Source organism: Woodsholea maritima DSM 17123 (assembly GCF_000382325.1).
Classification (GTDB): domain Bacteria; phylum Pseudomonadota; class Alphaproteobacteria; order Caulobacterales; family Maricaulaceae; genus Woodsholea; species Woodsholea maritima.
In genome coordinates, this window is record NZ_KB908057.1 from 1 (window position 1) to 113,837 (window position 113,837).

The following is a 113,837-nucleotide window of genomic DNA, read 5'->3' on the forward strand; positions in this document are numbered from 1 at the left end:
CGCCTCGCCGCAGCTTGCTCGCCGGATCGAGGTCAGCTGTTGCCTGCCGGGCGTGGGCAAGCGCACCGCCATCACCCTCGCCGCAACCATGCCGGAACTGGGAAGCATGGACCGGCGCCAGGCCGCAAGCCTCGCCGGGCTCGCCCCTCATCCCAAGGACAGCGGGACCCTCAAGGGATATCGCCGGATGCATGGCGGACGCTCGGGCGTCAAGCCAGCTCTCTTCATGGCAGCCTTGTCCGCAAGCCGCGCTAACGGGCCATTAAAAGAGGTCTATCAAAGACTTATCAACAACGGAAAGAAGCCCATCCTCGCAATCGCTGCCCTCATGCGAAAGATCATCGTCATCCTCAACGCAAGAATCAGGGACGACAGAAAATATCAGAGTTGATGACAGGATAAAACTCTAATCACGTCATCCCCGACACCATAGGTGTCTGGGGATCCATGTTTCACATCTTACCGTCAGTGTAGGCGGCGTATATTAAACCGTTAAGCGCGCAATTGTTCTTGTGCCTGGATCAGGACGGGCGCGTCAAGGCTGTGGGCTGGGCGGGGAAAGTGACAGGTCACCCGCGTGCCCTCCCCGGGCACGCTTTCCAGATCAACCCAGCCATTATGGAGCTTTACCATATCATTCACGAGGGAGAGGCCGAGGCCCGCCCCGCCGCCTTCGCCCGATTGGAAGCGCTCAAACACCCGCGCCTGGGCGTCTTCGCTGATGCCTTCGCCATCATCGGCCACCCACAGGCGCGCGCCATCGCCATCGACGTCCGCGCCGATTTCGATCTTGCCGCCGGGCTCAACATGATCGAGCGCATTGGTGAGCAGATTATAGAGGATCTGCTTGATCCGCTTAGGATCGGCTTGAATGGCGCGCGTGGCCCCTTCGGTATCAAGCGCGATTTTAATCCCGCCATGTTCAGCGCGGCTGGCGATCAAATCCATCGCTTCTGCGGCGGTTTGCGCCAGTGATGTCTCTTCGATGTCCAATTCCAGCTGACCGGCATCAATCGCGGCAATGTCCAGAATATCGTCGATCAACTTGGCCAGTTGTTCAGACGCGGTCTGAATTGCGCCCATATGATCTTTCTGGCGATCATTCAGCTCCCCGGCAAAGCCGTGGGCCAATAGATCGGCATAGCCGCCAATCGTGGTCAGCGGCGTGCGCAGCTGATAGCTCACATGCTCAACGAATTCGGTCTTGATACGGTCAGAGGCGGCCAGCGCTTCTGCCCGTTCGCGCAGCGCCGTTTCGATCCGGCGGGAGTCCGAAACATCATCCCAGGCAATCAAGGTCGCGCCATCGGGCAGCGGACGGGTGACGAAGGTCAAGATGCGATCATCGGCGCGGCGCACCTCCCCGGTGGTGGGTTGGCGCGAATCCGGACTGGGATCGGTAATGCGAGCTTTAAGATCGGCCCAGGCCTGACTGTTGGGGTAAAGGCCATGGCTACGATGGGCGATGTCATCAAAGGCCACACCATCGAGGGCTTCAGGATCGAGCTGCCACAGGCTTTCAAAGGCGGCATTGTGCAGGCGCAGACGCCCGTCAGAGCCAAAGACCGCCACCGCTTCATGCAGACGGTCCAAGGTCGCGCGCTGCACATTGATCAAGGTGTTATAGCGCGCCTGCAGGGCCAGCTCATCAGTCATGTCCTGGAAGATCAACAATAATCCGCCCATGGGGTGGCGCTGGCGCGCAACGCGTAGGGTCTGCCCATTGGGCAGGGGCCACAGCTCATCGGGCGTTTCCTGATTGGGGGCCTGCTCATAATGGGCGAGCTCGCCCGATTTCCAGCGCGCATAATCGGCTTGTTCAGGGATCAGGCGCTTTTCACGCAACCGATCCAAGAGGGCCCCATGGGTGGGCCGCTCGGTCAAGGTGGCGTCATCGAGCTTGAAGAGTTTGGAGAAGGCCTGGTTGGAGAATACGAGGCGCCGTCCACGATCAAAAATCGCCACGGCCTCAACCATCTGGTTCAGCGTGTCGTCATGGGATTGACGGAAATGGCGCAATTGCGATTTCGCATCTTCGCCTTCGGTAATGTCAAAGGCAAAACCGGCCGCACCGCCAGAGACGGGGAAGATGGAAATTTCCATCGTGCGCCGTTCACCATCCACGATCACATTCCGGGTCTCGCGCGCAGGGTGACCGGTGCGCAGGGCCTCGGCGGCCAGCTCCGTGACGGAGTGATCAATCAGGATCTGGTCTTCCAGGACTTCACTGGCGCTGCGCGCTTCCACGGTGCGGGCATAGGCCGGATTGACCCATTCCAGCTTGCCATGAGCATTGATGCGCCAGGCGGGAATGGGCGCACGGCCCAACATGTCCAGGAAGGCCAGCGGATCTTCAGACACGGTCTGGCGCGCCGCTTCCAGGCGCACGCGGGCATTGGCTTCTTCCAGGCCGCGAATGGTAGAATCCGTCAGCCAGATTACCACCTGATGGGCGGCAGTGCGGCCATCGGCTTCGATAAAGCGCCCCGATGGCCCCGAGATCGAGAGGGAGAAGGGCGTACCATCTTCGACCAGCTGAGACATTTTCTGGCGGAGCGATGTGTCATCGCCATTGGTGCTGCGCGCTTCGAAATCACCAATACTGTTGAGGAGGTCGCCAGCCGGGTTGGAGCGTGGGTCATTGGAGTTCAAATCGGCAAAGCGCAACATGGTCGCGAGCGCCGTGGGCGAGCCATAAACGCGCGGTGCGCCCCAATCATGGGCGTTGGGGGCATGGGCGGCATCCCAGACCAGGACCAGGCCGGGGTGAACGCCAAACAGGCTATCGGCGTGGGAGACTTTTTCTTCCAACTTGGCCACACGCTCGCGCCAGGCCTTCTGTGCCGCGCGCGCGCCCGTGGTCAGGCGATAGGCCCATAAACTGGTTGCGACCCCGAAGGCGACCGCGCCGCCGGTAATGGCCAAGGTTGCGAGATGAACCGGTTCGCCGATGATCATAAGCTTAGCGCGCCTTTCGCCTTTTGCCCGTGGAGCCTCTTGGATAACTCGATTCACTCGAGTGTAACTGAGCCTCGCGAATCAGGATTTTAACCAAATCCTAACACTAAAGCGATGGGGCTGGCTTTATTCATTAAGTCTTTCCACAAGCGATCGTGGATTAACGCACGCGTACCTCACCCATGCGGAACTCAAACAAGACCACACAGCCGCGCAAGGGTATCTCGCTGATGAGCGGCTTAAACTGCCAATTTTCAAGGGCTTTACGTGCTTCACGGTCGAAAGATCCGCCGGGAATGCCATTGGCAATACGCGCATTCACGACCTGGCCAGAGCGCTCCACATCGAACTGCACAATTGACCAGCCCTGCAGGCCGCGCGACCATCCACGGGCCGGATAATCCGGCATCGGTGCGCGTAAGGCGTGCAGAGGCTCGCCCACACAGCCCTCAGCATTGGTCATGCGATCCACATGGGGCAGGTGGGGGAAGTCTGAGGTCGCGCGAAAGATCGCGCGCTCACGCGGATGACTGAAGGGCGTTGTGGCGCAGGCGCTTAAGGTGAGGCTAGCGGCAAGGACAAAAAGGCTCACGAGAAGGCGCTGGATCATAATCACACTCAGTTTAGGTCTCAAGATAAGCCCCTAGGCGGGCTTTGGGGCCAAACTAAGACCTTAATAGCGATCTGAATAGATCATGCGCCGGTTTAAAAGCCCTTGTGTGCAGGTGGCATAGCTGCGCTCAACCTCCACCAGGCGCCCTTCTTCGGCTTGGCCGGTCATCACTGCATAAACGCCAAAATCAGGGCGATACCAGACCCGGCTGGACCAGCCTTCGTCATTGCTGCCTTCAATCAGATAGGTTTTGCGCGTGCGGCCACAAAAATCGCGGTTGGTTTCGCTGATAATCTCAAAATGATAGCCCGCATGGTCCCAGCCATTACTGCTGGGCGTGCCACGCTTGGGGAAGGCAAAGAGAAACGGCCATTCCAGACAGATATAGCGCTCATCCGAGCACCCGATCAGACGTAAGGGACGCCCAAATTCGCTATAGGTGCCGTCTTCCAGGGAAATGAAGAGATCATAATGGGGATCGCTAAGATCATGCAAAGGGTGGAGCGTGATATGGCCACCATAGGATTTATTATTGCTGCTGATCAGAACCGGGCGTTGATCTAAGGCAAAATTCCAGATGAGAAGGCCGATCGCCACAAGAACAAGCGCGATAAGGGACACCATCAGCGTCCCGCTCAGGATTGGTCGGCTTTCAAATGCATCGCGCATGGCTTTCCCCTCTGGCCCTTCAGCATACCCAGGATCAAGCTCACCCCGTTTGAGCTTAGCCCTGATGCTCTGGTAAATGGACGGTCAGACCATCCAGTTCCGCAGTCACCTTAATTTGGCACGAAAGGCGCGATGTGTCTCGCACATCTGTTGCAAAATCCAACATAGATTCTTCCATGGAGGAGCGCTCGCCGGTTTTGCCCGCCCAATCGCCATCGACATAGACATGACAGGTGGCACACGCGCATGCTCCGCCACAATCGGCATCAATACCGGGCACCATATTGCGGATTGCGGCTTCCATCACACTTAAGCCTTCAGGGGCATCCACGGTGTGGGATGTGCCATCGTGTTCGATATAAGTGATTTTTGTCATGGTTTTAGGGACTCCGTCAGATCTCAGGCGCAGGCAGAAGGCGTCTGTTTAAGCCAAGAAGGTTTTCATCGCTACTGTGACATCCCGTAACGCTTCGGGGTCGGGGCGCTTATCCTGGGCAATCATGCGCTGGGCGGCGATATATTCCTGCGGGGCATTGACCGCTTCGCACGCGATTAAGCGGCCGTCTTTAAAGTGGAAGAGGGCAAAGCGCCCTTCCTCGGGATCACCGCGGCGCACCCTCTGATCGGCACCCTCAATCAGGCCGGTAATCTGCAGTTTCAGCTCATATTGATCTGACCAGAACCAGGGCACGGGATCATAGTTGACCGCCTCGCCCATAATGCTGGCGGCGGCGGCCTTACCCTGTTCGATGGCATTATGAACCGATTCCAGGCGCAGCGATCGGCCATAGCGCGCACTGGGCAGGTTCGCCACATCGCCGATGGCATAGATCAAGGGATCATCGGTGCGCGCGCTATCATCGACCTCAATCCCGTCATTGCAAGAGAGCCCTGCGCTTTCAGCCAGCTGCGTATTGGGCGTCAGCCCCGTGGCCATTAAGACCAGATCGGCCGTGATCACTTCACCGCCCGCAATTCTGACGCCCTCGGCCTTATCGTCCCCGACAATGGCCTCGACGGGCGTGTTCACACGCAGATCCACGCCATAGCCGCGATGGATGGCACCGAACCAGCCGCCCAGCAGGGCGCTGGCCGTGCGGGCCATGGGGCGCTCAGCCGCTTCGATCACTGTGACATCAAGCCCGCGTTTGCGCGCAGAGGCGGCGACTTCCAGCCCGATATAGCCCGCGCCAATGATCGCGACATGGCGTGCTTGGTCTAGGGCGGCGGACAAGCCATCGGCTTCGATCAAATCGCGCAGCACATGGACACCCATAAGATCCGCGCCGGGAATGGGAATGCGCCGGGCTGTGCCTCCGGTGGCCAAGATCAGATAATCATAGGCGATTTCACGACCGTCTTTCGTGATTACCAATTGGCGTGCCCGGTCCAGCGTGGTGACACGGGTATTCGTGAGAACCTCAATCTGGGATTTCTCATAAAAGGCTTCAGGCTTCAGCCACAACCGGTCCAGCGTTAAATCCCCGCTGAGATAGGCTTTGGACAAGGGCGGGCGCTGATAAGGAAGGCTCGCCTCATCCCCGATCAAGGTGATGGGATCTTGATAGCCGCGTTTTCTGAGCTCTGTCGCCGCGCTGAGCCCGGCCTGGCCAGCGCCAATGATCACAGTGCCGAACGGCCCGGATAAGGGGGATTGGGTCATGAAAAGGCTCAATTCTTATCAAAGTCGCATGGGTGTATCAGGTTGGTCTTCGCCTGACAAAGTCAAGGTGAAGGCGCTGTGGCCAACTGTCTGTGCCCAGAAAAAAGGCCAAGCGGTGCCCAAGAAAGTTTCGCTGCGCTGGCGTTACCATCTTGCCCTCTCTCCTAGGGCTTATTAATCACATAATAATGGCTCAGTTTGAACATATCCTCACTGATGAAGCTGCGACCTTGCAGGCGGGTGCGCGTTTGGCGCAGCTTGTGCGCGCGGGCGATACGCTGTTGTTAGAGGGCGATTTGGGCATGGGTAAGACCACCTTCGCGCGCGGTTTCATCACCGAATATGGCGATGTGGATGACGTGCCCAGTCCCACATTTACCCTGATGCAGATCTATGACGGGCGCGAAGGCCCCCTGATGCATTGCGATCTCTATCGGGTCGAGGAAGAAGACGAGCTAGAAGAATTGGGATTTGATGATCTGATCGGCGATCATGTGGCCTTGATCGAATGGCCAGATCGTCTGGGCCGGTATTGTCCGCCAGATTATCTCACCGTGACATTAACCCCTTATGGCGATGGGCGAAAACTAACGTTCACGGCTCAGGGGGATTGGGGGCGCCGCATCGGCGACATTGAACATGCATTCCAGCAAGATTGAACCGCAAAGCCGCGATCAGGCCCGTTTAGAGTTTGTCGCCGCCGGCGATTGGGCGGGGTGTGAGATCATCGCCTTTCCCGGTGATGCCTCCACGCGCTCTTACTATCGCTTGGTTAAGGATGGGAAGACCGCGATCTTGATGGATGCGCCCTCAGGGGCTGAAGCGCCCGCCTGTCCGCCTGATGCGGATTGGGATATGCGCGCCAAGCTGGGCTACAATGCCGAAGCGCGCTTGTCGGCTTGCAACACCGGGGCCTTTTGCGGATTGGCCCAAGGCTTGACCCAGCGCGGCTTCTCCGCGCCGCGCATCTGGCAGGCGGATCTGGGTCAAGGCTTTTTGATCCTTGAGGATTTAGGCGATAATCTGTTCGCGCGTGATATTGAGGCCGGGGCCCATGAAGGGGCCTATTATGCCGGCGCTATTGATGTTTTGGGCGCGCTTTATCGGTCCAGCTTCTTAGAGTATTTCGATTTTCAGGACCATCGCTGGTGGGTCGGGGCCTATGATCATCAGGCCTTACGTGCGGAGACCCACCTCTTCACCAATTGGTATATCAAGTTTCAGGCGGAACAGAATTTAAGCGCGGATGAGCTGCATGAATGGGATGCGATCTGGGATCAGCTCTGGCCCGCCCTTGAGGCCCATGCGCCGGGCCTCATTCTGCGCGATTTTCATGCGGAAAACTTGCTCTGGCTGCCCCAGCGTGAAGGCCAGGCCCGTGTTGGGCTTTTAGATTTCCAGGACGCATTATTTGGCCATCCGGCCTATGATCTGGTCTCCTTATTGGAGGATGCACGCCGCGATGTTTCGGCGGATCTGGTGGAGCCCTTGAAAGATCGCTTCTTCGAGGCGGCGAAGTTGAAAGATCGCGAAGCCTTTGAAGCCGCTTATGCGATTTTGGGTGCGCAAAGGAATGCCAAGATTTTGGGTATTTTCGTGCGCCTGGCCGTGCGTGATAAAAAGGGGAAGTATCTTGATCTTATCCCGCGTGTCGCGCGTCATTTTGTCAAAAATATCAATCATCCCCTGTTGAAAGATCTCAAAGCCTTTGTCACAAAGCATGCCGAGATTGTGATGAAGGATGCTCAGCGATGATCCCAAAGCGCGCCATGGCGCTGGCCGCCGGTCTTGGCACCCGTATGCGCCCGCTGACCAATGATCGCTGTAAAGCGCTGGTGGAGCTGGGCGGGCAGACCTTGATGGATTATGCCCTCGATCGGTTTGCTAGTGTTGGCCTCGATCAGGTCGTGGTCAATGTTCACCACTTCGCCGATGCCCTGGAAGCCCATCTGAAATCACGCCAAGATCATAACACTATTATTATTTCTGATGAGCGGGACGCTTTGCTGGAAACCGGGGGCGGTTTGGTGAAGGCTGCGCCCCTGTTGGGTGATGATCCGATCTATGTCTCAAACATAGATGCGGTCTGGGTCGATCCCGATGGGGAAGCGCTGAAAAGCCTCGCCGCCGCCTATGACCCAGACGCTCATGATTTCTGCCTGCTGCTGGCCCCTCTGGCAAATACGCTGGGCTATGATGGGGCGGGGGATTTCTATCTGTTGGATGATGGGCGTTTGGAACGGCGCGGCGCGCGCACCCAGGCTCCTTATGTCTATGCCGGGGCGCAAATCCTTCATCCGCGGGTCTTGAAAGACCAACCCCTTGAAGCCTTCTCGCTTAATCGTTTGTGGGATCGGGCTTTGGCCGAGGGCCGGATGATCGGTGTCGAAATGGCTCCGTTCTGGATGCATGTTGGCGATCCCAAAGCGCGGGACGAAGCCGAAGCGCGCCTACGGTCTTAATCGCGTCTAAGGTCTTGTATCTGGTTTATCTTCGCGTCTTGGGTTAGGCCAAAGCCCAGGGGCTGAGATTAGGTGATTCTTTAGAAGGGTAGGGCGATGGATTGTGATCCGCAGAAACTGTGGGGGCCGGGGCCAAAGCTTTATACCCTGCCGCCTTCCGTACCTTTCCTCACCGAATTGGCGCGTACGATAAAGGCGGTCTGTGCCCAGCCTGAGGATTTGGCCGATATCACGGTTCTGGTGCCCACGCGCCGGGCGGGCCGGGCGCTGGCCGATGCCTTTGCCGATCTGGGCGGGGTGGATATGCCCGCGGCCCTTTTGCCCATGATCCGCCCGATTGGCGATGTCGATGCCGATGATAAGCCCTTTGAACCGGGTGAATTGTCTGACATTGCCCCGCCTGCGATCTCCTCGGCGCGCCGCCGGTTTGAGCTGGCGCGCCTGATCATTGCGCGCGAAACCGCGGTGGGCCGATCCATGGGTCCGGGTGCGGCGCTCGCCCTGAGTGAAGATCTCGCACGCTTGCTGGATGATTTGGCCACGGAAGACCGGGCCGATCTCAGCCGCCTGGATGAGGTTGTGCGCGCGCATCTGCCGGCGCACATGCAAGAAGCCGCGCTGTTCCTCGACATTATTCTCAGCCTGTGGCCCGAACGGTTAAAGGAATTGGGCTGTGTGGATCCGGCCTTTCGCCGCTCGGCACTGTTGAAAGCTTTGGCCGATAAATGGCGCACCACCCCGCCGCCAGGCCCGGTTGTGATCGCGGGCTCCACCGGGTCTATCCCGGCGGCGGCGGACTTAATGGGTGTGGTTGCGCGTCTCGATCAGGGCTGTGTGGTCTTTCCCGGCTTTGATTGTGATCTGGATGAGGCCAGCTGGAGCGATCTTGATGAAAGCCATCCCCAGTTTGCCATGAAAGAGGCGCTGGCGCGCATGGGCCTGACGCGCCGCGATGTCAGCCTGTGGCCCGGCATTGAAGAAGATCACAGCGCCAAGGCGCGCCGTCATGTCCTGGCTGAGGCTTTACGTCCCGCCAAAGCCACCGGCGATTGGCTGAAATGTGTGGCCCGCCTGAAAGCGGATTTTGGGGAGGATGTCTTTACCCAGGCGCTGGACGGATTGTCCCTCATCGAAGCGGCCACACCGGGCGAGGAGGCGCGTATTATCGCGCTGCACCTACGCCAAACGCTTGAAAGTCCAGACGCGCGGGCCATCCTTGTCACACCGGATCGCGCTTTGGCGCGCCGGGTCATCGTGGAGATGCGCCGCTTTGGCGTCGATATGGATGACACCGCGGGGGAGGCGTTAAGCGATACGCCCAGCGGGTCTTATCTGATGCGGTTAATGGATGTGGCGCTGGATCCGGGCTCGGCCTTGGCGTTCGCGGGGCTTTATGCCTCGCCCTTATTTGCGCTGGGTGAAGACCGTGCGCGCCTTCGTCCCATATTTGGCGCGATGGAGCGTTTGAGCTTGCGCGGACGCCGTCCCGGGCGCAGTTTTGGCGCGCTCAAAGCTCATATTCTCAAAACCGTCGCCGATAAAGAGGATGCCCCGGTTTGGCAGGAGGTTTTGGAGCGGTTTGAGGCAGGGCTCGCCCCGCTGATGCAGCTGCAGGGCGCACATTCGGCGAGCGCCTGGGCGCGGGGCTTGGTGGAGGCTGGGGAAGCTTTGGCCGAAACCGCGCGCCAATCGGGCGCAGAACGGCTATGGGCCGGATCAGGGGGCGAAATGGCAACCCTGATGCGTGAATTTATTGAGGAATCCGGTGCGCTGGCCCCGATGACGGGCGCAGATTTCCAACGCAGCTTGATCGAGCTGGCCCGCTCGCGCCGGGTGCGTCCGCTCTTTGGTCAGCATCCTCGCTTGCAGATTTTCGGCCCGATGGAGGCGCGTCTCGCCAAGGCCGATATGGTCATCCTGGCCGGTTTGAATGAAGGCGTGTGGCCTGCCAAGCCGAAGATTGATCCCTTTGTCTCGCGCGGTATGCGCTTGGCGGCGGGCCTGTCGGCACCCGAACTGCGCTTTGGCCTGGCGGCCCATGATTTTGCCGAAATGGCCGCTTCGCCGCGCGTGGTGATGACCCGCGCGCAAAAGGTGGATGGCACACCGGCGGTGGCCTCGCGCTGGATCTGGCGGTTGCAAACCCTGGCGCGCGGCGCGCTGGGTGAGGGTGCGGCCAAGGCCGCCTTTGCGCCCGCGCTTGATTATCGACATGTCGCCAGTGTGCTGGATGCGCCCGCACGCCGGGTGCGTCTGGCCCCGCCCAATCCGTGTCCACCAGTCTCCAAACGTCCGCGCCAGCTGTCCGTCACGCAGATCGAAACCTGGGTGCGCGATCCTTATGCGATTTTTGCCCGTAAGATCTTGCGCTTGGAAAAGCTGGAGCCTTTGGATCGCGAACCGGGCGCGGCTGAACGCGGCACGGCCCTTCATAATGTGCTGGAGGGGTTCTTAAAATCTCTGCCCGTAGGCGCCTCCTTGCCACTGGATAGTGAAGCCCAGCTGATGGAGCGCGCGCAAGGCGCACTCTTAGAGGCCGGGTTCGATCCCAATGATCTGGGCTATGAATTACCGCGCTTTCGCCGGGCCATGGCCTGGTTTTTGGACTTTGAAGCCGCGCGGCGACGCCAAAACACCTTCCCGCTGGCCCTAGAAACCAAGGGACGGCTGTCGATTGAGGCACCCGGCGGCCTTTTCACCCTCACTGCGCGGGCCGACCGGATTGATCTACGCGCCGATGGGGCATTGGAACTTCTCGATTACAAAACCGGTGGTGTGCCAACCACTAAGGAGGTCGCGGCCGGATTTGCACCTCAGCTGGCGTTAGAGGCGATCATCGCGGCCCAGGGCGGGTTTAGCGATGTGCCGCCCCATGAAAGTGCCGCGCTGGTGTATGTGCAATTGACTGGCGGGCGCACGCCCGGGATCAAAAAATCGGCCACGGGCAAGGATGATGACGTCATGGAGGTGTCCGAGCGGGTCTATGCCCTGTTAAAAGCGCGTATTGCGCATTTTGATCAGGCCGAGACCCCTTATAAAAGCCAGCCACGCGCCAAATGGGTTAATAGCTGGGGTGATTATGATCATTTGGCACGGCGTAAAGAATGGGGCGTCACCGGTGAAGAGGGCGAGGGGGATGAAGCATGAGTTTTGATCCCACCATTATTGAGGCCGCCAGTGCGGCGCAAAATCTCGCCGCTGATCCGCGCTATAATGTCTTTGTCGAGGCCAATGCCGGTTCGGGTAAAACCCGCGTTCTGGTTGACCGCGTGGCGCGCCTTTTGCTGGATGGGGCCAGGCCCGATCATATCTTGTGCGTGACCTTTACCAAGGCCGCCGCGGGTGAGATGCAGACACGTCTTTTCAAGAAGTTAGGTGAATGGTCAACGGCCTCTGACGAGAGACTGACCGATCAGTTAGCCAAGTTGAGTGGCAAGACCCCTGATGGCGAAGAATTGGCTCAGGCCCGGCGTCTGTTTGCCAGCGCGTTGGAAACACCGGGCGGGTTGAAAATCCAAACCCTGCACGCCTATTGCGAAGGGCTGTTGCGACGCTTTCCCTTGGAAGCGGGCTTGCCGCCGGGCTTTGCCACCCAGGAAGATCGTGAAAGCGCGATCCAGCGCGGCCATGCCCTGCGCTGGGTGTTGGGCCAAGCCTTGGAGGCTCCCGACGGTCCCATTGCATCCGCGATTTCTCTGATTATTGAGCAAGTTGGCTCTACAGGTCTGGAACAGATCATTTCTGCAGCCCAGTTCAAACGCCATGCCTTGCGCAAGGCCCTGCACCAGGCGGGTGACTTAGCGGGCTTGCATGATGCGTTGGCCGAGGCGCTGGGGGTGGCACCCGATGCGACCCCGGTTGGGATTAAGCGCACGGCGATGGAGGCCTTGGACCGCGATCTGATCGAAGCGGGCTATTCGGCGGCGCTTACAGGGACCAAGCCGACGGATAAGAAATTTGCTGAAAGCCTGGGCCATATCCTCGCCCATCTGCGCGCGGGGCAATGGCAGGAGGCGTTTGCCGTCTACACGTCTATCTTTCTAACGGCCAAGGGGGAACCGGGCAAGAAAGCGCCCTTCACCAAAGATATCGCTAAGGCCTTTCCCCATATTGATGACGCCTTTGGGCTGGACGGGTCTTTGCGCGCGGATCTGATCACCCAGATCATGCCGCGCATCGCCAGTGCCAGTGTGCGTGAATTAAGTGCGGCCGGTTTGACCCTGGCCCATGCCTTTCTGGATGCCTATGAACAACGCCTGAAGCAGGCGCGCGCGGTGGATTTCTCCGATCTTGTCGAGCGCGCGCGGGCCCTGTTGGAAGATTCAGAGGCGCGCGATTGGGCGCGTTACAAGCTGGATGCGGGTCTTCAGCATGTTCTGGTGGATGAGGCCCAGGATACTGCGCCCGAACAATGGGCCGTGGTGCGCGCATTGAGCGAGGATTTCTTCTCCGGCGAAGGTGCGCAGAGCGATACAATCCGCACCGTCTTTTGTGTGGGTGATGAGAAGCAGTCGATCTATTCATTCCAGAACGCTGATCCCAAACGCTTTATTGCCGAGCGTGAGAGCCTTGCGGCGCGCTCAGAGGCCGCCGAGCTGGCCTTCACTCAGCCGCCCTTGACGGCGTCCTTTCGCTCAGCGCCTGAGGTTTTACAAGCGGTCGATTGGGCCTTCGCCCTGGAGGCTCAGCAGCTCAGCGTAAGGGCTAATTTTGCGGCCCCGGAAGTGAAATTCGCGCCTACGCCTGGCCTGGCTTTTCAGGCCTATAAAGGTCATCAGGCCGCACGCCTCAACACCCCCGGCACCATCGAAATCTGGCCCTCGATTCCTCAACCGGAAAGTCCTGAGGAAGAAGACTTTAACGCCGATCTGGAGGCCAAGCCCGTGGATCAGGCGCGCGGGGATTCCGCACGCAATCAACTCGCTGAAGCGGTCGCGCGCGCCATTCGCGATATGATTGCGCGCGGCGATGGGGTCTGGGATGAAGGCCCTGAGGGCTGGGTTCAGCGCGCGGTTGAGCCGGGTGATATCTTGATCCTGGTGCGTCAACGCTCCAGCCTGTTTGAAGAAATGATCCGCCGGTTAAAGCTCTATGGCGTTCCCGTCGCCGGGGCGGACCGGATGAAATTGCCTCAGCAATTGGTGGTCGAGGATTTATTGGCGCTGGCGCGCTTTGCCTTGCTGCCTGAAGATGATTTATCGCTGGCAATCATCTTGAAAAGCCCAGCTTTTCATCCCATTGCGCTCGATCAGCCCCCGATTGATGATGATGCGCTGTTTGATCTCAGCCTCTCCAAGCACAAACGCCTGTGGGATAAGCTGCGCGCGAGCGAAGATCCGCGTTTTATGGAGGCGAAAGCCGCGCTGGAGGCCGCGCGCGCGCGCGTCGACGCCGATGGGCCTTATGCCTTCTTTGCGACTTTCTTGAACGAGATCACGACCACAGGGGAAAGCTGCATGGCGCGGTTTTATGCCCGCCTGGGCGAGGAGGCGCGCGATCCGTGTGAAGAATTTTTAAGCCGCGCCTTGGCGTTTGAGCGCGATGGCGCGCCCAGCCTGGTGCGCTTTGTCCATGCCCTTGATCATGATGACAGCGATATCAAGCGCGAGATGGAGGGCGGGCGCAATGAAGTGCGGGTGATGACGGTCCATGCCTCCAAAGGCTTGGAGGCGCCGGTGGTCTTCCTGCCCGATACCACAAAGACCCCGAATGCGCCCAAGCAGGGTCTCTTTGCCCATCCCGATCTGGGTGTTATCTGGGCCAATGAAGCCGGGGCCAAAGCGCCCTTGGTAGAAAGCCTGCGCGATGAAACGCACAGCGATATGATGGCCGAATATAATCGCTTGCTCTATGTGGCGCTGACCCGCGCGCGCGATCGCCTGATCGTGTGCGGCGCACGCCATGGCCGCGCGCCAGGCAAGGTTAGTGAGGGGGCTTGGCATGATCGCCTGATGAAGGCCTGGCCCGGCGCGCATGACGCGCACTGGCGCGGGGTGGAAAGCCCGTTAGATACGCTCGCCGTGGACAATGGCTGGACGGGCGAGCCAAGCTATCGCTATGGCGTCGATCCGGTGGCCTGTGCGCCGCGTTTGGAGCGCCAGACGGACAAGGCCGTGCCCGACTGGCTAACACGGCCCGTGCCTGTGGAAGGGGCGGCCTTGCGCAATATCGCGCCCTCGCGCTTATTCGCCGATGAGGATGAGTTTGAGCCCGCGAGCCTTTCGCCTTTGGCCCAGGGCGGTATGCAGCGTTTCCGGCGCGGCTCGCTGATCCATAAACTCTTGCAAGTTCTTCCTGATCTCGATGAAAGCCGCTGGGCGACGGCCGCGGCGCGCTTTTTGGATCAGCATGCCGATCTCAGTGCGGATCAGCGCGATGAAATCGCGCGCGAGACATTGAAGGTGTTAAACGATCCGCACTTTAAACCGATTTTCGGGCCGGGATCGCGCGCTGAAGTGGCTCTGGCGGGCCGGGCACCGGGATTACCCGATCATGTGCGGGTCAACGGACAGATTGACCGCCTGATTATTCGTGATCACGAGATTCTGATCATCGACTATAAAACCAATCGTCCCCCCCCGATGGAGGTGGAGGGGGTTGCGCGGGTCTATCTGGGCCAAATGGCGGCGTATAAAGCGCTTTTAAGCGCGCTTCACCCGTCGAAAACCGTCCGCTGTGCCCTTCTTTGGACCGATGGGCCACGTTTGATGGAGCTACCCAGCGCGCTGCTCGATACGCTCTTCGAACAGGGATCATCTTGACCCGGCGCGCGGGGCTTCTTAGGTGTTCATCAAATGATTGCGCCTAAAAGTGTGCGACTGGCTCACGGGCTGCATTATGCGAAGGAGAAATGAAATGGCGATCAAGACTGTGTCTGATGATACGTTTGACAGCGATGTGTTGAAGGCCGATGGCCCCATCTTGGTAGATTTCTGGGCAGAATGGTGCGGACCGTGTAAGCAGATTGCGCCTGCGCTCGATAACATCGCCTCGGACATGGAAGGCAAGCTGACGATCGCCAAGGTCAATATTGATGATAATCCGATGACCCCCGGCAAGTATGGCGTGCGTGGCATCCCCACCATGATCATCTTCAACAAGGGCGAAATTGTTGACACTAAGGTCGGCGCGATGGCTCAGGGTAAAATCCAGGAATGGATCAATACCCACGTCGCTTAAGACGACTTGGATTTGCTTAAAAAAACCGGCTCCCTAAAGGAGGCCGGTTTTTTTGCGAAGGAATAGCCTTCGAAATATGATTAATTCGCCTTTAACGCGAGCTTGGTGAGACTTGTCTAGACCAGAGCGGAGCCTGAGACATGTCCTTACCCCTGATCATGGATGCGACCTTTTATGAGGAAGTGCTCGTTTCGAAAAAGACGATCGCCGTGGCCTTTGTCGCCAATTGGTGCGAGGCTTCACGCGTGCTTTGTAAACTTCTGGAAGAGTTGGGGATAGACAGTGAGCGCCTTACGGTCATGACCATGGATATGGATATGACCCGTCATGCCAAGGTGATCTTTGATGTAACATCGCTGCCCACGGTTCTGGTGTTTCGCAGCGGGCGGTTGATTGGGCGGCGTTCGGGCCCTCAGGCCAGCGACACGCTTGGGCCTTGGCTCCTCTCCCATGCCGCAAAGCCAAAGGTTTTAAGGAGCGTAGCAAGCGCTTAACCCACGCTCGACTGGACGCTTTCACCCGCACCGGCATTGAGCGCGAGCACTTGCCCGGCCAGATACAGCGAGCCGCAAATCACCACGCGCGGGGCCAGATCATCATCACAGGCATCATGAAGGGCGCTGATCAAATCGGCGCTGGTTTGCGCAGGAAGGCCCGCGCGCCGGGCCGCCTCAGCGGTGTCATGGGCGCTGGCCGCGCCGTCACGCCCACCCTGGAAGGTGGTGGTGATGACTTTGGCGGCCATGCCGACGAAATAGCGAAAATAGGCCTCGCTATCTTTATTCTTTGAGAACGCGCTCACAAGGACCAGCGGGCGCTCTTCACGCTCTTCCAGCTCTCCCAAAGCGCTCGACAGCGCATGACCGGCGGCTTCATTATGTCCGCCATCCAGCCATAAATCCCCGCCCAGATCTTGCACCAGCTCGGCCAGATCGCCCTGGGTCAGACGTTGTAGACGCGCGGGCCAGGATACGGTTTTCAGGCCCTGACTGATCGCTTGATCAGGCAGCTGAAGATAGCGCGCGGCGGCAATGGCGCTGGCCGCATTGGTGATTTGATGGGCCCCGATCAGGGCCGGCAAAGGCAGGTCCAGAAGGGCGCTATCTTCTTCAAACACCAGGCGATCATGTTCGCGATGGGCGAAGAAATCGCGATCGGCGACACTCAAAGGCGCACCCACGACATTGGCCACGGCTTCGATCATGTGCTGGGCCTCGGGGGCCTGGGGCGCGATAATGGCGCGCACGCCGCGTTTCAAAATCCCGGCTTTTTCGCGCGCAATCTGCGTGATGTCATCACCTAAAAAGTCCTGATGATCCAGGCTTACGGGCGTGATCACGCACACCGCTGGGGCCTCGATGACATTGGTGGCATCGACAATTCCGCCCAGGCCGACTTCTAAAATCACCCGATCTGCGGGCGTTTCAGAGAAGAGCAGGAAGGCGGCCGCTGTCGTAATCTCAAAAAACGTGATGGGATTGTCGCCATTGGCCGCTTCACAGCGCGCGAAGGCCTCGCGTAGGCGCGCATCATCGACCATGTCCCCGCCCAGCACGATCCGCTCGTTAAAGCGCACTAGATGGGGGGAGGTATAGACATGAACCCGCTCGCCGGCGGCTTCACACATGGCCTTGAGAAAGGCCACCGTAGAGCCCTTGCCATTGGTCCCCGCGACATGGATTACAGGTGGTAAACGCTTATGGGGATCGCCCAAAGCCGCCAACAGGCGCTCGATCCGCTCTAAGGAGAGGTCGATTTTCTTTGGGTGATAGCGCGCCAGGCGAGCCAGCGCGTCCTCAATCGTCTCAGGCGCGCTGGTCATTTAGGACTTACGCCTCGCTGGGTTCAGCGGTCTTGACCGCGATATTGGCTTTGGGGCGTTTGAGCATCACACGCAGGATATTGCCCAAGGTTTTCGGCAGATCCTTACGATGGACCACCTTATCCACCATGCCTTTGTCCAGAAGGTATTCAGAGCGCTGGAAGCCTTCAGGCAGTTTTTCGCGAATGGTCTGTTCAATCACGCGCGGACCGGCAAAGCCAATCAGCGCGCCCGGTTCCGCAATATGGACATCGCCCAACATGGCATAAGACGCGGTCACCCCGCCCGTGGTTGGGTCGGTCAAAACCACGATATAGGGTAGTTTATGATCGCGCAGGCTTTGAATGCCCAAGGTGGTGCGCGGCATCTGCATCAGGGACAAGGCCCCTTCCTGCATCCGTGCGCCGCCCGCTGCGGTAAAGACCACGAGGGGGGTGCGACGCTCTACGGCTTCATCACAGGCCTTGATGAAGGCTTCACCGGCCGCCATACCCAAAGAGCCACCCATGAAGGCGAAGTCCTGGACCAGAACGGTCGTCTCAACGCCTTGGATTTGACCGACAGCAATGGCCATGGCATCCTCACGCCCGGTTTTCTTGCGGGCCGCCGCCAAACGGTGGGGATAAGGCTTATCGTCCTTGAATTTCAACGGATCTTTGGCAACTTCTGGAATGGCAATCTCGCTCCATTCCTTGTCAAAGGTGTATTTGAACCGGGCATCGGGACCGATGCGCATATGGTGACCGGCCGGGGTCACATGCTGACCGGCTTCTAAGTCTTTGTGAAAGACCATTTCGCCGGAAATCGGACATTTGATCCACAAATTTTCTGGGGTATCGCGTTTGTCGAACATACGCGCCACACCCGGTGTGGTCAGTCGAGACAGCCAGTTCATGTTGCGCTCCTCTTATCCGCGCGCGCTATGCGCGGCTTGGGCCAGGTCCGCGGCCAGATGCAAGGCTTGGTCCACTCCGCCGGTGTGGAGAGCCTCCACAATCGCAGAGCCCACGACCACCGCGTCTGCACTCTGGGCGATATCGCGTGCCCGTTCGCTGGTTTTCACTCCAAACCCGACCGCGACCGGTAAATCGCAGGCGGCTTTGACCCGGGCGACTGCCTCGTTGACCGCTTGGCTCTCGCCAGTCTTCGCGCCAGTGACCCCTGTTGTCGATACGTAATAAACAAAGCCGGACGTATTGGCGACCACGCGCGGCAGTCGCGCCTCATCCGTGGTGGGCGTCGCTAAACGAATGAGGCTAAGCCCGGTGCTTTCCAGGGCCGTGCGCAAGTCTTCATCCTCTTCAGGGGGGATGTCCACACAGATCAGGCCATCAATCCCGACCCGGGCGGCGTCTTTGGCAAAGGCGTCAAAGCCATAGATGAAGATCGGATTGGCATAGCCCATCGCCACCACCGGTGTATCAGGATGGGTCTGGCGAAAGTCTTCGACCAGTTTCAAGACACCCTTGACGCTCATCCCGCTGGCCAGCGCGCGCAAGGCTGCGCCCTGAATGGTGGGGCCATCGGCCATGGGATCGGTGAAGGGAAGGCCCAGCTCGATCACATCCGCGCCCTTATCGGCCAGACCCTTCATCATGGCCAGGGTGGTGCCCGCATCGGGATCGCCCGCCATCACATAGGCGATGAAGGCCGCTTTGTTTTGCGCTTTTAAGGCGCTGAAGGTTTGGTCTAGACGGTTCACAGCTTTACCCCCAGGGCTTCGGCGACGGAGAAGACGTCTTTATCGCCGCGCCCACACATATTCATCAAAATCACACCCTCTGGGCCGAGCTCCTTGGCGAGATCCTTGACCCGGGCCAGGGCATGGGCGGGCTCAAGCGCAGGAATAATGCCTTCCTGACGCGCGCACAGCTGGAACATTTCCAGCGCTTCGGCATCGGTGGCGGAGCGATATTCGGCCCGGCCAATATCATGCAAATAGGCATGCTCTGGCCCGATACCGGGATAATCAAGCCCGGCTGAAATCGAATGGGCATCGGTGATCTGGCCGTCTTCATTCTGTAAGAGATAGGTGCGATTGCCGTGCAAAATTCCGGGCTTACCCCCGCTTAGCGATGCGGCATGCTTACCCGTTTCAATGCCTTCACCGGCCGCTTCCACGCCGATCAAACGCACATCTTCATCTTCCAAGAAGGGGTGGAACAGCCCCATTGCGTTTGACCCGCCCCCGATACAGGCCACCGCCGCATCGGGAAGACGCCCCGCCTGGTCCAGCATTTGTTGGCGCGCTTCACGGCCAATCACGCTTTGGAAATCACGCACCATCTGGGGATAGGGATGGGGGCCTGCGACTGTGCCGATGACGTAAAAAGTCTCTTCGGGATAGGTCACCCAATCGCGAAGCGCTTCATTCATGGCATCTTTCAAAGTGCCCGTGCCAGAGGTGACAGGAATGACTTCCGCGCCGAGCAGTTTCATACGGAAAACATTGGGCTTTTGACGCTCCACATCTGTCGCGCCCATGAAGACGGTACACGGCAGGTTAAAGCGCGCGGCCACGGTCGCGGTCGCCACGCCGTGCTGACCGGCACCGGTTTCGGCGATGATGCGCGTCTTGCCCATGCGCTTGGCCAGCAGAACCTGGCCCAGGCAGTTATTGATCTTGTGCGATCCGGTATGGTTCAGCTCATCGCGCTTGAACCAGATCTTCGCCCCGCCAAAGGCCTCCGTGATCCGTTCTGCGAAATACAGCGCGCTGGGTTTACCGACATAATCGCGCATGAAGCCTTCATACTCAGCCATAAAGGCCGGGTCGGCTTTGGCCGCGTTATAGGCCGCTTCCAGGGCCAGAATATTGGGCATCAAGGTTTCAGCGACGAAGCGACCGCCATAGGGGCCAAAGCGGCCTTGGGCATCGGGTTGAGCGCTTAAACGGTTCGGGCGGGGATCTTGGCTCATACTACACTCACGAAGGATTTAAAGGGGGCCCAGTCGGGCTGCGTCGATAAAGGCTTGAATACGATTTGGGTCTTTAACCCCCGGCGCAGATTCCACGCCCGAGGACACATCAACGGCGCTGGCCCCGGACAGGGCCAAGGCCTCGCGCACTGTGTCGACATCCAGCCCACCCGACAAGAGCCAGGGGGGGCTTTGGGGGTAATCTTTTAAAATCGTGCCATCAAAACGCTCACCCCAGCCACCGGGACGATCAGCGCCTTGGGGCGGTTTGGCATCAAAGACGAAACCATCGACATAATCGCGATAGGCGCTCGCGCGCGCTAAATCCTCGTGCGTGCGAAGGCCAAAGGCTTTCCACACGCCTTCGCGCGCATAGGCGCGCACATCCCCGCAGCGCGCCGGGCTTTCACTGCCATGCAGTTGAATGATGTCCGGTTTGACGATACTGGCCAGTTTGGCAAGCGTTGGATCATCAGGATCGACCACAACGACAACGGTTTTCGCGCGATCCCGGGTCTGGCGGACCAGCTCTGCGGCGATTTCAAAATCAACATGGCGCGGGCTTTTTTCAAATATGACAAAGCCCACCCACTCAGCACCGGCTTTCAAGGCTGTTTCAAGGGCTTGGTTATTTTTAATTCCGCAGATTTTGACCTGTGCCATAATGTTTGTTGAGTTAGGCCAGAATGAGGGCTTTGGGAAGACTTAAGACTGCGCAGAAGGCATGCGGCCTAAACAAAAGGCATTCGGGTCAAACAAGATCCAATCGCGAAAGGCTTTGATCTTGGATAGATGCGCCTTGCTTTCATCATAGGTTAGCCAATGGGTCAGGCCATCAAGCTCGGTTTGAAAGGGCGCGACCAAGATTTTCTGCTCTAATTCACGCGCGAAATAAGCCGGGGTTGCCATCACCACACCATCGGGGGTGCCTAAAGTGGCGGCAACCTCCATGGTTTGGCTTTCCAGCTCCAACACGCTGTGATCGGGAAGCGGTGCATCAGGGTCGCCGGCCAGTTTGAACCATTCGCGCCACCACCACATATCACCAATAATACGGAGCTTGAGAAGATCACGCGGGGTTTCAAACGGTCCGTAGGTTTCATACGCGGCGCGCGACATCAGCGGGGATGCGGTGGCGGTGAAAAGAAAGTGTGCGGCCAGACCTGGCCAATTGCCCGCTCCGGTCCGAATACCAATATCGGCTGAGCCCGCAAACAGATCCGCGACCTTCGGCGTGGACTCGACCCGGACCGCCAGATCAGGATGAAGCGCTTGAAAATTATGAAGACGCGGCACCAGCCAATTGGTGCAGAAGGTCGGTAGCACGCTCAGCGTTAGGATCTGGGCGCTATCTTGGCGCACTTCATCAAAGGCGCGCTTAAGAAGGGTGAAGGCCTGACTGGTTGATTGGGAGAGTTTTCGCCCCTCTACGGTCAATTCCACTTGGCGCGCTTTTCGCACAAAAAGCTTCACCCCCAAGCGTTCCTCCAGAATTTTGATCTGATAGCTGACGGCCGCCTGGGTCATGCCCAGCTCCTCACCGGCCTTGGTGAAATTGCCCAGGCGCGCAGCACATTCGAAGACGCGGATCGCGGCGATGGGGGGGAGATTCATAGGGCTATGCATAAGCTGTCTTTATGAGAGGCCATTGAGCTTTCATTGGTCAATATCCGGACTTTACCCCATTGTGTCCAGCATAAAAGGTCAATCAATGGAGGTCGCAATGACGACGTATTCACACCGCTATGGCTTAGGCAAAGCCTCCCTTATGAGTGGGAGAAAGCTTCCAATCACATTTTTGTTTTTCGAATGGCTGGAAAAATTACTGAGAGGGGCTGGACGTCATGCCGATTATAACCGAAAGGTCTGATCACGCATCTGTCCCTCCAATGACTGATGCTAGCCTAGCCGGATCAAGCCCTTAGCTTGGTCCGGCCTTTTTTAGGCTGTGGCCACCAGGGTTGAGCCGACACGGTTGGCTTCAGATCGGGTAAAGGCCCCATATTGCTCGATCGCGCGTTCATATTCGGGGCGGGTGGCGCGCGAAATATCATTCTCGGTCTCGCCATTTTCGCGCTCGACACGGGCATCGCGGGACTGGATTTGAGTGGCTTCATCATCACGGCCAGAGGAAGTGGCGCTGGCGAAGCCGCGATCATCTCCATCATTATCGCCATCACCGCGCCCGTTCGCGGGCGTATTTGTATTGGCCGTCGCTGAATTCGCGTCAGGTGCGGGCGTATTGCCATCGGCGGGCACCCCCTCAGAGGCGGCATTGGGGTCTTCGCCATTTTGGATCGCTTCACGCTCAGTGGCAGATTGCTCGCGCAGATCAGCCTGAGCTTGCGCGGCGAGCGCATCGGCCTGGGCTGCGACCGAACGGTCCTGACCAGAGGGTTCCGCCGGGGCCGTAGCGGAGGCTTTGATTTTGCGTGCTTTTTCTAAAGTGGCTTCGGGATCACCTTTAACCGGACTGACATCAATGGACACCTCCCCGCCCACCGCATAGCGCTTGCCATCGGGGCCTTTTTCATAGGTGTAGCTGGCCGCGCCGGCTAATCCACCACTGGCGGCCTGGTGGGCTTGCTCATGGGCGCGCACCTCACGATCACGCGCTTGCAATTCGGCAACGAGTTTTTGCTCCTCCTCGCTCAGCGCATTGGGGTCGGAGCTATCCTCGCCTTCAGGGGCTTGATCCAGGCGCGCAGGATCCCCCTTGGGCTTGCTGGGATCATTTTGCGCTTCAAGGCCGCGCTTATAGGCTTCGCTGGCCGCATCACTAATGGTGACGCTGTCTTCTAAAGTCTGCGGCGTGCGTAGGCTGGGAGTTTGCTCATTTTGGGGAAGTGCAAGCGGGGCACGCGGCTCATCTCGAACCGGCTCACCGCTGGCGCTTTGTGAAATCGGCGGCGTTTCCGGCAGGCGCGCAGGGGCAGATCCTGCGCTGGCGCTGGAGGTATAAAGGCGAGAATATGTGGCGGTGTCCAAGCCATTCATGGCGGCACGCTAACCCATGACCACGGTCTTTTGACCGAGCAGATAAGGCAAGCCTAGCGCGGCGAGGGTAAAAAGGGGTTAAAGCCCAAGAAAAAATAAAAAAAGGTCTGTTCAGGGTGAACAGACCTTTAAAATTACGAATCGCGTGGAGGCGATTTAGCTGTTGATCGCGTCGACGCGTTCACGCAATTCCTTACCGGTTTTGAAGAAAGGCACATGCTTTTCTTTCACGGCCACTGAGTCTCCGGTGCGCGGATTGCGGCCCTGACGGGCGGGGCGGTTGCGAACAGAAAAGGCACCAAAGCCGCGTAATTCCACGCGATTTCCCTGTTCCAGGGCGACGGTAACTTCTTCAAGAATGGTGTTCACAACCCGCTCAACATCACGTTGATAGAGGTGTGGATGATCTTCGGCGAGTTTTTCTATGAGTTCTGACTTAATCATGTGAGGGGGTCCTAGTCAGTGAAGCTTGTGGAAACATTAGGAAACTTCACCCCCATCCGTCAATCGCAATCACCGAATACGACATAAAAAATAAATAAAAAAATAGCCGGGGTTGTTTCACCCCGGCTATTCGTGATTGTCGCAGACGCGAAAATCTTAGTCGTTCTTGTCACCGGCTTGCAGTGCGGCACCCAAGATGTCGCCCAGCGATGCGCCAGAATCAGAAGACCCGTACTGTTCAACCGCTTCTTTCTCTTCAGCGACTTCCAGAGCCTTGATCGAGACAGAGACACGGCGAGCCGCCTTGTCGATATTGGTGACGCGCGCGTCGAGCTTATCGCCAACGGCGAAACGCTCTGGGCGCTGTTCAGCACGGTCACGAGACAGGTCAGACTTACGGATGAAGGACTTCATCGCGCCGTCCTGGCCCAGAGACACTTCGATACCACCGGTGGTGATTTCGGTCACGGTGCAGGTGATGATGTCACCACGCTTGAAGCTACCTTCGTCCATCGGATCGCCGCTGAGTTGTTTGATGCCCAAAGAGACGCGCTCTTTCTCGACGTCAACGTCAAGAACTTTGGCTTCAACAACATCACCTTTGGAGAAGCCTTGAATGGCTTCTTCGCCGGCACGTTCCCAATCGAGATCGGACAGGTGAACCATGCCGTCGATTTCTTCGTCCACACCGATGAACAGACCGAATTCGGTGATGTTTTTAACTTCACCTTTAACGGTTGAGCCCACAGGGTGGCTTTCTGCGAAGACTTCCCAAGGATTGCGCTGGGTCTGTTTGATGCCCAAAGAGATACGGCGCTTGTCGGCGTCGACATCCAGGACCATGACCTGAACTTCTTGAGAGGTAGAGACGATTTTGCCGGGGTGTACGTTTTTCTTGGTCCAAGACATCTCAGAGACGTGCACCAGACCTTCAACGCCCGATTCCAGCTCAACAAAGGCACCATATTCAGCGATATTGGTGACGCGGCCTTCAAAGGTCGCACCCACTGGATATTTCGCGCCAACGCCATCCCATGGGTCAGACTGCAGCTGCTTCATGCCCAAAGAGATACGCTGGGTGTCTTTGTTGATCTTGATGATCTGAACGTGAACGGCTTGACCGACTTCGACGACTTCGCTCGGGTGACCGACGCGAGACCAAGACATGTCGGTGACGTGCAACAGACCGTCAATGCCGCCCAGATCCACGAACGCACCGTAATCGGTGATGTTTTTAACAACACCTTCGCGTGCTTCGCCTTCAGCCAACTGGCCGACCAGTTCAGCACGTTGTTCAGCGCGAGATTCTTCAAGAACCGCACGGCGAGAGACAACGATATTGCCCCGTGGGCGATCCATTTTCAGGATGGAGAAAGGCTGTTCTTTGTTCATCAAAGGACCGACATCGCGCACAGGGCGAATGTCAACCTGTGAGCCTGGCAAGAAGGCCGAAGCCCCGCCCAGATCCACAGTGAAGCCACCTTTAACACGGCCCACGATGGCCCCGTTAACAGGCTCTTTCTTCTCGAACAATTGTTCCAGACGATCCCAGGCTTCTTCGCGGCGGGCTTTGTCGCGCGACAGAATGGCATCGCCCAAAGCGTTCTCGATACGCTCCAGGAAGACTTCAACGTCATCACCGACAGCTGGGGCTTTAGAGCCGGGACCGGTAAACTCGCGCACAGGAATACGGCCTTCGGTTTTCAAACCGACGTCAACGACAACTGCGTCGTTCTCAATGGCCGTCACGCGGCCCGTTACTACAGAGCCTTCAATCAGATCGCGGCCAGCAAGGCTCGCTTCCAGCATTTCGGCGAAATCGTCACGGCTTGGTGCCGCGGTTGAAGAATGCGTCATAAGAGGGAGAACTCCAGGGGTGCATCATTAAAATGAGCAAGGCTCAAGCCTTTGAAACTCTTTAATGGGCCGCGTTTCTAACCCCGGGCGGCCTAGGGTAAGGTTGATACGATGAGCGCTTTGGGCCCTAGCGCCAAACACCGCACTCCCCTTTCGGGAGACGGTGGCGACAGGCCAAACGCGCTCGGCTCACTCAGTCTGGCGCTTGCCCGGTTCGTATCTGAACCAGACGTACAGCCTCGCTGACGGCACCGTCTATACTCAAATTAGACGTGTCTAGCAAGATCGCATCGTCGGCTTGACGCATAGGGCTGTCTTTGCGGGCTGCATCACGTCCATCGCGCTCTTTGAGTTGGGTCAAAACTTGCTCGAAGGTGATCTCTTCGCCGCGATTGATCAGCTCGGCATGGCGCCGGCCTGCGCGGATTTCCGGATCGGCGGTGACGAAGAGTTTGACATCAGCGTGGGGCGCGATGACCGTGCCGATATCACGCCCATCCAGCACCGCTCCGCCGGGACGGGCGGCAAAGTCTTGCTGAAGATGGAACAGCGCCTCGCGCACACCGGGATGAACCGACAGCACTGAGGCTGCGGCCCCAACGCTGGCGCTGCGGATACGGCGTTCATCAATATTCGCAGGATCGACCAACTTGGCCGCTTGTGTCGCCGCGTCCGCATCATGCGGGCTCTCACCCGCATCCAGCATCAACACGGCCGTCGCGCGATACAACGACCCCGTGTCGAGATGGGGCAATCCAAAACGCGCGGCAATTGCGCGCGCAATCGTCCCTTTGCCAGAGGCCAAAGGACCATCCACAGCGATTAACATAGCGATTTACTCACTCTCTATCCGGGCCCCGATCTGGGCCATATCGTCGAAAAAGGTCGGATAGCTGGTGGCAATCATGGCCACATCGTCAACCTTGGATGGCAGCTTGCTGCTCAATCCGAGAATTAGACCACTCATCGCCAGGCGGTGATCATGGTGGGTTTCGGTGAGCCCCCCGCCCGGCACGCTGCCCAGGCCCTGGCCATGAACGGTCAAGGTGTCGGGGCCTAATTCGAATTTAACGCCATTGGCTTGCAACATGGCCGCCGAGGCCGCCAGGCGATCGCTCTCCTTGGCGCGCAGCTCGCCCAGGCCTTCCATTTTGGTCGTGCCTTCGGCATTGGCGGCAATGACGGACAAAATCGGATATTCATCAATCATGGAGGCGGCGCGGCTGGCCGGAACCTTGACGCCTTTCAGCGTGGAGGTGCGCGCGGTAATATGGACGAGCTCCTCGCCTGCGCGCTCACCTGCAGGTGTGAATGTCAGATCCGCACCCATGGTTTTAAGCACCTCATAAAGGCCAAAGCGCGCCGGATTGGTCAGCACATCACACACGGTGATCTCGCTATCTGGGGTGATCAAAGCCGCAGCGATCAGAAAAGCCGCCGAAGATGGATCGCCGGGCACATGGACATGATCTGCGCTCTGCAGCGTGATCGGGCCAGCAATGCGCACAGTCCGACCGGGTTTGTGATGCTCGGTGACGATTGGGCAACCAAACAGGGGGGCCATGCGCTCGCTATGGTCGCGCGTTGAAATTCGCTCTTCCACGGTCGTCACGCCCTCCGCGCCCAGACCGGCCAGTAAGATCGCGCTTTTGACCTGGGCCGAGGCAATCGGGGGCGCATAAGAAATCGGATGCAAGGGGCTGGCCCCGGTCAGGCGCACCGGCAGGCGTCCACCCTCTTGCGCTTCGGCCTCAACACCCATCGTGCGTAACGGCCCCAGGACGCGCTCCATCGGGCGTTTGGAGAGGCTTTCATCACCCACGAAAGTCACTGTCAGGGCAAAACGTGATGCGGCCCCCATCAACAGGCGCACCGCTGTGCCTGAATTTCCAAGGTCAACGGGCTGTTTAGGGCTTTTCCAGATCGGGCAGCCGGTCACGGACCATTCGCCGGGTCCTACATGCTCGACATTCGCGCCAAATTGCGCCACCGCTTTGGCCGTGGCCAGCACATCGCCACTTTCCAACAGGTTTTCGATGCGTGTGGTGCCATTGGCAAGTGCAGAAAATATTAACGCTCTATGTGAGATGGATTTATCAGGCGCAGCAGCGAGACGTCCTTTTAAGCCTTGACTGGCAAAGCTTTTTCTGGAGCCTTGTTGAGCTTGCGGTGCGGAAGATGATGCGTTGTGTGACATGGGTGCTGTGCCGTTAACTGGAAGTTTTGCGAAATGGGGTTTTGACAGGCTGGCGCGAACGTGACAATAGGCGCGCCGATTTAGCTGGTCAAAAACGACAGATGGGGATTAGTCCGTGCCCAAACCTGACCTTGGTGAGAAACGCGTCTGCGGTGAATGTAGCGCGAAATTTTATGACTTAAATAAGGATCCTATCATTTGCCCGAAATGTGGCACTGAGTATGATCCGACCTCGGCGGTTATCAAAGCCAAATCCTCACGTCATGCCCCTCAGGATGATGAAGACGAGGATGAGGACGATACCGGGCGTGATCGCAAAGATCGTGATCATGAAGATGACGAGGATGATGCGCCGGAAATCGACGAAGCGCCTTTGGAAATGGGCGATGAGGATGACGATGAAATCGCCGTGACCAAGGGTGGGGACGATGATCTCACCGAAGGTTTCGAAGATGATGACGACACCACCGCCGATGACGATGATGACGTTCTGCTCGACGATGATGACGATGATTTCAGCGACGATATCGAGCTGGGCGATGAAGACGAGGAAGATCGTCTTTAAGCCTTGATCGCCGCATGTGCGCAAAAGTGTATATGATGTGAAAAAGGCACTTGATCCCGGGGCGCGGGGCTCTTAGGTTCCGCGCTCCCAATCGCGCTTGGTTTTAACGCCTGGCGCGAACCGTCTTGGTACGGGGCCTTAGCTCAGCTGGGAGAGCGCTTGCATGGCATGCAAGAGGTCACCGGTTCGATCCCGGTAGGCTCCACCATTACTTATGATCTCGCGGCAGTCCGCTTCGCACACGCCTCAGATAAGACGCCGCTGACCGGCCGACGCGCGGTTGCGATGGTGTTGAAGGCCCCGAACGTCTGGCTTAGTCCCAGATCAGATAGGCCAGCGCTTCTTGGAGATTGGTGAAGAGGGCGGCCTTGTGTCCGCTCATCACATGAGCGGTCAGGCTGATGACGCCGACTTTTTCACTGTCTTCTGAGACGAGAAACGCCACTTTGGTCGCGGGAAGTGCGCGCGCGCAGGCATGTCCGCGCCGGATCAAGTCTTCAATTGTATAGGGATAGCGCGCATCGCGCATATCAAAGAGTAATTTGCGCGCTGGATTGTCACGGTAGAAGGCCATCAAATCCGCAAACGCGATTTGACCGGCTTCAGGGGTGCGTATGCCACCAATCTTGAAGGCAATCGCCTTGCCCTGATTGATTTTGATAATGTGGTGGCGCGGCGCATCGTCCGCGTGACATTCTGATAACTTGTTCATCCAGAGACCCAAAGGAGGGAAGAATGAACGCTTCTTATTCAGGTCTGGACAAATTAACTATCTCTGTTCAGTCAAAGCGGCTATGCGATTTAGCCTTAATGGCCTGTGCTGGCCATTTCTTGTAGAATGGATTCAGCGGCTTGGCGTGGATTTTCGGCCTGATTGATCGGGCGTCCGATCACCAGATGGGATGAGCCCGCTTCCAGCGCATCTTTGGGTGTAACCACGCGTTTTTGATCGCCCGCATCAGCGCCCAAGGGACGGATGCCCGGCGTGACGATCATGAAGTCGTGGCCAAAGCGTTGGCGGATTTCTGCCGCTTCCTGGGCGCTGGCCACAACACCGTCCATGCCACACTCTAAGGCTTGCTCGACCCGGCGCAGCACCAGATCGCGCGCGCCCATGCCATAGCCGATTTCGGCCAGGATCGCATCGTCATAGGCCGTCAGCACCGTAACGCCCAGCAGTTTGAGGGTGGAGCCGGCCCGGCCTTCAACGGCGGCGCGCATGACGGGCGGTTCGGCATGCACGGTCAACAGGTCTGCATCCACACTGGCGAGCGAGCGCGTGGCCTTCTCAACCGTGGCGGGAATATCGTGAAGCTTATAATCGAGGAATACTTTTTTATCGCGCGACTTTAAGGCGTGGGCGAGGGCCATGCCGCCGACGGGCAGCAATTGCAGGCCGATTTTATAATGCTCACACACATCCCCGATGGCATCGACCAAGTCTTCCGCTTCGGAAATTGATGGCACATCTAATGCCGTGATTAAGCGCTCATCCGCCATGATTACACCCCCAGACCGATACGTCGCATGAAAACCTAGGTTGCACGATTCGTTTGCCCTGTCTGGTTATATTGGATGAGACCAGACTTAGCCCTGCGTGTGACCTTTGGCCGATCCCTCGCTAGAGCGCACCGAAGCGCTTCCTTTCTTCATAAGGGCCATTCCCACGCTGTCAGGCAAGATCTTATTCAGCGCGACCAGGAATTTATACCAAGTCCCGGGCACGGTTATGTATTTATTGCGCTCCACCGCGTCATATCCGGCTTTGACCACCTCTTCTGCCGTGAGCCACCAATAGGCGGGCAGTTGAGAAACAATGTCGCGGGTTTCATTGACATCGTGGAATTCCGAATAGGTAAAGCCCGGACATAGAGCCGTAACATGGACGCCCGTGCCTTCCATTTCCAAATGCAAAGACTGCGAGAATTTGATCAGCAACGATTTGGCCCCGCCATATAGCGTATGGCCCTTTGCGCCGGGCATTAAACCGGCCACCGAGGCGACATTGATCACGCGGCCAAAACCGCGCTCCACCATGCCGGGCAAGGTCAGGTGAGTAAGGTGAGCATAACTTGTCACCATCAGTTGTAAGAAAGCGGCGTGATCGTCCCACTCAGAATTGAGATAAGCCCCTGGCAGGCCATAGCCCGCATTATTCACCAGGCCATCGACCTGTCGCCCGGATTCCAAGACGGCGCTATAAATGCCTTCGGGCGCATCGGGATCGGCGAGATTAGCCGGGATGACCAGGCTGTCGACGCCAAACTGGGCCTTCATCTCTTCGGCCAGCGCCTCCAAGCGCTCTTCACGGCGCGCGCTCAGGGCTAGATCCCAGCCCTTGGCGGCAAAATGGCGGGCAAAGGCCGCACCAATTCCAGATGAGGCACCGGTAATCAGAACAAGTGGCCGGGTCATGATCAGCTCCTAAGTCGTAGGCGATATGAACATAGATTAGGCAGCTTCTGTTCACGCGCCAAGGGGGATGCGTTGGCCCTAACTCAAGGGCGTTTGCACCACGGGCGCATAGACATGCCAGGGGAAGGTTTCCACCAAACGCTTTGAAAAGGCGATCCCGCGCGAGGGATTGCCGTGATGATCCAAGCGTGGACTATAAAGCGCGATCCCGCACACCCCGGGCACGACGATATAAAGCGCGCCAGAAACCCCCGACTTGGCAGGAAGGCCGACGCTGAAGGCATATTCGCCGGAAAAATCATACATGCCACAGCTGAGCATCAGCGAGAGCACATGGCGCACCGTGCGCCCTTGGAATACGCGGCGCTCCGTCAACGGACAAACTCCGCCATTGGCCAGGCTCGCCGCCCATAGGCTCAGCGCGCCGACATCGCTTTTCAGCGCGCAACAGCGAAAATAAAGCTCCAACGTGTCATGAAGGTCGGCCTCGGGCGGGAAGGCCTTATGTTCGCGCATGAAATAAGCCAGCGCGAAATTACGGTCTGCCGTGGCCTTCTCGCTTTCATATGTGGCGTGATCCAGCTCAGGTTCTTGGCCAGCACAGGCCGAGCCCCAGACCCGGCGAATATAGTCAAAACGCGCATCCACATTCTGGGTCGGCCGGATCAGGGCGCAGGTCATGATCGCCCCGGCATTGATCATGGGATTATGCGGGCGATGGCGGCGGTCCAGTGTGATCTCGTTAAAGCCTTGGCCTGAAGGCTCACGCCCGACATAGCGATGGACCAGATCCTCGCCCAACAGCTCCAAGGCCAAGGCATAATTCAAGGGCTTACAGGTCGATTGAATGCAGAATTGCGCCGCCTCATCACCTTCGCGCAAACCCATGGAGAAGTTCTGGCCATCAATAGTGCACACCGACAGGGCGAAGGCTTCAGGATCAGCGCGGCGAAGTTCAGGAATGTAATGGGCAATCTCACCTTGGTGATCATCGGCGGCGAAGGCGAAAACATTTGATAGGCGCTGTTTGAAACTGCCAAAATGTCCGCTGACTAACTGGTTGGTCAGGGCGCGGCTGATCAAGTGGCGCTCATCCAGGGCCAAGGCTTTTTTGAAATCGGCAAAGCTCAATGCGCGGGTTTGATCCTCCCCCCAGGCCGACAGACAGGCCCCCAGGCGCGGATCGGTTTCGCTCAAGCCCTGGGCGCGCAAGGCCTGGGCCAGGCGAAGGCGCGTAACCGGGCCTTGGCTTTCAAGGCTTTGATAGGCCCCGTGCAGGCTTTTTTCATCCAGCGCACAAACCTCGCCCTCAAATTGGGCGGGGCGGGTGGAAAAATGGGTGCCATCAGAGGGTGGAAAATTCGACGCGGGCATGAAAAACGGCCTTAGGTCTTGGGGATGCTGGAGAAATTATTCCCCAAAAGGGTTTCTCTATCCATAGCGCGCCTTTATGCAGTGTGTACAGTTATGCATGCTTTTGTATAAGGGGGGGACGTCTTATTGTTGTGCCTTGCAACAAAATTTACCGGGGCCTGCAGACAGCCCTTTAACAGACCGCCTTGGCCGCTGCCTTTCGTGGGCCAAAAATCATAAGTGCGGATCAGACAAAGGATTTTATGCGATGGCAAAGCCCATTAAAAAAATCGTTCTGGCCTATTCCGGGGGCCTTGATACCTCTGTCATCTTGAAATGGTTGCAAGATGCCTATGACGCGGAAGTCGTGACCTTCACGGCGGATCTAGGTCAGGGCGAGGAATTGGCCCCTGCGCGCGCCAAAGCCGAAGCCGCCGGTGTCAAAGACATTTATATCGATGATCTGCGCGAAGAATTCGTGCGCGATTATGTCTTCCCCATGGTGCGCGCCAATGCAGTTTATGAGGGCCTTTATCTGTTGGGGACATCCATTGCGCGCCCGCTGATTTCCAAGCGTCTGGTTGAGATTGCGCATGAAACCGGTGCGGATGCCGTGGCCCACGGGGCAACCGGTAAGGGCAATGACCAGGTCCGTTTCGAGCTGGCCGTCGCCGCGCTGGATCCCAATCTGAAAGTTATCGCGCCGTGGCGTGAATGGGATCTGACCAGCCGGACCAAGCTGATTGAATACGCTGAAACCCATGGCATTCAAGTGCCTAAGGATAAGCGCGGCGAAGCCCCGTTCAGCGTGGATGCCAATCTGTGGCACACCTCGTCTGAAGGCAAAATGCTCGAAGACCCCTCTGAAGAGGCGTTTAACGAGGTTTGCCTGCGCACCACTCACCCCGAAGATGCCCCAGATCAGCCTGAATATGTCACCATCGGCTTTGAAAAAGGCGATGCGGTCAGCGTCAATGGCGCGGCGTTGAGCCCGGCAAGCCTCTTGACCCAGCTTAATGAGCTGGGCTCCAAGCATGGGATTGGCCGTCTGGATCTGGTGGAAAACCGCTTTGTTGGGATGAAATCGCGCGGCATTTATGAGACCCCGGGCGGGGCGATCTTGATGGCCGCCCACCGCGGGATTGAACAATTGACGCTCGATCGCGGCGCGATGCATCTCAAAGAAGAGCTGATGCCGAAATATGCCAAGCTGGTCTATGAAGGTTTCTGGTTCAGCCCTGAGCGTGAAATGCTGCAGGCCGCCATTGATCACTCGCAGAAATACGTCACCGGTGATGTCCGCTTGAAGCTTTACAAGGGCAATGTTGCCGTTGTGGGCCGTACATCAGCTTATTCGCTCTATTCGCTGGAGCACGTCACCTTTGAAGATGATGATGTTTATGACCAAAAAGACGCTGAAGGCTTTATTCGCCTGAATGCGCTGCGTTTACAACTAATGGCGCATAGAAAACGCCGTATAGGCGAAAACGACTAAGAAGTACCTGTCCCCGCTCTGGAAATTTAATCTTTAAACGCCAGAGCGGGGCTTGTCTCCTTTACGCTGTCCGGGCAATCTGCCCCAAAGAGAGTTGATCGGGGACATATATATGAGTGCTGGCGCTATTCTCGCCGCTTTAGCCGTCTTAACGCTGCAGGCCCAGGGGGCCGCCTCGCAAGAGGGTGAAGACAGCCTGTTGAATGGCTATCAAGAAGCCCGTGCGCTGCGCGATGCGGCCGGTACGGCCTATCAGATGAGTGATTTTGAAAGCGCGCGCCGTTTGATGGTCGCGGCTGAGGCCTTGCAGCCCGGTCATGCGGGCATTTTGCGCGGTCAGTATCAAATTGCGATGCGCGATGAAGATTATGGTGCCGCGATCTCGGCCTTGCGTGCTATTGTGGATGCGGGCCTGATCTATGATCTCTCTGACCCTGATCGCGAGCATCTCATCGCGGACCATGCCTCCGCGTTGAGCGAGATTGAAGCCGCCCTTCAAGCGAATGCCGCCCCCGTGGGCCGTGCGCAAATTACCGCAACCCTTCCCGATACCGATGCGCTGATCGAGTCGGTGGCTGTCGATATTGAAACAGAACGCCTCTATGTCGGCTCGGTCAAATCGCGCACAATTTATATGATTGAGCCTTTTGCGCGCGATACGCCGGAGCTGTTCGCCGATGCGCAATCGGGTCTTCAATCTGTGTTCGGCATGGCCGTTGATCGGCGCAATCGTTTGCTGTTTGTGACGACAGGGGCTGTTCCTTTGACCCCGCTTGCTGAAGGTGAGCAGGCCACAACCGCCTTGATGGCCTTCGATCTCAGCACCGGCCAGCTGTATCGCCGCTATGATATGCCCGATGCCGGCCAGATGGGCGATCTGACCGTGCGCGATGGCATTGTCTATGTCACCGATGCCCAGCGCCCGCGTATCTATCGCCTGGAAAACCCTGAAAGCCAGCTGGAAGTCTATATCGATGATCCGCGCTTTGCGTCTTTGCAAGGGATTGCCCATGCCCAAGGCGCGCTGTGGGTGGCCGATTATGCCCAAGGGCTTTGGCATATTGATCCGCTTTCGCGCCAGGCCAGCTTGACGCGCTCGCCCGGTGAAAGCCTAATCGGCCTTGATGGTCTCAGCGCCAGCCGCAATGGTGTGCTTTATGCGGTGCGCAATGGCGGGGTGCCGCATAGTGTACTGCGCCTGGATGTGAGTTATGAAGGCGATATTGAGCGCATTGTCCCGGTGTTGCGCGGCCATAGCGCCTTTATGGAGCCGACACTCATTCGCATCGCGGATGAGCGTGCCTTCCTGGTTGCCAATTCGCAATGGCCACGCTTTTCCGGCGAAGGTGATGATGGCGTCGCGCCAGAACCCACCCGGATTTTAACCTGGACCTTGGATGAAGGCGTTGATTAACCCTTAAAGGCTCGCGCTTTGGCCCTAAATGTCTTATACTCAAGGCGTGGGGACAGTGTTGACGGTTAAGCGCGCGTTTACGCCCTATGAAGGCTTTTGCGCGAAAGTGCGCCCATGAGCAAAGCCAAAACGACATCATCGTCTGAGACGACTTCGCGCGAAGACACCCAGCTGGTCTATCGCCCCAGCTGGATTGCGCGTATTTGGGCGCGCCTTGCGGGCCTTCTTATGATCGCGCTGGGCGCGGCCTGGTTGGGCGCGCTATTAAGCCATGACCCCTTGGATCCCAGCTGGAATACCGCCTCGGTTCAGGTGGTGACGAATTGGCTGGGGGGCTATGGCGCGATTGTAAGTGATCTCAGCTTACAGATTTTCGGCTGGGCGGCGGGCGGTTTTGCCCTGGCGGCTTTGGGCTGGGGATTGATCCTGATTTATAACGGCCCCAAGCCCCGTTCCGGCGGGCTGATTACACTGCGCTTTTCGGCTATGGTACTGGGCGTGCTCGGTTTCGCCCTGATGGTATCGAGCCTGCCTATCCCGGCCAATTGGCCCTTTGCCACCGGGCTGGGCGGGATTGTTGGCGATGGGCTGTATCTGGGTGGGCAAGGCCTGTTAACCCAGATCGGTGTGCCCGGCGGCGTGTTTATTCTGGCCGGACTGGGTCTGCTGGCGAGCCTGGGCGGGTTTCTATTTACCTTTGGTTTGCGCGCGCGTGATTTGGCGGCGATGGCGGATGCGGCCGGACGGGTCTGGGCGACTTTGCGGGTTTGGTTCGATCATCTGATGGGCTTGCTGCCCGCGTCCTGGCATAAGGGCGAGATGGTAGAGCGTAAACCTGCCCCCGATGGGCGTGCGGAAACCGCGCCCGCGTTTTTGCGCGGCGAAGGCCGCGCGGCCCCCGCCATGCGCACCCTTGGGCGGGCCGAACCCAGCCCGGATCAAAAAATTGCACCGCAATTCTCCTCCAAATTCTCCATCGCGCGCGGCGATGTCCCTGATGAAGATGAGGACGCGTATGAGGATGATGCGCGGGTCGCTGAGACCATCAAGCCGGCCGTAGCTGCGCCCAAGAAAGTCAAACCCTCTGATCGCGAAGCGCGTGAAGCCCAGCCGGGCCTGCCGTTTGAGCCTACGGGCGAGGGTTTTGAAATGCCGCGCCTGGATTTGCTGGCCCCGGCCCAGGCGCGCGCCGATGCCTTTGATGAAGACGCCTTGACCCAAAATGCCCAGCTGTTGCAATCGGTTTTGAGTGATTTCGGCGTTAAGGGTGAGATTGTTCAGGTCCGCCCCGGCCCTGTTGTTACGCTGTATGAACTGGAACCCGCGCCGGGCGTTAAAACCAGCCGGGTCATCAATCTGGCCGATGATATTGCCCGCTCCATGGCGGCGGTGGCGTGCCGGGTCTCGGTCGTGCCGGGGCGTAATGCCATCGGGATTGAGCTTCCCAATCAAAGCCGTGAGACGGTCTTCTTGCGCGCGCTTCTGTCCTCCAACGCGTTTGATCATGCCAAGGCGGCATTGCCCTTGGCGCTGGGTGAAACCATTGGCGGGGAACCCTTCTGCGCCGATCTGGCGCGCATGCCGCACCTGTTGATTGCCGGTACGACGGGTTCGGGTAAGTCGGTGGGGATCAATGCCATGATCCTTTCCCTGCTGTATCGGTTGTCGCCTGAAGAATGCCGCATGATCATGATCGACCCCAAAATGTTGGAATTGTCGGTCTATGATGGCATCCCGCACTTGCTCTCGCCGGTCGTGGTGGATCCGAAGAAGGCCGTGGCGGCGCTGAAATGGACCGTGCGCGAGATGGAATCGCGCTATTTGAAAATGTCCAAAGTCGGCGTGCGCAATATGACCGGCTTTAATGAGAAAGCCGCCCTCGCGCGTGAAAACGGCGATGTGCTGGAGCGCACCGTGCAAACCGGCTTTGACAAAGAAACCGGCCAGCCGATTTACGAGACCGAGATTATCGAGCCCGATCCCATGCCCTATATCGTCGTGGTGATCGACGAAATGGCCGATCTGATGATGGTCGCGGGTAAAGATATTGAAGGCGCAGTGCAGCGTCTGGCCCAGATGGCGCGCGCGGCGGGCATTCACTTGATCATGGCGACCCAGCGCCCGTCGGTCGATGTCATCACCGGGACGATCAAAGCCAACTTCCCAACCCGGATTTCCTATCAGGTGACGTCTAAAATCGACAGCCGGACGATTTTGGGGGAGCAGGGCGCGGAGCAATTGCTCGGCATGGGCGATCTTCTATACATGGCGGGCGGTGGACGCATTCGCCGCCTGCATGGCCCCTTTGTCTCTGACCGCGAGGTAGAGGACGTCGCCGCCTTCTTGAAGGCGCAGGGCACGCCGGAATATCTTGATGATGTCACGCTGGATAATGATGAAGACAGCCTGGAGGCCCTCACGGGCGTGACCGATGAGACGGTGGGCAATGATCTCTTCGATCAGGCCGTTGCCATCGTGGCGCGCGACCGCAAAGCCTCGACCAGCTATATCCAGCGTCGCTTGCAAATCGGCTATAACCGCGCCGCCAGCCTGATTGAGCGTATGGAAGATGAAGGCATGATCGGCCCGGCCAACCATGCCGGGAAGCGTGAAATTTTCCTGCCCGAACGGGAAATGAATTAGGCGCGTATACAATCATAAGTCTAAATTCTTGGTAAGCTCACACCCTTGTCATCCCGCGTGATCACGCGCTCATGCCATACTTGGCCGACATTGGTCAGGGGAGAGCATGACGATGATCGTGGGCGTTTTACTTGCAACGACTTTATTGACGAGCGGCACCCATAGCGCCGGGATGAAAGATGAGATGGGTCTGGCGCGTCTTGAAGTGGTGCAAAGCTGGACCCTGCATCATCATCCCGAAGCCGTTTATAGCCCTGAGGGGGGCGGCTATGCCTATATTTCCGACATGGACCGGCTTGAAGAGGGTGAAGCGCGCGCGATGGAACACGCCCTTCACCGCGTCAATCTGGACACCGGCGAGGTGGATTGGAATTGGGCCGAAGCGGGTGTTGAGCGTCCGTTGGGTATTATCGCGTATGGCACCACGCTTTATGTTGTTGAAGGCACGAATTCGATTGCGCTTTATGACATCGACACCGGCGCGCGCCTGAACCGTTATCGCGTTGGTGACATCGTTGAGGGCGAAACGCCGTCCTTCTTCAATGACCTGGCCGTATCGCCCGAGGGGCAGATTTTTGTCACCGATATGCGCCGCTCGCGTATTTATGCGCTTAATGCTGATGGCAGCTATCGTCTCTTGGCTGAAGATCCAGAGCTTTTGCATGCCGTGAATGGCCTGGATTGGTATCAGGGGCGCTTGCTGGCCGTGACCTCACGCGATGAAGGCCGTGTACTGAGCCTGGATCCCATGACCGGAGAGATTACCCAGCTGGCGCAGATCGAGGGTGAAAGCTTTGATGGCATTTACCAAGATGGCCGCGGCGGGGTCTTCATCAGCGCCATTCCCGGTAAGATCTACCATATGAATGACGCGCATGAGATGCGTGTTGTCGAAGATTTCGTCGATCAAAACATTATGGCGAATTCCATCGGCGGTTTTGATCACGGCAATCATCTGCTGGTGCCGCATTATGAGGGCGGCACAGTCACCCATTACGCAGTCAGCTACCGCGAATAGGCTCTGCGCGCGATCTTGTCTTCTGGGCGGGGCGGAGCTAAACCCCCGCCTATGACCCAGCCCATAGCTAAACCCCCCAAGTCCAAAGCCAAACGCCTCAGCCCTGGTCTTAAGAGCGAGCAGGCCGAGGAGCTGTATGCCCGTTTGGCGCAAGTGCGCCCCGATCCGCAGACGGAGCTGGAGTATACCTCGCCCTTCACCCTTTTAGTGGCTGTCGCCCTTTCGGCCCAGGCCACCGATATTGGGGTGAATAAGGCGACGGCGCGTCTATTTCCCGCGGCCGATACACCGGAAAAAATGATCGCGCTGGGTGAAGAGGGCGTGCGCGATTATATCAAAACCATTGGGCTCTATCGCAATAAAGCCAAGAATGTCATCGCGATGAGCGAGATCTTATTGCGTGAGCATGGCGGCGAAGTCCCTAAGGACCGCGCGGCGCTGGAGGCTTTACCCGGCGTGGGGCGCAAAACCGCCAATGTTGTTTTGAACGAAGCCTTTGGTGAGCCGACGATCGCGGTCGATACGCATATCTTTCGGGTGGGTAATCGCACAAAGCTCGCGCCGGGTAAAACCCCCGATGAGGTTGAAGCGCGGTTGGAGCGGATCACCCCGCCTGCCTATAAAAAGGGGGCCCATCATTGGCTGATCTTACACGGTCGCTATGTCTGTAAAGCGCGTAAGCCCGAATGCTGGCATTGCGCCATCGCTGACATCTGCAAGTTCAAGGAAAAAACGCCCGCACCAAAATCCGCAAAAGCTTAGCTCTATTTCTGCGGGGCTTGGACCAGGCCGTTATAATCGAACCCGTCATGCAGGTTCATGATAAGCCGCTCCATACGGGCATGACCGCAGCCATAATAATAGGTGACGCTATGGCTTGTCCCATCGCTACGGCTGACCGTCACGATGGCGCTGGGCATGTCGGTAGGGGCCATGGGGCATTCGCGCCGATTAAAGGGATTGATGTCAGCGGGCAGGGTGAAGAAATCAGCTTCACGAACGGCGTCTTCAACGGCTTGCCATTGGTCCTGGCGCACAGTGCCAACCTTACGGCTTTTAATCTGGGTGTAATCACGCGGCCGGAAATCATAGCTAAGATCAGGTTTTAAGGTGATCGTATAGATCGGGCAGAAGCCAAAACATGGCCCCTGTTCCAGCTGAACCTCTGTAATGTGCGGGGCAGGGGGTGGCGAAGTGTGGGCACAGGCGCTGATCAGCGCGGCGAGGGCGGCCAAAAGACTGAAACTCAAAACGCGCATGATGATGTCTCCCCTGAAGATGCCTCTCAGCGTAGCGCATACTTGTGCGCGGTGGGAGGGGTAAAGCCATGCAGCGCGCGATTAAACTTCGCGCGAAACCTGCGACCATTTGGGCGATGGGCAAAAACGCGACCCTATAATATGTATATAAAATGCATCTTAGGAGATCGCTATGTCGACCATGCCGCAAGGGGCTGAATGCTATGCCAGATCGCCCCAATTCACGCACGAAAATGTCCCCGCTAAGCTGACCGGAGTGCACACCACTAAGGCCGGGGTTTGGGCGCGATTGATCGTAGAGGACGGTGAGATCGTCTACACCTCCATCCGCGATAACTATGCTCTACGCCTTCAACCCGGTGAGCCGCATCTGATTGAGCCTCAGGAAGAGCATTTCGTGGAATTCGCCAAACCTGGAGCCTTCCATTTGGAGTTTTATAAACTGCCCGTGTTGGAAAATCTGGAATGGCTTGAGACAAGCCAGGATGAATAGGGGGCCAAGATGACGAATATCTTTGAAGACTTCGAAACTGGCGTCACGCAAGAGATCATCCAGACCCAGGTTCATACCTTTTATGGCCGAATCCAAGATCATGAGGTGCTGGGCCCGATTTTTAACGCTGTCATTCAGGATCGCTGGCCAGAGCACCTTAACAAAATGTGTGATTTTTGGTCTTCGATTACTTTGGGTTCGCGCCGGTTTGAAGGCAATCCCGCTGTCGCGCACATGCGTCATAAAACAATTCGGCCAGAGCATTTCGTGATGTGGCTCGCCCTATGGGAAGCAACCGCGAAAGAGCTATTTGCCGAGGATATCGCCCAATGCTTTATCCAGCCGGCCCATCGTATGGGGCGTAATCTCAGTCAGATGCTGTTTGCGCAGCCTTGATCGGGTGCGGCGCGCAGCGGATGATTTGACAAATGCGTGCGGGGTCTTTCAATGCGAAAGGTGGACATCGGCCAAAGGATATGAGGCGATATGCGCTTAACCCGTTATACTGATTACGCTCTTCGAGTGTTGATCTATTTGGCCGTCCATGACGAGACCCTGCACACGATCCAGGAATTGGCTGATATTTATGGCGTTTCCAAGAATCACTTGATGAAGATCGTCCATAATTTGTCGAGCGCAAACTATATCGACAGTGTGCGCGGACGCACCGGCGGTATCCGCCTGGCCAAAGCCCCTGAAGAGATCAATTTGGGGATTTTAATCCGTCACACCGAAGACGATTTGGCGATTGTTGAATGCTTCAGCGCGCCGACCAATCATTGTGTTTTGACCCCGCAATGCCATCTGCAAAGCGTGGTGAGTGAAGCGTTAAGTGCGTTTCTGGCGGTTTTTGATCGCTATACCTTGGCGGATCTGGTGGCGAACCGATCCTGTTTGAAATCCCTCTTTTCCCAATTGGGGCTGGACGAGACCGGCCATGTTTATACAAGTCCAAACCACACCTAATCCTGCGGCCTTGCAATTTGTCTTTATGGAGGCTTTGGCCCTGAAAGGCACGCATCGCTATGTGCGCGGCGAAGGGTGCGCGCGCGCGCCTTTTATGGCGCGGGTTTTTGCCCTGGGTGGTGTTGAAGAAGTTCTGCTCAATCGTGAATTCGTCAGTGTGCGTATCGCGGATCCTCACGCGTGGGGCCTGATGAAGATCGAGGTCTTGGGCCTCATCTCAGACTTTATCGAGGACGGCCTTGATTTTGTCTATGAGGATGGCGAGGGCGAGCGTCCAACATCGCATAGCGCCAAGGACGCTGAAATTATTGCCGTCATTGATCATTATGTGCGTCCCGTGGTGGCGCGTGATGGCGGCGACATCGTGTTCAGCGCTTTCGATCCCGTCTCTAGAACGGTGTTCATTGAAATGCGCGGCGCCTGCGGGGGCTGTCCGTCTTCTCAGCTGACCTTGAAGCAAGGCATTGAGCGGATCTTGAAAGAGCAATGCGAAGGTGTTGAGCATGTGCGCGAGGTGGAGAGCGAGGCCTATGACGACGAAGATCGCGGTAAGCCCATCATTGATAAATGGAAAGAGCGCGCACAATCCTCAATCCAGAAAATCCGGCCGCGCTTCTTGCATGCCGGTAAACCCATCGCAAAAGACTAGATAAAAAAGCACCGGTGGCAGGGCCGGTGCTAGGTGTAGGTTGGAGAGTGCCAAGGTTGAACCTTGGCGGTGTTGGGGTTTGTTCGGGGCAAACCCAAAAGTGTTTGAAAAGTGTAGGCCCCAGTCGAGCACAAATGTCCATGGGTCTGACTGGGGCCCTACCCCGCCTTTTCGAGTTAGCGCCAATACTCCATCAGAGCGGTCACTTCCCCGATAGGGCCCCAACGCTCGGCTTCGTCCTGGGACATGCGCCAGTTCAGAAGGGACGGATCACCCTGGCGTGGCGGACGCGGCAAAGACGTTGGGGGTTGGGGGCGGATCCGGGCTGTCGCCCGAAAGGGGGTGTTAGGGGGTGTCATTTTTGGCCCCTTGATGGGCAGGCGCGGTGAAGGGGCGCTCGGCCAAAATGTTGGCGAAGTCGTGATTGCGATCGCGGTGCCCGGCTTCATCGTCTCGTACGGCAATAACCACATCACGAAGGCGCGCGGTTCGTGGTAAATTCCAATAGGCAATGGCCAGATCAGGCGCGGGCAGATTGGGAAGAGCGCCTTTATCAATCTCAGCGAGATATTGGGTATAGCTCCAGACCGCTTCTTCTTCGAAATAGCCCACAATGCGGTGCGCGGTCTTGGGCGCAAACAGATAGATGAAGAAGTAGACATTATAGAAGATGGCCTGCGCGATCATGATCAAAAGGCGCTCAAACAGGTTGGGCTTGGCCACCTCAATGAAAGTCATCAAATGCATGCGCTCGTTTTCGGCTTCATCCAATAATTCGCGGATCCAGCCCTGATCATCGCGGATATGGCGCAGCGCCTTGAGATGCTGCAATAGGCCGCCAACCATGCCGGGTACGGCCGCCACCGTTTCTAAAACCACGGCGCGGTGGCCATAGCGTTTGCGAAAAAACAGATCCGCGATCGTGCGCAGGGATTTCACAAACCCAAAGGCGATCTTATCGCTAAAAGATTTGGGCACGTGATGCTCAACCCGGCGAGGCTTGGGCATAGAAGTAAAGACAGGCTCTTTACGCAGGTCAGCGGTGTTGGCCATTGTCGGACCCTTTCATGGACGATCAATAACATATATTTAAAATACATATTATCGAATTTAAGCGGTCCTTCAAGGTGTGGATTGTCGCACCCTATGGGCTTGATCTAATGAACTTACTGAGGTGTTTCATCCAGACCCGGCAGGGTATTAATCCCAGGCAGAATATCCCCGACTGCGCCGATCAAGATGTCGAGCGGCGCGTAATGGCAATTTTGAACATAGAAGATGCCATAAGTGTCGTCCGGTGTCTCAACCTGGATAGTGAATGTGCGTTCCGTCATGACCAGGCCAGGACAATGCTGGGGGCTATCTATGGAGATGTCTTCCGGCAGGCTCGCAATATTCGCAGCCCCTAAAGCATGGCTTAGACGATCCCATTGCGCTCGTCTGATGTGATCCCTGTCTTCAGTGCGAATGTCAGGGCTGACCCGTACGGTTTCGCGCGTCAGATCCGCATAAATTTCTGTCTGACGGTGATGGCATCCGCGTGGACAGGCATCCACGCTCCAGCTGACCGATTGAATGTCCAGCGCGCTGGGCGCACTCAGCGCCCCTACAAGTAGTAAAGTGCTTAACATCATTGGGTTGACTGCGAAAGTTGAGGGGCAATGGTTTCGATCTGCGCGATGAGGGCATCCATCTGGCTATGGCCGCAAGCTTCAACATAGCTTACCCCATGGCTGACATGGCCTGCGCGTACTTCCAGGGCATAGAAGGGGCCGGAAAAATCAAAGCTGTCACAGCCCTCTGACCCCGGGGCTATCGCGCCCGGAAAGGTGAAAAAATCCGCGGCCGCGATGGCTTGGGTGATCTCATCCCATTCTTCGCGCGTGATGGAAATGCCGATGTCTTCACCGGCAAGGCCGCGATGAACCTCTAAATCGCGTGTCACGACTTTAGGCTCCTGCAGGCAGCCCAGATAGCATTCGCTCGCAGCCCAGATGATCTTTTCGATGTCTTGGGCGCGCGGTGTTGGGGCATCGCTTTGGATCATTAAGGCGGCGCTGAGCGATAGAAGGGCAGTAACAGACATTATATTTCCTATAGAGCTAAGTTCGATTTTGGCTCTTATAGGGGTTGAGGGTGAGTGAGAAAAGTAAATTCTCTTTTCAAACTCACCCTCGTTGTGGCTTAGGCGTTCGTCAGAGCCTCATCGAGAAGGCGGGCTAAGGCGCGCGCAAAAATCACGCCCATGCCGGGGCCTTCTAACGGGTAGAGATAGGGCTCGATCATTTCCAGCTCCATCAAGGCCAGCTCCCCATCCAGACCGCGCGCCAGATCGACGCGGGCATAAAGAATGCTGGAGAGGCCTAAATGGGTGCAGGCCGCATCCAGGGCTTTCTTGGCGACGGCGAGATCGTCCGTTGATGGCTCAATTTTTTCTTCTTGGCCGCCATGTTCGCCTTGAACCCGGTAATCCCCGGCCTTGGGGCGCTTGACCAAAGCGTGTGAGAATTCACCGCCAAAATAAAGATAAGTATATTCACCTTCTGTGGCGATGGCGGGCAGGAAGGGTTGGATCATGCATTGTGCCGGGGGCAGAGCCTCGGGTGCGGGCAGGGCCTCGCCGCGCTTGATTTTGGCTTGACGCCAAGCCCCAGCTCCGACGCGCGGTTTCACCACCAAAGTGTCACTGCCCAGCGTGTTAAAGGCCGCTGAAATCGTCGCTTCATCGGCGTGATCGGCCCATAGGGTCGGTACGGTCTTGACCCCGCGCTCGGCCAGATCTTGTAAATAATATTTATCGAGGTTCCAACGCACCAGTTTTGCCGGGTTGAACACAGGACAATGACGCTCAAAGCGCGCAAGCGTCTCTAAGAACAAGTCCTGCTTTAAAGGATAATCCCAGGTTGGCCCCACGATCATGGCCGCATACTCATCCGGGTTGAGCGCAGGGTCGTCCCACACAACGGCCTTCAGGATAAAGCCTGCCTCTTTACATGGTCCCTCTAGGGCCTCGAATTCACGGGTGAACTCAAGGGCATAATGTCCTGCATCGGGATGGCCGGGGCAAACATTGGAAGAGATCAAAAACGCGATTGTCTGTGTCATTGTAGGAGTCCTGACCGTAAGGCGTAGAAAAAGGCGGTGTGCTTATCAAAACTTGCGTGTTTTTCTTAGTCACGCTAGGGGAGGGCTAACCCTTCTCGTGATTGTATACAAATAGGATATTCATATGAGCGCGACCCGCTTTGACGTCACTGGCGTCGGCAATGCCATCGTCGATGTCTTTGCCCAGGTAGACGACCAATTCTTGACCCAGAACAAGATTGAAAAAGCGGCAATGAATTTGATCGACGAAGATCGTGCGGAAATTCTCTATAATCTGATGCCGTCGGGGCGTGAAATCTCTGGCGGATCTGCGGCGAATACTTTGGCGGGCATCGCCAGCCTGGGCGGGCGCGGCGCTTATATCGGTAAAGTTGCCGATGATCAGCTGGGAAAAATCTTTGCCCATGATATGCGCGCCATTGGTGTTGATTACCAAACGGCAGCGTTGCGCGGCGGGCCTGCCACTGCGCGCTCGCTGATCATGATTACGCCGGACGCTCAACGCTCCATGAATACCTTCTTGGGTGCCTCGGTGATGTTTGATGAGATTGATGTCGATGTGGAGCGGATCCAGGCCGCGACCGTCACCTATCTTGAAGGCTATCTTTTTGACCGTGAAGAAGCCAAGGCGGCTTTCGTCAAAGCCTCAGAAGCGGCGAAGGCCGCCGGGCGTAAAGTGTCTTTGACCCTATCAGACACATTTTGCGTGGATCGTCACCGCACATCCTTCCTGCAATTGGTCAAAAACCATATTGATCTTTTGTTCGCCAATGAAGCAGAGCTGATGGCGCTTTATGAAACGGATGATTTTGATACGGCCTTAGAAAAAGTGCGCGCCGATACCCAGGTTGCGGCGGTGACCAGATCTGAAAAAGGGGCCGTTGTTATCTCCAAAGATGAGACGGTCGTGACACCGGCAGCGCCAGTTTCTGCAGTTCTTGACACAACCGGTGCAGGTGATCTTTTCGCTTCCGGCTTCCTTTTGGGCTATGCGCGCGGGGCGTCATGGGACATTTGCGCGCGTTTGGGCGCAGTTGCGGCGGCTGAGATCATTTCTCATATTGGTGCGCGCCCGGAGCAATCCCTTGAAAAGCTTGCTCATTCGGCCGGGATTGAATGGTCTGATCAGGCCTAAATCCTTTTCTTAAGGCTTCTTCATTGGTCTTATGGGGCGATTTACTAAACGTTAGAAGGCATTAACGGGATCTCTCTTCGGCTTTAACGTGATTTTTAGCTCATTTGGTCATACTCGGGTCTAATAGCGCACCAGAAGATGTGCGTGCAGACCTTGGTGGGGGCCGAATGGCGCCGATACAACATGCCGTTTCACGTGTGATGCGTTCGCTCGTGATGAAATTTACCTTGCTGTGCGCGGGCGTCTTGATTGCCGCGATCGCACTGCTGACCGGTATCGATTATCAAACGACCTCTGTTGAGAACCGGCGACGGTCCCTGGAGCATTCAGAGCTTATTGCTCACTTGCTCGCGGGCGATACCGCCGCCTATCTGGCGCGGGGCAATGTCGAAGAGGTCTCACGGCGTATCGACAGCTTTGTCAGCCGCGATGATGTGGAGGGGATCTATATCGTGGATCCTCTGCGCTCGGTCATTACCAAGGCGGGCGAGACGGAGTTTGCTGATAGTGCGCGTGCGGCCGATCCTCTGGTGATCATGGCGCTGGGTGCCGCCGAAGCGCGTATTGAAGTGCGTGAGAATATCATCCGCGTCGCCAAGCCGATTTTTTATGATGGGCGCATCATTGGCGCGGTGGTGGTCAATGTGCCGACCTCAGCGGTGACCCGTCCGGCGGGCGAATTACTGCGCCGCCAATTGATGATTGCGATCGCGGCGCTGGCCATTTTCTTGCCACTGGCGGCCTTTGCTGTGCGAAAATCTCTGGGGCCTGTTCGCAAATTGACGGAGGCGGCGCGCTTGGCCTCCTCTCGCAAGCTGGATCTGCGCATTGATGTAAATACGGGCGATGAGCTGGAAGTGCTGGCCAATGCCTTTAACCGCATGTTCGCGCGTCTGGATGCTTCGGTGAAGCGCATCCATCGCCTGGCCTATGTCGATATGGTGACGGAACTGCCGAACCGCGAGCGTTTCCGTAAGGAATTAGAGCATGTGACCCGGCGTGCCGTGGAAGAAGATGATGAAGGCGCGGTGCTCTTCCTCGATCTTGACCGGTTTAAGCGCGTCAATGACTCCCTGGGGATCGGCGAAGGTGACCGCTTATTGGAGGCTGTGGCGCGTCGTCTGCGCGAAGCCGCGCGCGGCTGGGACTTGTCACATGGCGGTGAAGGCGGCGAGCCTTCTATGGTGGCGCGTCTGGGTGGGGATGAGTTCACCTTGCTGCTGCCTCGCCTGCGTGATCCCTCGGATGCGGCCCGTGTGGCGCGCCGGATTGTCGATGCAATCCGCCGTCCGTTTGAAATTTCTGGCCACCAAGTCTTCCTGGGCGTGTCTGTTGGGGTCGCGATTTTCCCTAAAGATGGCGCGGATCCAGAGACTTTATTGCGTCATGCTGACCTGGCGATGGCTGCAGCCAAGCGCAATGGCGGCAATTCCTATGAATTCTTCGAAGCGTCGATGAACCAAGGGGCTTTCGAGCGTCTGGTTCTGGAAAACGAGCTGCGTGAAGCCGTCAAAGATGACCAGCTGGTGGTCTATTATCAGCCGAAAATCCGTATGGCGGATGGCAGCCTGGCCGGGTCTGAGGCGCTGGTGCGCTGGCGCCACCCCTCTGCCGGCTTGTTATCGCCGGGGGCCTTTATTCAGGCGGCTGAAGAATGCGGCTTGATCGGTGATATTGGCGATGTGGTTTTGCGTAAAGCCTGTCACGAGATTGCGGGACTGCGCGAGTTGGGTATCGAAATCCCGGTCGCGGTCAATGTCTCCGCCATGCAGTTTGAGCGCGAAGGCTTTGCAGACAGTGTTCTGGAAGCCCTGGAAGATGCCAAATTGCCGCCGCACCTGCTGGAATTGGAACTGACTGAGTCTGTTGCCATGCGCGATCCAGAGCGGGTGCTCAATTCTATCGAGCCTTTGCAGGCGCGTGGGGTCAGCTTTGCGATCGATGATTTCGGCACCGGTCACTCCTCGCTTTCCTATCTGACGCGGATGCCCTTCGATGTCTTCAAGATCGATCAGAGCTTTGTGCGCGACATGTCGGATGATCCTCATGCGCGCATCGTGGTCGAGACGATTTTGGCGATGGCCAAGGCCTTGAAGCTGAAAACCGTGGCCGAAGGCGTGGAAACGACCGAGCAGCTGGCCTTCTTGAAGGCGCAAGGCGCGACCTTGGCCCAGGGCTATCTCTTTGGCCGTCCGATGCCTCTGGAAGATCTGATGCGCTTTGCGCAACCGGTCTCTGATGAAGCCGCGGCGCGTGCCGCTGCGGCGGGTATCTAATCGTCCCCGATTAAGATTTACGATGCGAACAAAGCCTGCCTCTTTCGAGGCAGGCTTTTGTTTTTTATGTCCCCTCAGGCGAAAAACCATCTCACCGCCTCATCTGGCGCTAGCTAAGTGTTAACGAAAAGTGCTAAGCTGAAACTTGGTGGGACATTTTAACGCAAACCTAGCGTGGGGAAGGGGGATGCGATGACGAATACCCTATTCGCAATTATTCTTTTAGGCTGTCTGGGCTTGGCCATGGGGCTGATCCTGGCCCGTAAAGCGCCCTTCCAATGGTTGGGGCGCCTGTTCAAGCTGATCACTTTCCCTATTCGCTATTGTCTGCGTCTGATTGGCATTATTCCCAAAGCCGGGCGTCGCCAGATGGGCGATCTCGGCCCGAGTGCCTTGGCCGTGACCGAGCGCGCCTTTCGCGAGGATACCGATCTTGAAAAAGCCCTGGGCCCGCAAGCCGATTATGAGCATGAGCGCAGCTTTATCAGCCAATATGGCTTCTTGTTTCGCTGGGTGAATATCCGCGTGGGCTTTATGCGCGTGCCTGAAGAACTGAGCGATGAGGTGGCAGAGGCCTATAATCGCCAAGGTCAGGCCTTTATGACCCATAAGGTGGACATCACCGCCAACCCGTCCTCGCTCTATGAAGACGCTGAAGCTGCGGTCATCGTTGACATGTTTAAAGAAGCCGATAGCGGGGTCTTCTTCCTGATCAACGAAATGCGCAAGATGATGAATGCCAATGTCCGTAAGCTGACGGTTTGGTTTTCGGCCATTCTTTCGGCGACCCTGGTGATCAATATCATGTATAATGATGGTCATTCGCTGGATATTTATGGGGCTTTACAAGGCGTTGAAGCGCTGCCGATTTCCCAGCACGCGTTTAACTCGGTGATTTTTGCCCTGGCTTCAACCCTGCTGGCGGCCTTGATCATGTGGATCTTATTCTTCGTTGAATATTCGCCCTATCAGCGCAGTAATGCGCGCGAGCTGTCCAATTTCCTGACGCGTTATCTCGCGCGCTTGAACGATCATTATCGTACCGCAGCCGGTAAAGCCAAGTCTGTGACCGTGGGGCAGGAACGCGATGTTCACGTGATCGCGCGCAATGCCCAGCTGTGGCATACCAATATCATCTGGATCGGGATGCGGGTTTTCTTCATTGAAAGCTTTGTGCGTAACGGCATTTATCAGATCCGGCGCAACTCATCTTATTATTTGCTTTTGGTGCCTTTGGCCTTCTTATGCATGGTGTTTGGGGCCTCGGGCCTTCTCTCCAGCTTTACCGATTTTGACCTGACCACGCGCCTGGTCGACCTGGGATGGGTCTTTGCGCTGCTTTTCATCCTGCTTATCGTCATTTATGGTCTGTTCTTGAAAAACTCCATGAGCTGTATGGAGGAAATCGATCAGGGCGAATGGATCAGTTATCACTCGATGCAATTGAACGCCGTTCTGGGCGAAGTTGTGGGTAAATACGCTGAAGATGTCGGGTATTGGAAAAACCGCGTTGGCGGCGGGATGTAGAGGCGTTTTTCACGCGTGAGTGTCACTATTCGTACCGCCCGCGAGGGCGATTATAATGAGATTGATCAGCTATTACGCGCGGCCTTTCCTGGTCCGCAAGAGGCGCAGATCGTGCGTATTCTTCGCGCCGCCGATGCCGATAGTCTGGAGCTGGTCGGCGCTCACGCCCATGGCGATCATGAGCATGTGCTCGCCCATATCCTGTTTTCGCCGGTGACGGCCAAGACCGCGGCGGGTGTGGAATTGTTTGGTCTGGGGCTAGGGCCTTTGGCGGTTGATGGCAGCGTACGCCGCCAAGGTTTGGGCGCGGCGATGGTCGCGGCCGGGCTGGAACATTTGAAATGGCTGCCCGTGCCCTTTGTCGTCGTCCTGGGGAGCCCGAAATATTACGCTCAGTTCGGTTTTGTCCCAGCCTCCGCGCGCGGCTGGCGCTGGGACAAAGATCGCGGCGATGATCCAGACCTGACGGCGGCGTTTCAGGTTCTGATCCGCGATGAAGATCGCTGCCCCCTGGGCTCTCATGATGCGCCGGTTACGCTGAGCTATCATCCCGCTTTTGATATGGCAGAATAAAATAAACCCCGAAGCCAGTTCTGGCTTCGGGGTTTATTGATTGATATGTCAGTTTTAACGTGTAGACGGCTGGCGGACCCGCGGTCCTAAATTTTCCACGACTGATCGCGCATCATAGGCGTTGGGATCATTGGGTTTGGCCCCATGGCCCATCACGATCTCGCCAAAGGCTTCATAACGGCTGATCTCGCGCATATTGATGTCATCCCAGAACGGGTCGCGCCAGCCATACCAGCCATAGGCGGGATGGTAATAGCGATAATGCATGCCGTAATGGCTGTCATAGGCATTCCCGCGATAGCGCGTTTCCTCATCCGTATCGCGATTGACGACATGGAAGAAATCATAGCCCTGGGTCAGGGTGAGCTCCGCCGCGCGATAGAGGAGGAAGGTTTCCACCGTTTCGCGATCGGTCAGGGAATTGCCCGCAAAGCGCACTTGATAGCGATCGCCTTCGATGCGTTGCTCGCTATAGCCATAGCGGCTGGTGTCGGAGATGGCCTGATAGGGGGTGGAGTTCGCCGAACAGGCGCTTAAGGTCAGCCCCATCGCGGCTAATCCCAAAAACGCATATTTTCCAAAAACCGAGTATTTCATCGTGAACCCTCCTTCGTTTTGGCCCGTTAACCTGATACTATGGTATTAACCCCGTCTCGGACAAGGCCATATAGGTTGCTCATGATCTTTATATAGGGTGATTTCGGGATAAATTAAGGCTTGGCGAAATGGGGGCGTTTGGGCCATAGCCTATGGGGATGAACGAGAAGAGGGGTCGGGCATGTCAGGTGATGGTATCTATCGCGCGGTTGGGATCGCTGTTGTTGTGGTGGTCGTTATCATCGCGGGCGCGCTGATCTGGGTGTTAGGTCAAAACCGTACCGCTTCGGTGGATCGCCCTGAACGCCCCAGCCTCTCGCAATTGGATGATACCCCGCGCGGTTTGGACCCGGAAAACCCCTCAGGGCGTTTTGCTGATACCCCGGCGCAAACCGGCCAAGCGGTAAGCGCGCCCGAGCAGGACGGCCCGCGCTGGATCACCCGTGATGAGCCTTCCGCTCAACCCTCCTCTGGCGGTGCGATCTTCGCCGATCAAGCACCCGCTGCGCCCTCTCAGGCCGGTTCAGACAAGGGTGAGGGCTTTGATCTTGATACCCCGCGCGAGCGTTTGGAGTATTTCTGCTATGAGCGCCTGCGCGAAACGCGCGATCATTGCACCTGTCTGTATCTCAACGCGCAATATTGGTTTGAGCGTGATGAGCTGGATTTCTTCTCACGCTTTGATGATGCGGCGAGCCCCGCGACCAGCCTTCGCGCCAGCGGTTTTGATCTTGCGGACCTGCCGCAGCTATCGGGCAAGATTTTGCTGTTTGAGCGGCGCCTGCCCGAGGCTTGCGGCTTTTCCTTGGCGCGCTAGCGATTAATTGAGCCGTCCGAGGAAGGCAATATCGCGCCATTGGCTGGGGGCAATCCGGTCTTGATGGGCCAGATTGACCGAGTGGATCACGGCAATAATTTCGCGCCGCCAGAAATCCAGAAATCGCGACATGCGCGGGAATTTCGGCGCTAAATCATAGGCCTGCCACATAAAGCTTTGTAACAGCGATGGATGGTCGGGCAGATAATATAAAATCTCGCAGGTCGTCAGGCGATACCCCTTTAATTGCAGGGCCATATCGCTGTCTTGATCCTGGGCTGGGCTGTAGGCAAAGTCCTTTGCGTCCATTTTTATCTCCGTCTCAACATAAAAGGCTTGACCTTTTTGTGGGTAAGAGGATAAGTCTGGCGCTTAATTTGTAAATAAATTCTGTATGTTAGCAGTATGCGCGGCCTGCTGCTGCCAATGGTCTTAGAGCTTGGGCCCTCGCACTGCAGTAGGGATAAAGTCCCATAGCTGTCATTCCGGCTCTCACTGACCTTCGTCCGCGATGGCTGGTATTGACTTAAGGCTTCGCAGCAGTGCGAAGAGAGATTGTGAACTATGGGTCCCGGCTCAAGGCCGGGAACCGGGTTGGCGTTTATCTCAAACGCGGCCCCGGACTTGATCCGGGGTCCATCGACCCTAAAGGGGTCGCAAGCGCGAACGCGCGCCCGCAGCGTCAGCGAGGAATAAAAAAACCTGTCATCCCGGCCTTGAGCCGGGATCCATTGTGTTTCATGGCAAGGGTTTTAGATCCCGGACCTCACTGACACTTGTCCGCGATGGCTGGTATTGACTTAAGGCTTCGCAGCAGTGCGAAGAGAGATTGTGAACTATGGGTCCCGGCTCAAGGCCGGGAACCGGGTTGGCGTGTTATCTATAACGCGGCCCCGGACTTGATCCGAGGTCCAAAACTGCCCCCTCCGGTCCTACGGACCACCTCCCCCGCTTTGCAGGGGAGGATAAGTCTAACACCTGTCTCCCCAAACTCGATTTGGGGTCCATGCCGGACGGGTTGAGCTTGGTTCTGGTCGATCAGAATGTGAGGCCCGCTCACGGCATGGATGCCAGATCAAGTCTGGCAGGACAAGGTCGGCGCGAAGGGTCGCAAGGACGACCGTCCGCCCGCAGCGTCAGTGAGGAATAAAAAACCTGTTATCCCGGACTTGATTCGCGATGACACACCACAGCCTTTAAATGGCGTGAAGCCTTAGGCTACGACAACTTGATCGTTTTCAACACGCACGGGAATGGGTTTTAGGCCCGCATTGCCCGCCGGGCCGCCGGTGCAGGCCCCGGTTTCCACCGCGAAGCTTGCCCCGTGGAAAGGGCAGACAATGTGCTCGCCTTTGGAGATCAGCATCTTGCCGGAGGGCAGGCTCAAAGGCCGTCCAGCATGCGGGCAGACATTGATATAGGCGCGCACGATATCGGCGCTGCGCACCACAATGATCGGCAAATCCTCAAATTCGGTGGGATAGCCGCCGGGGTCCTGGATCGCGTCCAGGCTGGCCAGAACCGTGCCTTTCGGCGGTAAGGGCGTAGTCATGGCTTAAAGACCCTCAGCCGGTGGGTTGATCGTCCAGCGGAAGGGCACAAAGGTCACTTGTTCAAACACGCCGGCCTGGGCATAGGGGTCTTGTTCCAGATAGGTACGTAAGGCTTCAGGATTGGCCGCTTCAACCAGCAGCAATGACCCGATGGCATGGCCGTCCTGATCCAATAATGGCCCGCCCGCTTTGATCTGGCTATCCGCGCGATCGGCCCATTCCAGATGGGCCGGACGGTTGGCCAGCCGGGTGTCGAGCATGTTGGGTTTATCTTGGCAGGTGACAGCATAGAGCATGGTCTGATCCTTTATGCGGTTGGAAGGCGGGGGGCCTAATGGCCTTCTTCGGTCAAGGGGCGAGAGAGAAGCGCCGTGATCATCTCCTCCACCCCGGCCCCACCGGATAGGATGTGATGCACGCCCTGGCAGATCGGCATATCAACCCCGTGCTTGGCGGCCAGCTCTACAATAGCTGGTGCACTGGCGACACCCTCCGTGACAGCGCGCCGCTCACCCATGATCGCGTCCAGGCTTTGACCCTGACCCAGCGCCAGGCCGCACGACATATTGCGTGATTGCGGCGAGGAACACGTCAGCACCAGATCGCCCAGCCCGCATAGGCCGCTTAGGGTTTCGCGCTTGGCCCCCATCGCGATGGCCAGGCGCGTCAGTTCCGCAAATCCGCGCGAAATGAGGGCCGCATGGGCAGATTTACCCAGGCCCTTGCCTTCAGAAATCCCGCAGGCAATGGCGAGCACGTTTTTCACCGCCCCGCCAATTTCCGCGCCGATCAGATCATCGGCATAATAGGGCCGGAAGGTTGGCGCGCTGATCGCCTGCATCAGGGCTTTACCCAGGGTTTCATCGGCACAGGCAAGGGTGACCGCGGTGGGAAGGCCTTTGGCGACATCAATGGCAAAGCTGGGTCCAGATAACACGGCGGCGCGGGCCTTGGGATTGGTCTCGGCCAGGACCTCACTCATCATCATCAGGCTGCCGCGCTCAATGCCTTTGGAACAGAGCACGATGGGAAGGCCGTCGCGGGTATGGGGCACAAATTGCGTCATGACTGCGCGCATATGTTGGGCGGGGGTCACGGACAGGATGGCGTCACAGGCGGCGAGATCACTTAAAGTCTGCGTGGCGCGTAAAGCGGGATCGAGCGTGACGCCGGGCAGAAATACCGTGTTCTCATGGGCGCTATTGATGGCCTCGACCACATCGCCTTCATAGGCCCAAAGCGTAACCTGGCGACCGGCTTTGGCGGCGGTCTGCGCCAGGGCAGTGCCCCAGGCCCCCGCCCCAATCACACCAATATGTTTGATCTCGCTCATTGTTTGTCTCCAAGGCAAGGGATGGCTCAGGCTTTGGGGCCTTTACGCCCAGCCCCGGTTTTTGGCGTGGCCAGCGCAGCGGCTTCATCAAGGGGCCAGCGCGCACGCGCCGGGGCAGTCAAAGGATCGGTCAAGCCGCGCTTCAATCGCTCCGCACCGGCCAGAGCGATCATCGCGGCATTATCAGTACAGTATTCGTGCGGCGGGGCAATCAGGGTGAAGCCTTCTTCGCGGGCCAAATCGGTGAGACGGGTGCGAATGGCGCTGTTGGCCGCAACCCCGCCGGCCACGATCAGGGGTAAAGGCTCGGTTAGGTTTGGGAAGCGGTCTTTGAAGATCGCCATGGCGCGCGCGGTGCGCTGGGCCAGATGGCGTGCAATGGCGTTTTGGGTGGCTGCGGCGAGATCGGCTTTATCGGCGTCGCTGGGATTTTCAAGCGCGTCATAGGCGCGCTTGACCGCCGTTTTCAGGCCCGCAAAAGAAAAATCGCAACTTTTATCCTTGGCGAGCATCACCGGAAGCGTGAAGCGTTCGGGCGCGCTGGCCTGGCGGGCCAGGCGCTCTACCGCGGGGCCGCCCGGAAATCCAAGTCCCATGATTTTTGCAGTTTTATCAAAGGCTTCCCCGGCGGCATCATCAAGGGTGGAGCCAAGCCGGGTGATCTGGCCAATATCTTCCACGATCAATAATTGGGTATGACCGCCCGAAACGAGGAGCAGCAGATAGGGAAAGGCCACAGGCGCGCTCAAACGCGCGGACAGGGCATGGCCCTCTAAATGATTGACGGCAATCAAGGGCTTACCGGTGCCCAGCGCTAAACCTTTGGCGGTCATCAGGGCGGCCATCACCCCACCGATCAGACCCGGCCCGGCGGTTGCGGCAATGGCATCCAAGGCGTCGAATCGCAGATCCGCGGCCTCCATCACCTGGGCGACCAGCCCATCCATACGCTCGGCATGGGCGCGTGCGGCAATTTCCGGGACAACCCCGCCAAAGGGGGCGTGGGCGGCGTTTTGGCTTTGTACGGCATTGGCCAAAACCTCAACTTTTCCCGTGGCATATAGGCGCACTATGGCTGCGGCTGTATCGTCACAGCTCGATTCCAGGCCCAAAACAGTCCAAGATACCGCTTCCATTTGGGCGGCGTGATTAACAGGAAAATCAGACACTTTGGTTTTGTTAGTCCACGAAATTGAGTAACACCTAGGTCTTCGTTAGCGCCCCGCCCGCCAAAACACAAGAAATCGAGACGTTAAAGCCCGTGACCCCCTTACCGATTGCCACCCGCACATCCCCTTTAGCTATGGCGCAAACGCGCATGGTGCAAGCCGCACTGGGCGCTGCCCAAGGTTTTGACAGTGTGGAGACCGATCGCGCCTTTCCCATTGTGGGGATGAGCACAACGGGGGATCAGATCCAGGACCGCGCCTTATTGGCGGCGGGCGGCAAGGGGCTGTTCACCCAAGAGCTGGAAGCGGCCTTGATGGACGGCCGGGTCGCCTTCGCCGTACACTCGATGAAAGATGTGCCCACGCGCTTGCCGGACGGTTTGGTCATCGCCGCGATGATGGAACGTGAAGACCCCAGCGATGTGTTGCTGACCCGCGATGGCGCGGCGACTTTGGCCGACCTGCCCCAGGGCGCAAAACTGGGCACAGCCTCGATCCGGCGCCAGGCCCAGGCGCTCCATCAGCGCCCCGATCTGCAAATCTCGCTTCTACGCGGCAATGTCGATACGCGCTTGGCGAAGTTGGAAAGCGGCGCAGTGGATGCGACCTTCCTTGCGAAGGCGGGCTTAAAGCGTTTGGGCCGCCCGCAAGGGGCGTTACCGGGCATGGATCTGTCCGCGATGTTGCCCGCCGTGGGTCAAGGCGCGGTAGGGATTGAATTGAAGGCGGATAATGGCGCAGCGGTTGCAGCTCTGGCCCCGCTTAATCATCTTGATACGCAATTGGCGGTCACGGCCGAGCGCGCGTTTTTAGATGCGCTGGATGGATCGTGCCGCACGCCGATTGCCGCTTATGGCCAGCGCGAGGATGATGATCATTTCCTCTTGAAGGGTGAGGTTTATTCGCCCGATGGAGCGCGGGCCTGGTCACGCTCCATACGGATTATTTTGGGCCAAGATCCCCTAGCAAGTGTGCGTGAGGCCGGGTATGCTATGGGCAGAGACCTTAAAGCAGAGGGCGGAGCCGCCCTTATTCAGGCCTTGGCACCATGAGCGGACCGCGCATCCTCATCACGCGCACCCAGCCGGGTGCAGCCCGCACGGCCCTGAAGGTCAAAGATGCGGGCTATACCCCCATGATGAGCCCGGTTTCCAGCGTTGCGATTACCGGGGTTCAGCCTCATCTCGACGGGGTCAGCGATCTTGCGTTTACCAGCGCCAATGGCGTGCGTGCGTTTGCGGTGATGACGGAGATGGGCCGCGATCTGCCGGTCCATTGCGTGGGCTCGGTCACGGCGGAAACCGCTGCGAGTGCAGGCTTCACGCATGTTCACTCCGCTGATGGCGATATCAGCGATCTCTTGGCTGAGATTATTGCGGCCAAGCCTGAAGGTGTGGTTTTGCATGGGCGCGGGGCGGATCAGGCCGGGGATTTGACCGGCTCTCTTCGCAGTGCCGGGTTCAAGGCCAATGATTGCATTTTATACTGCGCTGAACAGGTGGATGGCCTGACGCAAAATGCCCGCGATTGCCTCACCAAGGGGTGTCTCGATGGTGTGATGATCCATTCGGAAAAAGGCGCGATCCGGTTTTTACGCCTGGTCGCGGATGCGGGCCTTAGCGCCTATATCGACCGCTTGGTCTTTGTCAGTATTTCACGCGCGGCGGGCTCTCCGCTGGCGGATGCGGGGCTTTTGAACCTGCATGTGGCAAAGCGTCCTGACGATCTTTCCATGTTAATGACGCTAAAAGAGGTTCTGCCGGTAGATTGAGCGCGCGCGCCGCATTAAGATGGGTTAACGCGCGATTTGCTTAAAGGACCGGTCCATGTCTGCTTCATCCTCCCCACCCCCTGGTGAGCCTGAACCCGTTGATGCGGAATTTGAACCGGCTGCGCCTGACGGTGCGCCGGATCAGCCGCGCCCAGAGACACCCGTTAAACCCATAAAAGCGGGGCTGGGCCTGGGCGGGGCCTTGAGTGTTATCGTGCTGTCTGGACTGGTCAGTGGCGCGGTTGCTTACGCGGTGATCAGTTTTATGCCGTCTGCGGGGCCAGCGTCGGATGCGCCGGACCTGTCGGCGTTCGAGCGCCGCATCGCCGCGCTGGAAACTTCACCTCAGCCGAGCGGTTTTGATCCCTCGCCTTTGGAAGAGCGTCTGGGTGCCCTTGAAGCAGATCAGGCCCGCATGACTGCGCTGACTGATCGGTTAGACAGTTTAGAGGCCAGCTTAGAAACCGGCGGTATTCCCACCTCTGAAGCCGGGGCGGTGAGCGCGCCTGAGGGCTATGCTCAGCTCACCCAGGATGTGGCGGATTTGCGCGCCCGCCTCGATCAGAATGAGGCAGCGGATGCCCAGCTTTTGTCACAGATTCAGGCCCTCGCCACGGCTACACCGCAAGACGCTGCCAATACGGATGACCAAGCGGCATTCAGCCGTCAATTGGCCGATCTCTCTGATCGTTTGACCATCATTCGCGAGGATCTGGAGCGTCAGGCTCAAGCGTTGGATGCGTTGAGCGCCGGACAAAGCGCGCCTTTCGATCCTTCGGGTTTAGAAGCCGCGCTCGCCAGCCTGTCTGAGCGTTTGGACGAGACCGATGGGCGTTTGGGTCAGCTTTCTCAATCAAGCCAGAGCGCAGATCTGCAAACGCTTTCGGCGCGGGCCTTGGCCCTGTCGGCGCTGGGCGATGCGGCCTCGCGCGCAACGCCTTTTGAGGCGGAACGTGCCGCCCTGGCGCGGGTCTGGCGCGGGCAAGAGGATGTGATCGCGCTGGAAGGTCCCGCACGTTCAGGCGTACCCACATTAAATGATCTCGCCCGGCAATTTCCGGGCAATGAGATCCGTTCCGCCGCGGGTACAGGCGCGCTCTTGTTCGGGCTGATCAAAACCCGGCCCAGTGAAGATCAGGCCGGTGAAGGGCCAGCGGCTCTAACCACGCAGGCGGAACGCCGCCTCGCCGCCAATGATCTCGCCGGAGCGATTGGCCTGGTGGAGCGTTTAGAAGGCGAGCCCGCTCAAGCGGCCCAGGCCTGGTTGATCGCCGCGCGTGAACGCCAGCGGGTCAATGCTCATCTCGATCGTCTTCGTACGGATTTAACCGCGCTCAGCGCCAGCCAAGGGGTTGATCCCACATGATCCGCCTGATTCTGACAGTTATTTTATGCGTTTTAACCGCGGCGGCGTCGGTCTGGTTGACCCTTAACCCCGGCACGGTTGCGATTGATTTTCTGGGCCAGCATTATGAAGGCCCTTTTGCATTAGGTGTGGGCCTCTTACTGGTCGCGACCTTTATCCTGGTTCTGATTTGGCGCGGTGTGGCGCTCGCCTGGACCGCGCCGGATGCATGGCGACGCTTTCGCACCCGTCGTCGGCGTGAACAGGGTTTTGATGCGTTAGAGCGCGCCTTGATCGCGGCGGCGGCCGGGGAAGGTGAGCTGGCCGTGCGCCAGGCCGCACGCGCCGATGCCTTGCTGGATCGGCCGGCTCTCTCGCGCTTATTGGCCGCACGTGCGGCAGAGGCTGCGGGTGATCTTGCCTCCGCTCAAACCCATTATGAAGCCCTTTTGGAGGCCCCAAAAACCCGCCTCGTTGCGCAGCGCGGTCTGGCGCAATTGGCGTTAGAACAGAATGATGCGGCCAGCACGGTGCGTCATGCCGGGGATGCCTTTGCCAATTCACCTCAGGCGCGCTGGGCCTTTGAAGCGCTGTTCAATGCCCAGGTCGCTGAAGCGCGCTGGAGCGATGCGGTCGATACCTTGGTAGAGGGCGAACGGCGCAAACATATCGCGCCAGATCGTGCCAAACGTCGGCGCGCGGTTTTATTGACGGCGCAGGCCCATGCCTGTGCCCAATCCGATCCCGATCAGGCGATGGATCTGGCCGAACGCGCCTGTTCGGCTTCTCCGGGCTTTGCCCCGGCGGCGGATCTCGCCGGGACGCTGCTCTCAGAGCGTCGTCGCCATAAGCGCGCCTGTGATGTCATCGAGGCGGCCTGGACGATTACGCCGCACCCGGCGCTGGCGCGCACCTATGGGGCTTTGCGCAAATCCGACACCAAGCCCAAGCGTGCAGAGCGTTTGCGCGCCTTGGCCGATTTGCGTCCTGAGCATCGCGAATCGCAACTCTTGCGCGCTGAAATCGCGCTCGATAATGCCAATCCGGAAGGTGCGCGTGAGGCCTTAGGGCCGATCCTGGCCCAAGAACGCCCAACGGCGCGGCTCTATGCCCTGGGCGCACGCCTGGCGCATTTAGAGGGCCGTGAGGATGAAGCGCGCCGCTTTATGGCGCGCGCCGCCCATGCCCCCGGTGAAGCCGATTGGTCGGATATTGATGGTGAGGGCCAGGCCTTTCGCTATGGCGCAGAAGACTGGAAGCGTATGGTCTACACCTATGGTGATGAGAACCGCTTGATCCATCCGCGCTATGAGCGGTTTGAAATTGCAGCCGAAGCTGCGCCAGAGACCTTGCTGCTCGATGCGCCCAAAGCCACAAGAGCGCAGACAGATGTTAAGACTCAGGCGGTTTATTTCGAACCTGGAAAAGCCCCCGATGATCCCGGCATCATGGATGGCGATTAAGTCTTAACGGGAAATGATACTGGGTAATAGGATCAGATATGGCACGCGCAATCATTGGGGTATGTGGCGGTTCAGCCTCGGGTAAGACCACTTTGGCCCATGCGGTGGCCGAAAGCCTCGCCCCGTCGCGCGCTCTGGTCATCTCCGAAGATGATTATTATTTCGATCATGGTTCAACGCCGGGCTTCAACCCGATGAAGTTCAATTTCGATGATTTGGCCGCCCATGATCATGGCTTGCTGATGGAGCATCTCAAAGCCTTGAAAGCGGGTGAGGTTGTCAACGCGCCCTCTTATGATTTCAATCTGCATCGGCGCACCCAGGACACCCATCCGCTGGAGCCCCATGACGCCTATGTCGTCGAAGGCATTCATCTCTTTGCTAATGAAGAGCTGTGTCAGCTGTTTGATCTACGCGTCTATGTCGATGCGCCTAGCGATATTCGCCTGGCGCGCCGCCTCTTGCGTGATATGAATGAGCGTGGTCGCAGTGCGCAATCGGTGATCTCGCAATATCTCAAAACCGTGCGCCCTATGCATTTGAAATATACCGAAGCCTTCAAATCGCGCGCTCATATCGTCATCGAAAATGGCTCGGCCGCGGCTGAGGAAGCGGAAAAACTGGTCAATGTGTTCGACGGCATGGCCCAGGATGTGATCACGCGCCTACGCACCATGATCGCCAGCCACCCGATCGCCAAACCGGCGGGCTGAAAATTGATGCGCGCACGCCCTTGCGCCACAGAATAATCGGGGGTAATTTCCGCGGCCTGAAACGCGGATGGCTTGCCTCCGCCTCCATGGGCCGCTTTAGCTCAGCTGGTAGAGCAACGCATTCGTAATGCGTAGGTCACGTGTTCAAGTCACGTAAGCGGCACCATTTTTCTGAAAAAATTTTATATATTGTTAGTCTGTTTTTATGTTGAGGCCTTTGCTCCTAAAGAGCGACTCTTAGGTCAGCCCTTTTTTCATTCGCCTTTTCAGTTTCGATCCACGCCCCCGTGAGGGGGCGACATCTCGCCATTGCGATCAACACGAACCAAGTAACGTTTCGATCCACGCCCCCGTGAGGGGGCGACCGCGCAAGGACCGCACCCGCCCGGTGAGGGTGACAGAGTTTCGATCCACGCCCCCGTGAGGGGGCGACACCATTCTCCCCCCTCAAGCGCGCGCGAAACTCAGTTTCGATCCACGCCCCCGTGAGGGGGCGACGGTAATCCGCAGGGCGTGCGGCTATCCAAGCGATGTTTCGATCCACGCCCCCGTGAGGGGGCGACGAGTAGGGTTGCAGGCTGTCGCTCTCATAGAAGGTTTCGATCCACGCCCCCGTGAGGGGGCGACTCAAACAGCATCGAGCCCAATTGCTCGAATAAATCGTTTCGATCCACGCCCCCGTGAGGGGGCGACCGCGCGTGGCTCGCCTCAGCCATTGCCTGCATCGGTGTTTCGATCCACGCCCCCGTGAGGGGGCGACCGTTGTCTGGCAGTTGACGCAAAGCATAGATTGCCGTTTCGATCCACGCCCCCGTGAGGGGGCGACCTCCAAAGCTGAGCTAACAAAAGTCAATCAGCTTGTTTCGATCCACGCCCCCGTGAGGGGGCGACAGGCCACGGCTGCATTTAGGCCGCTGTCGATTGGTTTCGATCCACGCCCCCGTGAGGGGGCGACGATGCGGGCGATCACGCTTTGGCGGAGTTTCTCGTGTTTCGATCCACGCCCCCGTGAGGGGGCGACACTGTCACGGATATTGTGGTCAGATCACACTTGATGTTTCGATCCACGCCCCCGTGAGGGGGCGACGATGGTAAAAAAGCGCTATACTTTGATGAGGACGATGTTTCGATCCACGCCCCCGTGAGGGGGCGACTTGTTGCGTTCTGGGGATCGAGTTTTGCGCCAAAGGTTTCGATCCACGCCCCCGTGAGGGGGCGACATTAGACACGGAGGCGAGCCGCGCACGTGGCGTGGTTTCGATCCACGCCCCCGTGAGGGGGCGACCCGGTAGAGTGTAATAGATTGTTTTTAAGTTTGAAAAACTGATAAATTCGCGAATGTTGATTTTATGGGGGGGCTTGCAACCTGTCGAGAGCGAGGGGGCGATCAAAAAGTATAAACTTTTCAGCCTAATGTGGTCCGCGCGAAAGTATCAGGATTATCAGCCATGCTTCAGGTTCGCGTGAGGGCTAAAGGATAAGCGGGCCGTTTAAATCTGTGGCGGGCTTGGCTCCAACATGCTCAACGCGGCGCGTCCAATTCGATCCTAAATTATAATACCGTAAGCTATCTGTTTCAGGCTCGATTATGGCTTCAAGACGTGTTTTCAATTTCACCCACAATGCCGGATCGAGTTCAATTTCAAAAACAGAATATTGGACACGTTGACCATAATCGCGGCAGGTTTTGGCAATTTGGCGCAGGCGGCGGCGACCTTCAGGCGTATCGGTTCTGACGTCATAAGTGACCAAGATCATCATGGCGTTTATCTCCAAAACCAAGGGGGATAGGCGTCGATATCGCCTCTGAGATGACGAGAGAGCATTTGCGCTTGGAGAAAAGGTACAAGTCCGAGCGCCGCTTTCTCATTCAGAAAGGGGTGGAGACGTTCATCGCGTTTACGCTCTTGCCAAGCGGTAAGAACCGTTTTCCGCGCATCGTCAACCAGGCTAATCGCACCATTATCGTGGAGCTTGAAATCGCCGCTTCGTAATTGGCGGCGGTTGACCAAGGATAAGGCCAATCTGTCGCACAGGACGGGTCGCAATTCTTCCATGAGATCCAGCGCTAGGCTAGGGCGTCCAGGGCGATCGCGATGTAAAAATCCAACCGCTGGGTCAAGCCCTACACTTTCGGCGGCGCTGCGACACTCATGGGTCAGCAAGGTATATAAAAATGAAAGTAAGGCGTTAAAGCGATCTAATGGCGGGCGGCGTGATCTGCCGTGCCACTGCAATTCTGGATCCGGAGATCGAATGAGGATCGGGAACGCGCTGAAATATATCCGGCTGGCCTCGCCTTCTAATCCACGCATGATGTCGATAGCGCTTTCTTGTTCAAGGGCATGCAGAATATGGGCCAATCTTTGTGCGATATCGCTTAAGGTTGATTGCGCGGTGTTATCATCGGTTTCTAAATCTCTACGTGCGCGCAGGATGACTTGGCGTTGATTGGATATTTTACCAAGTAGAAAAGCGCGAACAATATCGCTCATTTGATCTGGGCTGTCGGCGCAACGATATTGTGCCCGTCGCAATAAGACATTCCCGCTGAGCGGGCCTTCAATACGTGTCTGGAAACGACCTAGCCGGTCGAGCAAAGTCAAGGTTATGGCCGATTGAGCACAAGATCCGATCAGAGCAGGTGTAATTAAGGCCGCTCCTGTGGCGACAATCCCAGAGATCATGTGGAGCGGTGCGCGTAAACGCTCTTCATCGTCAATATTGACGACTAGATTCTACCCGTCTTTGCGCAATCGACTTTCAGGTGTCATGATATAAATCGTATTGAGGAGGGGTTTCATGATCTTGGGTCTTCATCGAGGTCATTGGTGTTTTGTGCGAGTTTGTCGAGTTGTTGCGATATCCATTGAGAAGCGGCAGGCCCACGCATGGCGTCTGGGCGGCATAAGCTGATTAACGAACAGGCCCGACACCGAGATTTATGAGGTGTAGGCGCAGGAGCTGTGTGCAGGCATAAAACAGCGCGGGTCTTGTGGATGATATCCAGGGTCAGTGTGCGAAGGACGTTATCGAAGGGAACGACAACTCGGCGCCGGGTTAATCCATAAAATAACGCCCCTTCAGGGATTTGAGTTTTTGTCATCTCTTCTAAGCATAGGGCCTGGGCGCAAAGCTGAACTTCGTCGGCACGATGCGTTTTAGGCTTGCCGCGTTTAATCTCGACAGGGAAGAAAAGCACGCCGTTTAGAGCTTTGGGTGTAAATTCAACCAGATCACAAACACCATAAAGGCCAAGCGAAAAAGAGCCCACGGGTAAGGCGTGAATGTGTTTCACTCCGGCGCGAGTTCTACGCGCTCCACGGTCAGAGGTTTTGTGAAGGATGTCTCCTGCAGCGGTGAGATAATTATCCGCCCATAATTGTTCATTATGGATGAGAAAGCTTTGGCGAAGACAATAAACGCTATGTTGCAGCGCCGAGAGCGGGATCAGACGCGTGTCTGATCCCTCTAAGGTTCGATCAAAGGGTTGAGGTTCAATCACACAGATTATATGCGCTCGATAATTTCGACCCCGCTGGGCAATCCTTCGCGATTGATACTGACGGTGTAATCTTTGAAATGTCGCGGCGGTGTATTGGCGTCAGGCGCATTTGAAACTGTGATGCGATCAAATAGGGCGTGGGCGGGGGCATCACCCAAACGATTTGAATGTTTGAAAATGATTAATTTTCGAGTGCTCATCAGCCCACGTGCAGCAGACCTGTCGTGTTCAAACATCTGCTCCATTGCGGTCCAAAACAGCTCTAAATCTTTCGCGTCAAATCCGGTTTGATTAGCCAAGGGGGCATTGATGAAGCCATTGGCGCGATAGAGGCCATAGGGCACAATATGTTTGCGGCCCATGGTGCGATTGTCTTTGCGCTCATCGCCTTGGTTTTCGCCTTCGGTGCGTTGTTGTTTTTCTTTTTCAGTGGTTGCTGCCATACGGGTAATCGAGACTTCGGCGGGGCTGATGGGATCAATGGATTGAGCGAAGGTCATTTGAATTGGTCCGCGAACTTGACCACAATTGACCCCCGTTGACATAACGGCACCAAAGGTGCGCACGTCATAAAAATGCTCACACATAAATTTTTTCAGCTGGTGTGCTTCTTCATCTGTTTGTGGATTTAGCTTGCCCGGTTTGATGTTACCTTCTCCGCGTATCGCGACATAGGCCTTGCGATGCTGATCGTTGAGAATGCTGTTCTCACGGACATAAATCCCTAAAGCTGGTTCACCTTGGCCTACCAGATCAATGTAATTGCGAACTTTGCGTTTCAAGCAGACATCTGTGACCAGGCCCAAACCGGTTTCTGGATCAATGCGGGGTAAATTACCCGCATCAGGGTCGCCATTGGGGTTGCCATTTTCAACATCAAAAAACAGCACGAAATCATATCGGTTTTCTAGCGCACTCATGCTTCTGGCTCCCCATCAACGTGGTCTGATGATTGTTGTGTCTTGAAAAATTCTTGGCGCTGGTGGTGATAACCTAGCGCGAATAAGGCCTGATCTATTTCAGGCAATGTGGCCGGGATCGGATCCTGATCGGGTGACATTGTCGCCATGATTTCATCGATCTTATTGTCTAGGAAGCGTTTTGATTTTAGGCGATCCTTGCCTAAACGGGATAAATGGGATGCAGAGTTACGGTCTAAAGCCGCAAAAACGCTGCGCGGTCTCGTGCTGGCCGCTGCATAAAACTTGTCTTTCAGGGTTGCATTAACTTGACTGCCCAGTGCTGAGAACTGGATATATTCATAGGTCGCGAATAATCGGCCCAGCCGATACCCCCGGTTATCAAAGTCATGATCAAGCGCCACGGGCACCTCCCTGCCAAAATTGCGGATCAAGACAGCTTTCATCATTGCCACGCGCTTGGCATTGATGTGCTTATCTGTTCGTATTCTCATTAAAGTGGTGGACAATAAGGTCAGCGGATAGCGCGCGCCTGATAAGATGGCGCGGTACCAGTCACCCGCCAGGTTTGGGGGGACATTTTCGCGCTTACCCTGTACCGCAAGTTCGCTGAGAAAGCGCCATAAAGGGGGTAAGTTTTCTTCTCCCCTATCCAAGGGGGCTACGCGCATGTCTTCAAAAAAACGTTGCTGGCGTTCAATGAAAGCACTGAAGTTATTATCAAACCAAAACCGAATTGAAAGGCGTGCCGCATTGGGGGCAAGGCCCAAAATATAAAAGCGAACATCTTGTGCCAAATGAGGTGCGACGAGAGCCAGAGGCTGGCCTTGGAGAAGCTTTTGGAGCTTCTCAGCAATATCGCGTGTGGCGGAGTGTTCTTCTTTTGCCCTTTTTTCTAATAGCTCTTGCGCAGCTTGCGAGCTATCAAACAACCCGATGGCCAGTGTTTCGGCATCTTGAGCTTGCTCGCGGGTGGGGGCCTTCGCCCAGAACACACAAGACGCATCACCGATTTGGATCCGATGCATAGGGTCGGACAACATGGCGTTGAGGGCCGTGACATATTTAAAGGTTGTCAGCTCGCCAACTGGGGCATTTTCACCTTGGATGTGGCCATAGGAGGTAAACGCATCTTGATTGAACGAGACAATCGAAGCCCCAGAACTCTGTGCACCCCAAACGCCCTTAATTGAAGGGTGAAGACGACATGTGGGGGCATACTCCCCTGATATGAGGCAAGCTTTGCGATCTTGGTCATTGTTATTCATATCAGCCCAAAGCGCTTTTGCGGCAGGACGATCATGTAAATAATAATTGGACAGGCGGTCGGCTTCCAACGCAAAAACTATATTCTGATCCAGCATCTCTTCTGGCCATTCTCGCTCGACAAATTGCTGGGGCGTCCATGATTGCAAGAAAGCGAGCAGGGCCAGTAAGCCGGGGTCCGTAATGCCCTTTAAGGCATTGAAGTGATATGATTTAAAGGCTTCGTGTTCAGCCTCTAAGCGTTTGCTGTTGCCTACCCCTAAGACATAGGCCGTTTTATCCCAGAGGAAGTTAGAGGCGATACCTGATGTGCGTTTGCTGCCCTCTGGTACCGTCAGGACGCGCGGAATATCTTTTTTTGCCGTCTTTGGGCGATAGAGTAAACGTGCGGGAAGCGCAGGCTCTCCGTTTGGATATAGTCCAATGACATAACCAATTTTGGCATTGGCAAATCCCGCAGTGGGCATATCCGGTAAATGATCATAGGCCGCAGCCAGCTCAGCTATAATCGTCATCCTATGACGTCCCCAGAATGTGGGCCGGGTACCTTTAAAACACCATTTTCCAGACGGGCTTTAAAAAAGCGCGAAGGCTTATCTGGGGCATTGTGCTCGATATCCCATAGCATGGTGCCTAGATCACGTGGGACATGGAACCCTAATTCAGGGGTTTGATGGTGGGGCTCCATGCGCGGCACTTCGCTATCGGGCTCAATTAAGGTAAAGGCAGCGGGAAATTCACGTGTGCCCAGGCAAGGTTGATGAAAGCATTGCCCCTTGCGTGCGCGCCGGTTGAACACATCAAGATGTTTGCCGGGATTGTCCTCTGGTCCGGCGCGTTGGGTCATCTCGAAATGAGCTTCAATGATATAGGCAACATCGCTCAGCATTGTGGTGGCGCGTTGCTGGCGCTGCTCTTCAATCACCAATCCCCCCAATTTTTCAGGAGATCGCGCTTTGAAAGCGGATTTGACATCAGAGTATGGAATTTTACTGCCCACCTCATTGCGTCTTATGGACGTGAAGCGAATAGGCTTTAGTACGTGAATGGCATCAACAATCCATCGGATGGCCGGCTTCCAATAGATGGCTTCCAAAATGCCGCGGGCGGCCGAAGGTGTCATAACATCATATGAGACCCGTTCAGCCTTCATTTCTGGTCGGGTAAAACACGCCCTGCTCCCCCAAACATGTAAGCGAATGCCGTAGCTCACTTTATCCCCTCCCGTGAATAATGCGCAAATAAAGATGAATTTGCGGGTGAGGGCAAGTGCTTATGGTTGCTTCCCCCCCGAGACTTAATTGGTCTCGGGAGGTTCGCAGCCTACCGGTTGAGGCTCAAGTTTCAACCCACACACCTATGGGTGTGACGCTTTACAATTTTTCGAGAATTGTAATGATCAGTCGCATGAACATGTCTGGTGAGGCTTTGGATAAATAGCGCCATAACGTATCCATCCACTTTGGAACATGAAATTCAGTTGGGAATTGCGGAAGACGCATGCCAAACACTCCAGCTCTGATATGCTAAGCGATAAATCACAATTAGAGGTATGTCAATCTTCTTGAGCCTAAAATGTATGCTACAAGATAATATCCATGGTGTTGCTTCTCTCCCATTCCAAGCCAATGTCGCGGTTATAGAGAGCCGTTCGAGTGAGTAGCAAAAATTGATCCCCATAAAAATCCGGTTTTATATAGTGGGCGGCCCCGTTTTGGATAAGGGCCTCGCGATCTTTTGGGCTGATCTGAACAATGAAGCGTTGCAATTCGCGCGCGGCTTGGGAAGGCCATATTTTGCGCTGATCCAGATCTGTTAAGACTTGCTCGATCTCTGTTGAGGGTATGATGATTGGCAGGTTTCGATCTTTAATCATCTTGAAGCGCTCTGCGCAGGTGCGAAACTGTCCTTCGAGCATGGTGTTATGATCAAGCGTAAAGAGAGAGAGGATTTCGTTTTCGTCGACCCCTTGGGCACCTAAACGCCAGGTAACTTCACGAAAATACCCTTCAACGGCTTCTAAGCTCAGAAGGTCGTCTTTAAAAATATGCTCAATGCGGCGAAAATCTTCTGCAAACCGTTTCATTTCAATATTCGCGGGTTGATCTTTGGGGGTAAAAACCGTGACGATGCTGTCTTCAGGGGGGCGTTTGCCGTGGCGATTACAGCGCCCTGCGGCTTGCGCAATATTGGCTAGTCCAGCCTCAGCACGCCACACTGTGGGAAAGTCCAGATCTACGCCCGCTTCAATCAGCGAGGTGGCGATCAAGCGGCACGGCTCATTGTTCTGCAGGTGATGACCAACCTCTTCCAAAATGGTTTGACGGTCTGTAGCATGTTGGCGTGTGCTTAAATGCGTTACTCCTTCAAGATGGGCCTCTTTAAGAGCCTGGAATAGCTCACGTGCATGGGTACGCGAATTGACAATCACTAGGGCTTGGGGGCTACCTTTCAAGGTCTCAACCAGGCTGGCATCATCGCACATACCCGCTAGTCTCACGACAACGCGCTTAAAATTTTGCACTAAGGCAGAAGGGTTGGGGGCAAGCTCTGTGACTTGGCTTTGTATGCGCAGGGGGTTGTTTTCTTGAGTGTCCGTATTGAGATGTAACTGATTGATGGGTTGAGTAGCCGTGCATAACACGACGCTACACTCATAATTGCGTGCAAGATTATCAAGGGCTTGGATGCATGGGCCCATCAAGCCCCAGGGTAAGCTTTGAACTTCGTCGATGATTATAATTGAGCGCGCGATATTATGAAGTTTTCGACATCGCGACGGGCGCGCGGCAAACAGGCTTTCAAATAGCTGAACTGTAGTGGTGACGATGAGGGGGGCAGCCCAATCTTCCATCGCCAAGTTAAGTTTGCTGCGAGCTTCAAGGGCATGATCGGCAGGAAAATTATTTAACTCAATTGCGCTGTGGTGCTCTAAAATATGCTGGCCAACCTCTGAGCCTAACACTGAGCGGAAAGTTTTCGCGGTTTGTTCAATAATTGAGGTAAACGGGATGGCATATATAATGCGCCGTAGGTCATGGTGCGCGGCATGATCCAGTGCGAAGCCTAGCGAGGTTAGCGTTTTTCCACCACCCGTCGGTACGGTCAGCGAGAACACACCTTTTGGCAAGCTTGCAAAACTGCGAACATGATTGTGCACGCGCGCGCGTTCATCTTCGACAAAGTTTTGTGTTTTCTGTATTGTACGAAAAGCATCCATCCGCTCATTAAGAGCCGTGAGAGCTTGCGGCAAGAGCATGGATAGGCTTGGCCAATCACGTGGTGGGATGCGACCTTCAAGTGTCGCATAATAGTGCTCAGTATCTTTGAAGTCGCTATCAACCAGACAGGAAAAAATCATACGGGTTAGAAAAGCGAATTCGAATCCATGCCAGGTCTTTTTTCCAAATTTAAAGCCTTGTGGGATCAATCCCTTAAGTTGGATATTAATCTCAGTTTCCCAGACCGGATCAAGCAAAGACGGTTGAAAATTTTCTAAGCGTTCTTTCAATCTGCCACCGCCTTCATTTGAGAGCTGTCGCCAATCGGGTAATCCGGCATGATGGCCTGCAATGGCATAGCCGATAAGGCGGGAAAAAATCCTATCGGCTGGGCTTAAGTTTTGGGTAAGGGGGCTTTGGCTTACCACTTTTACAGCAGTTTCTACGGCCCATGCCCCGGCAAGGGCATGTTCAACTTTTATAGTTTCACCGCGAATGCGGCGCTGAAAGTCTAGATTATACTTGCCCAAGTCGTGCAAAATTCCAGCACATTGCGCGAGCGGGCCCGCCCCAAAAGAGCCTGCGAATTTGTATGCCAACGCACCGGTTTGCTTGAGATGGTCTTTAAGCAGATGCCAAGGCTGATTAGGGGTGTTGGGGGAGTGGGCGGCAAATATTTTTTCTGACATGATCTTAGGGAGCATAGGGAAAGTGCAAAGCGGATAATAAAAGCCAGTGTTGAATTTCTAGCATGAAGGCTCAACATGAGGTAGCGTTGATTTGAACGCTTTATCTATTCGAGATGGCTAAGTTTTAACGCGGACGTCATGTCACCGGCAATGTTGGATCAGCTATGCCTGTCGCAGAGGCAAAATAGGCTTGAAAACCGACCTTGGGGGACATTGAACCATGCTGATTTCATCTCTTTTCATCTCTAGCCTGGCCCTGATGGGGGCGGTGCAGGATCAAGCTGACGTGCAAGACGTGCGCGCTACACGCAGCGCCGTGATCACAGAATTGGCGCAGGATTTAGAGTCGAACTTCCTGTTTCCTGACGCAGCCCATCAGTATGCGGCCTATTTGCGCGCGCGTGAATTAAGCGCTGAAGACTTAGCCATGGATGATGCGAGCTTTGCGCAGGCTTTGAGCGCTGAGCTGCAACATATCCATCAAGACGCGCATTTGCGGGTAATGTGGGAGGATGAAAGCGCGCCGAGCCCAGAAGCGGGCCCGCGTCAACCGCGCCAGCGCCCGGCGAGCATGGAGGCGGGCCAGTGGCTGACGCCGAGCATCGCCTATATTCGTTTTAATGCGTTTTTTGGTGAGCCAGCGGTGATGGCCGAGCTGGAAAACTTTGTCGACACCCATGCCGGGGCAGAGACGTTGATCATTGATATTCGGGGCCATCGTGGCGGCGGATTAGACGAAATGGATGTGCTCTTCCCGGAGCTTTATCGCGAGCCGACGGATTTGCTGGTTATGGAGACGCGCCGTTCGGTCGATGAAGAGCGCGGCTCTCCCATTCGCGAAGGTCGCACGATTGTCGCAATTGACAGCACACCAGAGGTGGTGCGCCGCAAGCATGTGGTCATCCCCAGTGAGACGCCACGCTTGGCCGATACGCAGCTTTATGTGCTGACGTCGCAGTATTCCGCCTCCGCGGCCGAGCATTTCGCCATGGTGCTTCAACGCACTCAACGCGCCACCTTGGTGGGTGAGGCAACCTGGGGCGGTGCTCATTATGGCGGTACGGTAGATTTGGGGGATGGCTATGCGGTTTTCATTCCAGTTGGGCGCAGTTTTAACCCCGATACGGGTGCGGATTGGGAAGGCGTGGGCGTGATACCCGATATCGCTGTTCCGGCTGAGGAGGCTTTGGTGCGTGCACTGAGCGAAGCGGGGGTGACGCAAGAGGATGCCGAACGGATCGACCAAGAGCTCGCTTTTGTCGTGCCTCGTCGCGCACCGTAAAAAAAAGGCGGCCCAATTGAGCCGCCTTAGTCAGTTCAGGGTTAGGTTTATGGATTTAGTATTTAACGCGCAGCTCAACCCCTAAAGTGCGCGGATCGCCCACCTGGGCAAAGGTTGCGTCATAGGGGTAGTTACCGCCTTTATTGCGGAAGGAGATATTGTCGATATAGTCTTCATCTAGCAGGTTGTCGGCGAAGAGATAGATCGCGTAATGGTCTTGTTCCCAGCCGATTTTGGCATCGACAACGGTGCGCGCATCAATGGTGGCCGGGAAGACGGTGACGCCATAGGCGTCAGTACGCGGATTGATGATCTCAATCGTGTCGGCATTTTCTGAACCGTCGAAGCTTTCATCTTCGAAGGTGACAGACGCGGTGGCAAAGAAGCCATGGTCATTGCGATAGACCGCGCCGAAGCTGCCGGAATAGGTGGGGGCTTTGCCGAATTCATTGCCAACAATAGAGGTGTCGCGGCCACTGGCGCTGCCTTTGAACTCGGTATCAAGATAACCCAAGGTCAAGAAGCCTTCCAAATGATCCGTGAAGTCGTATGAGGCCTCAACTTCGATACCGAAGGCTTCAGAGGATCCCAGATTTGCAGGATTGTTCTGGGCATCGGTTCCGATCTGGTTGGTCCAGTCGATGAAGAAGATATTGGTATTGGCGGTTAAGCGTTCATCTTGATAGCGTAGAGCCAGTTCATAATTCCAAAGCTTTTCTTCATCCGCTTCGAAGGCTTTGATCTCATTGGTTTGATCATCGCGGTAGCTGGTGCGGTAGCCTGGACGTGTCCCGCGCGCGGCGGCAAAGGTTGTCGAGAATGTGTCTGTCCAGTTGACCATGACTGAGGCTTTAGGCGAGACCAAAGTCTGTTCAAATACAGGATCAGCATCACCCGATACGGTCCCGATCAAAGTCTCGTTTTTGAAACGCTCAACGCGTAATCCGCCGCCCAAGGTGATGAAATCATCCATCAGCGGGAAGAAAACATCGCCGTATACAGATGTACTGGTGATGTCTTTGTTGTTTGATGAGGTGAAGCTGGGGTTCGCTGGGAAGGGATCATTATAAGGATCGGTGACATTGCCCCAGAAGATCAGATTATAGGTGGAATCAATGTGCTCGTGATAGAGCCCTGCTGCGCCATAGAAGCGGCCATAGTCAAAGCGGGCCCGGAATTCTGTGGCGAAAATCTGCTCGTCTGGCATTTCGCTATACGCGCGGCCAAAATCGGGCTCATTAGAATAGTCCAGCTCAGCAAAGGTTTTTTCTGAGGCGTCGTTATAACCGATCATCCAGCTCAGCTGGATATTCTCGTTAAGCTCATAACCCATATTCAGCTGGGCCATTTCCATTTTATAGATACGCTCTTCAACCGTATCGACGATACTTTTGCGCCGGTCGCCATGGTCTTCCATGAGGAAAATTTCCAAGGGAATGGAATCAAGGCCTGTTTCGAAGTTGAAGGAGTAGAGAGACAAGGTGGCGTCAAAGCCGGGCAGGAAATCAGGTTCCCAACGCAGCTTGCCGCGCACATTGATGCTGTCGCGATAGTCGACATCATCGCGGTTGCGCGTGGTGTTCTCGATGGCCCCATCGGTGTGGGCGGCCTCAACGGTCAAACGTCCGGTGAGGTTCATGGATTCAACAACTGGACCGCTGACGGCGAAGCTGGCCGAATGCGTATTGTCTTCAGCTACGATCAAGCGGCTATCAAATTCAAACTCATCCGTAGGGTTTTTGGTTTGGATATAGATCGAGCCAACTGGCGTTTGACGGCCCCGGGTGATCTGGACGCCGCGATAAACTTCTAATTGCTCAACATCCCAGGTGGACTGTGCGCCGGCAAACAGGTTGAGGCTGAAGGCGTCGGCCGGGATGATCATACCATCCATATAGATGCCAGACACTGGCTGACCAGCCGTAGAGGCTCCGCCGGTCTGGTTGGTATTGTTGTTGATGCCGCGAATGTTGAAGTTCAACTCACCATTGTTCGAGGACACATTGGCCACGCGGCGCAGCGCGTCGAAATAATCGTCGAAATTGGCATCATCCAAGGTTGGGCCGCCGATGATGGCTACAGAGGTGGGCGTATCTTGAACGCTGCGGTTCAGGCCCTCACCATAAACGGTGATGACTTCAGGTTGGGTGCGTTGGGTTTGCGGCGCAGTGTCGTCTTGGGCGACAGCCATCGCGGCGCAAAGTGCGCTTAAGGCAACGGAAGAACAAAGTAGACGTAGCATGATAATCCCCTCCTAAGGCCCCCACGGGCCATGGCGTTTGCTGAAAGGGTGCGTTAGAGGGTAGCTTTGACACTTAGATGAACGTTTGTTGACGGAAATATAAAGGGCCTTGAGGTGGTATTTTATACTTCAGAAATCCTGTATTTAATCCGAATTTATTGCACCACGTTTATATAAGCGGGATTTATTCTATCGAAAAACGGGAATAAAGTGATCTCGAGTCTGCAACAAAATATGAATGCCAGAAAAAAATTATGTACGAACAATTTCTTATTTCAATGAAAATAAAGATAAAATATTTGCTCGTACATTTTTAAAACATAATCTTTATCTGTTTAAGTCAGTACTATAACGAATAATGTGCTTTGTCCGCCACACGGTGTGTGCATACGCACTTGTGTGAAGCGTTATTGGCTTTGTTCATCTTGATCTCTCCTTGAGGGGGAGTGTGTTGAGGGCTTCGGGCTCGCCTTACTGCCCTACCGGGTGTCAAATCCGCATGAAAAACCCCTTCAGGCGGGGCCTGAAGGGGTAAGGGTTTTCACTTAAACGCTATGGCCTAGCCACGCAGGCTTGCACCATTTTTTTCCGCCACCTTGATGATGGCGGCAGAAACCGCTTCAAGATCCTTATCAGTAAGGGTTTTATCCGTAGGCTGAAGAGTGACTTCCAGTGCCAGCGAAACATGACCTTCTGGCACGCCTTGGCCTTCATAGACGTCGAACATATTGACCTCTGTGATCAGGGCCTTATCCGCGCCTTTGACGGCTTTAAGAAGCTCGCCAGCGGGGATGGATTTATCCATCAAGAAGGCAAAGTCGCGCCGTACCGGCATTAAGTCCGACAGCTCCAGCGGCGCGCGCGCTTTAAGGGCTTTTTTCTTGGCCGCTGGGATGCCTTTCAAGAACACTTCAAACGCGACCATGCGCCCATCGACGCCCAGAGCTTTAAGCACTTTGGGATGAATTTCCCCGAACTCCGCCAGGATATTTTTTGGGCCCAGGCGCAGAACGCCAGAGCGGCCCGGATGCCACCAGTCGCGCGCCTTAGCGGCGATTTGCAGATTATCGACCGGGGCACCGGCTGCGGCCAGGGCCGCCAGGGCATCGGCCTTGGCATCAAACAGATCAGCCGCTTTTGCGCCCTGCCAGTCGCGGGTTTTGACCACGGCGCGCACGCCCGCGATCACGGTTTGCTGACCCTTGGGGCTATCATCAAGATAGATGGGACCCGCTTCAAAGAAGCGCCCATCATAGAAGCCGCGATCAGCGCTCTTCTGGACCGCTTTGATCAGATGGATCAGCGCGCTGGGGCGCATGACATTCAGCTCTGATGAGATGGGATTGGCCAGGCGCAAACCTTCGCCATGACCGCCGAACAAGGCCGCATCGGGCTCATGGGCGAAGGACCAGGTGATCGCTTCTTGATAGCCCCGTCCTGCAATGGCCCGGCGTGCGGCGCGCACGCGGTTTTGCATCTCCGTTGCGGGGGGGGTTAAACGCGCGCCATCCGGGCGCTGCATGGAGACGGTTGGCAATTTGTCATAGCCATGGATACGCGCGATCTCTTCGACCAGATCGGCACTCTGGCTGGCATCACCGCGCCAGCTTGGAACCTTGACGACCCAAGGCGTTTGGGCGGTATCGGCCTCAAAGCCCAAGGCGCTGAGGATCTCGATAATGCGTGCCTCATTTAGATCCAAACCGGTCAGGCGTTTGACTTCGCTGGGGTTGAAGGCAATGTCGGCCGGATTGGCGGGGATCTCGCCGAAGATCACGGCTTCAGAGGCTTCGCCGCCACATAGGTCCAGAACCAGGCGCGTCGCCCATTCAATGCCGTCCTTGACGCTTTGCGGATCGACGCCGCGCTCAAAGCGGTATTTGGCATCACTATCAATGGCCAGCTCGCGCGCGGTGGCGCGAATAAGGGTCGGGTCGAAATAGGCACACTCGATAAAGACATCGGTGGTAGAAAGCTCAGAACCTGAATTTTCCGCACCAATAATTCCGCCCAGACCCAGGCATTTTTCTTCGTCCGCGATGACGCACATGCCTTCGCTGGGGGTATAGGCCTTGTCATTGAGGGCGTCGAAATGATCGCCCTCACCCACGCTGCGACGCACATGAATATCGCCGTTCAAGCGGGCCACATCATAGACGTGTAAGGGGCGCGCGCGATCAAACGTCATCAGATTGGTGATATCCACCAGGATATTGATCGAGCGTAGGCCGATGGATTCCAGCTTGGTTTTCAACCAGGCTGGCGAAGGTCCGTTTTTGACCCCTTTGATGAGGCGGCCCGCATAGGCGGGGCAGGCCTCAGGGTAATCCAGATGAACTTTAATCGGGCAGGGGAAGTTGCCAGGCACGGGCTCGGCATGGGCGGGCGTTTTCAAGGTGCCGATCCCGGCGGCGGCCAGATCGCGCGCAATGCCAAACACGCCCAACCAATCAGGTCGGTTCGGGGTAACCTCGAAATCAATGACGGGATTGTCCACGCCCAGCGCCACGGCGGCGGGGGTGCCGACGGCCCAATCCTCTTTCAGATCGGCGATGCCGTCATGATCTTCCCCGGCATTGAGTTCTTTGCTCGAGCACATCATGCCATGGGATTCAATGCCGCGAATTTTGCGCGGTTTTTTATCCAGCGCGAAATCCAAGCCCGGAATATAGGTGCCCAGGGGGGCATAAATCGCGCGCATCCCGGCGCGGGCATTGGGCGCCCCGCATACAATCTGCTTCATACCGTCCTTGGTTTCCACCTGACACACGCGCAGCTTGTCCGCATCGGGATGGGGCTCAGCGCTGTGCACATAGGCGACGGTAAAGTCTTTTAGTGCCTCAGCCGGATTGTCGATGTCTTCAATTTCTAGACCAGCCATCGTCATCGCTTCATCCAGATCGTGAAGGGCGATATCGGTCTCTAAATGCTCTTTGAGCCAGGACAGGGAGAATTTCATCGTAGGGCGTCCTTAAAATAAATCGTATCGGGGCTAGAGGTCGCTAGACGGGGCGGCGCTGCAATCTTTGACGGGTTTGGGGCGGTGATTGTCCAAATCGCGTACCCAGCATTCATTCAAGCTGGAGCAGTAACACACCTCAAAGCGCATATGATCGCCGTAATATTGGAAGGTCTCGACCAGATCATCATAACTGCGGCCGGGATATTCAAAGGCGAAGGGGGTGGCGGTTTCGCCGCTCGCCATAATCCGTCCCCGGATTGTATCGAAGGAGTGATTGCCGCCTTCTGGTGCGGTTTTGACTAGATCATTAAAGCTGGCGATAAATTCATCGCCAACATAGACCCGCACGCGTTCCACCATGGCGGGGCCAACGCCGACATTGGTAACGCGCATGCCGATGGAGGTGCCTTGCGGGTGGGCGCTGATAAAGCCACCGACCTGGATCGCGGGCCAGATCGAAGCGCGAATTTCCGTGCGCATGATATGGGCTTGATAGGTGCTGACACAGATTGCAGCAATACCAACTACGATCGCGGCGATCGAGCCAATGGTTTCAAACCGGCTCCAGGGGCGGCGGGTGCGGGCCATTAGCTTAATCCGCTGGCCAAGCTCGCCTGCAATAACGGGCTAAAGCCATAATGGGCGAGCCAGCGTTGATCGGGCTCAAAGAAGGGCCGCAGGTCCGGCATGCCATATTTCAACATCGCCAGGCGATCTACCCCCATACCGAAGGCAAAGCCTTGATAAACCTCAGGATCGAAGCCGCAATTGCGGATCACATTAGGGTGGACCATGCCGCAGCCCAGGATTTCCATCCATTTATCGCCAGAGCCGACTTTAACGGCATCGCCGACGCGTTCATAGCGCACATCCATCTCCGCGCTGGGCTCGGTGAAGGGGAAATGGTGCGGGCGGAAACGCGCTTCAACCTCATCAGTCTCGAAGAAGGCCGCGATGAAATCAATCAGGCAGCCTTTAAGGTGGCCCATATGGGTTTCTTTATCGATGACCAGGCCTTCGACCTGATGGAACATCGGGGTGTGGGTCTGATCCCAGTCACAGCGATAAACCCGGCCTGGCGCGATGATGCGAATAGGGGCTTTCCCCTGCATCATGGTGCGAATTTGAACGGGTGAGGTATGAGTGCGCAGGACTTTCGGCGTTTCGCCGTCTTTGGCCTCCATGAAGAAGGTATCATGCGTATCACGCGCGGGGTGACCTTCGGGGAAGTTCAGCGCGGTGAAGTTATGGAAATCGTCTTCAACATCTGGGCCTTCGGCAACGGCAAAGCCCATATCGGCGAAAATCACCGCCAGCTCTTCCATCACCTGGTTAACCGGGTGCAGGCTACCTTGGGGCTCACGCGCCACCGGCAGGGTGACATCCACGCGCTCGCTTACCAGACGCGCATTCAGCGCCTCATCTTCCAGCAGGTTTTTACGCGCGGCCAGGGCATCGGTGATGCGGGTTTTAAGACCGTTCAGCGCGGGGCCCATCACTTGGCGATCATCCGGGCTCATCTTGCCCAGCTCACGCATCATTAGGGAAATCTCACCCTTCTTCCCCATGGATGCCAACCGGATAGCCTCCAGGCTGGCTTCATCGCTGGCCGCGTTGATCTGCGCGCTATAGTGCGCTTCCAAGGTCTCCAGACTGGCCATGTCGCTCATCGTGTGCGCCTCTGCTCGATTAAATTTGTTCTGGTTTAGCCGCCCTCATGGGTCATGTCGAGCGATGGGGGTAGTTGAGGGGGTAAAGAAAAACCCCGCTGGCCGGGCCAACGGGGTTTCTGTCATTACTTGGCAGTCGTAAAGACTTAAGCCAGCGCAGCGCGCGCCTGATCAGCCAACGCTTTGAAGGCGTCGGGCTCATGGATCGCGATGTCTGACAGCACTTTACGGTCCAGCTCGATGCCAGCCTTATTCAGACCGTTCATGAAGCTAGAATAGGTCATTTCGTTCAAACGCGCGGCGGCGTTGATACGTTGGATCCACAAAGCGCGGAAATTACGCTTTTTCGCGCGGCGGTCGCGGTAAGCGTATTGTGCTGCTTTTTCAACAGCTTGCTGCGCAGTGCGGAATTGCTTGCGACGGGCGCCATAGTAACCCTTCGCAGCCTTAAGAACTTTACGGTGACGAGCGTGTGCCGCTGGTCCTGAAGATACACGAGACATTTAAGCGCTCTCCTTACCTAATCTCTGGTTATTATCGGGATCGCTACGGCTTAAAGCCCGTAGGGAATATACTTACGCACGATACGCGCATCTTGAGCTGACAAGGTTGTCTGCCCGCGCTTATCGCGAATTTGTTTCGGCGTGCGCTTGATCATGCCATGGCGCTTACCGGTTTGACCCGCTTTAATTTTACCAGAGGCGGTCAGCTTAAAACGCTTCTTCGCGCCACTTTTGGTTTTCATCTTCGACATTTTAATCTCCTTCACGTCGATCTCTCAAAAATAAATCGCTTTATTCTTGAGGGTTTAGACCAGCCGGCATGTCGATGGGGCCGCGATGGTCAGATCTGGAAAGCGCGCCTTATATCGGGTCTAGACGTAAAATACAAGGCCAGCGCTCAGGTGAAGCGCTGGCCTTGTAGAGATTTTTACGCGGGAGCGTGGCTTAGTCGCGGCTAAACTCGCTCTCAGAGATGCGCACATCGGCGCGCAAAGGATCGCTGTCAGAGAAACGCCCGACATAGATCACATAGCGCCCACTGTCAGGATCTTTAATCTCCAGTCCGGCATTAGAGCGCTGGGCCCCATCATCATCGCACTGCCATTCGCCAGAAGGACGGCGCACGGCCAAGGTCGTGTCGTTTGTGCCTTCGGTGTAAACGTACAGCATTTGCCCATCGCCGGTGTAATTGACGACGATGGTGGGCTCACGCGTGATATAACCCGCGCAATAGGTCTCATCTTCAATGGCTTGGCGCGCTTCGATCAGGCCATCAACTGGCACTTCAAGTTCATAAGGGTCAGGCAGGAAGCGCGGTTCAAGATTGATCTCATGGTAGAGCGCATTGGCTTCTGGGGTAATCTCATGGGATACGGCCTCTGCACCATAACCGGTTTGAGAGATGAAGAGTGTGGCGTTGAGTGCGTCCTCACCATCGGAATAACGTCCGACATAGATGGTGTAATCCCCACTTTGAGGGTCATCATAGGTGATGCCGGGGTTAAGCGAACCTGCGGTATCATCATCACAGCGCCAGTGGCCATTGGGGCCTAAAATGGCCAAGGTCGTGTCTTCATCGGCCTCAGCAGAGAATTTCAACGCGCCATCGCCCGCGCGATAGTTCACGCGATAATTGGGCGCGCGCGCAAAGCTGCCGCTGCAATATCCGCCTTCATCGATACTGTCTGATGCGATGGAATCGCTATCTGCTGGGCCACCGGCCTCGACCTGGATTGTAACGGGGTCTGGGCTGAAGCCATCACGCAGACGCCCTTCACCGGCGCTGGGCGTAAGCGCTGGGTTTAAGGTGTTGTCATTGGCAAAATATCCAATGGCAGAGATGACGATTTCGCTGTCTTGGGGTGTGCGCTCGCCCAAGGTTCCAGCCCAGATCAGATAATCGCCGCTTTCAGGCTTATCCAGGCGAATGCCGGGATTAAGATTGCGCGCGCTATCATCATCACACATCCATTCCCCAGATGGGGTGCGCACCATCAAGACACCGTCAAAATCACCGCGCGCGGCGATATAAAGCGGATGCCGCCCGGCGCGATAGGTCAGCGCCAGATTTGCGGCTTCCTGGGCATAGCCAAAGCAGTTCGCGCCTTCGACATGGCTGGCATTAACCTCGCCGCCTGCGCGCGTTTGTAGCGTGTAAGGATCATCGCTGAAGCCATCGCGTAGGGTGATGCTGGCTTGTGGGGCCAAAAGGGTGTTCAGCGTGCGCGAAAACGGATTGCGATCTGAATACCCGGTTTCAGAGATATGGATCATGCTGGCGGGATAACCTTCACCGGCCGTAAGCGTGCCCAACCAGATCGCATAGCGTCCGCTTTGTGGGTCATCCACCATAACGCCCGGATTGGTGCCAAACTCACCGCTATCGTCATTACAGCTATAGCTGCCATCGGGCAGGCGCACGATCAATGTGGTGTCGTTATCGGAGGCCCCGGAAATATAAAGCGGCGCAGAACCGGCGTTATAGGTCAGCGCCAGCGTCGGGGCATCGGTGATATAACCCTGACAGTGATCATCCAAACGCTCAGCATTGATCGCCCCGGCCGCACGCACGGCATAGGAGCTAGGATCAGGGGCAAAGCCGTGGCTCAGCTGGACATCGTGGAAGGCGGGCGGGGCATCGGGGTTTTGCGCCCAGCTGGGGGCACTGATTGAGATGAGGCTGATCCCCATCAAAGTTGTCAAAGCTGGTTTTGCCAGGCGCATAGGTGTGCCCTCCTCGGTGTGGAATTTATTCGTGTTCGTGAATGATCAATTTGGCCGGTTGCAGACTGGCATCGCCATAGGTGCCAACCCAGATGTCATATTGTCCCGACAGGGGCTGGTCGAAAACCAGCTGCGGATTAACGCCGCTCGCGCCATCATCGTCACAAAACCAATCGCCGTTCGGGTCATTGATGATCAAGGTGGTATCGGCGGTGGCTTCAACGCGGATGTCCAGAGGTTTGCTGCCCGCTTCAAATAACACGCGATAATCGGGGTTTTGTGCAATATTGCCGCGGCACGCCAGACCAAAGACGGTCAGGCTGTCAAGTTCGCCGCCTGATTGCAGGTCCACTTCAAACGGGCTGGGGGTGAAGCCGGTGGCCAGGCTGACGACACCATAAGAGGGCGCGCGGGTGAAATCCTGGGCGTAGGCAGTGGCTGTGGCGCAGAGGCCCGCAAGAAGGCTGAGTGAGAACGCTCGGTAATGCATGATCAAAGCCCCCCCCTGGCTTCGCAAAATTAGGCGCAATCGCCACCGTGTGGGCAGATTAGCCGACCTAGAGATAAACAACAGTCATAAGATAGTTTGAGCCATAAAAAAAGCCTGCCAGAGGCAGGCTTTTTTTAAGAATTGGTAAGGTTTAGCGCGGGGCCATGATCATGATCATTTGACGCCCTTCCAGCTTGGGCTCGAACTCAACCTTGGCAATATCTTCAAAGTCGACTTTCACACGCTGCATCAATTCCGCACCACGATCTTGGTGGGCCATTTCACGGCCGCGGAAGCGCAAGGTGATTTTGACTTTATCGCCTTCGTCAAAGAAACGGCGCATCGACTTGGTCTTGACCTCATAATCGTGCGTATCAATGCCCGGACGCATTTTAATTTCTTTGATGTCCTGGGTTTTTTGCTTTTTCTTGGCTTCAGCTTTCTTCTTCTGAGCCTGGTATTTCAGCTTGCCATAATCGACAATTTTACACACGGGCGGGCTGGTATTGGGGGAAACCTCAACCAGATCCAGGCCTGCTTCCTGTGCAGCTTCAAGGGCTGCCTCGATGGGCATTTCACCTTGTTTTTCACCATGTTCGTCGATAAGTAGAATCCGTGGTACACGGATTTCTTGATTGATGCGCGGGCCATCTTTTTTCTGTGGCGGTGCGACGTGTGGACGGCGAGCTATGCGTCTTCTCCCTAATTACTGCGAAGGATATGAGAATAAATGCGAGATGTTCATAAACGGTTGCAATGAACGCTAGGCTCATTTCTTCGCCATGAGTCTTAAAGAAGGCTCTTATCGCGAATATGCCCCCCAGATCAAGGGTATTCACAGAAAATCACCTTAAAAGGGGTGTTCTGTTGCAGGTCGACTAGGCCGCCTGGGTGTCGCGATTGAAGCCACCGGCAAAGCGCATGGCCTGAACAGCTTCAGGAACAGAGATTTGCGCCAGGGTCGGGGCGTGCATCAAAACGGTGGTCGCAGGGCCGCGCGGGGCCTCTTCATAGGGCGCTTCGGGGCCGGGATGGAATACGACAGCGGGGGCACCAGCTGCGACCATCAAATGTAAAAGGCCAATATTTTCACCGAAGGCAAAGCCCGTATGGCGACCCAGGCCGGTGAGCTGTACCAGATTGGCGCGCCCCGTTAGATCGCGCGCGCCCGGTGTGACATGGGCGACATAGCGCCCGACTTCGCGCGCGCTGGGCCCGCCGATGATGGCCGGTTCAATGCCCATGCTGATCAGCTCATGGGCGAGGGAGGCCCAACGCTCTTTGGGCCAGCGTAGCGCTGGGATCACATCATCGCCCGCGGGCACAAACAGGGCATATTGACCCTGAAGGCCAAAATAAGCCGGATCCACGGTGCGCGATTGCTTGGCGACGAAATCAACCCATTCCGCGCTGGGCGGCGGTGCGCCCCCTGGGGGATAGCTGGTGGGGCCCAGCCCGGCCGCGCCCAGGCGCTCAGCCACGCGGTCGATCGGGTGGCCTTCATCCTTGGCATGGGGGGCGACATCGACCCAACGCGTCTTGGCAAAGCGCATCGCGCTTTTCAATTTCGCGCTGGCTTCACCCGCACCAAGATCATAAATGATATCATAGTTGGAGGCGCGCGCGGCCTTCATGCGGTCGAACCAGTTTTTATTACTGGCCTGATCGAGATTGCTTTGGACCTCATTGAAATACGGGCAGTATTTCAGAAGGCTTTCAAACTCCCCGCCGCACAGCAAGGTGATACGAGCTTTGCGATGGCGCTCACGAATGGCGCGCGCCGGGGCCAGCATGCGTACGGTGGAGATGAGATCCCCGTCATGGAGCAATAAGATTTGCTCTTTGGATGTGTCATCAGTGTTCATACGTCATACTCTAGGGCTTCGCGATAGACCTGCAAGGTTTTCTCTTGCAAAGACTGTTTAGAAAAGTGTTCCACCACGCGCGCGCGCGCATCCATGGCCAGCTGATCTAAGCGGTCCTGGGGTAATGATAAAACATGGCTGAGGGTTTGCGCCAAGGCCTGATCGTCGCCTGGGGTCACGCGCCAGCCCGTTTTTTGATCCGCTATCACTTCGCACGCCCCCCCATGATCAGCTGCAATCACCGCACGGCCCATGGCCTGCGCCTCTGCGGCGGTGCGTCCGAACGCTTCTGGTTCAATAGAAGGGGTCAGCACAACCTCACACGCAACATAGGCCGCTGGCATGTCGAGAATATGACCAGGCAAGCGAATATTGTCTAAAATCCCTAAATCTTTAGCTAATGATCTCAACCCGTCGACATAATCATCACGGCCCTGGGCATCGCCCGCCATCACCAGAACATAGCCTTTAGGGGCAAGGGGCGCGAAGGCTTTCAGGGCCACTTCCTGGCCTTTCCAGCGCGTCAGGCGGGCGGGCAATAAAATCGCTTTTTGCTCGGGCGCTAAATCCCAGCTGGCGCGCATGGCCGCGATACGGCTGTGGTTGACAGCTTTGGGATCGAGTGTTTTCAGATCCACCCCGCGCGGAATAATGCGCAAGCGATCTTCACCCACACCGTGTTCGCGGCGCACATGATCGGCGATGAAATTGGAATTGGCGATGACCCGGTCGCCCTTGGCCATCACCGAATTATACCAGCGCTTGAACCCTGATTTGGCATTATAAGTGCCGTGATAGGTGGTGACAAAGGGGATCAGCGTGCGCTTGGCGGCCCAATAGGCGCTCCAGGCCGGTGCGCGTGAACGGGCATGGATAATATCAATATCGCGCTTGCGAATAATATCGGTCAGTCGCCCGGCATTTTGCCAGATTGTGAAGGGGTTTTTGGACTTCACCGGCATGCGGATTAACTCCGCGCCCAGGGCCTTTAACTCATCCACCATGCGTCCGCCTTGACTGACCACCAAAGCCTTGCCGCCTGAGCGTATAATGATCTCAGCGACTTCCAGGGTGGTGCGTTCCGCGCCCCCCGCATCCAATTCGGGTATCACCTGCAGGATGTTCATTGCGACGTGTCTGTGCCCTACACAAATATGTTAGTCATGTGTTCGTATGCCTTATGCTTCTACGCGAGTTAGGCCCAAAACACCAAAGGGGAAAACATCCTATGGCGATCCAGAACCAACAAGCTTCGTCCTTGCCGCGCTCCGACAATGAGTTTCTGGCCTATCATCGCCATGATGGCGCGCCGGATAAATCCGGGGTGATCTGGCTGGGTGGGTTCCGCTCTGACATGGAAGGGGGAAAGGCCTTGGCGCTGGAAGAATGGGCAAAAGCGCAGGATCGCTCTTTCGTGCGCTTTGATTACTTCGCGCACGGACAATCTTCGGGTGCATGGGATCAAGGCACGATCGGGCGCTGGCGTGAAGATGCGGTGTGCGTGATTGATCAGTTGAGCCAAGGTCCGCAAATCCTGGTGGGCTCGTCCATGGGCGGGTGGATTGCGCTCTTGTGCGCGCAGGCGCGCCCAGAGCGGGTCAAGGGCCTGACCCTGATTGCGCCAGCCCCTGATTTCACCGAGACTTTGATGTGGGAGGCGATGCCCCATCATGTCCAACAGGCGATTATGACCGAGGGTTATTGGGATCAACCCTCCCCTTATGGCGGCCCGGTGCGGATCACCAAAACCCTGATTGAGGAAGGCCGTCAGTGGCAAATCCTCGACGGTCATATTGAATTTTCCGGCCCGGTCCAAATTCTGCAAGGCTGGCAGGATCCAGACGTGCCTTGGGGGCATGCTTTGCGGATCCTGGAATGTGTGACCAGCCAGGATGTGCGCTATCACCTCAAGAAAACGGGCGATCACCGCTTGTCAGAGCCCGATGATCTGGCGCGCCTATGTGATTGGGTCGCAGAGAATTGCGCGCAAGTCGACGCGAAATAAGACCGCCGTTTTTTAAAGCGAGGCTTTAGCCGCCCGCGGCCAATATGGCCGCCAGTCCGCTTTGATAATTGGGATAAAGCGGGCGCCAGCCCAGCTGGGCTTTGGCGCGTGCATTCGAAACGCGGCGGTTTTCGGCGTAAAAGCTCGCCGCCATCGCACTCATCCTATCCGGGGCGAAAGGCTCTAAGGGGGGGGCGGGCGCGCCGATCAGGCCGCATGCATGGGCGATGACCTCGTGTTGGGGCGCGGGACAATCATCGGCCAGATTGAACGGGCCGGGCGCGTCAGGCTGGTCCATCGAGGCCAGCAGCGCGCGGGCAATATCCTCGGTATGGATGCGGGAAAAGACTTGGCCGGGCTTGTCGACGCGCTTGGCTGTGCCTTCACGGATTTTGTCAAACACAGACCGGCCGGGGCCGTAAATTCCGGCACAGCGAAAAAGGCGCACCGGCGCGCCGCTGGCGATCCAGCTGGCCTCAGCCCCCGCGCGCCAGTGGGAACGGCGTTGACCGGGACGCGGCGCATCGTCTTCAAAGGCCCAGCCGCCTTGACGATCGCCATAGATCCCGGTGGTCGAGATATAGCCGATCCATTGGGCCTGGTAGTCACCGGCCGTGATCAAGGGCAATAGCGCGGGCAAAAAGGGATCGCCCTGCGCGCCGGGCGGGGCCGAACACACGACATAGCGCGCCTTTTGAAAGGCTTGGCTGAGGGCGCGCTCTGCACTGACTGATCCATCAGTTAGAATGACGTCATAGCCTAAGGCTCCGATGTCTTGGGCTTTTTGTGCGCTGCGTGTCGTGGCGATGAGGGTATGGCTGCGCTTTTTCAGGTGCGGGGCCAAAGCTGCCGCACAAAAGCCATAGCCCAAGAACAAGGTGAGAGGTGCATCTGTCATGTGCCTTGGCGCTTTCTTCTCTTTATAAGAGCCCCTCTCCCGATAGATGCGCAGATCTGATTGGGATCAAAGCTTTTTGGATTTTTATACGACATGCCGATGCCTGCCTTAATAAGCCTGATTATGGTGCAAAGCCTAACCCTGTCTCCAGCCGTTTCTTCAGCGCCCGATCATGGCCCTGACCTTGAAAGTCAGCGCCTTAGGGCTTGCATGGTCGAGGCGTTAGACAATAATGAAAGCGCATTTGAAAAAGGTCTCATCTGGTCCGGTCAAGGTGGTGGCTGGGCGGCGGAATTTTGCGTCGGCTTTGCCTTAAGCCAAGGCCATCAGTTGGATTATGGCGTGGCGCGTATGGAAGCGGCCAGCGAGGGCGAAAATCTGCCCCCCGATGTAAAAGCGGTAATGCTGACGCAAATCGGTGATGTGCTGGCGCAAAATCGCCAGTTTGAAGCCGCACAAATCCGCTATGATGCGGCCCTGGCTCTGGAGATCGGTAACAGCGAGCTGTGGTTGGCAAGCGCCAATAATCAAATTGCACTGAGCCATTGGGCCGAAGCGCTCAGCGCCAGTGAGGCCGCTTTGGCGCTTAATCCACAATCGCCGGGTGCTCTGGAAGTCAAGGCGCGCGCTTTACTGGCACTGGGGCGTCGGCAAGAGGCCGCTGCGGCGTTGGATGCTGCTTTGACGCTTTATCCTGAGGATATCAAGCTGCTCGTTCTACGCGGTGATATCCGCGAAGCGCAAAGGCAGGAGGCCCGCTAAGGCCTCCCCCTCTTGTTTAATTAGCCAGGGACGCGATGACCGGGCAGGACAGAGGCCTGACGGTGGGCTTCACGCGCGATATCACACACGCCGTGCGCTTCAGGTGAGCGCTGAACAGCGCCTAACCCGCCGTCACGGCGACGATAGAAGCCGGTTTGACTGCGATCATCTTCAGGGCGCGCACCGCGGCGAAACTCGCTGGCCACAGCTTCATCCAAGGCATCGCCCAGCGGACCTGCCACTTGGGAGGCCTGAATAACCCAGGCTTGACGCTCACCATTCAAGGCGCAGGCAACGCGGATAATACCATTTGCGCCCCGCTCGACAAAAACGCTATCCTCAGGGATGGCGTTCATGAAGCTCTCATCATCGGCTTCGATGGCATTGCGTGCCGCTTGGTCAAGGGCTGTAATGCTGGGGCCTTCCTCATCGCTATCATCATCAGAAGACGGGTCCTCAGGCTGAGACGTTTCAGACGCGTTCGTGTCTTCTTGCTCAGTGACCTGGGTGTCTTGAGCAGGCGCTTCGCCCTCCTGCTCGGCTGGATTTTGGCAGGCGGCCAGAATGAAGGCACACACTGCTGCTTGAGCCATCAGTACTTTTTTCATCACAAAACCCCCTTAAGGATGGAAAACGTCTGTTATTACGCGCTCTCAGAATAAAACAGAAGAGCCCTTTTGGGGATTTTTCGGAAACGTCATAAAGCCCTAGTCTGCGAAGAAGGCTTGAACCTCTTTAATGAGGGCCGCTTTGGCGGCGCCAACGATTTTGGCCCCTGCATCGACACTGGCTTGCGCCGGGTCAGAGCCGATCCGACCATCGGCGAATTTCGCGCGATAATCGGCGGCATCACGAAAACGATCAGACGGCGCAATGCGCGGGGTCATCACAACGTCTTTAATGGCTTCCGGGTAGGCATAATAGGTCACGGAAACCTCTGAGGCTGTGGCGTGCGAGCCTTCGCCCACGGGGAAGATGGATTTGCAAAGATCCAAAACGCCGTTCAATTCCCACCAATTGCGAAGCTTCAGGTGGTAGGGGCAGGCCATGTCATCAAAGGAATAGGGCGCATAGCTCTCGATAAAAGCGGCATCAATTGTGGTGATATTGCCGCCATGGCCGTTAAAGAAGTAAATCTTTTCAAAGCCGTGACGGTGGAGCGATCCAATCCAGTCTTGAAGCGCGGCAATCATGGTTGAAGGGCGCAAAGTGATGGTGCCCGGAAAGCCTAAATGGTGCTGGGCGCAGCCGACATTAAAGGTCGGCCCGACTAAAAAGCCAGCGTCCTCAGCGGCTTCATGGGCAATGATTTCAGGGCAAAGCGCATCGGTGCCGAGAAGGCCATTGGGCCCATGTTGCTCGGTTGAGCCAATGGGAATGACAATCCCTTTTGATGTTTCCAGATAGCGCTCAATCTCAGGCCAGCTTGCCAGATGCAGTTTCATCAAAGGGTCCTTATCGTGATGGCCCTTATGGATGAAGGGCCGTGTTAGCGTGTGATAACGCGTCCCATTTGATCAAGATAGGTCTGTTCGCCAGGTGTGTAAGGGCCGGGATGGAGGTCGGTTAGCAGGGTGAAAAGTCCTTGATAAGCGTCTAAACCGACTTGTTTATAGAGGCTTGGTGAAAGCTTTCGTGCGATGGTTTGTTCGTCATTGAGATGGCTGACATGCCATTTGGCGCGTTGATAAAGTTCAATGGCGTGCTCGCGATCAATCTCAAACAGGCTTTGAAGACGTGACAAAAGCTCAGCCTGACGGTCTTCGTGACGCCCGCTCAAGGTGATGAAGCCATACAGCAGTAAAGTCGCGGCCTCTTTCGGATCTTCGATAAGCCCCAGGGGGTGGCGGCGGCTTTTGCTTTGAAAGCCGAGCTTGCGTGGCAGATTGAACAGGCCTTCTGCGGCCTCGCCCAGTTCGTGCGCAGCTTGGGCGGCAATTGAGATGCGCCACAGTAAAATGCCAAGCCCGCTTAAAAGGCCAATAATTGTCAAGAGTATATGCATGTCCCACCTCGCCTGAATTCGTCTATAAGGGGTGGGTGAAGGTGTCAATAATCTTCTGGGGCTTCCTTTTTACAGAGCGCTTTGGGGTTTGAGCGTTTAGGGGGGTATTCTACATCGCCTCTAGAAAGTGTTGGAAAACCTAAATCATAGTTCGCGCTAAGTTAAGAACTGGACGAGTGTATTCAAAATCATCGACTTGGTGTGGACGCGCTATGACCGATATTCTCTTTATGGGGGAATGCGAGGCGGTTTCGATCATCGCTGAAAAGCCTTTGAAGGCAGGATGTGATAAAAGTCACAGACAGAATTCGTTTAAAATGTTGAATTCCCGGCCTGATATGCCTTGACAGGGTGGGGCTAATAAAAAATAACTTCACTGAGTCTGAAAAAGACTCGCCAATTGCGCGCATACAGATAGAACGGCAGGCTTATAATTTGATCGAGTCAGTGTAGAGTTGTGAGAGTTTGGTGTGGGCTTTGTCTTCAAAGTCCCCATAAAGCATTGCTTATACATTTAAATCGTGAGGGCAAGTTGGAGGGGGCCATGCGGTCACACGCAATTCTATTGGTTGAAGATGATGATGGCGATGCCTTTCTCTCAACCCAGGCTTTGCAAAATGGCTTGCCCAATGTGCAGGTTGAACGTGTATGTAATGGTGCGGAGGCGTTGTCTTACCTGACCTGTGAAGGCAAGTATGACGGTGCACGTGAGCCCTCTTGCATTCTTCTTGATTTGAAGATGCCTTATCATGACGGCCATTGGCTGTTGGACCGTCTGCAAAGTTTAGGCCGTTTTCAGCATATTCCGGTGATTGTTGTGTCGGGATTTCCGCCCCGTCAGGGCCGCGAGCCGAATGATTACCCCAATGTGGCCTGCACGATTGAAAAGCCCACGAGCTTGGACCTTTATAAGGAGCTTTTGTCGATCGTGGCGATCATGGTGGGCGGGACTTTAGGGCCCGCGCTGCACGCGAACGAGAATTACGCCTAAGCATTAGCCTAAAGTCTAATATCGCATTCTTCGCACTTGCGTCACGGTCCATCCCCGATCATTGTTAGGTGATAATAATCACACACACTTATTCGGGGAGAAGCGCTAATGAGTGATGAGCGCGTACCTATTCCAAAACCCTTTGCCGAAACGGCTCACGTTACGGCGTCTATTTATGAAGACAAATACCGTCAGTCTTTGGACGATCCAGAGGCGTTCTGGGCGGAGGAATTACAGCGGGTAAGCTGGTCCAAAGCGCCCACGAAAATCAAAGATGTCTCTTATGCTAAGGACGATCTGCATATTCGCTGGTTCGAAGATGGTGAGTTGAACGCGTGTTATAATTGCGTGGGTCGCCATCTGCCCCATAAAGCCAATGATGTGGCCTTGATTTGGGAAGGCGATAATCCGGCCTATCACCATTCCATCACCTATGGTCAGCTCCACAATCACGTCTGCCGCTTTGCCAATGAATTAAAAAAAATTGGTGTCAAAAAAGGCGACCGCGTTACGCTATATCTGCCGATGATCCCGGAAGCGGCCTATGCCATGTTGGCGTGTGCGCGGATCGGTGCGGTCCATTCAGTGGTCTTTGGCGGCTTTTCGCCGGATGCTTTGGCGGGGCGGATCCTCGATTGCCAATCAGAGTATGTCATCACCGCCGATCAAGGCGTGCGCGGTGGTAAGGCCGTGCCCTTAAAAGATAATGTCGATAAGGCGTTGGAGCAGACCCCAGATGTGAAGGCGGTGTTATGTATCCGCCATACCGGCTCAAAAGTCGGCTGGAAAGAGGGCCGTGATTTTTGGCACCATGATCTGGCGCTGGAAGTCGATGCCAAATGCGCCATTGAGACCATGTCGGCGGAAGATCCGCTGTTCATCCTCTATACTTCCGGCTCAACCGGTAAGCCCAAGGGGGTCTTGCACACCACAGGGGGGTATCTGGTCTGGGCCGCGATGACCTTCCATTACACCTTTGATCATCGCCCTGATGATGTGTTCTGGTGTACCGCCGATGTCGGTTGGGTCACGGGGCATAGCTACATCGTTTATGGGCCGTTGGCGTGCGGCGCGCAAAGCGTGATGTTCGAGGGTATTCCGACCTATCCCGGCCCGGATCGCTTCTGGCGCATCGTCGCCAAGCACAAAGTCACCATTCTTTACACCGCCCCGACCGCCATCCGCGCGCTCATGCGCGTGGGGGAGGAGCCCGTGAAGAAGCATGATCGCTCTTCCTTGCGGCTTTTGGGATCGGTGGGTGAGCCGATCAATCCCGAGGCGTGGCGCTGGTATCATGACGTGGTGGGCGAAGGGCGCTGTCCTATCGTTGACACCTGGTGGCAAACCGAAACCGGGGGCCAGTTGATTACCCCGATGCCGGGCGCGCATGCGCTAAAACCCGGTGCGGCGTCAAAACCGATGTTCGGTATTCGCCCGCTCTTGGTGGATAATGAAGGCCATCTCTTGCCGGAAGAGGGCGCGCAGGAAGGTAATCTGGTCCTTGATGGTTCTTGGCCCGGTCAAATGCGCACGGTCTATGGCGATCATCAGCGCTTTGTGGATACGTATTTCACGACCTATCCGGGCTATTATTTCACCGGGGATGGCGCGCGCCGTGATGCGGACGGCTATTGGTGGATTACCGGGCGCGTGGACGATGTCTTGAATGTCTCGGGCCACCGTCTGGGCACGGCAGAGATTGAAAGCGCGCTTGTCGCCCATGAATTGGTCGCCGAAGCGGCAGTCGTCGGCTTCCCTCATGATATCAAAGGCCAAGGCATTTATTGCTTCGTCACTTTGATTGCGGGCATTGTGCCGTCTGATGAAACTGAAACCATGTTGCGTCAATGGGTGCGCCAAGAAATTGGACCGATCGCGACGCCGGATCATATCCAATTTGCGCCAGCCCTTCCTAAAACCCGTTCGGGTAAGATCATGCGCCGAATTCTGCGCAAGATTGCTGAAGGGGCGATGGATCAATTGGGTGATACGTCGACCCTTGCTGATCCCAGTGTAGTTGAGGATCTGATCGCCGGACGCTTGACGTAAGTGAGGCGGTGACAAAAAGGTGTGCGGGCCGGGAACCGGCCTTGCATCTTGTCACTTATTCTTTGTAATCGCCGACTTGGCAGGGGCGAGTGTCTACGCGATACTCGCCCTTGGTTTATTGATGCAGTGAGGGGATGGCCATGCGCCGTTTGACTATAGCCACATTGGGTTTGGTGGGTCTGGGTGTAAGCGCCTGTACCACGGCTGAGCCGACTTGCCGCGTGGTTACGCCGGCCGAGCATGCCTTTTTTGCGCGTATTGTGGCCCATGATAGCGAAGGCACGGCGAGCATGATCGCCCCCCAGGGGGCTTCCAGTGCTGCGGCCTTGCGCGCGAATAACCCGGCCCTGGCGCAACAGGTGTTTGGTCAACGCATGGGCGATCGCTCCGTGCGCACGGTGTTGATGCGCCCACCGGTATGCGTTTATGACGCGGCAGCTGTTGAAGGGGCGCAATTGCGCTATGTCTTTGCCAAAGATCGCTTTAGCGCTCTGCAAAACCCAGAACTTCCCGGTGTTGAGCTCGGTACGCCGGGTGCGGATTATGCCGCGTGCCGCTTTGTTGAAACCGCCTCGGGCTGGCAGCCGGGTGATGCGTGCGAAGCGACTTTTAGGGGTGTTTTAAGTTCAAGCTAGGCGAACGCTTGTCCCTCTGTTATACTCGTTAACAGGTCTGAACTGGACATGATTCAGCTAGGATCTACGCGCAAGGTGGGAGTGGGTCGTTGGATATCAGCGGCCCACTTACCTTTTATATTCCATGGCTTTAGCAGGTTTTGCGCCCATTCATCCCATCTTCACCGGCTTTTGAGCCAGGCCCACAAAGTCGTGACTAGGCAATGTGGCTGCGTGTGATAGCGTGCGCCGCGACGCATTTGCGCATTGGGAGGATTTGATGCTGTCATCCACATTTCTACTGGCGCTGGCCAGCTCGACTTTAGCTCTGACGTCTATAGATACCCCTGCCTACATCACCGCTGCGGTCCATGATGAAACCCGCCCGGCAGAAGATGTCGTGCGTGATGAGGGCCGTAAACCGGGTGAGGTTTTAGCGGTTGCCGGGATCAAGCCTGGTGATCACGTCATCGATCTGATCGCGGGCGGGGGATATTATACCCGCATTCTGTCTGCGGCGGTGGGCGATATGGGTCATGTCTATGCCCAGAACGATGTCTATGTGGCCACCAATTACCCTCAAGCCGTCACGGGTATGGAAGCTTTGGCGGCTGAGCGTGAGAATATCACCAGCTTTGTTTGTGAGCTTTATGAGCTGGATACCGCTGAAGCTTTGAACGGTGAGCAAGTCGATGCGGTCTTCATGGTGCTCTACTACCATGATCTCTTGCTACAGGATGTGGACCGCGCGGCCATCAATCAGTCTATTTACAATGCACTAAAACCCGGCGGGACCTTCTTGGTTGTTGATCACCACGGCGCGGATGATATTGACCGCGATGGCGTGGATGCGCTGCACCGTATGGCTGAAACCCAAGCGATTGAAGAGATCACCGCCGCCGGTTTTGTGTTAGAAACAGATAGCGATATCTTGGCGCACAGCGAAGATGACCACACTCAGAATGTGTTCGCCGATGGCCTGCGCGGTAAGACGGACCGCTTCGTCCATGTCTATCGTAAGCCTATGTAAGATAAGCGGCGTTTTCAATTAAGACCGCAGACACTCATGCCCCGCCCTCACGCTTTGCGTGGGGGTTTGGTATGTCTGGCTTAGCCTTCGACCCGTAAAATATCGCCAGGATGTTTGTGAAGCGCGCTCAGAAGGCCCTCTGGTGCATGCTCTTGGATATAGCGATTAGGATAGAAGCTTTGAAACGCCGCATAGGCGCATAAGTCGGCGGCCTGAAGCAGCAGCGAGGCGCGGCTATCGCGCTGTTGGGGATCTTCGACGATCCAACGAAGCGGCCGGTTTTTCAGGCGCTTAAACCATAAAAAACTGCGTCGGTTGACCCAGCGTTCGCGCCGTAACCGCCGCATCAGGCGGATCAGCTTGCCCCCATGGGTATCATCACACAGCACCAGGCCTTGGCGGCCTTTGGGTGGGGGGCGATGGCGGCTAAGCTTTGCTAAGCGATCTTCAAATTGGCCCAAATGGGTCTGCCAAGTGGCTGTAAAGACATCGCAATCGGGCGAAAGATCGGCTTTCACGCCTGCGCTTAATAGGATTTGGCTCTGGGGAATATTGGCAATCGCGCTCAAAGTGTCTTTAAGCATCGCCACCCGGCGTTCTGGTGCCATAGTGCGGGTGCGCATAATCTGACTGGCGCGCAATTCGTTGCGCACGGGCCAGCCATACGCGCGGGCCAGTTTCTGGCGGATCTCCATCAAATAGGTTTCGGCTTCATGCCACCCCGTGGAAGGTAGGATAATGCCGGACAGCACGAAAACCGGCGAGCCCCCTTCGGCCCGGCCGCCATCACCGGATTCATCCACATACATGAAGTCCATGCCCGCCCCCTTACGCTGCGCCATCATAGGCGCAACGCCAAGCGGGTCTATCGAAAACGCGCTCTAGAGCTGAACTTTGGCATAGATCGCGCTGTCACGGATCCCCAGATGGGTGTGCCATGTGGCGACCAGACGACCTTCATAGCGAAAGCCAAGTTTCTCCAACAGGGCGATGGAGGCGGTGTTATCAGGATCGGTGTCGGCATAAATGCGGCGCATGCCCTCAGAAAAGCCATATTCGACCACCCGTGCGCACGCTTCGAAGGCGAGGCCCTCACCTCTGGCAGAAGGCAGTGTGATATATCCGATTTCTGCCACGCTTTCTTTGCGGATCATCAATATGACCCAGCCCAGCGCCAGCTCGGGGGCTTCACGCTTTGTGATTGCCCAACATGGGCCCGCCTTGGCTTCGATATTAAAGCGCATGTATTCGCGGGTTTCTTTGAGGGTCTTTTTCGGCGCACTCGACCAATAGGCCATGCTCGCCTCATCGCTGAGCGCGTCATGAAGGGCCGGGACATCGTCATAGCTCAGCGCGCGCAGATGCAGGCGCGGCGTCATCAAGATTGGCGTAGTCATCGTGTCCGCTAGCTTTCAACTCCATACCGTAACCAGCCAGTAATGGCATATCGCGGATGGGGGGCAAAGGGGGCAACGCAACTGACGCTATGGTCTTGGGGCACGTTAAAATAGCATAAGCGGTTGAAATCCGGGGTTAGAGCTTCAGCGACATCGCCCTGGGGTGTGATGAATTGTAACAACCCACCATAATCCACGCGCCAATGGGCGCTGAGATTGATCACGAAGGCGGTACGGCGATTTTTGTCCTCTATCCCATCATTGTGTAGCGTTAAATAATGGCCGGGGCGAAAGCGGGTAAGCTGGCAGTCCGCATAGCTGATATCGTGATGGCCGGTGATCTGACGCATTAACGCCAGAAAGGGCTCGCTCCTTACGCTCATATAGATGTCTTTGAGCGGACCACTGAGGCGACCTGCCCGGCCCTCTTCATAAAGAGGAAAATTTTCAAAGAGATATTGAAAGCCCTCTCCTGCGCCTTGATGGACAAGTTCCATGAAGGGGGCTGAGCGCTCCGGGCTTAGGGCCTGCATACCCGCCGCATCAAAATCGCGATGCTGACCTTGAAGGCGCGTAACGAGATTCCAGTGTGGCCAGGTCTCAATACTCTCAAGCAGGGTCTGGGCGAAGTCGGGATCGAGAAAGGGGCTGAGTGCGCCTCTGCCGCGCTTGCGATACTGCGTGGCTTGAGCCGTTATGAGGCTTTCAGAAAAATGGTTCAGCACGATGCAATCCCCCGTCATGATCAGGGATTGCATCGTATACTTGGCATTAAAACAAGTTAAATCTTAGGCTTGAGAGGGTTCGCCTTCAGATTGCTCGCGCTCCAGGCGTTTTCTCTCACTGGCGCGAATTTTCACACTTTCAGAGCGCAATTGTCCGCAAGCGGCAAAGATATCGCGTCCGCGTGGTGTGCGAATGGGGCTGGCATAACCGGCGCGGTTCACCACATCGGCAAAAGCCTCAATCGTATCCCAGTCCGAGCACTCATAGGGGCTGTTGGGCCAGGGATTGAACGGGATCAGATTGATCTTTGCGGGAATGCCGCGTAACAGGCGCACCAGCTCGCGCGCCTCGGCCAGGCTGTCATTGACGCCTTTCAGCATCACATATTCAAACGTCACCCGCTTGGAATTATTCAGGCCGGGATATTGCTTGATTTCATTGAGCAAAACCTCCAGCGGATATTTCTTGTTCAGCGGGACCAGAACATCGCGCAGCGGATCATTCGTCGCGTGCAGGGAAATCGCCAACATCGTGCCGGTGCGCTCACCCAATTCCTTGATCTTCGGCACCACGCCTGAGGTTGAGACCGTGATGCGCCGGCGCCCGATCTGAATGCCTTCGCCATCAGAAATAATGTCAATCGCATCAGAGACGTGATCGAGATTATAAAGCGGCTCACCCATGCCCATGAAGACAATATTGGTGAGTTTGCGATCCTCCAGCGAGGTGGGCCATTCGTCCAGATCATCGCGGGCAATCATAATCTGGGCGACAATTTCCGCCGCCGTCAGATTGCGCACCAAGGGCTGTGTACCGGTATGGCAGAAGGTGCAATTGAGCGTACAGCCCACTTGAGATGAGACGCATAGCGCGCCTGAACGGCCCACATCGGGGATGAAGACCATTTCGCACTCAACACCCGGTGACAGACGCACCAGATATTTGCGTGTGCCATCGACCGAGATCAGGCGCTCGACAATCTCAGGCCGGTCCAGGGTGAAGGCGGCCTTCATCGCGGCGCGCAAATCCTTGGAGACATTGGTCATGGCGTCAAAATCGGTGACGCCGAAATGATAGAGCCAGCGCCAAACCTGATCGGCGCGCATCTTGCCTTTTTTGGCATCCACACCGGCATGCTCAACCAGCGCGTCGCGCAATTGCGCACGCGTCAATCCAACAAGCGGAACAAGGCCGGGATCGTTTTGAGCGCGTCCGGCGTTATCAATCTTCAACTGAATGGTCATAACCGCTCCAAATGCGCTTTCCACGCCATAAAATCAAGTCTATTGCACCTAAAAGGCTTGATCCGCACGCCTTACCAGCCTTTAGATCGCCCCTATGAAACTGATTTGCCATCCCTTAACGGCTCATGAGCCGCCCCTTCGTCCCGCCAGCACGCGCCGTGACTGGATGGATGACACCCCTGACGCCTTTGCCTATCGCTGCCTGCCCTTGGCGATTGCCAATCAGCATGGCTGGGAAGTCTTTACCCCGACGGGTTTGAGCGCGCGCTGGAATGGCGGTGCGGCGGTCAGTGATGTCAGCGTAAGTCTCGATGATCCAATGGCCATGCACAATCCGGGCGCGGGCCTGAGCAATTTCGGCTCGGGCATTTTGACCTTCGAGATGGGCTTTTTACTGCGAACACCGCCGGGATGGAATATATTTGTCAGTGGGCCTTTCAATGGGGTTAAAGACGGGATCACGGCCCTATCGGGGGTGATTGAAACCGATTGGAGCCCCTATACCTTCACGATGAATTGGCGTTTTACCCGGCCAGGTGAGGTGCGCTTTGAAGCGGGTGAGGCCATTGCGCAGTTTTTCCCCGTGCGCCGTGATCTGTTTGATCGGGTGACGCCGGAGCTGAAAACCATTCACACCGATCCCAAAACCGTCGAGCAATTAGAGATCTGGCGAGAAAGCCGGTCAAATTTCGTTGCCGGGATTGCCAGCGGGGACGAAAAAGTCGCCGAGGAGAAATGGCAAAAGGGCTATTATCGCGGCTTGATGCCGGATAATTCCAAGGGCCCACAAAGCCATAAGACCAAAATCCATGTTCCAGGATTTAAAGAGGCTCCAGCCAAAACTTTGGGCGTGAAACCGAAGCGACGCTAGGTCGCAGTACTGCGCCTAAGGAACGTCTTGCCACGCATCAGCGTTTCGATCATGAAGCCCCCTAGAGTGGGTGGATGATCGATTGAAGGGGCGTTTTATGACGAACGATCTAAACCCAAAGACCGACCCAAAGCATGAGGGACGGGTCATTGTCACCTATGGCCGCAGCTTGATGGCCTTGGTGATTGCGCACTCGCTGCACAAGCGCGGTGTGGAGGTCATTACCTGCGATAGCGTGGGCCTGACGGCGGGGAGCTTTTCGCGCTATTCTGCCCATAACTTTGTCCATGCCGATTATGAAAAGGACGAAGAGGGCTTTATCCAGGACCTGTTGAAGGCTGTGCTCAAGCATAAGCCTGTGGATGAGCGACCTTATATTTTGATGCCCACTTTCCGGGAGGCAAAGGTTCTGGCCCTTCATAAGCATCGCTTCGAAGGCCTTATTACCTTGGCTGTCGCTGATATCGAGGCGATTGATAAGGTCGACCCCAAGCAAAATCTGGTTAAAACCCTGGACGGCCTGGACGTTCCCGCGCCCAAGACCTGGCACCCTCACACCCGTGATGAGGTGCGCGCAGTGATGGCAGAGATCAAAATGCCTGCCCTTATCAAGGCCGTGGATGAGGTCGGCGGGCGCGGCATTGAATTCTTTGATGACCCAAAGGAAATGCAGACCCGTGCATTGCAAAGGGTGGGCATGGAAAACCCACCGCCCTTGTTACAAGAAGGCGCGAAGGGCGAGGATTATTGCGTTTGTGTGCTCTATAAAGATGGGCAGTTGCGCGCGCATATGGCCTATCACAATGTCCAGAATATGCCCGTGGCGGGCGGCTCTGGCGCGATGCGTGAAACGGTTGATGATGCGCCTTTCCTACGTGCAGCCAACGCTTTGATGGATCATGTGGGCTGGCATGGCGTGGCTGAGATCGACTTCATGTGGGATCCAGACAGTTTTGATCAGCCCAAGCTGATTGAGGTCAATCCACGCTTTTGGGCGGGCCTCTTCCAAAGTGTGGAATCGGGCGTTGATTTCCCATGGCTGGTCTATCACCTGTTTGCCTATGGCGACGTGCCTGCCGGTGAAGAGGTTGAGGGCGAGGTGGGCGCGAAAACCCGGGTGCCGGGGGCCTGGGCGGCCGGGGCCTTTGCCGATGCGCTGGATGGGATCGACACCAAAGGGGCGGGTAAAGCCTGGGACAATATGGTGTGGGAGTTGGAAAAGGGTGAGCCCAAGGCGGCGTTTAAATCCTTTGCCGAGGCGGTCGATAAAGTTACAGACTTTGATGAGGCCTTTCACATTCTCAAACAACGCTTTGGCCTCTCTAAAGGCGCAAAGTCAGAGATTGATCTTCACGATGACCCGATGAGTGCCTTTGGGGTTTTATTTGTTTTAAGCTCTTTGGTGCGTCATGGGGAATTACCGCATGAATTAAAAGGCTAAGGCCAAAGACGTCAAACGTGAAAGGTTTGGTGTGAGTACACAGCCCATCATAGGCATAACAAAGCCCGAACGCGGCGATAATCTGGCCTATACGGCAATGGGCTTGGCTGTACGTCTGGCCGGGGGGGTGCCGATCGAGCTCTCCCCCGGCATGGCGTGGCGTAAATTACGCTTGAAAGGGCTCTTGATTGGCGGTGGATCGGATGTCTTTCCCGTCCATTATGGTCAGGACGCCATTGAGGGTGCGCGCTATGATCATGACCGCGATGAGATGGAAATGTATTGGGCGCGTAAAGCGCGAGATAGCCATCTGCCCACACTTGCCATTTGCCGCGGGGCGCAATTGATGAATGTGGCCAGCGGTGGCAGCCTCCATCAACGCTTGAGCGAAGTATATGACGATGTCGATTACCCATCGACGCCTCTGGGTCATCTGCTCTATCGCAAAACAATTACGATAACCGATGATAGTCTGTTATCGCGCTTGGTGGGTAAGCCCGCAACGCGGGTCAATTCGATCCATAAACAAGCGATCGCCGATCTGGGCGAGGGGCTAAAGGTCAGTGCGTGTGAAAGAAATGGCGTGATTCAGGCCATTGAAGACCGCGCCAAGCCCTTCTATCTGGGGGTGCAATTCCACCCAGAGTTTTTGATCTATCGCAAAGAATTTCGTGCGATTTTTGAAGGGCTTGTCGAGGCTGCCAAGGCGTATTAGCGCGGTAATTATTCGCTATGAGCCGCTTTCCAGGCGCGCACGGCCGCCAGCGTCTGGTTGACATGCTCATTGGGGTTCATTTCGCTATAGGCAAGTAGGATTTCACCATCGGGCGCAATGACATAAGAGGTCCGCTTGGTCCAACCTGGACGCATCAGCATGCCGACTTCGTAATCACGCACGACATCGCCTTCGACACCGGCAACCGGAAAGGCGCTGGCGCAATGGGCGGTTGAAAACTCTTGTAATTGATCGGTATTACCCGACGTGGCCCCGATCAGGGTCGCGCCTTCGGCAGTAAATTCTTCGGCATGTTCCGCAAAGAGCGCCGCTTCGATATTGCAGCCTGGTGTAAAGGCAGCCGGGAAGAAGTACAGCACGACGGGGCCGTCTTGCAGTGCGGTTTCCAGATTAAACTCAAATGCTTCGCCCGCCAAAAATCCTTGGGCGGTAAAGTTCGGGGCATGCTCGCCGGTTTTCAGCTCCGCTAAGGCGGCGCTGGAGAGCCCAGCCATCAAAGTCACGGACAATGCGAGTGCGCGGAACATATAAAAAAACCCTCCAAATCAGATGAACACCGATAGGTGCTAACCCAGACTTAGAGGGTTTTTTAATACGAGCAAGAGGCAGGTGCCTCTTTGACTTAATCGTCATCCATTTTCAGGGCGGCGATAAAGGCTTCTTGCGGGATTTCGACCTTACCGAATTGGCGCATACGTTTCTTACCGGCTTTTTGTTTATCCAGCAGCTTACGCTTACGCGTCGCATCGCCGCCATAACATTTCGCCGTCACGTCTTTGCGCATCGCTGACAAGGTCTCGCGCGCGATCACCTTGCCGCCAATGGCCGCCTGGATCGGGATTTTGAACATGTGACGCGGGATCAGGTCTTTCAACTTCTCACACATCGCACGGCCGCGCCCTTGGGCACGGGCACGGTGTACGATCATGGACAGTGCATCGACCGGCTCGTCATTGACCAGAATGGACATCTTGACCAGATCGCCCGCGCGATGGTCGATGAACTGATAGTCAAAGCTGGCATAGCCCTTGGTGACGGATTTCAGGCGGTCATAGAAGTCGAAGACCACCTCGTTAAGCGGCAGCTCATAAACCAGCATGGCGCGCGAGCCCGCATAGGTCAGTTCCTGCTGGATGCCGCGGCGGTCTTCGCACAACTTCAGTACCGCGCCGAGATATTCATCGGGCACCAAAATCGTGGCCTTGATCCAAGGTTCAGCAATTTCGTCGATTTTGACCACATCGGGCATGTCCGCGGGATTGTGCAGCTCCTGCATCGAGCCATCGGTCATGGTCAGCTCATAGACCACGCTGGGCGCGGTGGTGATCAGATCGACATCATATTCACGCTCAAGACGCTCACGGATCACTTCAAGATGCAAAAGCCCCAAGAAGCCACAGCGGAAGCCAAAGCCCAAAGCGGCGGAGGTTTCCATCTCATAGCTGAAAGAGGCGTCATTGAGCGCCAGACGCTCCACTGCATCGCGCATGTCTTCGAAATCGGCGGCGTCCACAGGGAACATGCCGCAGAAGACCACAGGCTGAGCGGGTTTAAAGCCTGGTAGCGGCTTATCGGTCGGGCGTTTTTCCTCGGTGACGGTATCGCCGACGCGCGCATCGCGCACTTGCTTGATCGAGGCATTGAGGAAGCCCAGCTCGCCTGGGCCCAAGCTGTCAACGCTTTCCTTGGTCGGCCGGAAAACCCCAACCCCATCCACCCCGTAGGAGGCTTTGGCCCCCATCAGGCGCACTTTCATGCCTTTTCGTAGCGTACCTTCATAAATACGCACCAGACAGATCACGCCCAGATAGGTGTCATACCAGCTATCGACCAACAGCGCCTTCAAGGGCGCATTGGGATCACCGGCTTCGGGCGGAGGTAGGCGTTTGACGATGGCTTCCAAGACCTGATCGATATTGAGCCCGGTCTTGGCCGAGATCTCCACCGCATCGCTGGCATCAATTCCGATCACATCCTCGATCTGGGCCTTGACGCGCTCAGGCTCGGCGGCGGGCAGGTCGATCTTGTTGAGGACCGGGACGATCTCGTGATCAACCTCAATGGCCTGATACACATTGGCGAGTGTTTGCGCTTCAACGCCCTGGGCCGCATCCACGACCAGCAGCGAGCCTTCACACGCGAACAGCGAGCGGTTCACCTCATAGGCAAAGTCCACGTGACCAGGGGTGTCGATCAGGTTGAGCACATAGTGTTCGCCATCCTGGGCCGTATAGTCCAGGCGAACGGTTTGGGCTTTGATCGTAATCCCGCGCTCGCGCTCCAGCTCCATGCTGTCGAGCACTTGCTCTTTCATCTCACGGGCGCTGAGGCCGCCGGTCGTCTGGATCAGACGGTCGGCCAGCGTCGATTTTCCGTGGTCGATGTGGGCTACGATAGAAAAATTTCGGATGCGTTTTGGATCTGTTGTCATGACAGCCGACTTAGCACTGCTTTTATCGCCCGCCAAGCGCCTCTTACCTTGGCAAATAAACGGATGACAGCCTGCAAGAACTCTGATTGAATGCATTCAGGGTTAAGCGTTGCCTCGCTCAAGAAAGGCCCTGATCCTGATGATGCCATCTTGTCAGTGGGCATTCACTCTAAACGCTCTCAGCACCTGATCTCTACACCAAGACGATCAAGATTTTCGCCGCATGTCATTTTGTGAATGAGACTTTCTAGGGGAGTGTCGTGTATGAGCCTTCATCGTCTGGTCTATCTCAGCCGTGCGGTTCAGCCTTTGCCGATCAATACCTTAAACAGTTTGAGCTTGCGCGCGCGCAAACGTAATGAAGATCATGGCATCACCAGCCTTCTCCTCTATGATGGGCGCTATTTCTTACATTACGCTGAGGGGCCGGCGGCATCTTTGACCTGGCTGTTACAAAATGTACGCCAAGACCCGCGCCATGAAGATTTATGTCTCCTCAGTCATCATCCCTGTCAGACCCGAACCTTTCCTTCCTGGGCGTTGAATATTGTCAATCTCACGCATGGGGGTGGTCTGGTGCAGCTGAACGCTCAAAACACGCATCATAGTCATCCTGATTATTCGATCCGTGATCTTCTCAACGCCCCTTTGCCTGGCGATATGCGTCTTTTGGTAGCCAGCTTCGCGGCCAGTTCTCAAATGACGGGCGATTCTTCATCTTTGCTTAACCACAATTAAACTTGCAATCGTTCGCTTTCCCGCCAACATCACTCCTTCGGGGAGTGAAGTCACAAGGTCAGGGAGATCGACCATGTCCAATTTCAAACGTCTTGGACTGTTATCCGCCTTATGCATCGCTGCCAGCGCCAGCGTGTTAAGTGGTTGCGCGACATCGCAATCATCCTATCGCGACACGGGGGCCACGCGCGCGCAAAGCGATTCTCAAGCACGTCCGCAAACCTATACCCAAGAAGAAATTATTGAGGCGACCTCGGATTTCTTTGGCGTAACGGCCGAAGCGGCGGCCTCTGCATTAGAGCGCATTTTTGCCGATAATGGCCGCCCGGTGGGTTATATTACCGGCTCAGAAATTGCGGGCGCTGCTGGAATTGGTCTTCGTCTGGGTGAGGGTGATCTTCACATGAAGAGCCAGTCGGGCGCGGAAAAAATCTATTGGCAGGGCCCCTCTTTGGGTTTCGATGCCGGTGGAAATGCCAGCCGGGTCTTCACCCTGGTCTATGGCGCGCGCTCCACGGATGAGCTTTACCAGCGCTTTCCGGGCGTAGAGGGAACGGCCTATTTCGTTGCTGGTCTGGGCGTGAATTATCAGGCGAAAGACCATATCACCTTGGCCCCAATCCGCTCAGGGGTTGGCCTGCGCGCCGGGGCTAATATGGGGTATCTCTCCTATACAGAAAGCCGCAGCTGGTTACCGTTTTAAGGTGTGCCTGGATGGTGTGATGAAAACCCCGAGCCTTAGGTTCGGGGTTTTTTGCGATAACTCGGACTTGAACTTGTTTGCGTAAGTATTTTTGATTATATTGAAGACGGCGCGAGGGTTTTAAGATGACTAAAACGACAACTCTGACGGTGCGTTTGAACGGCGTGCTGGGCGATCATGTTGCAGACACGGTCGGTGAGCATGGCAGTTTTGAAAATGTCAGCGAATATATTCGCCATCTTATTCGCTGCGATAAAGAACGCGCTGAGGCGCAGGCCTTTTCCCGTCTGAAGGCTGAGCTTGATCATGCCTTCAGCGCACCCGAAGAGCGTTATCACCCCTTAAGTGCAGATCAGGTGATCGCGCGTAACCGTGCTTGAAACCATGGCTGAGGTGCGCATTCAATTACGCGCCTCTCATCGCTTGGATGAGATTTATCGCCATACGCGTGAGCATTGGGGGGATGGGCAGGCCGAGCGCTACATCACCGGCTTGTTTGACGTTTTCTCAAAAATTGCGCGCCATGAGATTGCCTCAAAGCCCATCCCAGCGGCCTTTGGTCATGACGGCTTTTATGTGCGCTATGAACGCCATGTTATTTACTGGCGCTATCTGTCCAACGCCGACATTGGGATCGTGACAATCCTGCATGAGCGCATGCATCACATGGCGCATTTTCGCGATGATGTCGAAAATTAGCGCCGCGCCTGACTACATCTGCAGGCGATAGCCCCCTGATTCCGTGATTAACAGCTTGGCGCTCGACCCATGGGGCTCTATCTTTTGACGCAGGCGATAGACATGGGTTTCCAAAGTGTGGGTATTGGCTTCGTGATGATAGCCCCAGACTTTTTCCAACAATTCCTCGCGCGCAATAGGCTTACCGCCCGCGCGATAGAGATATTTGAGGATATTGGTTTCTTTTTCCGTCAGGCGGATTTTCTTGCCCTGGCCATCGATCAGGATTTTTAAAGACGGACGGAACTCAAACGGGCCAACTTGCAGAACGGCATCTTCAGATTGTTCATGGCGGCGCAATTGATTGTGCACGCGTTCTAGCAAGACAACGAAGGAGATCGGCTTGGCCAGAAAGTCATTGGCCCCAGAGCGCAGGCCCAGCACATGATCGGCATCCCCTGATTGAGCGGTCAGTAAGATGATCGGGGTCGTGACCTCGGCCTTGCGCAGCAGACGGCAGGCCTCGCGCCCATCCATGTCCGGCAAGCCGACATCAAAGATGATGACATCAATGCGCTCTTTCTGGGCGATGTCCATGCCGGGCCGGGCGGCCGGGGCGGTTAAGACTTCAAATTCGTCGTCATAACTGAATTGCTCGGCCAGCGTTTCGCGCAATTCCGGATCATCATCAACGATCAGTAACGTCTTTTTACTCGCCATGGGTCTTGTCCAGTCTTTAAATGCGGGCTTTGAAAGCAATGTGAGGTGAGCGCCGCGCCTTGGCAAGGCTTGGCGAGCCTTTTCCCCATGGTTTAGCGCGTTTATCGCTCGCGCGCAGTTCGCAAAGACGTTAGGTTCACTCGCATGTCTGTGATGAAGATATACTCTGATAACCGTCTCATCTGGCGCGGCGTTGAATACCCTTGCGCGCTGGGCAAGGGCGGGGTTTTGCCCGCTGAGGACAAATGCGAGGGCGATGGGGCGAGCCCGGCGGGACGCTGGATCGTGCGCCGGGGCTATTGGCGCGCTGATCGTCTGGCCTGTCCTGAAACGTCAATCCCCCTTAAATCCATCCGTGAAGACGATGGCTGGTGTGATGCGCCAGAGGATGCGGCCTATAACCGGGCGGTGCGTCTGCCCTATCCGGCCTCATGCGAGACTTTGCGCCGTGAAGATGAGCTTTATGACATCATCATCGTGCTCTCGCATAATGATGATCCGCCCATCCCCGGCAAGGGCTCGGCGGTGTTTTTCCATTGTGCCAAGCCCGGCTATCCCCCGACGCGCGGCTGCATTGCCGTGGCGCGTGAGGACATGGTCACGATCTTGAAAGCTTTACAAGTCGGCGATGTGTTAGAGCTCTCACTGCACCCGATGGCTTGAGCCTTTTGCGCTCACCGCCCACATAGTCTTAGATTTTAAGTCTCAACGGAGCCCTTTATGACACAATCCTCGCCGCCCTCTGCCCCGTCCAGTCCATGGCGTGGCACTACGATTTTGGCTGTGCGTAAGTCCAATAAGCTGGTGGTGATCGGGGATGGTCAGGTCTCAATCGGCAATACGGTGGTGAAGGCCACAGCGCGTAAAGTGCGCCCACTGGCGCGCGGCACGGTGCTGGCTGGCTTTGCCGGGGCAACGGCAGATGCGTTTGCGTTATTTGAGCGTTTGGAAGCCAAGCTGGAGACCTATCCCGGCCAATTACCGCGTGCGTGTGTGGAGCTCGCCAAGGATTGGCGTACCGATCGTTATATGCGCCGTTTGGAAGCCATGCTGATCGTGGCCGACAAGGACGTCACCTATATTCTGACCGGGGCGGGTGATGTGTTAGAGCCTGAACATGGCATTGCCGCCATCGGTTCGGGCGGTAATTTCGCGCTGTCAGCCGCGCGCGCCTTGATGGATTATGAAACCGATCCTGAAATCATTGCCCGTAAAGCCATGACCGTGGCCGCCGAAGTGTGTGTCTACACCAATGATAATTTCACGGTGGAAGTGCTGAATACTTAAAATCTGCTCTGCCCCCCTGCACGATGATCCTCTCATACAGAGACCTATAAAGATGACTGAATTTTCTCCGCGCGAAATCGTATCCGAATTAGACCGCCATATTGTCGGCCAGCATGACGCGAAAAAGGCCGTGGCCATTGCGCTGCGTAATCGTTGGCGGCGTAAGCGCTTGCCTGATGGCTTGCGTGAAGAGGTGACGCCGAAGAATATCTTGATGATCGGGCCAACGGGCGTCGGCAAGACCGAGATTTCGCGCCGCCTGGCAAAACTTGCCGGTGCACCGTTTTTAAAGGTCGAAGCCACGAAATTCACCGAAGTCGGCTATGTCGGACGCGATGTCGATTCCATCATTCGCGATCTCGTTGAAATCGCAATCACTTTGGTGAAAGAGAAAAAGCGTGAAGAGGTTCGTGCCAATGCGCGCGGCGCGGCAGAAAACCGGGTGCTTGATGCTCTGGTCGGGGTCACGGCCAGTGAGGGCACGCGCGAAAGCTTTCGCAAGAAGCTGGTTGCCGGGGAGCTGGATGACAAGGAAATTGACCTTCAATTGAAGGATGAAAGCTCGCCTCTACAGAATATCGACATTCCCGGCATGCCCGGCGGGATGGGCATGATCAATCTGTCGGATATTTTGGGTAAGGGCATGGCCAAGACCAAGACCGTGCGGGTCAAGGTGGTTGATGCGTATGAGCCTTTGATCAATGAAGAGGCCGATAAGCTGCTTGATGACAGCCAGATCCAGGGTGAGGCAGTAAAGCTGGCTGAAAATGAAGGCATTGTCTTTCTGGATGAAATTGACAAAATCTCTGCGCGCAGCGATGCGCGCGGCGCAGATGTCTCACGCGAAGGCGTGCAGCGCGATCTGTTGCCTTTGATTGAGGGCGCGCAAGTGGCCACCAAATATGGCACGGTGAAAACCGACCATATCCTGTTCATCGCCTCAGGGGCCTTTCATGTCTCTAAGCCCTCGGATTTATTGCCGGAATTGCAAGGTCGCTTACCGATCCGGGTGGAGTTGAAGGCTTTGACCCGTGATGATTTCCGCGCGATATTGACCGAGCCGGAAGCCAGCCTCATCACGCAATATGTGGCCTTGATGAAGACCGAAGAGGTTGATTTGATCTTTGAAGACAGCGCCATTGATGCGCTGGCCGATCTGGCCGCGGAGGTCAATGCTAGCGTGGAAAATATTGGCGCGCGCCGTCTTCATACCCTGATCGAACGGCTGACTGAAGAGATCAGCTATACGGCTTCTGACCGCTCGGGTGAGACGATCACCCTGACCGGGGATGATGTGCACAAGAGTGTCGGCGATCTCGCGAAGAATACCGATCTGTCGAAATTTATTTTGTAGCGTAAAGTCTTAGCGGCCCGGATCAATCCGGCCGCCGATAGAGGCATTCACCCGCCACCAGCCCGCGATCGCCAAACGGTCGCGGGTGCTGGGGTAAACTTCGTGCGGGATTTGTTCTGACATCATCAAAACTAACCCACCCGCCTTAGGGCTGATCAGCTGGCTGGGCGGGTAATCATTGAGCGCATCCAGGTCTGGCGTATTATCTATAGTTAAGGGGCATTCCTGCCACAGGGCCAATTGCCCACCCTCTTCATCACGCCAATTATCATTGAGATACACCACGCAGGAGACGATGCGCGAACGCCCGGCGCGCGGGCCAAACATGGCGCTGGGTCCACCCGTTTGGGCGGGGCCGGAAAACGCATCGAGATGGCGTTTATAAAACCCGCCGAGGGGATAATGCGCGTAATGGGCTTCAAACTCAAAAAGGCCCGCAAACAGGGCGCGATTGATGGAAAGGCGCATGGCCTCGCAACCTTCAAGGAAGTCCCGCTGGGCTTGGCTGGCCCCATCCATCCAGGCGATGGAGGTTTTACGGATTTGCGGCGCGCGTTGTTCTAAATCGCCGCGCCCGATGGCAGCGGCTTTCACTTCGCCTTCTGCGATGAGATGCAAAGCGTCCGCCCGCAAGGCCGTAATCAAGTCTGGATCCAGGGCCTGCGGCGCATAGGCCCAGCCCTGACGCATTAAATCATCAATCAGGCTGGCGGTGAAATTCTCCCCAAAAAAGGCGCGGGGGACAGCAATCGTGCTCAGTGGCGTCAAGCTCCAAAGGCTAAGTCATCACAATAAAGGTGGCGCGATGTACGTGAGGCGCAAGGGCTTGGCAAGCGGAATTTTCAAAATTGGTATTATGTAATTTAAGACCAATTGGGGACGATTTTGACTTGAAACCGTCATCAAGGCGCGCGAAGCTTTTCGCATCTGCAGCGAAGCTGAACCGGACACCCCAGAGAAGAGGCCTATCATGAGCGCATTGCCCAACGCCCCGCATGCCTTGTTTTTAGAAAATTTGCATGATGATGCCGACCGCGCCATCAATCTCTTCGGTCCGGTCAGTGTGACGCGTTTGGCGTCGTCACCAGAACGCGCGCAGCTTGAAGCCGATTTGCAAACCGCAGATGTTATCGGTATTCGCTCGCGCACCCATATTGATGGGGCGCTTTTGGATCTGGCACCTAATCTGTTGGCGGTGGGGTGTTTTTGCATTGGCACGAACCAGGTTGAGCTGGAGGAAGCTGCCAAGCGCGGCGTGCCGGTATTCAATGCGCCCTTTGCCAATACCCGCTCCGTGGCGGAATTGACTATGGCCAGTATCATTATGCTGATGCGGCGCATTCCAGAAAAAATGTTCGCCATTCATGAAAGCGGTGGGTGGTTGAAAACCGCTGAGGGCTCTCATGAAGTGCGTAAGAAAAAACTGGGCATTGTCGGCTATGGCAATATTGGCGCGCAGCTGTCTGTCATCGCCTCGGCATTGGGCATGCATGTCTATTATTATGATGTCGAGCCCAAGCTCGCCCATGGTAATGCGCGCCCGACTGAAAGCCTGGATGAGTTACTCTCGCTGGCTGATGTCGTGACCTTGCATGTGCCGGATACTGCGCAAACGCGCGGCATGATCCGGGCAGAGCATTTGGCGAAGATGAAAAAGGGGAGTTTCCTGATCAATCATGCCCGCGGGCAATTGGTCGATATTGATGCCCTTACCGAGGCCCTTAAATCTGAACATCTCGCCGGTGCCGCGATTGACGTCTTCCCCAAAGAGCCCAAAGGCAAGGATGAGGCGTTTGATAGCCCACTGCGCCAGTTTAAAAATATCATTCTGACCCCGCATATCGGAGGCTCGACCCTGGAAGCCCAAGCCGCGATTGGTGAAGATAGCGCGATGAAGCTCGCTAAGTATCTCTATCAAGGCGCGACCAATTTTGCCGTCAACTTCCCCAATATCGAGCCCGGTCCGATCAAGCCCGGCAATACCCGCCTGACCGTATCACATCTGAATGCGCCGGGTTTTCTCTCCCGCCTCAATGAAAAGGTTTCGAATGCGGGCCTCAATATCACCGCGCAATTTCTTCAGACCCAGGGCGATTTAGGTTATGCGATTGCCGACATGGAAGGCGCGATGCCCCATGATTTTCAAGCGATTATAGAGGGTTTGGATGGCGCGATCCGCGTGCGACTGATTGGTCAGTCAGCCTAGATCTACAGGACGAGAAGCCGCGTTAAATCATCCACGCTATTGGCAAAGGCGGGGGCTTTATCGGCCACCGCCGCGCGGCGCACGACCCCACCAAATCCGATGAAGGCATCGGCCGCACCTTGGGCGAAGGCCTCATAATCGGTGATGCCATCGCCGATCATGATGGCGCGATCACATCCGGTCAGGCGTTTAAGGCTGTCGATGACATGGGCCTTACCGCCGTTTTCAGACAGCGGATTTTGGCGATCAAACCCACTGACGGTATCGGCCTCGTAAACGAATTTATTGCCGCGCAATTCACCCGCAGCGAAATTCAGTTCCTCCAAGGCGGGGGCGAAAAGATCACTAAACCCGCCCGATACCGCATAAACATCCCACTTTTTCTTGCGCAGCTTGGCGATCAGCGCGTCCATGCCGGGTGTAATATGGGCCTTTAAAGCCTCGGCGGCGGTGGAAATATGGCTGCGGGTCAAGCCTGCAAGTGCCAGGCGCGCTTCGAGAGAGCTGCGAAAATCCATCTCACCGGCCATGCCGCGATTGGTAATCTCCGTCAGCTTTTGTGTACGTTCAGCCCCATCGGCGCAGTCTTTGAGGCTTAACTCCACAGCGAAATCAAGGCTTTCAACGCTCAACAGCGTGGAGTCAACATCAAAAACAATTAAACGGGACATGGCAATCAATCAGAGGACAGAAAAGTTAACGCGTTCATTAGCCTGTCATGCCCCAATCGGCCAAGCGTTTTCCGGACTAAAAGCCGTACAGAGCTATAAATCAGTGTCGAGAAGACACAGATTGCGCCGTGTTTGCGTATATTAAAATGCGGGAGGGACCAGGTCTGCCCGGTGCAGACCTTGCCGGAGAGATTTTAGCTGGCCGCCTTGATCCCTAACCCGATCGGGCAAACCACGCCGGTGCCGCCAATTCCGCAATAGCCGTCGGGATTTTTCGCCAGATATTGCTGATGATAATCTTCAGCATAATAAAAGGGGCCAGCCTGGCGAATTTCGGTGGTGATCGCGCCTTTACCCGCTTGGCTCAAGGCCTCGCTATAAGCCGCAGCAGAGGCTTCGGCCTCAGCCTTTTGCGCGTCATTTTGGTAATAGATGGCGCTACGATATTGGGTGCCTTGATCATTGCCTTGGCGCATGCCCTGGGTGGGATCGTGGTTTTCCCAGAAGGCCTTTAACAGCTCGGCAAAGCTGATGACTTTGGGATCAAAGACGATCTGGACCACTTCAGTGTGACCGGTCGCGCCGGAGCATACCTCTTCATAGGTCGGGTTGGGCGTAATGCCGCCCGCATATCCGGCTGCGCTCGTATAAACGCCTTGGATTTGCCAGAAGACCCGCTCAACACCCCAAAAACAGCCCATGCCAAAAACCGCAACCTTCAAACCGTCCGGGAAGGGGCCGCGCATCGGATTATCATTGACGAAATGGGTCTTGGCCACGGGCATCAGTGCAATCCGGCCCGGTAGAGCCTGATCAGCGGGGGGAAGGTCGTGTTTCCAGCGATGTTTATCGAACATGGGGGCTTCTCACTTACGCGGCCATAGGCCGGTTGATCTTAGCTTACATAAATAAGAAGTCTTGATCGCTTTGCCTAGGGGGCCTGGATTTAGGCGGGGGCATGCGCGATAAAACGACCCATGGATGACAGATGTCATCCATGGGTCAAGGGCGTTAGCCCGCGATAAACGCTAACAAATCAGCATTGACCAGCTCAGGGTGGGTGGCAAAGAAGCCATGCGACAGGCCGGGGTAGGATTTAAAGGTCGGGTTCGGCAAAAGCGTGATGGCTTTGCGCGCGGTGATGTCGATAGGCACGATCTGATCATCTTCCCCGTGGAGAACCAGAACCGGCTGTGTGATGGCTTTCAGGTCATCAGTGAAGTCGGTTTCGGAGAAGGCTTTGACGCAATCGTAATGAGCCTTGGCGCCGCCGGCCATCCCTTGACGCCACCAGTTTTGGATCAGGCCTTGGCTCACTTCAGCGCCTTCACGATTGAAGCCATAAAAAGGCCCTGACGGCAGGTCGAGGAAGAATTGTGCCCGGTTATGGGCCAGAGCCGCGCGGATGCCATCCAGCGCTTCACGCGGAACGCCGTTCGGGTTCGTTGCGCTTTGGATCATGATCGGTGTGACCGCCCCTAACAAAGCCGCCTTGGCGACACGGCCAGCTTCAGCGCGGGCCACATAATGCGCGACCTCACCCCCGCCGGTGGAGTGGCCGATATGAACCGCATTGCGGAGGTCTAAGGCGCGCGCTAGCTCGAACACATCCTGGGCATAGGTATCCATATCATTGCCAGTATCGGTTTGGTCCGAACGTCCATGGCCGCGGCGGTCATGGGCAATGACGCGATAGCCTTCGTTTAAGAAGAACAGCATTTGAGCGTCCCAATCATCCGCGCTCAACGGCCAGCCATGGTGGAAGACGATCGGCTGGGCATCTTTTGGACCCCAATCCTTGTAGAAAATCTTAGTGCCGTCTGTGGTGGTGAGGGTGGCCATAGTGTTATCTCCTAAGGCTGTTGAGAGGCTGTCGGCAAAGGCAGGCATTGGCAGGGCGCTCGCGGCAGCAAGCGCAGATCCAGCAAAGAGGACATCGCGTCGTCTGAGATTGAGACCTTTGTTGTCGGGCGGGTTGGTCATTGTCGCTCCTTGTCAGATCTCTCGCGAGATCC

At 56.2% G+C, this 113,837-nt stretch carries 110 protein-coding genes, 2 tRNA genes, 1 pseudogene and 1 CRISPR repeat array; of the genes and pseudogenes, 48 read left to right on the plus strand and 65 right to left on the minus strand.

The features are described 5' to 3' along the window. Positions 1–391 (plus strand): transposase (locus H151_RS0105580; RefSeq protein WP_019960661.1); only part of this gene is annotated, 391 nt, incomplete at its 5' end. A gap of 101 nt (positions 392–492) precedes the next feature. Here H151_RS0105580 and H151_RS0105585 read toward each other — a convergent pair. The 5 genes from H151_RS0105585 to H151_RS0105605 all read right to left on the minus strand — a co-directional run bounded on the left by H151_RS0105585 (position 493) and on the right by H151_RS0105605 (position 5,903). Continuing rightward, positions 493–2,958 carry a sensor histidine kinase gene (locus H151_RS0105585; protein WP_019960662.1) on the minus strand — a complete coding sequence of 822 codons (2,466 nt, stop codon included), beginning with the start codon at positions 2,956–2,958 and terminating at the stop codon, positions 493–495. Between the two features lie 160 nt (positions 2,959–3,118). Next, positions 3,119–3,592 carry a TonB family protein gene (locus H151_RS0105590; RefSeq protein WP_233354532.1) on the minus strand — a complete coding sequence of 158 codons (474 nt, stop codon included), beginning with the start codon at positions 3,590–3,592 and terminating at the stop codon, positions 3,119–3,121. 39 nt (positions 3,593–3,631) lie between these two features. Next, on the minus strand, positions 3,632–4,240 hold the full coding sequence (locus tag H151_RS0105595; protein ID WP_019960664.1) for a hypothetical protein: 609 nt from the start codon (positions 4,238–4,240) through the stop codon (positions 3,632–3,634). 55 nt (positions 4,241–4,295) lie between these two features. Next, positions 4,296–4,616, minus strand: coding sequence for a 2Fe-2S iron-sulfur cluster-binding protein (locus H151_RS0105600; protein WP_019960665.1), 321 nt, complete (start codon positions 4,614–4,616; stop codon positions 4,296–4,298). 48 nt (positions 4,617–4,664) lie between these two features. Continuing rightward, the gene (locus H151_RS0105605) at positions 4,665–5,903 is read right to left on the minus strand and encodes an NAD(P)/FAD-dependent oxidoreductase (RefSeq protein ID WP_019960666.1); all 1,239 of its coding nucleotides are present in this window, start codon (positions 5,901–5,903) and stop codon (positions 4,665–4,667) included. 188 nt (positions 5,904–6,091) lie between these two features. Between H151_RS0105605 and tsaE the strand changes: the two genes are divergently transcribed. From tsaE to H151_RS15565, 7 genes are all read left to right on the plus strand, one after another. Next, positions 6,092–6,562, plus strand: coding sequence for a tRNA (adenosine(37)-N6)-threonylcarbamoyltransferase complex ATPase subunit type 1 TsaE (gene tsaE / locus H151_RS0105615; RefSeq protein ID WP_019960668.1), 471 nt, complete (start codon positions 6,092–6,094; stop codon positions 6,560–6,562). After that, entirely contained in the window at positions 6,543–7,658 is a 1,116-nt protein-coding gene (locus H151_RS0105620) for an aminoglycoside phosphotransferase family protein (protein ID WP_019960669.1), read from the plus strand. The genes tsaE and H151_RS0105620 overlap by 20 nt, the downstream gene beginning before the upstream one ends. Beyond that, positions 7,655–8,365: a nucleotidyltransferase family protein gene (locus H151_RS0105625; protein ID WP_019960670.1), complete on the plus strand. Its 711-nt coding sequence runs from the start codon at positions 7,655–7,657 to the stop codon at positions 8,363–8,365. Before H151_RS0105620 ends, H151_RS0105625 begins: the two co-directional genes overlap by 4 nt. Positions 8,366–8,461: 96 nt before the next feature. Beyond that, on the plus strand, positions 8,462–11,512 hold the full coding sequence (addB, locus tag H151_RS0105630; protein WP_019960671.1) for a double-strand break repair protein AddB: 3,051 nt from the start codon (positions 8,462–8,464) through the stop codon (positions 11,510–11,512). Then, a complete protein-coding gene (gene addA, locus H151_RS0105635; RefSeq protein WP_019960672.1) occupies positions 11,509–15,126 on the plus strand; it encodes a double-strand break repair helicase AddA in 3,618 nt (1,205 codons plus the stop codon). The genes addB and addA overlap by 4 nt, the downstream gene beginning before the upstream one ends. Positions 15,127–15,220: 94 nt before the next feature. Then, the gene (gene trxA, locus H151_RS0105640) at positions 15,221–15,544 is read left to right on the plus strand and encodes a thioredoxin TrxA (RefSeq protein ID WP_019960673.1); all 324 of its coding nucleotides are present in this window, start codon (positions 15,221–15,223) and stop codon (positions 15,542–15,544) included. Between the two features lie 140 nt (positions 15,545–15,684). Beyond that, positions 15,685–16,038 carry a thioredoxin family protein gene (locus H151_RS15565; RefSeq protein WP_019960674.1) on the plus strand — a complete coding sequence of 118 codons (354 nt, stop codon included), beginning with the start codon at positions 15,685–15,687 and terminating at the stop codon, positions 16,036–16,038. On the opposite strand, the gene H151_RS0105650 is transcribed toward H151_RS15565, so the two are convergent. The 11 genes from H151_RS0105650 to aroA form a co-directional block, all read right to left on the minus strand. Beyond that, positions 16,035–17,366 (minus strand): bifunctional folylpolyglutamate synthase/dihydrofolate synthase, encoded by a 1,332-nt coding sequence (locus tag H151_RS0105650; protein ID WP_019960675.1) that lies wholly within the window; start codon positions 17,364–17,366, stop codon positions 16,035–16,037. The two genes, H151_RS15565 and H151_RS0105650, sit on opposite strands and share 4 nt — an antisense overlap. Before the next feature lie 7 nt (positions 17,367–17,373). Next, the gene (gene accD, locus H151_RS0105655; protein WP_019960676.1) at positions 17,374–18,261 is read right to left on the minus strand and encodes an acetyl-CoA carboxylase, carboxyltransferase subunit beta; all 888 of its coding nucleotides are present in this window, start codon (positions 18,259–18,261) and stop codon (positions 17,374–17,376) included. Between the two features lie 12 nt (positions 18,262–18,273). Continuing rightward, the gene (gene trpA, locus H151_RS0105660; RefSeq protein WP_019960677.1) at positions 18,274–19,068 is read right to left on the minus strand and encodes a tryptophan synthase subunit alpha; all 795 of its coding nucleotides are present in this window, start codon (positions 19,066–19,068) and stop codon (positions 18,274–18,276) included. Beyond that, entirely contained in the window at positions 19,065–20,285 is a 1,221-nt protein-coding gene (gene trpB / locus H151_RS0105665) for a tryptophan synthase subunit beta (RefSeq protein ID WP_019960678.1), read from the minus strand. The genes trpA and trpB overlap by 4 nt, the downstream gene beginning before the upstream one ends. An 18-nt stretch (positions 20,286–20,303) precedes the next feature. Next, positions 20,304–20,948 carry a phosphoribosylanthranilate isomerase gene (locus H151_RS0105670; RefSeq protein ID WP_019960679.1) on the minus strand — a complete coding sequence of 215 codons (645 nt, stop codon included), beginning with the start codon at positions 20,946–20,948 and terminating at the stop codon, positions 20,304–20,306. Positions 20,949–20,990: 42 nt separating this feature from the next. Then, entirely contained in the window at positions 20,991–21,899 is a 909-nt protein-coding gene (locus H151_RS0105675; RefSeq protein WP_019960680.1) for a LysR family transcriptional regulator, read from the minus strand. Between the two features lie 327 nt (positions 21,900–22,226). Beyond that, the gene (locus tag H151_RS16905; protein WP_019960682.1) at positions 22,227–23,282 is read right to left on the minus strand and encodes a putative metalloprotease CJM1_0395 family protein; all 1,056 of its coding nucleotides are present in this window, start codon (positions 23,280–23,282) and stop codon (positions 22,227–22,229) included. 156 nt (positions 23,283–23,438) lie between these two features. Next, the gene (locus H151_RS0105690) at positions 23,439–23,726 is read right to left on the minus strand and encodes an integration host factor subunit beta (RefSeq protein ID WP_019960683.1); all 288 of its coding nucleotides are present in this window, start codon (positions 23,724–23,726) and stop codon (positions 23,439–23,441) included. 156 nt (positions 23,727–23,882) lie between these two features. After that, positions 23,883–25,583, minus strand: a complete 1,701-nt coding sequence (rpsA, locus tag H151_RS0105695) for a 30S ribosomal protein S1 (RefSeq protein ID WP_019960684.1) — start codon at positions 25,581–25,583, stop codon at positions 23,883–23,885. 193 nt (positions 25,584–25,776) lie between these two features. Next, positions 25,777–26,412: a (d)CMP kinase gene (gene cmk / locus H151_RS0105700; protein ID WP_019960685.1), complete on the minus strand. Its 636-nt coding sequence runs from the start codon at positions 26,410–26,412 to the stop codon at positions 25,777–25,779. Positions 26,413–26,418: 6 nt separating this feature from the next. After that, positions 26,419–27,780, minus strand: a complete 1,362-nt coding sequence (gene aroA / locus H151_RS0105705) for a 3-phosphoshikimate 1-carboxyvinyltransferase (protein ID WP_019960686.1) — start codon at positions 27,778–27,780, stop codon at positions 26,419–26,421. A 115-nt stretch (positions 27,781–27,895) separates the two neighbouring features. Here aroA and H151_RS0105710 point away from each other — a divergent pair, with 115 nt between their 5' ends. Together H151_RS0105710 and H151_RS0105715 are read left to right on the plus strand one after the other, a co-directional pair. Next, positions 27,896–28,345, plus strand: a complete 450-nt coding sequence (locus H151_RS0105710) for a TIGR02300 family protein (RefSeq protein WP_019960687.1) — start codon at positions 27,896–27,898, stop codon at positions 28,343–28,345. Between the two features lie 132 nt (positions 28,346–28,477). Beyond that, positions 28,478–28,553 (plus strand) — tRNA-Ala (locus H151_RS0105715). Positions 28,554–28,658: 105 nt separating this feature from the next. Here the strand turns inward: H151_RS0105715 and H151_RS0105720 are convergent. The 4 genes from H151_RS0105720 to glsA all read right to left on the minus strand — a co-directional run bounded on the left by H151_RS0105720 (position 28,659) and on the right by glsA (position 32,134). Further along, positions 28,659–29,057: a hypothetical protein gene (locus tag H151_RS0105720; protein ID WP_019960688.1), complete on the minus strand. Its 399-nt coding sequence runs from the start codon at positions 29,055–29,057 to the stop codon at positions 28,659–28,661. 95 nt (positions 29,058–29,152) lie between these two features. Then, positions 29,153–29,845, minus strand: coding sequence for an orotidine-5'-phosphate decarboxylase (gene pyrF / locus H151_RS0105725; protein WP_019960689.1), 693 nt, complete (start codon positions 29,843–29,845; stop codon positions 29,153–29,155). An 87-nt stretch (positions 29,846–29,932) separates the two neighbouring features. Beyond that, positions 29,933–30,760: an SDR family NAD(P)-dependent oxidoreductase gene (locus H151_RS0105730; RefSeq protein WP_019960690.1), complete on the minus strand. Its 828-nt coding sequence runs from the start codon at positions 30,758–30,760 to the stop codon at positions 29,933–29,935. A 78-nt stretch (positions 30,761–30,838) separates the two neighbouring features. After that, on the minus strand, positions 30,839–32,134 hold the full coding sequence (gene glsA / locus H151_RS15575) for a glutaminase A (protein WP_019960691.1): 1,296 nt from the start codon (positions 32,132–32,134) through the stop codon (positions 30,839–30,841). A gap of 247 nt (positions 32,135–32,381) precedes the next feature. On the opposite strand from glsA, the gene H151_RS0105740 reads away from it, so the two are divergent. The 5 genes from H151_RS0105740 to nth all read left to right on the plus strand — a co-directional run bounded on the left by H151_RS0105740 (position 32,382) and on the right by nth (position 39,445). Further along, a complete protein-coding gene (locus tag H151_RS0105740; RefSeq protein ID WP_019960692.1) occupies positions 32,382–33,608 on the plus strand; it encodes an argininosuccinate synthase in 1,227 nt (408 codons plus the stop codon). 112 nt (positions 33,609–33,720) lie between these two features. Further along, entirely contained in the window at positions 33,721–35,022 is a 1,302-nt protein-coding gene (locus H151_RS0105745) for an L-dopachrome tautomerase-related protein (protein ID WP_019960693.1), read from the plus strand. A gap of 114 nt (positions 35,023–35,136) precedes the next feature. After that, on the plus strand, positions 35,137–37,665 hold the full coding sequence (locus H151_RS0105750; protein WP_019960695.1) for an FtsK/SpoIIIE family DNA translocase: 2,529 nt from the start codon (positions 35,137–35,139) through the stop codon (positions 37,663–37,665). Positions 37,666–37,771: 106 nt separating this feature from the next. After that, positions 37,772–38,683 (plus strand): SMP-30/gluconolactonase/LRE family protein, encoded by a 912-nt coding sequence (locus H151_RS0105755; protein ID WP_019960696.1) that lies wholly within the window; start codon positions 37,772–37,774, stop codon positions 38,681–38,683. Between the two features lie 51 nt (positions 38,684–38,734). Continuing rightward, a complete protein-coding gene (gene nth / locus H151_RS0105760; protein WP_019960697.1) occupies positions 38,735–39,445 on the plus strand; it encodes an endonuclease III in 711 nt (236 codons plus the stop codon). A gap of 2 nt (positions 39,446–39,447) precedes the next feature. Here nth and H151_RS0105765 read toward each other — a convergent pair whose 3' ends face one another. Further along, on the minus strand, positions 39,448–39,942 hold the full coding sequence (locus H151_RS0105765) for a DUF6438 domain-containing protein (RefSeq protein ID WP_019960698.1): 495 nt from the start codon (positions 39,940–39,942) through the stop codon (positions 39,448–39,450). A 172-nt stretch (positions 39,943–40,114) separates the two neighbouring features. On the opposite strand from H151_RS0105765, the gene H151_RS15580 reads away from it, so the two are divergent. The 4 genes from H151_RS15580 to H151_RS15585 all read left to right on the plus strand — a co-directional run bounded on the left by H151_RS15580 (position 40,115) and on the right by H151_RS15585 (position 42,050). After that, entirely contained in the window at positions 40,115–40,435 is a 321-nt protein-coding gene (locus tag H151_RS15580; protein WP_019960699.1) for a DUF1971 domain-containing protein, read from the plus strand. Positions 40,436–40,444: 9 nt separating this feature from the next. After that, positions 40,445–40,831, plus strand: coding sequence for a group III truncated hemoglobin (locus H151_RS0105775; RefSeq protein WP_019960700.1), 387 nt, complete (start codon positions 40,445–40,447; stop codon positions 40,829–40,831). Positions 40,832–40,921: 90 nt separating this feature from the next. Next, the gene (locus H151_RS0105780; RefSeq protein WP_019960701.1) at positions 40,922–41,401 is read left to right on the plus strand and encodes an RrF2 family transcriptional regulator; all 480 of its coding nucleotides are present in this window, start codon (positions 40,922–40,924) and stop codon (positions 41,399–41,401) included. Next, positions 41,373–42,050 carry a NifU family protein gene (locus H151_RS15585; protein WP_019960702.1) on the plus strand — a complete coding sequence of 226 codons (678 nt, stop codon included), beginning with the start codon at positions 41,373–41,375 and terminating at the stop codon, positions 42,048–42,050. The genes H151_RS0105780 and H151_RS15585 overlap by 29 nt, the downstream gene beginning before the upstream one ends. Positions 42,051–42,226: 176 nt before the next feature. On the opposite strand, the gene H151_RS17505 is transcribed toward H151_RS15585, so the two are convergent. The 5 genes from H151_RS17505 to H151_RS0105805 all read right to left on the minus strand — a co-directional run bounded on the left by H151_RS17505 (position 42,227) and on the right by H151_RS0105805 (position 45,155). Further along, positions 42,227–42,409, minus strand: coding sequence for a hypothetical protein (locus tag H151_RS17505; protein WP_156823401.1), 183 nt, complete (start codon positions 42,407–42,409; stop codon positions 42,227–42,229). Next, positions 42,396–43,058 (minus strand): alternative oxidase, encoded by a 663-nt coding sequence (locus tag H151_RS0105790; protein WP_051088960.1) that lies wholly within the window; start codon positions 43,056–43,058, stop codon positions 42,396–42,398. Before H151_RS0105790 ends, H151_RS17505 begins: the two co-directional genes overlap by 14 nt. Before the next feature lie 158 nt (positions 43,059–43,216). After that, positions 43,217–43,684: a hypothetical protein gene (locus H151_RS0105795; protein ID WP_019960704.1), complete on the minus strand. Its 468-nt coding sequence runs from the start codon at positions 43,682–43,684 to the stop codon at positions 43,217–43,219. Continuing rightward, positions 43,681–44,136 (minus strand): hypothetical protein, encoded by a 456-nt coding sequence (locus tag H151_RS0105800; RefSeq protein ID WP_019960705.1) that lies wholly within the window; start codon positions 44,134–44,136, stop codon positions 43,681–43,683. Before H151_RS0105800 ends, H151_RS0105795 begins: the two co-directional genes overlap by 4 nt. Before the next feature lie 98 nt (positions 44,137–44,234). Then, on the minus strand, positions 44,235–45,155 hold the full coding sequence (locus H151_RS0105805) for an ATP-grasp domain-containing protein (protein WP_019960706.1): 921 nt from the start codon (positions 45,153–45,155) through the stop codon (positions 44,235–44,237). A 124-nt stretch (positions 45,156–45,279) separates the two neighbouring features. Between H151_RS0105805 and H151_RS0105810 the strand changes: the two genes are divergently transcribed. The 4 genes from H151_RS0105810 to H151_RS15590 all read left to right on the plus strand — a co-directional run bounded on the left by H151_RS0105810 (position 45,280) and on the right by H151_RS15590 (position 50,666). Then, positions 45,280–46,290, plus strand: coding sequence for an adenosine kinase (locus H151_RS0105810; protein WP_019960707.1), 1,011 nt, complete (start codon positions 45,280–45,282; stop codon positions 46,288–46,290). Positions 46,291–46,457: 167 nt separating this feature from the next. Then, entirely contained in the window at positions 46,458–48,566 is a 2,109-nt protein-coding gene (locus H151_RS0105815; protein WP_019960708.1) for a putative bifunctional diguanylate cyclase/phosphodiesterase, read from the plus strand. A 192-nt stretch (positions 48,567–48,758) separates the two neighbouring features. After that, the gene (locus H151_RS0105820) at positions 48,759–50,093 is read left to right on the plus strand and encodes a hypothetical protein (protein ID WP_019960709.1); all 1,335 of its coding nucleotides are present in this window, start codon (positions 48,759–48,761) and stop codon (positions 50,091–50,093) included. A 15-nt stretch (positions 50,094–50,108) separates the two neighbouring features. Beyond that, entirely contained in the window at positions 50,109–50,666 is a 558-nt protein-coding gene (locus tag H151_RS15590) for a GNAT family N-acetyltransferase (protein ID WP_019960710.1), read from the plus strand. 54 nt (positions 50,667–50,720) lie between these two features. Here the strand turns inward: H151_RS15590 and H151_RS0105830 are convergent, their stop codons facing one another. Then, a complete protein-coding gene (locus H151_RS0105830) occupies positions 50,721–51,263 on the minus strand; it encodes a CC0125/CC1285 family lipoprotein (RefSeq protein WP_019960711.1) in 543 nt (180 codons plus the stop codon). A 181-nt stretch (positions 51,264–51,444) separates the two neighbouring features. Between H151_RS0105830 and H151_RS0105835 the strand changes: the two genes are divergently transcribed. After that, entirely contained in the window at positions 51,445–52,080 is a 636-nt protein-coding gene (locus tag H151_RS0105835; protein WP_019960712.1) for a hypothetical protein, read from the plus strand. Positions 52,081–52,083: 3 nt separating this feature from the next. Here H151_RS0105835 and H151_RS0105840 read toward each other — a convergent pair whose 3' ends face one another. The 5 genes from H151_RS0105840 to tsaD all read right to left on the minus strand — a co-directional run bounded on the left by H151_RS0105840 (position 52,084) and on the right by tsaD (position 56,102). After that, positions 52,084–52,389 (minus strand): usg protein, encoded by a 306-nt coding sequence (locus tag H151_RS0105840; protein WP_019960713.1) that lies wholly within the window; start codon positions 52,387–52,389, stop codon positions 52,084–52,086. Between the two features lie 904 nt (positions 52,390–53,293). Further along, positions 53,294–53,632: a Rieske (2Fe-2S) protein gene (locus H151_RS0105845; RefSeq protein ID WP_019960714.1), complete on the minus strand. Its 339-nt coding sequence runs from the start codon at positions 53,630–53,632 to the stop codon at positions 53,294–53,296. 3 nt (positions 53,633–53,635) lie between these two features. Further along, positions 53,636–53,929, minus strand: coding sequence for a YciI family protein (locus H151_RS0105850; RefSeq protein WP_019960715.1), 294 nt, complete (start codon positions 53,927–53,929; stop codon positions 53,636–53,638). Between the two features lie 35 nt (positions 53,930–53,964). After that, complete coding sequence (locus H151_RS0105855; RefSeq protein WP_019960716.1) at positions 53,965–54,966, minus strand: NAD(P)H-dependent glycerol-3-phosphate dehydrogenase; 1,002 nt, start codon at positions 54,964–54,966, stop codon at positions 53,965–53,967. 26 nt (positions 54,967–54,992) lie between these two features. Beyond that, positions 54,993–56,102, minus strand: coding sequence for a tRNA (adenosine(37)-N6)-threonylcarbamoyltransferase complex transferase subunit TsaD (tsaD, locus tag H151_RS0105860; protein WP_019960717.1), 1,110 nt, complete (start codon positions 56,100–56,102; stop codon positions 54,993–54,995). Between the two features lie 125 nt (positions 56,103–56,227). Here tsaD and hemC point away from each other — a divergent pair, with 125 nt between their 5' ends. From hemC to H151_RS0105890, 6 genes are all read left to right on the plus strand, one after another. Continuing rightward, positions 56,228–57,187, plus strand: coding sequence for a hydroxymethylbilane synthase (gene hemC, locus H151_RS15595; RefSeq protein ID WP_019960718.1), 960 nt, complete (start codon positions 56,228–56,230; stop codon positions 57,185–57,187). Then, the gene (locus H151_RS16910; RefSeq protein ID WP_019960719.1) at positions 57,184–57,906 is read left to right on the plus strand and encodes a uroporphyrinogen-III synthase; all 723 of its coding nucleotides are present in this window, start codon (positions 57,184–57,186) and stop codon (positions 57,904–57,906) included. The genes hemC and H151_RS16910 overlap by 4 nt, the downstream gene beginning before the upstream one ends. A gap of 55 nt (positions 57,907–57,961) precedes the next feature. Further along, complete coding sequence (locus H151_RS0105875) at positions 57,962–59,272, plus strand: COG4223 family protein (RefSeq protein ID WP_019960720.1); 1,311 nt, start codon at positions 57,962–57,964, stop codon at positions 59,270–59,272. Next, a complete protein-coding gene (locus tag H151_RS0105880) occupies positions 59,269–60,714 on the plus strand; it encodes a heme biosynthesis protein HemY (protein WP_019960721.1) in 1,446 nt (481 codons plus the stop codon). The genes H151_RS0105875 and H151_RS0105880 overlap by 4 nt, the downstream gene beginning before the upstream one ends. A 38-nt stretch (positions 60,715–60,752) precedes the next feature. Next, positions 60,753–61,427 carry a uridine kinase gene (gene udk, locus H151_RS15605; RefSeq protein ID WP_019960722.1) on the plus strand — a complete coding sequence of 225 codons (675 nt, stop codon included), beginning with the start codon at positions 60,753–60,755 and terminating at the stop codon, positions 61,425–61,427. Positions 61,428–61,517: 90 nt separating this feature from the next. Next, positions 61,518–61,593, plus strand: a tRNA-Thr gene (locus H151_RS0105890). A 103-nt stretch (positions 61,594–61,696) separates the two neighbouring features. After that, positions 61,697–62,712: direct repeats of the CRISPR family, unit length 31 nt; unit sequence GTTTCGATCCACGCCCCCGTGAGGGGGCGAC. A 185-nt stretch (positions 62,713–62,897) separates the two neighbouring features. On the opposite strand, the gene cas2 is transcribed toward H151_RS0105890, so the two are convergent. The 7 genes and pseudogenes from cas2 to cas3 form a co-directional block, all read right to left on the minus strand. Further along, entirely contained in the window at positions 62,898–63,188 is a 291-nt protein-coding gene (gene cas2, locus H151_RS0105900) for a CRISPR-associated endonuclease Cas2 (RefSeq protein WP_019960724.1), read from the minus strand. Positions 63,189–63,193: 5 nt separating this feature from the next. Beyond that, positions 63,194–64,231: pseudogene (gene cas1c, locus H151_RS15610) on the minus strand (type I-C CRISPR-associated endonuclease Cas1c). Further along, on the minus strand, positions 64,228–64,932 hold the full coding sequence (gene cas4 / locus H151_RS17315; RefSeq protein WP_233354536.1) for a CRISPR-associated protein Cas4: 705 nt from the start codon (positions 64,930–64,932) through the stop codon (positions 64,228–64,230). Before cas4 ends, cas1c begins: the two are co-directional and overlap by 4 nt. 5 nt (positions 64,933–64,937) lie before the next feature. Further along, positions 64,938–65,852 carry a type I-C CRISPR-associated protein Cas7/Csd2 gene (gene cas7c, locus H151_RS0105910; RefSeq protein WP_019960726.1) on the minus strand — a complete coding sequence of 305 codons (915 nt, stop codon included), beginning with the start codon at positions 65,850–65,852 and terminating at the stop codon, positions 64,938–64,940. Continuing rightward, positions 65,849–67,633, minus strand: coding sequence for a type I-C CRISPR-associated protein Cas8c/Csd1 (cas8c, locus tag H151_RS0105915; RefSeq protein WP_019960727.1), 1,785 nt, complete (start codon positions 67,631–67,633; stop codon positions 65,849–65,851). Before cas8c ends, cas7c begins: the two co-directional genes overlap by 4 nt. Beyond that, positions 67,630–68,331, minus strand: a complete 702-nt coding sequence (gene cas5c / locus H151_RS0105920) for a type I-C CRISPR-associated protein Cas5c (protein ID WP_026353850.1) — start codon at positions 68,329–68,331, stop codon at positions 67,630–67,632. The genes cas8c and cas5c overlap by 4 nt, the downstream gene beginning before the upstream one ends. A 369-nt stretch (positions 68,332–68,700) precedes the next feature. Then, positions 68,701–71,043 (minus strand): CRISPR-associated helicase Cas3', encoded by a 2,343-nt coding sequence (gene cas3 / locus H151_RS15615; protein WP_324602829.1) that lies wholly within the window; start codon positions 71,041–71,043, stop codon positions 68,701–68,703. 205 nt (positions 71,044–71,248) lie between these two features. Between cas3 and H151_RS0105930 the strand changes: the two genes are divergently transcribed. After that, complete coding sequence (locus tag H151_RS0105930) at positions 71,249–72,310, plus strand: S41 family peptidase (RefSeq protein WP_019960730.1); 1,062 nt, start codon at positions 71,249–71,251, stop codon at positions 72,308–72,310. A gap of 55 nt (positions 72,311–72,365) precedes the next feature. Here H151_RS0105930 and H151_RS0105935 read toward each other — a convergent pair whose 3' ends face one another. The 11 genes from H151_RS0105935 to H151_RS0105995 all read right to left on the minus strand — a co-directional run bounded on the left by H151_RS0105935 (position 72,366) and on the right by H151_RS0105995 (position 85,392). Then, entirely contained in the window at positions 72,366–74,552 is a 2,187-nt protein-coding gene (locus H151_RS0105935) for a TonB-dependent receptor (RefSeq protein ID WP_083918451.1), read from the minus strand. Between the two features lie 559 nt (positions 74,553–75,111). Beyond that, on the minus strand, positions 75,112–77,511 hold the full coding sequence (pheT, locus tag H151_RS0105940; protein WP_019960732.1) for a phenylalanine--tRNA ligase subunit beta: 2,400 nt from the start codon (positions 77,509–77,511) through the stop codon (positions 75,112–75,114). Positions 77,512–77,544: 33 nt separating this feature from the next. Then, the gene (locus H151_RS0105945) at positions 77,545–78,102 is read right to left on the minus strand and encodes a hypothetical protein (RefSeq protein WP_019960733.1); all 558 of its coding nucleotides are present in this window, start codon (positions 78,100–78,102) and stop codon (positions 77,545–77,547) included. Continuing rightward, complete coding sequence (gene pheS / locus H151_RS0105950; protein ID WP_026353851.1) at positions 78,102–79,175, minus strand: phenylalanine--tRNA ligase subunit alpha; 1,074 nt, start codon at positions 79,173–79,175, stop codon at positions 78,102–78,104. Before pheS ends, H151_RS0105945 begins: the two co-directional genes overlap by 1 nt. Before the next feature lie 155 nt (positions 79,176–79,330). Next, positions 79,331–79,687 carry a 50S ribosomal protein L20 gene (rplT, locus tag H151_RS0105955; RefSeq protein ID WP_019960735.1) on the minus strand — a complete coding sequence of 119 codons (357 nt, stop codon included), beginning with the start codon at positions 79,685–79,687 and terminating at the stop codon, positions 79,331–79,333. A 50-nt stretch (positions 79,688–79,737) separates the two neighbouring features. After that, positions 79,738–79,938 carry a 50S ribosomal protein L35 gene (rpmI, locus tag H151_RS0105960; RefSeq protein WP_026353852.1) on the minus strand — a complete coding sequence of 67 codons (201 nt, stop codon included), beginning with the start codon at positions 79,936–79,938 and terminating at the stop codon, positions 79,738–79,740. A gap of 193 nt (positions 79,939–80,131) precedes the next feature. Continuing rightward, positions 80,132–81,910 carry a hypothetical protein gene (locus H151_RS16915; RefSeq protein ID WP_051088955.1) on the minus strand — a complete coding sequence of 593 codons (1,779 nt, stop codon included), beginning with the start codon at positions 81,908–81,910 and terminating at the stop codon, positions 80,132–80,134. A 25-nt stretch (positions 81,911–81,935) separates the two neighbouring features. After that, on the minus strand, positions 81,936–82,400 hold the full coding sequence (locus H151_RS0105980; RefSeq protein ID WP_026353853.1) for a hypothetical protein: 465 nt from the start codon (positions 82,398–82,400) through the stop codon (positions 81,936–81,938). 151 nt (positions 82,401–82,551) lie between these two features. Next, a complete protein-coding gene (gene infC / locus H151_RS0105985) occupies positions 82,552–83,091 on the minus strand; it encodes a translation initiation factor IF-3 (protein WP_051088956.1) in 540 nt (179 codons plus the stop codon). A 187-nt stretch (positions 83,092–83,278) separates the two neighbouring features. Then, positions 83,279–84,265 (minus strand): glycosyltransferase family 9 protein, encoded by a 987-nt coding sequence (locus H151_RS0105990; RefSeq protein WP_019960739.1) that lies wholly within the window; start codon positions 84,263–84,265, stop codon positions 83,279–83,281. Further along, entirely contained in the window at positions 84,262–85,392 is a 1,131-nt protein-coding gene (locus H151_RS0105995) for a glycosyltransferase family 4 protein (RefSeq protein WP_019960740.1), read from the minus strand. The genes H151_RS0105990 and H151_RS0105995 overlap by 4 nt, the downstream gene beginning before the upstream one ends. Before the next feature lie 101 nt (positions 85,393–85,493). On the opposite strand from H151_RS0105995, the gene H151_RS0106000 reads away from it, so the two are divergent. Next, positions 85,494–86,270 (plus strand): alpha/beta hydrolase, encoded by a 777-nt coding sequence (locus tag H151_RS0106000; protein ID WP_019960741.1) that lies wholly within the window; start codon positions 85,494–85,496, stop codon positions 86,268–86,270. Between the two features lie 25 nt (positions 86,271–86,295). On the opposite strand, the gene H151_RS0106005 is transcribed toward H151_RS0106000, so the two are convergent. Further along, positions 86,296–87,168, minus strand: a complete 873-nt coding sequence (locus tag H151_RS0106005) for a Rossmann-fold NAD(P)-binding domain-containing protein (protein WP_019960742.1) — start codon at positions 87,166–87,168, stop codon at positions 86,296–86,298. A gap of 99 nt (positions 87,169–87,267) precedes the next feature. On the opposite strand from H151_RS0106005, the gene H151_RS0106010 reads away from it, so the two are divergent. Then, positions 87,268–87,930 (plus strand): tetratricopeptide repeat protein, encoded by a 663-nt coding sequence (locus tag H151_RS0106010; RefSeq protein ID WP_169336713.1) that lies wholly within the window; start codon positions 87,268–87,270, stop codon positions 87,928–87,930. A gap of 20 nt (positions 87,931–87,950) precedes the next feature. Here the strand turns inward: H151_RS0106010 and H151_RS0106015 are convergent, their stop codons facing one another. From H151_RS0106015 to H151_RS0106025, 3 genes are all read right to left on the minus strand, one after another. After that, a complete protein-coding gene (locus H151_RS0106015; RefSeq protein ID WP_019960744.1) occupies positions 87,951–88,538 on the minus strand; it encodes a hypothetical protein in 588 nt (195 codons plus the stop codon). 99 nt (positions 88,539–88,637) lie between these two features. Next, on the minus strand, positions 88,638–89,375 hold the full coding sequence (locus tag H151_RS0106020) for a creatininase family protein (RefSeq protein ID WP_019960745.1): 738 nt from the start codon (positions 89,373–89,375) through the stop codon (positions 88,638–88,640). A gap of 44 nt (positions 89,376–89,419) precedes the next feature. Continuing rightward, the gene (locus H151_RS0106025) at positions 89,420–89,935 is read right to left on the minus strand and encodes a hypothetical protein (protein ID WP_019960746.1); all 516 of its coding nucleotides are present in this window, start codon (positions 89,933–89,935) and stop codon (positions 89,420–89,422) included. 544 nt (positions 89,936–90,479) lie between these two features. Here H151_RS0106025 and H151_RS16920 point away from each other — a divergent pair. The 4 genes from H151_RS16920 to H151_RS0106045 all read left to right on the plus strand — a co-directional run bounded on the left by H151_RS16920 (position 90,480) and on the right by H151_RS0106045 (position 94,619). After that, on the plus strand, positions 90,480–90,926 hold the full coding sequence (locus H151_RS16920) for a response regulator (RefSeq protein WP_019960747.1): 447 nt from the start codon (positions 90,480–90,482) through the stop codon (positions 90,924–90,926). A gap of 108 nt (positions 90,927–91,034) precedes the next feature. Next, the gene (acs, locus tag H151_RS0106035; RefSeq protein ID WP_019960748.1) at positions 91,035–92,975 is read left to right on the plus strand and encodes an acetate--CoA ligase; all 1,941 of its coding nucleotides are present in this window, start codon (positions 91,035–91,037) and stop codon (positions 92,973–92,975) included. A 140-nt stretch (positions 92,976–93,115) separates the two neighbouring features. Further along, positions 93,116–93,610, plus strand: a complete 495-nt coding sequence (locus H151_RS0106040) for a hypothetical protein (protein WP_026353855.1) — start codon at positions 93,116–93,118, stop codon at positions 93,608–93,610. 259 nt (positions 93,611–93,869) lie between these two features. Continuing rightward, on the plus strand, positions 93,870–94,619 hold the full coding sequence (locus tag H151_RS0106045; protein ID WP_019960750.1) for a class I SAM-dependent methyltransferase: 750 nt from the start codon (positions 93,870–93,872) through the stop codon (positions 94,617–94,619). A gap of 80 nt (positions 94,620–94,699) precedes the next feature. On the opposite strand, the gene H151_RS0106050 is transcribed toward H151_RS0106045, so the two are convergent. The 4 genes from H151_RS0106050 to rlmN form a co-directional block, all read right to left on the minus strand. Continuing rightward, positions 94,700–95,437 carry a DUF3800 domain-containing protein gene (locus H151_RS0106050; RefSeq protein WP_169336714.1) on the minus strand — a complete coding sequence of 246 codons (738 nt, stop codon included), beginning with the start codon at positions 95,435–95,437 and terminating at the stop codon, positions 94,700–94,702. 63 nt (positions 95,438–95,500) lie between these two features. Continuing rightward, positions 95,501–96,016 (minus strand): GNAT family N-acetyltransferase, encoded by a 516-nt coding sequence (locus H151_RS0106055; RefSeq protein ID WP_019960752.1) that lies wholly within the window; start codon positions 96,014–96,016, stop codon positions 95,501–95,503. Positions 96,017–96,024: 8 nt separating this feature from the next. Then, complete coding sequence (locus tag H151_RS16925; protein WP_169336715.1) at positions 96,025–96,741, minus strand: 2OG-Fe(II) oxygenase; 717 nt, start codon at positions 96,739–96,741, stop codon at positions 96,025–96,027. Between the two features lie 63 nt (positions 96,742–96,804). Then, a complete protein-coding gene (gene rlmN / locus H151_RS0106065; RefSeq protein ID WP_019960754.1) occupies positions 96,805–97,986 on the minus strand; it encodes a 23S rRNA (adenine(2503)-C(2))-methyltransferase RlmN in 1,182 nt (393 codons plus the stop codon). A gap of 94 nt (positions 97,987–98,080) precedes the next feature. Here rlmN and H151_RS0106070 point away from each other — a divergent pair, with 94 nt between their 5' ends. The 3 genes from H151_RS0106070 to H151_RS0106080 all read left to right on the plus strand — a co-directional run bounded on the left by H151_RS0106070 (position 98,081) and on the right by H151_RS0106080 (position 101,013). Continuing rightward, a complete protein-coding gene (locus tag H151_RS0106070; protein WP_019960755.1) occupies positions 98,081–98,857 on the plus strand; it encodes a DUF6065 family protein in 777 nt (258 codons plus the stop codon). A gap of 97 nt (positions 98,858–98,954) precedes the next feature. Continuing rightward, positions 98,955–100,298 (plus strand): carboxylate--amine ligase, encoded by a 1,344-nt coding sequence (locus H151_RS0106075; protein WP_019960756.1) that lies wholly within the window; start codon positions 98,955–98,957, stop codon positions 100,296–100,298. Between the two features lie 31 nt (positions 100,299–100,329). Beyond that, positions 100,330–101,013: a gamma-glutamyl-gamma-aminobutyrate hydrolase family protein gene (locus H151_RS0106080; RefSeq protein WP_026353857.1), complete on the plus strand. Its 684-nt coding sequence runs from the start codon at positions 100,330–100,332 to the stop codon at positions 101,011–101,013. An 8-nt stretch (positions 101,014–101,021) separates the two neighbouring features. Here the strand turns inward: H151_RS0106080 and H151_RS0106085 are convergent, their stop codons facing one another. Both H151_RS0106085 and lepA read right to left on the minus strand, forming a co-directional pair. Next, positions 101,022–101,561, minus strand: coding sequence for a peroxiredoxin (locus tag H151_RS0106085; RefSeq protein ID WP_019960758.1), 540 nt, complete (start codon positions 101,559–101,561; stop codon positions 101,022–101,024). Between the two features lie 95 nt (positions 101,562–101,656). Then, positions 101,657–103,465 (minus strand): translation elongation factor 4, encoded by a 1,809-nt coding sequence (lepA, locus tag H151_RS0106090; protein ID WP_019960759.1) that lies wholly within the window; start codon positions 103,463–103,465, stop codon positions 101,657–101,659. Positions 103,466–103,729: 264 nt separating this feature from the next. Between lepA and H151_RS16930 the strand changes: the two genes are divergently transcribed. The 4 genes from H151_RS16930 (at position 103,730) to H151_RS0106110 (ending at position 105,605) form a co-directional block, all read left to right on the plus strand. Continuing rightward, positions 103,730–104,203: a BLUF domain-containing protein gene (locus tag H151_RS16930; RefSeq protein ID WP_019960760.1), complete on the plus strand. Its 474-nt coding sequence runs from the start codon at positions 103,730–103,732 to the stop codon at positions 104,201–104,203. A 73-nt stretch (positions 104,204–104,276) separates the two neighbouring features. Further along, positions 104,277–104,906 (plus strand): DUF1134 domain-containing protein, encoded by a 630-nt coding sequence (locus tag H151_RS0106100; RefSeq protein ID WP_019960761.1) that lies wholly within the window; start codon positions 104,277–104,279, stop codon positions 104,904–104,906. A gap of 125 nt (positions 104,907–105,031) precedes the next feature. Then, positions 105,032–105,286, plus strand: coding sequence for a ribbon-helix-helix domain-containing protein (locus H151_RS0106105; RefSeq protein WP_019960762.1), 255 nt, complete (start codon positions 105,032–105,034; stop codon positions 105,284–105,286). A gap of 4 nt (positions 105,287–105,290) precedes the next feature. Then, on the plus strand, positions 105,291–105,605 hold the full coding sequence (locus tag H151_RS0106110) for a type II toxin-antitoxin system RelE/ParE family toxin (RefSeq protein ID WP_026353858.1): 315 nt from the start codon (positions 105,291–105,293) through the stop codon (positions 105,603–105,605). Between the two features lie 12 nt (positions 105,606–105,617). Here the strand turns inward: H151_RS0106110 and H151_RS0106115 are convergent, their stop codons facing one another. Then, positions 105,618–106,304: a response regulator transcription factor gene (locus tag H151_RS0106115; RefSeq protein ID WP_019960764.1), complete on the minus strand. Its 687-nt coding sequence runs from the start codon at positions 106,302–106,304 to the stop codon at positions 105,618–105,620. A gap of 144 nt (positions 106,305–106,448) precedes the next feature. Between H151_RS0106115 and H151_RS0106120 the strand changes: the two genes are divergently transcribed. From H151_RS0106120 to hslU, 3 genes are read left to right on the plus strand one after another with little or no spacing between them, the layout of a single operon-like run. Continuing rightward, complete coding sequence (locus tag H151_RS0106120; protein WP_019960765.1) at positions 106,449–106,967, plus strand: L,D-transpeptidase family protein; 519 nt, start codon at positions 106,449–106,451, stop codon at positions 106,965–106,967. Positions 106,968–107,024: 57 nt separating this feature from the next. Next, positions 107,025–107,591, plus strand: a complete 567-nt coding sequence (gene hslV, locus H151_RS0106125) for an ATP-dependent protease subunit HslV (protein WP_026353860.1) — start codon at positions 107,025–107,027, stop codon at positions 107,589–107,591. A gap of 52 nt (positions 107,592–107,643) precedes the next feature. Beyond that, complete coding sequence (gene hslU / locus H151_RS0106130; protein WP_019960767.1) at positions 107,644–108,945, plus strand: ATP-dependent protease ATPase subunit HslU; 1,302 nt, start codon at positions 107,644–107,646, stop codon at positions 108,943–108,945. A gap of 9 nt (positions 108,946–108,954) precedes the next feature. Here hslU and H151_RS0106135 read toward each other — a convergent pair whose 3' ends face one another. After that, complete coding sequence (locus tag H151_RS0106135; protein WP_019960768.1) at positions 108,955–109,713, minus strand: 2OG-Fe(II) oxygenase; 759 nt, start codon at positions 109,711–109,713, stop codon at positions 108,955–108,957. Positions 109,714–109,915: 202 nt separating this feature from the next. On the opposite strand from H151_RS0106135, the gene serA reads away from it, so the two are divergent. Further along, complete coding sequence (serA, locus tag H151_RS0106140) at positions 109,916–111,151, plus strand: phosphoglycerate dehydrogenase (protein ID WP_019960769.1); 1,236 nt, start codon at positions 109,916–109,918, stop codon at positions 111,149–111,151. A gap of 2 nt (positions 111,152–111,153) precedes the next feature. Here serA and H151_RS0106145 read toward each other — a convergent pair whose 3' ends face one another. From H151_RS0106145 to H151_RS0106155, 3 genes are all read right to left on the minus strand, one after another. Continuing rightward, positions 111,154–111,822 (minus strand): HAD-IB family phosphatase, encoded by a 669-nt coding sequence (locus H151_RS0106145; protein ID WP_019960770.1) that lies wholly within the window; start codon positions 111,820–111,822, stop codon positions 111,154–111,156. A gap of 194 nt (positions 111,823–112,016) precedes the next feature. Continuing rightward, positions 112,017–112,679 (minus strand): peptide-methionine (S)-S-oxide reductase MsrA, encoded by a 663-nt coding sequence (msrA, locus tag H151_RS0106150; protein ID WP_026353861.1) that lies wholly within the window; start codon positions 112,677–112,679, stop codon positions 112,017–112,019. Positions 112,680–112,833: 154 nt separating this feature from the next. Next, positions 112,834–113,664, minus strand: a complete 831-nt coding sequence (locus H151_RS0106155) for an alpha/beta fold hydrolase (RefSeq protein ID WP_026353862.1) — start codon at positions 113,662–113,664, stop codon at positions 112,834–112,836. Positions 113,665–113,837 lie beyond the last annotated feature (173 nt).

Excerpts from the sequence above, each read along its gene's own strand:
- H151_RS0105585 (WP_019960662.1), bottom strand. The coding sequence starts at position 2,958 with ATGATCATCGGCGAACCGGTTCATCTCGCAACCTTGGCCATTACCGGC.
- H151_RS0105595 (WP_019960664.1), bottom strand. The coding sequence starts at position 4,240 with ATGCGCGATGCATTTGAAAGCCGACCAATCCTGAGCGGGACGCTGATG.
- H151_RS0105600 (WP_019960665.1), bottom strand. The coding sequence starts at position 4,616 with ATGACAAAAATCACTTATATCGAACACGATGGCACATCCCACACCGTG.
- H151_RS0105605 (WP_019960666.1), bottom strand. The coding sequence starts at position 5,903 with ATGACCCAATCCCCCTTATCCGGGCCGTTCGGCACTGTGATCATTGGC.
- tsaE (WP_019960668.1), top strand. The coding sequence starts at position 6,092 with ATGGCTCAGTTTGAACATATCCTCACTGATGAAGCTGCGACCTTGCAG.
- H151_RS0105620 (WP_019960669.1), top strand. The coding sequence starts at position 6,543 with ATGCATTCCAGCAAGATTGAACCGCAAAGCCGCGATCAGGCCCGTTTA.
- H151_RS0105625 (WP_019960670.1), top strand. The coding sequence starts at position 7,655 with ATGATCCCAAAGCGCGCCATGGCGCTGGCCGCCGGTCTTGGCACCCGT.
- addB (WP_019960671.1), top strand. The coding sequence starts at position 8,462 with ATGGATTGTGATCCGCAGAAACTGTGGGGGCCGGGGCCAAAGCTTTAT.
- addA (WP_019960672.1), top strand. The coding sequence starts at position 11,509 with ATGAGTTTTGATCCCACCATTATTGAGGCCGCCAGTGCGGCGCAAAAT.
- trxA (WP_019960673.1), top strand. The coding sequence starts at position 15,221 with ATGGCGATCAAGACTGTGTCTGATGATACGTTTGACAGCGATGTGTTG.
- H151_RS15565 (WP_019960674.1), top strand. The coding sequence starts at position 15,685 with ATGTCCTTACCCCTGATCATGGATGCGACCTTTTATGAGGAAGTGCTC.
- H151_RS0105650 (WP_019960675.1), bottom strand. The coding sequence starts at position 17,366 with ATGACCAGCGCGCCTGAGACGATTGAGGACGCGCTGGCTCGCCTGGCG.
- accD (WP_019960676.1), bottom strand. The coding sequence starts at position 18,261 with ATGAACTGGCTGTCTCGACTGACCACACCGGGTGTGGCGCGTATGTTC.
- trpB (WP_019960678.1), bottom strand. The coding sequence starts at position 20,285 with ATGAGCCAAGATCCCCGCCCGAACCGTTTAAGCGCTCAACCCGATGCC.
- H151_RS0105670 (WP_019960679.1), bottom strand. The coding sequence starts at position 20,948 with ATGGCACAGGTCAAAATCTGCGGAATTAAAAATAACCAAGCCCTTGAA.
- H151_RS0105675 (WP_019960680.1), bottom strand. The coding sequence starts at position 21,899 with ATGAATCTCCCCCCCATCGCCGCGATCCGCGTCTTCGAATGTGCTGCG.
- H151_RS16905 (WP_019960682.1), bottom strand. The coding sequence starts at position 23,282 with ATGAATGGCTTGGACACCGCCACATATTCTCGCCTTTATACCTCCAGC.
- H151_RS0105690 (WP_019960683.1), bottom strand. The coding sequence starts at position 23,726 with ATGATTAAGTCAGAACTCATAGAAAAACTCGCCGAAGATCATCCACAC.
- rpsA (WP_019960684.1), bottom strand. The coding sequence starts at position 25,583 with ATGACGCATTCTTCAACCGCGGCACCAAGCCGTGACGATTTCGCCGAA.
- cmk (WP_019960685.1), bottom strand. The coding sequence starts at position 26,412 with ATGTTAATCGCTGTGGATGGTCCTTTGGCCTCTGGCAAAGGGACGATT.
- aroA (WP_019960686.1), bottom strand. The coding sequence starts at position 27,780 with ATGTCACACAACGCATCATCTTCCGCACCGCAAGCTCAACAAGGCTCC.
- H151_RS0105720 (WP_019960688.1), bottom strand. The coding sequence starts at position 29,057 with ATGAACAAGTTATCAGAATGTCACGCGGACGATGCGCCGCGCCACCAC.
- pyrF (WP_019960689.1), bottom strand. The coding sequence starts at position 29,845 with ATGGCGGATGAGCGCTTAATCACGGCATTAGATGTGCCATCAATTTCC.
- H151_RS0105730 (WP_019960690.1), bottom strand. The coding sequence starts at position 30,760 with ATGACCCGGCCACTTGTTCTGATTACCGGTGCCTCATCTGGAATTGGT.
- glsA (WP_019960691.1), bottom strand. The coding sequence starts at position 32,134 with ATGCCCGCGTCGAATTTTCCACCCTCTGATGGCACCCATTTTTCCACC.
- H151_RS0105740 (WP_019960692.1), top strand. The coding sequence starts at position 32,382 with ATGGCAAAGCCCATTAAAAAAATCGTTCTGGCCTATTCCGGGGGCCTT.
- H151_RS0105745 (WP_019960693.1), top strand. The coding sequence starts at position 33,721 with ATGAGTGCTGGCGCTATTCTCGCCGCTTTAGCCGTCTTAACGCTGCAG.
- H151_RS0105750 (WP_019960695.1), top strand. The coding sequence starts at position 35,137 with ATGAGCAAAGCCAAAACGACATCATCGTCTGAGACGACTTCGCGCGAA.
- H151_RS0105755 (WP_019960696.1), top strand. The coding sequence starts at position 37,772 with ATGACGATGATCGTGGGCGTTTTACTTGCAACGACTTTATTGACGAGC.
- nth (WP_019960697.1), top strand. The coding sequence starts at position 38,735 with ATGACCCAGCCCATAGCTAAACCCCCCAAGTCCAAAGCCAAACGCCTC.
- H151_RS0105765 (WP_019960698.1), bottom strand. The coding sequence starts at position 39,942 with ATGCGCGTTTTGAGTTTCAGTCTTTTGGCCGCCCTCGCCGCGCTGATC.
- H151_RS15580 (WP_019960699.1), top strand. The coding sequence starts at position 40,115 with ATGTCGACCATGCCGCAAGGGGCTGAATGCTATGCCAGATCGCCCCAA.
- H151_RS0105775 (WP_019960700.1), top strand. The coding sequence starts at position 40,445 with ATGACGAATATCTTTGAAGACTTCGAAACTGGCGTCACGCAAGAGATC.
- H151_RS0105780 (WP_019960701.1), top strand. The coding sequence starts at position 40,922 with ATGCGCTTAACCCGTTATACTGATTACGCTCTTCGAGTGTTGATCTAT.
- H151_RS15585 (WP_019960702.1), top strand. The coding sequence starts at position 41,373 with ATGTTTATACAAGTCCAAACCACACCTAATCCTGCGGCCTTGCAATTT.
- H151_RS17505 (WP_156823401.1), bottom strand. The coding sequence starts at position 42,409 with ATGACACCCCCTAACACCCCCTTTCGGGCGACAGCCCGGATCCGCCCC.
- H151_RS0105790 (WP_051088960.1), bottom strand. The coding sequence starts at position 43,058 with ATGCCCAAGCCTCGCCGGGTTGAGCATCACGTGCCCAAATCTTTTAGC.
- H151_RS0105795 (WP_019960704.1), bottom strand. The coding sequence starts at position 43,684 with ATGATGTTAAGCACTTTACTACTTGTAGGGGCGCTGAGTGCGCCCAGC.
- H151_RS0105800 (WP_019960705.1), bottom strand. The coding sequence starts at position 44,136 with ATGTCTGTTACTGCCCTTCTATCGCTCAGCGCCGCCTTAATGATCCAA.
- H151_RS0105805 (WP_019960706.1), bottom strand. The coding sequence starts at position 45,155 with ATGACACAGACAATCGCGTTTTTGATCTCTTCCAATGTTTGCCCCGGC.
- H151_RS0105810 (WP_019960707.1), top strand. The coding sequence starts at position 45,280 with ATGAGCGCGACCCGCTTTGACGTCACTGGCGTCGGCAATGCCATCGTC.
- H151_RS0105815 (WP_019960708.1), top strand. The coding sequence starts at position 46,458 with ATGGCGCCGATACAACATGCCGTTTCACGTGTGATGCGTTCGCTCGTG.
- H151_RS0105820 (WP_019960709.1), top strand. The coding sequence starts at position 48,759 with ATGACGAATACCCTATTCGCAATTATTCTTTTAGGCTGTCTGGGCTTG.
- H151_RS0105830 (WP_019960711.1), bottom strand. The coding sequence starts at position 51,263 with ATGAAATACTCGGTTTTTGGAAAATATGCGTTTTTGGGATTAGCCGCG.
- H151_RS0105835 (WP_019960712.1), top strand. The coding sequence starts at position 51,445 with ATGTCAGGTGATGGTATCTATCGCGCGGTTGGGATCGCTGTTGTTGTG.
- H151_RS0105840 (WP_019960713.1), bottom strand. The coding sequence starts at position 52,389 with ATGGACGCAAAGGACTTTGCCTACAGCCCAGCCCAGGATCAAGACAGC.
- H151_RS0105845 (WP_019960714.1), bottom strand. The coding sequence starts at position 53,632 with ATGACTACGCCCTTACCGCCGAAAGGCACGGTTCTGGCCAGCCTGGAC.
- H151_RS0105850 (WP_019960715.1), bottom strand. The coding sequence starts at position 53,929 with ATGCTCTATGCTGTCACCTGCCAAGATAAACCCAACATGCTCGACACC.
- H151_RS0105855 (WP_019960716.1), bottom strand. The coding sequence starts at position 54,966 with ATGAGCGAGATCAAACATATTGGTGTGATTGGGGCGGGGGCCTGGGGC.
- tsaD (WP_019960717.1), bottom strand. The coding sequence starts at position 56,102 with ATGGAAGCGGTATCTTGGACTGTTTTGGGCCTGGAATCGAGCTGTGAC.
- H151_RS16910 (WP_019960719.1), top strand. The coding sequence starts at position 57,184 with ATGAGCGGACCGCGCATCCTCATCACGCGCACCCAGCCGGGTGCAGCC.
- H151_RS0105875 (WP_019960720.1), top strand. The coding sequence starts at position 57,962 with ATGTCTGCTTCATCCTCCCCACCCCCTGGTGAGCCTGAACCCGTTGAT.
- H151_RS0105880 (WP_019960721.1), top strand. The coding sequence starts at position 59,269 with ATGATCCGCCTGATTCTGACAGTTATTTTATGCGTTTTAACCGCGGCG.
- udk (WP_019960722.1), top strand. The coding sequence starts at position 60,753 with ATGGCACGCGCAATCATTGGGGTATGTGGCGGTTCAGCCTCGGGTAAG.
- cas2 (WP_019960724.1), bottom strand. The coding sequence starts at position 63,188 with ATGATGATCTTGGTCACTTATGACGTCAGAACCGATACGCCTGAAGGT.
- cas7c (WP_019960726.1), bottom strand. The coding sequence starts at position 65,852 with ATGAGTGCGCTAGAAAACCGATATGATTTCGTGCTGTTTTTTGATGTT.
- cas8c (WP_019960727.1), bottom strand. The coding sequence starts at position 67,633 with ATGACGATTATAGCTGAGCTGGCTGCGGCCTATGATCATTTACCGGAT.
- cas3 (WP_324602829.1), bottom strand. The coding sequence starts at position 71,043 with ATGCTCCCTAAGATCATGTCAGAAAAAATATTTGCCGCCCACTCCCCC.
- H151_RS0105930 (WP_019960730.1), top strand. The coding sequence starts at position 71,249 with ATGCTGATTTCATCTCTTTTCATCTCTAGCCTGGCCCTGATGGGGGCG.
- H151_RS0105935 (WP_083918451.1), bottom strand. The coding sequence starts at position 74,552 with ATGCTACGTCTACTTTGTTCTTCCGTTGCCTTAAGCGCACTTTGCGCC.
- pheT (WP_019960732.1), bottom strand. The coding sequence starts at position 77,511 with ATGAAATTCTCCCTGTCCTGGCTCAAAGAGCATTTAGAGACCGATATC.
- H151_RS0105945 (WP_019960733.1), bottom strand. The coding sequence starts at position 78,102 with ATGGCCCGCACCCGCCGCCCCTGGAGCCGGTTTGAAACCATTGGCTCG.
- pheS (WP_026353851.1), bottom strand. The coding sequence starts at position 79,175 with ATGGCCAGTCTGGAGACCTTGGAAGCGCACTATAGCGCGCAGATCAAC.
- rplT (WP_019960735.1), bottom strand. The coding sequence starts at position 79,687 with ATGTCTCGTGTATCTTCAGGACCAGCGGCACACGCTCGTCACCGTAAA.
- rpmI (WP_026353852.1), bottom strand. The coding sequence starts at position 79,938 with ATGTCGAAGATGAAAACCAAAAGTGGCGCGAAGAAGCGTTTTAAGCTG.
- H151_RS16915 (WP_051088955.1), bottom strand. The coding sequence starts at position 81,910 with ATGCGCCTGGCAAAACCAGCTTTGACAACTTTGATGGGGATCAGCCTC.
- H151_RS0105980 (WP_026353853.1), bottom strand. The coding sequence starts at position 82,400 with ATGCATTACCGAGCGTTCTCACTCAGCCTTCTTGCGGGCCTCTGCGCC.
- H151_RS0105990 (WP_019960739.1), bottom strand. The coding sequence starts at position 84,265 with ATGAACACTGATGACACATCCAAAGAGCAAATCTTATTGCTCCATGAC.
- H151_RS0105995 (WP_019960740.1), bottom strand. The coding sequence starts at position 85,392 with ATGAACATCCTGCAGGTGATACCCGAATTGGATGCGGGGGGCGCGGAA.
- H151_RS0106000 (WP_019960741.1), top strand. The coding sequence starts at position 85,494 with ATGGCGATCCAGAACCAACAAGCTTCGTCCTTGCCGCGCTCCGACAAT.
- H151_RS0106005 (WP_019960742.1), bottom strand. The coding sequence starts at position 87,168 with ATGACAGATGCACCTCTCACCTTGTTCTTGGGCTATGGCTTTTGTGCG.
- H151_RS0106010 (WP_169336713.1), top strand. The coding sequence starts at position 87,268 with ATGCCTGCCTTAATAAGCCTGATTATGGTGCAAAGCCTAACCCTGTCT.
- H151_RS0106015 (WP_019960744.1), bottom strand. The coding sequence starts at position 88,538 with ATGAAAAAAGTACTGATGGCTCAAGCAGCAGTGTGTGCCTTCATTCTG.
- H151_RS0106020 (WP_019960745.1), bottom strand. The coding sequence starts at position 89,375 with ATGAAACTGCATCTGGCAAGCTGGCCTGAGATTGAGCGCTATCTGGAA.
- H151_RS0106025 (WP_019960746.1), bottom strand. The coding sequence starts at position 89,935 with ATGCATATACTCTTGACAATTATTGGCCTTTTAAGCGGGCTTGGCATT.
- H151_RS16920 (WP_019960747.1), top strand. The coding sequence starts at position 90,480 with ATGCGGTCACACGCAATTCTATTGGTTGAAGATGATGATGGCGATGCC.
- acs (WP_019960748.1), top strand. The coding sequence starts at position 91,035 with ATGAGTGATGAGCGCGTACCTATTCCAAAACCCTTTGCCGAAACGGCT.
- H151_RS0106040 (WP_026353855.1), top strand. The coding sequence starts at position 93,116 with ATGCGCCGTTTGACTATAGCCACATTGGGTTTGGTGGGTCTGGGTGTA.
- H151_RS0106045 (WP_019960750.1), top strand. The coding sequence starts at position 93,870 with ATGCTGTCATCCACATTTCTACTGGCGCTGGCCAGCTCGACTTTAGCT.
- H151_RS0106050 (WP_169336714.1), bottom strand. The coding sequence starts at position 95,437 with ATGGACTTCATGTATGTGGATGAATCCGGTGATGGCGGCCGGGCCGAA.
- H151_RS0106055 (WP_019960752.1), bottom strand. The coding sequence starts at position 96,016 with ATGACTACGCCAATCTTGATGACGCCGCGCCTGCATCTGCGCGCGCTG.
- rlmN (WP_019960754.1), bottom strand. The coding sequence starts at position 97,986 with ATGACCATTCAGTTGAAGATTGATAACGCCGGACGCGCTCAAAACGAT.
- H151_RS0106070 (WP_019960755.1), top strand. The coding sequence starts at position 98,081 with ATGAAACTGATTTGCCATCCCTTAACGGCTCATGAGCCGCCCCTTCGT.
- H151_RS0106075 (WP_019960756.1), top strand. The coding sequence starts at position 98,955 with ATGACGAACGATCTAAACCCAAAGACCGACCCAAAGCATGAGGGACGG.
- H151_RS0106085 (WP_019960758.1), bottom strand. The coding sequence starts at position 101,561 with ATGTTCCGCGCACTCGCATTGTCCGTGACTTTGATGGCTGGGCTCTCC.
- lepA (WP_019960759.1), bottom strand. The coding sequence starts at position 103,465 with ATGACAACAGATCCAAAACGCATCCGAAATTTTTCTATCGTAGCCCAC.
- H151_RS16930 (WP_019960760.1), top strand. The coding sequence starts at position 103,730 with ATGAGCCTTCATCGTCTGGTCTATCTCAGCCGTGCGGTTCAGCCTTTG.
- H151_RS0106100 (WP_019960761.1), top strand. The coding sequence starts at position 104,277 with ATGTCCAATTTCAAACGTCTTGGACTGTTATCCGCCTTATGCATCGCT.
- H151_RS0106105 (WP_019960762.1), top strand. The coding sequence starts at position 105,032 with ATGACTAAAACGACAACTCTGACGGTGCGTTTGAACGGCGTGCTGGGC.
- H151_RS0106110 (WP_026353858.1), top strand. The coding sequence starts at position 105,291 with ATGGCTGAGGTGCGCATTCAATTACGCGCCTCTCATCGCTTGGATGAG.
- H151_RS0106115 (WP_019960764.1), bottom strand. The coding sequence starts at position 106,304 with ATGGCGAGTAAAAAGACGTTACTGATCGTTGATGATGATCCGGAATTG.
- H151_RS0106120 (WP_019960765.1), top strand. The coding sequence starts at position 106,449 with ATGTCTGTGATGAAGATATACTCTGATAACCGTCTCATCTGGCGCGGC.
- hslV (WP_026353860.1), top strand. The coding sequence starts at position 107,025 with ATGACACAATCCTCGCCGCCCTCTGCCCCGTCCAGTCCATGGCGTGGC.
- hslU (WP_019960767.1), top strand. The coding sequence starts at position 107,644 with ATGACTGAATTTTCTCCGCGCGAAATCGTATCCGAATTAGACCGCCAT.
- serA (WP_019960769.1), top strand. The coding sequence starts at position 109,916 with ATGAGCGCATTGCCCAACGCCCCGCATGCCTTGTTTTTAGAAAATTTG.
- H151_RS0106145 (WP_019960770.1), bottom strand. The coding sequence starts at position 111,822 with ATGTCCCGTTTAATTGTTTTTGATGTTGACTCCACGCTGTTGAGCGTT.
- msrA (WP_026353861.1), bottom strand. The coding sequence starts at position 112,679 with ATGTTCGATAAACATCGCTGGAAACACGACCTTCCCCCCGCTGATCAG.
- H151_RS0106155 (WP_026353862.1), bottom strand. The coding sequence starts at position 113,664 with ATGGCCACCCTCACCACCACAGACGGCACTAAGATTTTCTACAAGGAT.